Source organism: Rhizobium sp. AN80A (assembly GCF_030053015.1).
Classification (GTDB): Bacteria; Pseudomonadota; Alphaproteobacteria; order Rhizobiales; family Rhizobiaceae; genus Rhizobium; species Rhizobium metallidurans.
On the sequence record NZ_JASJPX010000003.1, the window covers coordinates 2,501 to 117,843 of the forward strand.

A 115,343-nucleotide genomic window follows, 5' to 3' on the forward strand; every position below is an offset into this window, starting at 1 on the left:
CGACTTCGGTCAGATGCCTGTTCTGCATATATCGTGAAGAGAAGATTGATCTGGAGGCTTCCAGGTATTTTGGCACAATCCTTACGGATTGTCCGAGATGTCCGAGCCCAGTTCCAATGACGTCGTGAATGGCCTAGCCGGCCGGAAGCGAAAGAGGGACTGGAGGTAGGTAGGAAGCTTGTCGCTCTGGATCGTCGTTGTTCGGTGTCTTCGACACTGTCTGACGGACGATCGGATTACCGTTGCCTGACCGCGCGGTACCGGATTTAATCTCGAGAAGCTGGTCTTAAAGATCGGACACAAGCGAACTGCTCGGCGTAGTTCCAATAAAGTGATCCGATCGAACACGTCGATGGCATCATGAGATGACGCGGTTGTAAAAGGTAACCGCGTTGCTTTCGCATTCCTCTGGGAATGCTGAGCTAACTGATGAGCATTGGCAATGAGAACGATTAAGTGTCGTAAGGGCATTTGGTGGATGCCTTGGCATGCACAGGCGATGAAGGACGTGATACGCTGCGAAAAGCCGTGGGGAGCTGCGAATAAGCTTTGATCCATGGATATCCGAATGGGGAAACCCACCTTAAATGCTTGGAAAATCTAAGTTGTGCTTCGGTACGGCTTAGGTTTCCAAGCATTGTTAAAAGGTATCTACACCTGAATACATAGGGTGTAAGAAGCGAACTCGGGGAACTGAAACATCTAAGTACCCGAAGGAAAGGACATCAACCGAGACTCCGCAAGTAGTGGCGAGCGAACGCGGACCAGGCCAGTGGCAATGAGGAATAAAGCCGAACGACTTGGAAAGGTCGGCCGTAGCGGGTGATAGCCCCGTAGGCGTAGAACACTCATTGTCCTAGAGTAGGGCGGGGCACGTGAAACCCTGTCTGAACGTGGGTAGACCACTATCCAAGCCTAAGTACTCGTGCATGACCGATAGCGAACAAGTACCGTGAGGGAAAGGTGAAAAGCACCCCGACAAGGGGAGTGAAATAGAACCTGAAACCGGATGCCTACAAACAGTCGGAGCCCGAGAGGGTGACGGCGTACCTTTTGTATAATGGGTCAACGACTTAGTGTAACAAGCAAGCTTAAGCCGGTAGGTGTAGGCGAAGCGAAAGCGAGTCTGAATAGGGCGATTTAGTTTGTTGCATTAGACCCGAAACCGAGTGATCTAGCCATGAGCAGGTTGAAGGTTGGGTAACACCAACTGGAGGACCGAACCCGCATCTGTTGCAATAGATTGGGATGACTTGTGGTTAGGGGTGAAAGGCCAATCAAACTCGGAAATAGCTGGTTCTCCGCGAAATCTATTTAGGTAGAGCGTCTGACGAATACCCCGGGGGGTAGAGCACTGGATGGGCTATGGGGACTCACCGTCTTACTGATCCTAACCAAACTCCGAATACCCGGGAGTACTATCAGGCAGACACACGGCGGGTGCTAACGTCCGTCGTGAAAAGGGCAACAACCCTAACCTCCAGCTAAGGTCCCCAAGTCATGGCTAAGTGGGAAAGGATGTGAGGATCCCAAAACAACCAGGATGTTGGCTTAGAAGCAGCCATCATTTAAAGAAAGCGTAACAGCTCACTGGTCTAAATAAGGGTCTTTGCGCCGAAAATGTAACGGGGCTGAAGCCATGCACCGAAGCTGAGGATGTGCAGTAATGCACGTGGTAGCGGAGCGTTCCGTAAGCCTGTGAAGGGACAGTCGTGAGACATCCTGGAGGTATCGGAAGTGCGAATGTTGACATGAGTAACGATAAAGAGGGTGAGAGACCCTCTCGCCGAAAGACCAAGGGTTCCTGCTTAAAGTTAATCTGAGCAGGGTTAGCCGGCCCCTAAGGCGAGGCGGAAACGCGTAGTCGATGGGAACCACGTTAATATTCGTGGGCCTGGTGGTAGTGACGGATTGCGTAACTTGTATTCACTTATTGGATTGTGGGTGCAGGGAAGCGGTTCCAGGAAATAGCTCCATCATTATAGACCGTACCCGAAACCGACACAGGTGGTCAGGTAGAGTATACCAAGGCGCTTGAGAGAACTATGTTGAAGGAACTCGGCAAATTGCACGCGTAACTTCGGAAGAAGCGTGACCCCATTGTACGCAAGTGTGATGGGGTGGCACAGACCAGGGGGTAGCGACTGTTTATCAAAAACACAGGGCTCTGCGAAGTCGCAAGACGACGTATAGGGTCTGACGCCTGCCCGGTGCTGGAAGGTTAAAGGGAGAGGTGCAAGCTTTGAACTGAAGCCCCAGTAAACGGCGGCCGTAACTATAACGGTCCTAAGGTAGCGAAATTCCTTGTCGGGTAAGTTCCGACCTGCACGAATGGCGTAACGACTTCCCCGCTGTCTCCAACATAGACTCAGTGAAATTGAATTCCCCGTGAAGATGCGGGGTTCCTGCGGTCAGACGGAAAGACCCCGTGCACCTTTACTATAGCTTTACACTGGCATTCGTGTCGGCATGTGTAGGATAGGTGGTAGGCTTTGAAGCGGGGACGCCAGTTTCCGTGGAGCCATCCTTGAAATACCACCCTTATCGTCATGGATGTCTAACCGCGGTCCGTTATCCGGATCCGGGACAGTGTATGGTGGGTAGTTTGACTGGGGCGGTCGCCTCCGAAAGAGTAACGGAGGCGCGCGATGGTGGGCTCAGACCGGTCGGAAATCGGTCGTCGAGTGCAATGGCATAAGCCCGCCTGACTGCGAGACTGACAAGTCGAGCAGAGACGAAAGTCGGTCATAGTGATCCGGTGGTCCCGCGTGGAAGGGCCATCGCTCAACGGATAAAAGGTACGCCGGGGATAACAGGCTGATGACCCCCAAGAGTCCATATCGACGGGGTTGTTTGGCACCTCGATGTCGGCTCATCGCATCCTGGGGCTGGAGCAGGTCCCAAGGGTTTGGCTGTTCGCCAATTAAAGCGGTACGTGAGCTGGGTTCAGAACGTCGTGAGACAGTTCGGTCCCTATCTGCCGTGGGTGTAGGAATATTGACAGGATCTGTCCCTAGTACGAGAGGACCGGGATGGACATATCTCTGGTGGACCTGTTGTCGTGCCAACGGCATAGCAGGGTAGCTACATATGGAATGGATAACCGCTGAAGGCATCTAAGCGGGAAACCAACCTGAAAACGAGTATTCCCTATCAGAGCCGTGGAAGACGACCACGTTGATAGGACGGGTGTGGAAGCGCAGCAATGTGTGAAGCTTACCGTTACTAATAGCTCGATCGGCTTAATTGTTCTCATTGATAATGCTCATCTCAAGGCAAGCGCGAAGCGCTTGGCCTGACAGAGCGAAGGCGAAGCCTTTGCGATACGGGCCCGGCGAACACGCAGTGTTCGGCCGGTTGTCGCCTGAGACGTGTTCAAGACAAAACGAGGCCTGACAGGCCTCACCAGCTTCTCAATTGTTGCGCTTCGCTGACCTGGTGGTTATGGCGGGGCGGCTGCACCCGTTCCCATTCCGAACACGGCCGTGAAACGCCCCTGCGCCTATGGTACTTCGTCTTAAGACGCGGGAGAGTCGGTCGCTGCCAGGTCTGCAAAACGCAACAACAAATCTTCTCTGATCGAAACTTCGGCCCAGCCGAAAACATCGGGCCGCGCAAGCGGCCTTTTGCTTTTGCTGGTCTGAACATACAGAATGAAACTTCGACGCACCTGATCTATAATGGTGCGTCCCTCACAGGAACAAAACCCAAGGGTTTTGCTCCGGTAGAAGGCATAACCGCACAGCGGTTACGCCGCCGCGCCATTCGGCAAAGCCGAATGCGCTGGACGCGGGGTGGAGCAGCCCGGTAGCTCGTCAGGCTCATAACCTGAAGGCCGCAGGTTCAAATCCTGCCCCCGCAACCAATCTCTCCAAAGACAGAAATCACATCAGACAAGACAAACAAAGCCCGTTTCTCGCGGGTTCGTGGCGTTCGCGGAAGGCCGCCGGGTTCAAATTGGGCCAAAGCGCTCTTCGTTCGCGCGCGACGCGCCGGCCTTCTTCCAAACTTCACGGACGCCCATCCGCGCAGACAGCGTGACGCCAGCTTCGGCCGTTATTGGTCGCCTCACGGTGTAAGCTGATACAATTCGGGATATGCGCAATGTTGAACATCGTCGTACCAATGGCAGGGCATGGAAGCCGCTTCGCCAAGGCCGGCTATACTCTTCCCAAACCCCTTCTGCCTGTGCACGGCGTGCCGATGATCCGGCTGGTGATCGAAAATCTTCGCCCGTCCGTCGAGCATCGCTTCATCTTCATCTGCCAGGCCGCCCACATCAGGGAGCACGGGCTGGGCGAGAAGCTGCGCGCCTGGGCGCCGGGCTGTGAGATCTTTCTCGTCGAGCAGGTGACCGAAGGTGCGGCCTGCACGGTACTTCTCGCGCGCGATGAGATCGATAACGATCTGCCGATGATGATCGCCAACTGCGACCAGTATATCGACGTCGATATCGACGACTACCTCGAGGCCATGGGCGATCTCGACGGGATGATCATGACGATGACGGCGAATGATCCGAAGTGGAGCTTCGTCTCCTTCGGCGCCGATGGCTATATCGACAACGTCGTCGAGAAGCAGGTGATTTCCGATCACGCGACCGTCGGGATCTACAATTTCCGCAAGGGCTCCGACTTCGTCTCCCATGCGGACCGGATGATCGAACGCGACTTCCGCGTCAACGGCGAGTTCTACGTGGCGCCGGTCTATAATTTCATGATCGAGGACGGTTCGAAGATCGGGGCCTATTCGATCGGCTCGGTGGATGCGGGGATGTACGGTCTCGGCGTGCCCGAGGATCTCAGCCATTTCCAGAGCCTGCCTCTGTCGGTCGACGTGACGCGGTCGCTGGGTGCTTCGGTATGATCGAGGTTCTGAGCCATCGCGGCTATTGGAAGACGCCCGCGGAGAAGAACACGGTCGAGGCCTTCGTTCGCTCGTTTTCGCTCGGCTTCGGCACGGAGACCGACGTGCGCGACAGCCAGGCGGACGGCGCGCCTTCGATCGTCATCTCGCACGACATTCCGCGCGGGGGAGAGATCTCGTTCGCCGAGTTGCTCCGGATCGCCAAGCAGCACGGCTCGCCGTTGCTGGCGCTGAACATCAAGGCCGATGGTCTGCACGACATGCTGGCCGAAGTGCTCTCCAGCGAATGCTACAGCAACTATTTCCTGTTCGATGCATCGGTTCCCGATCTCATCCAGGGCGTGAAGCGCAAGATGGTCTCGTTCACGCGTCTCAGCGAATATGAGCGCGAGGCCTCGCTCTATGACGATCCCGGCGTGACCGGTGTCTGGATCGACAACTTCCTGCCGGGGCGCTGGTATGACGCGGCGCTGATCGAGCGGATTCTTGCCGACGGCAAGTCGGCCACGCTGGTGGCGCCGGATCTTCACGGGCGCCACGACGAATATGAACCATTTCTCCAGTGGCTGGTGTCTTCGGGGCTCAACGAGCGGGACGGGCTTTCCGTCTGCACCGACTTTCCGGAGCGCGCGCAACTGATATTGACTGGCCGGGACGCAGCATGACCACGCTTAAGGCGATTATCTTCGACATGGACGGCGTGCTGATCGATGCACGCGAATGGCACTACGAGGCGCTCAACCGGGCGCTGGAGCTCTTCGGATACACGATCCCACTGCACGAGCACCTGACGATCTTCGACGGCCTGCCGACACGGCGCAAGCTCGAGATCCTGACGACGACGCGCGGGCTTCCCGAGGCGCTGCACGGCTTCATCAACGAGATGAAGCAGCTCTATACGACCGAGATGATCCACACCAAGTGCAAGCCGACCTTCAAGCAGGAATACGCGCTGGCGCGGCTCCGAGAAGACGGTTACCGGCTCGCTGTGGCGTCGAACTCGATCCGGAGCACGGTGTCGCTGATGATGTCGAGGGCGGCACTCGACGGTTACCTCGAGTTCCAGCTGAGCAACGAAGACGTCAAGCACGGCAAGCCGAGCCCGGAGATCTATGTGAAGGCGATCACCATGCTGGGCCTGACGCCCGAGGAATGCCTGATCGTCGAGGACAACGAGAACGGTATCAAGGCGGCCAAGGGTTCCGGCGCGCATGTCATGGTGGTGAACGATATCTCGGATGTGAACTATCCCGGGATCACCGAGACCATTCGAAAAATCCACGGTTGATGAGCTTGCGATGAATATTCTGATCCTGATAGCCGGCGAGCCTCGCATCCAGGCGATGGAGGCCTATCCGACCGCGCTGGTTGAAATCAACGGCGTACCCCTGGTGCAGCGGCAGCTGGCCGAATGCGCCAAGATCCCCGGCCACCGCATCATCGTGGCGATGCAGAAGAAGGACCTGGCGCGCTACCATCTCGACGAGGTCGTGCGCCTGCTGTCACCGGAGGCGCGGTGGTCTCGGTCGAGGACAAGACGGAAGGGGCCGCCTGCACGGCGCTGCTTGCCGCCGGCTATATCGACAACGACCAGCCGCTCCTGATCCTCAACGGTGACGAATTCCTGACGGTGCCCTTCGACGGCGTGATCCAGAACTTCGTGGAGCGCGAACTGGATGGCGGCACGATGACCTTCAAGTCGGTGCATCCGCGCTACTCCTTCGTCCGGCTCGACGACCAGAACATGGTGGTCGAGGCGGCCGAGAAGCATCCGATCAGCGATAACGCGACGGCCGGCTTCTACTATTTCCGGCAGGGACGCGATTTCGTGCGCGCGGCGAAGAACGCGATCCGCAAGGACGCGCGGCACAACAACATGTTCTACGTCTGCCCCGTCTACAACGAGATGGTGCTCGAGGGGAAGAAGATCGGCATCTTCCCGATCAACGCCAAGGACTTCCATCCGATCAAGTCGGACCGCCAGCTGATCGAGCTGTCCGTCACGGAAGGCGACAAATGAGCGACAAGCCACTGACCCTGAACGACATGATCGGCGGCTGGTTCGTCGGCGACTTCGACCCCACCGTCGTGAAGACGGATGCGTTCGAGGTCGGCGTGAAGCATTACGTGGCCGGCGACAAGGACGCGGCGCATTACCACAAAATCGCGCGCGAGATCACGCTCGTCGTCTCCGGCACCGTCCGGATGATCGATCAGGTGTGGGAAGCGGGCAGCATCATCGATATCGAGCCGGGCAGGGTGAACCAGTTCGAGGCGCTGACCGATGCGACGGTGACCGTCGTCAAGATCCCGAGCGCCAAGAACGACAAGTATCTCGTCTGATTTATCTCAGAGTCTGACTCGAAAAGCCTTCAATGATATCGGTACCTTGCCAAGCGTCGTGTCAGTACCCGGATGTGAGCGATGGTGATCCAGGCCTCGGCTGATGCGACGGATTTTTCCCAATCCTTGGCCAATCTTCGGCATCTACCAAGCCACGCGAAGGTGCGCTCCACGACCCAGCGACGCGGCAGAACCTCGAAGCCTTTTGCCTTATCGGTGCGCTTGACGACCTGGAGGGTGAACTTTGCGATCTTTTGCAGGGCGCCCCTCAGCTTCGGTCCGGCATAACCACCGTCGGCGAAGATATGTCTCAGCCACGGCCAACGCTTGAGAATGGTTTTGAGGACGGCAGGCGCGCCGTCGCGATCCTGTATCTCGGCGCTGTGAACCTTGAGGCCGACCATCAATCCGAGCGTATCGACGACGATATGCCGTTTGCGTCCCTTGATCTTCTTGCCTGCGTCATAGCCTGAAATTCCACCACTTTCCGTGGTCTTCACGCTTTGGCTGTCGATCACGCCCGCAGACGGCGAGGCTTCCCGGCCCTCCAATTCACGCGCCTCCATCACCAGACGATGATTGATCCGAGCCCACAACCCTGTCGCTCGCCATTCGTAGAAGTATGACTGCACAGTTGTAAAAGGCGGAAAATCCTTCGGCAGCATTCGCCACTGGCAACCGGTCGTCGCGATGTACAGCAACGCATTCACGACTTCACGAAGATCGGTGCTGCGCGGCCTGCCCAGCCGCCGTGGTCCAGGCAGGCAAGGCCAAATCAATCCCCATTCCCGGTCCGTCAGATCGCTTGCATAGCGCATTGTGCGTCGGGCATATTGCCGACGGGTGAAATCAGTCCAGCCCATTGTGGCCTCCGTTCGTCCTAAGCAAACAAACAGAATCACAACTGGCTGATTTCACTCAACTCTTTTTCGGTCGGGCTCTCAAGGAGCGTATTCGCGGATGGTTTCGCGGGCGCTATACTTTCAAGACAGTGCTATAAAGCAGAACGCCCGCATCGATGATCTCGATGCGGGCGTTCTTGTTACCTGGCTTGTTTGCTATTCCGCGCGGATTTCCTGCAACACCATGCCGGTGCTGCCTGCCATGCTGGTCAGGCGCGGACGGTTGAAGACCGTGTAGAGCGGATTGTCGCATTCCGGGTTGGCGAACAGCGTGTTGGTGTCGAAGTAGCCGTCCTCGATGAACTTCAGATTGTCGTGCATCGTGCGCAGATAATAGTACATCATGTGCAGATGACCGCGACCGGCCAGCTGGTTCATGATCAGCGCATTGTGGAAGGCGGGAATGGCGGCCTTGCCGATAACGTGGATGGCATCGCCGACGCGGCGGTGATCGCGCCAGTAGTCGCGGTATTCCTTCCAGGTGAAGTGGATGCTGTTGATGTCGATCTTCAGGTCCCAGGCGTCGAAGGGCTTCTTGAACGCCAGATCGAAGCGGACGACCACGAGTGCGTCGAAGTCGGTCTTCTGGAAGACGTGCTTCAACGCTTCCTTGTAGGTTTCCGCCTGCGAGCTTCCGTTGGGGTCGAGCAGGATCAGTTCGCATGGCGCGAATTTTTCCTGCAACTCGGCCAGCGCCGGGCTTTCGTATGTCGCCAGATAGACGGTGGCATCCGGATTCTTCGCGCGAATCGGTGCTATCACGTTCTCAAGCAGGGAGGCGGCATTGTCCCGCCCGTCCATCGGCAGGCCGAAACGATCCTTTTCAAGAAAGTTGTGGCCTCTAATCAATATAGACAGTCGCATTCTGTTCGTCCCTATCACCCAATAGCTCCATGAACGCCATTTTACTTGTGCCGGGCTTGCCAAGGGGGTGAATCAGTGTGCGCCGCAGCATCAGGGAGTGCTCGCCGGGCGGGGTCTGCGAAGATTGCCCCAAAATTGGTCGCAAATTATTGCACGCGAGACGCGAGATGTTGCCGGAGCGTGCCGCCGCTATTTGCTATTTTGCCCTTCGAGGGGGCGCATAACTTGTTTCCTCATGATGATTCGCCGCTATCGTCATAGTGCTTCCAATAAATAGTCTTGCGCTTAATGTAGCAAATCGTGCCTTTTTGCCGTTTTTTCTGCTTACAGTTCAATGGTCTTAGTTAGGGGTGTCGAATTTACGCTGGTGCCCGCGATAGTTGCTGGTGCCACGAGTCGAATGTCCGGTTTCGGCTTAAAAAAATGGGTAGTGTGCCAATTGCATCTAAAAAGATGCCGATTTAGACTTCCCGCGACCGAATCTGTAACAGGAGCACAGCTCAGCTACAGCCGACGTTAACTCGAAATTAAAGACTGCCGAATAAGAGTTCTACTGCTCGCGATAGCTCTGCCGAGGGGCGCGGTTGGCCGGTGGGTCCATGATGGACGCTGGTAAATGGTGCCGGGGGTTAAGAAATTCGCGTTCATTGGCGTAGGGATCAGAGTCGCTTTGGCTCTGGGCGCATGATGCCCTCCTTTTGCGCTGGCTCGTCCGAGCCATGTTTAGTTTGACCCAATTTTGTTCCGACAGGAAACCCGGATCGTCGATGCCGACGACGCCGTGTGGCCGGCCTCAGTGCGGCTATGCGCGTCCGACCGACGGGGCGGGAATGATGTCTTTTGATCAGCTAACGCGAGGGGCGCTCGTCCATGACTTCCATTGTTTCTTCTCTGACCGTCAATCAGATCCGGGCGCTGTCGACGACCGCGATCGCAAATCTGTCTTCCAACGACGTGGCGTCGCTCACGACGACACAGATCAAGGCCCTGAGCTCGACGCAGCTCGGCGCAATCGAAACCCAGGACTTCGTTGCTCTTTCCTCCCAGCAGATGAGCGCCGTATCGGCGACCGCGCTGGTCGGCCTCAAGCTCGAGCAGCTGGCGGTTCTTTCCACGGCACAGCTCGGCGGCTTCTCCACCGCCCAGGTTGCCGCTCTCTCCACCAATGAGGTCGCAAACCTCAGCTCCGAACTGATCGGCGCTCTCTCGACCGGCCAGGTCGCCGCCCTTACGTCGAAGCAGATCGCTTCCATGGGTACGGAAGACGTCGCCGCCTTCACGACCGACCAGATCGCCGTTCTGAAGAGCACGCAGGTCGGCGCGCTGAGCAGCTCGCAGATCTCCGTTCTCTCCACCGGCCAGATCGCCGCTCTCACCTCCACGCAGACCGCGGTTCTCACCTCGGCTCAGCTCGGCGCCATCTCCTCGGAAGGCATCGCGCTGTTCTCGACCGACGAGATCGCAGCCCTCAGCACCAAGGCGCTCGGCGGTCTGACGACCGACAGCATGGCAGGTCTCACCAGCAACCAGATCGTCGCGCTCAAGACCAGCCAGATCGCTTTGCTCAGCAGCGCCCAGTTCGGCGCCCTGAGCTCCGACCAGATCGGCGTTCTGACCGGCTCGCAGATCGGCGCTCTCGGCTCCAAGCAGCTTGCTTCGCTCTCCACCGAAGTGATCGCATCGCTTTCCACCGACCAGATCGTCGCGCTGAAGTCGACGCAGGTCGCGGCTCTCACCACCGACCAGCTCGCAGCGCTTGACGCCACGCAGGTCGGCGCATTCAACTCGGCCCAGACCGCTGCGCTCTCTTCCGCGCAGTTCGGCGCCCTGACCACCGAAGACATCGCAACCTTCACCACCGACGAAATCGCGGCCATCAGCACGAAGGCCCTGGTTGGCCTCTCGACCACGACGCTGGCCGCCCTCGACACCGCCCAGTTCGGCGCCCTGAAGTCCAGCCAGATCGCGCTCCTGACCACGTCGCAGATCGCATCGCTGGGCTCTGAGAAGATCGGCGCGCTGAAGAGCGACCAGGTCGTCGCCCTGACCTCGAAGCAGCTCGCGGCCCTGACCACCGATGATGTCGCCGCGCTCAGCACCGACAACGTCGCAATCATGAAGACCGCGCAGATCGCGGCTCTGAGCAACAGCCAGGTCGCCGCCATGTCTTCCGAGCAGATTTCCGCGCTGACCGGCGCGCAGATCGGCGCGATGACCTCCTCGGAACTCGCCGCCCTCTCGACCGAAGACATCGCAACCTTCACGACCGACGAAATCGCCTCCATCAGCACAAAGGCTCTCTCCGGCCTTTCGACCGACGTCATCGGCGCTCTCGACAGCCTGCAGATCGGCGCCCTGAAGTCGAGCCAGGTCGCTCTTCTCAGCACCGCCCAGATCGGCGCGCTCACCACCGACAGCGTCGCTCTCCTGAACAGCGACCAGATCGGCGCCCTGAACTCCAAGCAGATCGCGGCGTTCGGCGCCGACGAGATCGGCGCGATTTCGACCGACAACGTCGCTCTTCTGAAGACCGCGCAGATCGCGGCCCTCAGCTCGACGCAGATCGGTTCGATGTCTTCCGACCAGATCAAGGCGCTGACCAGCACCCAGATCGGCGTGCTGAGCTCGGCACAGCTCGGCGCGATGTCGACGGACGGCGTCTTCGCCTTCACCACGGATGAAATCGCGGCCATCAGCACCAAGGCTCTCACGGGTCTGACCACCAACGACATCGCCGCCCTCGGCAGCGATCAGATCGTCGCGCTGAAGTCGAGCCAGATCGCTCTCCTCAGCAGCGATCAGCTCGGCGCCATCTCCACCGAGAACGTCGCTCTCCTGACCAGCGACCAGGTCGGCGCGCTGACCTCCAAGCAGATCTCCGGTCTCTCCACCGACGCCGTCGCCGCTCTTTCGAGCGCCAATGTCGCGCTGCTGAAGACCGCGCAGATCGCCGCCCTGACGACCGCACAGATCGACGGGATGTCCACCGAACAGGTTGGCGCCTTCACGAGCGTCCAGGTTGCCGCCCTGACGGCCACCCAGATCGGCGCCATGTCCAGCGAAGACATCGTGACGTTCACGACCGACGAAGTCGGCGCGATCAGCACGAAGGCCATCGCACAGCTCTCGACCGAAAGCCTCGCGGCTCTCGACACGACGCAGTTCGCTGCCCTGAAGTCGAGCCAGATCGCGCTTCTGACCACCAGCCAGGTCGCATCGCTTTCGACCGACAAGATGGCCGCTCTCGGCAGCGACCAGGTCGGCGCCCTGAACTCCAAGCAGATCGCGGCCCTGACCACGGCAGACCTCGCGGCACTGACCACGGACAACGTCGCAATCCTGAAGACGACGCAGATCGCCGCCCTGAGCAGCGCCCAGGTCGACGCAATGACGTCCGATCAGATCAAGGCTCTGACCAGCACCCAGATCGGCGCACTGTCCTCCGGCCAGCTGGGCGCTCTGTCCAGCGAAGACATCTCGACCTTCACCACGGACGAAATCGCCGCGATCAGCACGAAGTCGCTGTCGGGTCTGTCCACGGAAGCGGTCGGCGCTCTTGACAGCAACCAGGTCGTTGCCCTGAAGTCGAGCCAGATCGCGGCACTCGGCACGATCCAGCTGAACGCGCTGTCGACCGACAACATCAGCAAGCTGCTGAGCGACCAGATCCTGGCGCTGAGCACCAGCCAGCTTGCCTCGCTGTCGACCGATGAAGTCGCCGCGATCTCCACCGCGAATGTCGGCATCCTGAAGAGCACTCAGGTCGCCGCCCTGACGACGGCGCAGATCGACGCGATGTCCACCGACCAGATCGGCGCCCTGAACAGCGATCAGGTCGCGGTCCTGACGGCCAGCCAGATCGGCGCCATGTCGAGCGAAGACATCGTGACGTTCACGACCGACGAAGTCGGCGCGATCAGCACGAAGGCGATCGCTCAGCTCTCGACCGAAAGCCTCGGCGCTCTCGACACGGCCCAGTTCGCCGCTCTGAAGTCGAGCCAGGTCGCGCTTCTGACCACCAGCCAGGTCGCGTCTCTCTCCACCGACAAGATGGCCGCTCTCGGCAGCGACCAGCTCGGCGCCCTGAACTCCAAGCAGATCGCGGCCCTGACCACGGCGGACCTCGCTGTCCTCACCACGGACAACGTCGCTCTTCTGAAGACCGGCCAGATCGCGGCCCTGACCACGGACCAGCTCGTCGCCCTGACGGACGACCAGGTTACCGCGCTCACCGCCACTCAGATCGGTTCGATGAACTCGGCCCAGCTTTCGGTCCTGTCGACCGACGACATCTCGTCCTTCTCGACCGATGAGATCGCGGCGATCAGCACCAAGGCGCTTGCCGGTCTGACCACCGACGATGTCAACGCTCTCAGCAGCGAGCAGGTGAAGGCCCTGACGTCCGGCCAGATCGCGCTCCTCAGCACCGGCCAGATCGCCGCGCTGACGACCGACAACATCGCGGTTCTGACCAGCGATCAGGTCGGCGCCCTGAAGTCGAACCAGATCGCGGCCCTGTCCACGGACGAAGTCGCGGCTCTCACGACCGACAACGTCGCGCTGCTGTCGTCGGCTCAGGTTTCCGCTCTGAACAACACGCAGATCGGCGCCATGTCCTCCGACCAGATCAAGGCTCTGACCAGCGCCCAGATCGGTGTCCTGACCGCCGACGAGTTCGCCGCAATGTCCACCGACGACATCGCGACCTTCTCGACCGACGAAATCGCTGCGATCAGCACCAAGATCATCGCGGCTCTGTCGTCCGACACGATCGAGGCACTCGACACGGTTCAGTTCGCTGCGCTCACCACCGGCCAGGTGGCCCTGATGAGCACCGCGCAGATCGCGTCTCTCTCGACCGAGAAGGCGGTTGCCCTGAGCAGCGACCAGATCGGTGCCCTGAACTCGAAGCAGATCGCGGCCCTCAGCACGGCTGACCTCGCGGTTCTGTCCACCGACAACGTGGCACTGCTGAAGACCGGCCAGGTCGCCGCCCTCAGCACCGCGCAGATCACGGCGATGACTTCCGATCAGCTCAAGGCTCTGACCAGCGACCAGATCGGTGTCCTGACCTCGGCACAGCTCGGCGCCATGTCGACCGACGGTGTCTCGGCCTTCTCGACCGACGAGATCGCCGCCATCAGCACCAAGGCCCTGACCGGCCTGACCACGGACGACATCAAGGTACTCAGCAGCGAGCAGATCGCCGCTCTGAAGACCAGCCAGGTCGCTCTGCTGACGAGCAGCCAGATCGGCGCGATCACGACCGACAACATCGCCATCCTGTCTTCGGATCAGGTCGGGGCGCTGACGTCGGGCCAGATCAAGGCTCTGACCGCCGACGAAGTGGGTGCGCTGACCACCGACAACGTCGCCATCCTCAAGACGGCCCAGGTCGCGGCACTGACCACGGACCAGATCACCGCCATGTCCTCCGATCAGGTCAAGGCATTGACGAGCGGTCAGGTCGCGGTTCTCACCGCAGCCCAGATCGGCGCCATGTCGACGGACGATATCGTCTCCTTCACCAACGACGAGATCGCTGCCATCAGCACCAAGGCTATCACCGAGCTCTCCTCGGCCAGCATTGATGCAATGAGCACCGATCAGTTCAAGGCGCTGACGACGAGCCAGGTCGCGCTTCTGACCACCGACCAGATCGCCTCCCTGTCCACCGACAAGGTTGTCGCCCTGAGCACCGATCAGATCGGCGTCCTGAACTCGAAGCAGATCGCGGCGCTGACCACCGACGACGTCGCGGTCCTGACCACTGTCCAGATCGCTGGCCTCAAGACCAGCCAGGTCACGTCGCTGACATCGGCCCAGATCGAGGCAATGACCTCCGACCAGATCCAGGCCTTCGACAGCACGCAGATCGCGGCAATGAGCGCGGCGGAAATCAGCGCAATGTCCAGCGAGGACATCGCGACCTTCACGACCGACGAAATCGCGGCGATCAGCACCAAGGCTCTGGCCGGACTGCAGACCGAGGACATCGCGGCCATGAACAGCGACCAGCTCGGCGCCTTCACCTCGACCCAGGTGCCGGCTCTGAACTCGGCCCAGGTCGACGCGGTTCTCGCAGCCTACGCGGCGCTGAACGTCTAAGCCTGATACAAACCGGAACAGGACGCCGCCCGATCACATCGGGCGGCGTTTTTCTTTCCGGCCGTTCTCGCCGGACCGCCCTGATATCAGGCGTTCCACGCTGCCGCGGGCGCCGATCAGCCAGCCCGACGCAAGCTCTATCCGATAGCAAGGGGCACGACGCTTTCATGCGTCTGTTCACACACCGGCCATCCGGCCGCCTTGCCGTAGGACGTCCATGAACGCGAACACCGCAATTGCATCGAGCCAAGTCTCTCCAATCGCAAACATTTTGGAGCAGGCACGTCATCAACGCCTGTCGCTTGGCGATCTGATCTCCATCGCCGAGGGTCTCGCGAACGCGGACCAGCGGCAGCAGGCGGCCGAGCTCTACAAGACGTGGATCGCGTTCAACGACAACAATCCGCTGCTGCATCTTGCCTACTTCAACTATTCCGTGGTGTCGCGGCAGGCCGGCGACATCGCCGGGGCGATCAGCGCGCTGCGTGCCTGCCTGAAGATCGACCCGCGCTTCGGCCCGGCGCATATCAACCTCGGGAGGGCGCTCGAGGATTGCGGCCTCGGCCATCAGGCCGTCGAACAATGGCGCGGCTACGCCGATGCGACCGCCGACATCACCAGCGAGCGTATCGAGCATCGGCTGATGACGCTGCAGCATATCGGCCGCGTGCTCGAGGGCGGCGGGCTGCTGGAGGCCGCCGAGACCACGCTGTGGCAGGCGATCGAGCTGCAGCCGAACCGCCCGGAAGCTGGTCAGCACTGGACGTCGCTGCGCCAGCGGCAGTGCAAGTGGCCGATCCTGACGCCGTCGATCCACGTCAGCGCGCGCCAGCTGCTCGACGCCATGTCGACGCTGACGCTTTCCTGCTACGCCGACGACCCGTTCTACCAGCTGGCCAAGGCCTATCGCTACAACAAGACCCTCGTCGGTCGCCCGAACCTTGCCGCGTTTCCGCGCAAGCCCGCGCGGGTGAAGACCGGCACCGGCCAGCGTCTGCGCGTCGGCTATGTGTCCTCGGATCTGCGCGATCACGCCGTCGGTTTCGCGCTCAGCGAAGTGCTGGAGCTGCACGACAAGACGACGGTCGAGATCTTCGGCTATTATTGCGGCGAGCCGCGCACCAATGACGCGACGCAGGAGCGTATCAAGGCTGCCGTCGACGGCTGGCGCGATATCAGCGCGCTCAGCGACACCGATGCCGCCAACCTGATCCGCAACGACGAGATCGATATCCTGATCGACGTCAACGGCTACACCAAGCATGCCCGCACGAAGCTGTTCGCCTATCGTCCGGCCCCTGTCATCGTCAATTTCTGCGGCTACCCCGGTTCGATGGGCAGCCCGGTTCACCAGTACATGATCGCCGACGAGACGATCGTGCCTGTCGAAAACGAAATCTATTACTCCGAGAAAGTGCTGCGCATCGCCTGCAACCAGCCGATCGACCGCAAGCGGCAGATCGCCGCGCAGCCGACGCGCGCGCAGGCCGGTCTGCCCGAGGATGCCTTCGTCTATGCCTGCTTCAACGGCATGCAGAAGACCAGCGAGGCGTGCTTCGCGCGCTGGATGACCATTCTCCAGGCGACGCCGGGCAGCGTGCTCTGGCTGCTGGCTGCCGACGACGCCGTGAACAACCGTCTGGTTCAGACCGCCGTCAAGGCGGGTATCGCCGCCGAGCGGATCATCTTCGCGCCGAAGGCCGCGAATGCGCATCATCTGGCGCGCATCGGGCTTGCCGATCTGTTCCTCGACACCTTCCCCTATGGCGCGCACTCGACCGCGGGCGATGCCATCACCATGGGTCTGCCGGTGCTCACGGTTCCGGGCAAGAGCTTCGCCTCGCGTTTCTGCAACAGCATCGTTGCCGCCGCCGGCGTGCCGGAGCTTGCCTGCAGCGGGCCTGACGACTACGTCAAGCGCGCCATCAGTTTCGCCAAGGATCGCGCGAGCCTAGCGGCGATCCGCCAGTCGCTGAAGGACAAGCGCGAGGGCAGTGCGCTGCGCGACATTCCGGGTCTGGCCCGTCGTCTCGAAGAGCTGTTCTGGCAGATGCAGGGCGAGGCCGAGCGCGGCGAGACACCGACGCCGGATCTCAACAACCTCGACGCCTATTACGAGATCGGCGCCGAGCTGGTGCAGACGCTCGACGAGTTCGAGGACGATGCGAGCTACCGTCGCCGCTATCGCGAGAAGCTGGCCCAGTGGAACGACTACGCGCCGCTTGCCATCGATACGCGCCTGTGGACGGAGCCGGCGGCGTAAAGCTACCGCCGCTCAACGTGTGTCGATGCCGGTCTTGCGCGGCGGGTTTGCCGCAAGACCGTGGGAAAAGGGGTATTCCTGAACATGCAGGGGAATGGAAAGATCGTGATCGTCGGCGCCGGATTGTCGGGCGCCGTGATCGGGCGAGAACTGGCGCTGGCGGGTCACGAGGTCGAGATCCTCGATGCCCGCGACCATATCGCCGGCAATTGCCACACCGAGCGTGACGCCGATACCGGCGTGATGGTGCATGTCTACGGGCCGCACATCTTCCACACGGATGACGCCGAGGTCTGGGACTACGTCAACGGTTTCCAGACCTTCATGCCCTACAAGAACCGGGTGAAGACGACGAGCAAGGACCGCGTCTATTCGCTGCCGGTCAATCTGCACACGATCAACCAGTTCTTCGGCAAGACCCTGCGCCCGGACGAGGCGAAGGCGTTCATCGAGGAGCAGGCCGACAAGACGATCGCAGACCCGCAGACCTTCGAGGAGCAGGCCATGCGCTTCGTCGGCAAGGATCTCTACGAGGCCTTCTTCAAGGGCTACACCGAGAAGCAGTGGGGCTGCTCGCCGACCGAGCTGCCGGCCTCGATCCTGAAGCGACTGCCGGTGCGCTTCAACTACGACGACAACTATTTCTTCCACAAATTCCAGGGCATGCCGGAGAATGGCTATACCGACATGATCGGCCGCATTCTCGACCATCCCAATATCCGCGTGACGCTGAGCAAGCGGTTCGAGCGCGCCCAGCATGCGGATGCGAGCCATGTCTTCTATTCGGGCCAGCTCGACGGCTATTTCGATTATGAGGCAGGGCGGCTCGGCTACCGGACGCTCGATTTCGAGCGTTTCAGCTATGACGGCGATTACCAGGGCTGCGCGGTGATGAACTACGGCGACGCCTCGGTGCCGTTTACCCGCATCACCGAGCACAAGCATTTCTCCCCCTGGGAGGAGCATCAGGGTTCGGTCTGCTACCGCGAATTCTCGCGCGCCTGCGGGCCTGATGATATTCCCTACTATCCGATCCGGATGGTCGAGGAAAAAGAGCAGCTGGCGCAATATGTCACGCGGGCGGAAAAGGAGCGGGGGGTCACCTTCGTCGGTCGCCTCGGCACCTATCGTTATCTCGACATGGACGTGACGATCCGCGAGGCGCTCGATACGGCGCGGCTCTATCTCTCGAAGCTCGCCGATGGCGCCGACATGCCGGCCTTCCTGCATCGTCCGGTCTGATCGCGCATCGCCATATGCCTGAATGCCATCGAGGCGTCGGCCATGGAGCCGGCGCCTTTTTCGTTTCCCGCGCGTCCGGTGTGTAACAAATGCGCCGTCCCGAGCGTAGATACTCCAAGATACGACGACCGTCATTTGGGACCGTCATTTGGGAAACGTCATCCGGGGAGACCGCGAGATGCTGAACAGACGCCGACTGATGCTGAGCGCGGGGATTGCCGCGATCGGTCTTCCACTCTTGCTCGGGCGCTCGAGGAACGCGGCCGCCGAGGCCTTCGCCGTCAATCGCAGCGATGCCGAATGGCGTGCCATGCTGACATCCGACCAGTACGAGGTGTTGCGCGGCCAGGGCACCGAGCGGCCGTTCTCCAGCGCCTTGCTGCACGAGGAGCGCAAGGGCAATTTCGCCTGCGCGGGCTGTGGGCAGGACGCGTTCTCCTCGGCGACGAAATTCGACAGCGGCACGGGCTGGCCAAGCTTCTGGGCGCCGCTCGACCGGCAGGTCGTCGGCACGACGCGCGACACGAGTTTCGGAATGGTGCGCGAGGCGGTGCATTGCGGCCGCTGCGGCGGCCATCTCGGCCATGTGTTCGACGACGGACCGAAGCCCACCGGTCTGCGCTATTGCCTCAACGGCGTTGCCCTGACCTTCCATCCGGCTGAGAGGAAAGCATCATGAACAGTCACGACATATCCAGAACGCGGCGTCCGATCCGCACGCTCGTCCTCGGCGCGGCAATCGCGCTGGCGGGCGGGCTGGCGCTGCAGTTGACGCCGTCGGTCGCCAAGGAAGTGCATGTGATCCCGCCGCCCGCTCTCGACGAGCCGGCGGCAGGCGGTCGCGAAACGGCGACGTTCGCCGGCGGATGCTTCTGGGGCGTGCAGGGTGTTTTCCAGCACGTCAAGGGCGTCGTCAGCGCCACGTCGGGCTACGCCGGCGGGGCGAAGGGCACGGCACGGTACGAGACGGTGAGCGGCGGCGACACGGGCCATGCGGAATCCGTCCAGGTGGTGTTCGATCCGAAGACGGTGAGCTACGGCCGGCTGCTGCAGATCTACTTCTCGGTCGCCCACGATCCGACGCAGCTGAACCGCCAGGGCCCGGACACGGGCACGCAATACCGTTCGGCCATCTTTCCCGCCAGTGACGAGCAGGCAAAGGTGGCGAAGGCCTATATCGACCAGCTCGACCGCGCCAAGGTTTTCGATGCGGCGATCGTGACGAAGATCGAGCCGGGCAAGACCTTCTATGTCGCGGAGGGGTACCATCAGGACTTCCTGACGAACAATCCCGATTATCCCTACATCGTCATCAACGACCTGCCGAAGGTCGCCGCCCTGAAGCGGCTGTTCGCGCCGGACTACAGCGAAAAGCCGGTGCTGGTCGGGACCTCCGGCTCGAACTGATCGTCATCCACATCGCATGGGAAACGCCCGCCCGGCACCGAGCGGTCGTTTGCCGTTGCCGGTCGCTTGACAATTCATGAGTAGAAAATTCCACAAATGGATAAATTCTCGCGTCTTTGTGTTCCAAGTGTTTGTACATGTGCAAAAAAGTTCTCATTTTTGCCTAAAATAGAACACGATTAAGCGCGTCGGCGCTTGTCACCCGGGACAAGCGGGCGTAGGCCGCTAGCGTCAATTTGCCCCCGCGCTGAAGTGACGCTCAGCAAAACCAAAGTGGCTGACTCCCACAGCCACGAAGGAGCCAATCATGAGAGACCTCCCGGGCCGGCCGTCCCGCAGAAGCTTCCTGAAAGCTTCCGCGGCGACCGCAGCCATTGCCGGCATTGCCGGCGCGGCAAAAGCCGAAGCCAAACCCGAACCTGTCGCCCTCACCGAATACAGGCCGGACTGTCTGACGCCCACCGAGTGGGCCTTCGTCATGGCAGCGGTCGCGAGACTGATCCCGTCGGAGGGCGATGGCCCCGGCGCGATCGAGACCCGCGTGCCCGTCTTCATCGACAAGCAGCTCGCCGGCGATTACGGCAAGGCGTCCGACTGGTACATGGTCGGACCATACGAGCCGGCGGCGAGCCCGCTGCGCGGCTGGCAGACCCCGCTCAACCCGCTTCAGATCTACCAGCAGGCCATCCCGTTCTTCAACGAGTGGTGCAAGACCACCCACGGCAAGATCTTCGCCGAGCTCGACGCGGAAACGCAGGACAAGGCGCTGACCTCGCTCCAGAAGGACGAGATGAAGGTCAATCCCGAGCTGCGCGATTTCTTCGGCATCCTGCTTGCCAACACCAAGGAAGGCTACTTCTCCGACCCGATGTATGGCGGCAACCACGGCATGGCTGCCTGGAAGTATATCGGCTTCCCGGGCGCCCGCGGCAGCTACAAGGAATGGGTTGGAAAGCATAACGTCAAGTATCCGCTTGGCCCCGTCTCGATCTCCGGCGAAAGGGGCTAACCGTCATGGCACGTACAGAAAAGAAGAAAGACGTTGTTCTGGTCGGCTTCGGCTGGACCGGCGCGATCATGGGCATGGAACTGGCCAATGAAGGCCTGGAAGTGCTGGCGCTGGAGCGTGGTCACGACCAAGCGACCGTTCCCGATTTCCAGTACCCGAACATGATCGACGAGCTGAAATACGGCATCCGCTACGGCATGATGGAAAAGCCGGCGAACACGACGGTCACCATCCGCCGTTCGCTGGATGAAACCGCGCTGCCTTACCGCAGCCTCGGCACCTTCCTGCTCGGCACCGGCGTCGGCGGCGCCGGTACGCACTGGAACGGCCTGAACTGGCGTCCGATGCAGTCGGAATATCGCCTGAAGTCCTACGTGACCGAGAAATTCGGCGCTGGCGTCATGACCGAGGACATGACGATCCAGGACTATCCGATGACCTACGAAGAGCTCGAACCGCATTTCGACCGCTTCGAGAAGGTCGCCGGCATTTCCGGCCAGGCCGGCAACGTCAACGGCAAGATCGTCGAGGGCGGCAATCCGTTCGAGGCGCCGCGGTCGAACGACTATCCGATGCCGGCCATGCCGTCGACCTGGGATGGCGTGAAGTTTCGCGATGCGGCGAAGGCGGCGGGCTATCATCCGTTCCCGAGCCCCGGCGGCATCGCCTCGAAGGACTATGTCAACGAATACAACATGCAGATGGGCCCGTGTAACCATTGCGGTTTCTGCGAGCGCTACGGCTGCTACAACTATTCGAAGTCCTCACCACAGACGGCGATCATCGACGCCTTGAAGCGCAAGACGAACTTCGAATACCGCGTGCAGGCCGAAGTGCTGCGCGTGGAAATGGCCGCCGACCGCAAGACGGCGACGGGTGTCACCTATTTCGACCACAAGACGGGCGAAGAGGTCTTCCAGCCGGCCGACCTCGTGATCCTCACCGCCTTCTCGCTGAACAACGTTCACCTGATGCTGGTGTCGGGGATCGGCCAGCCTTACGATCCCAACACCAATGAAGGTGTCGTCGGCCGCAACTATGCCTACCAGATCACCGGCGGCTACACGCTTTTCTTCAAGGACGAGGAATTCAACCCGTTCATCGGCACGGGCGCCAACGGCTTCTGCATCGACGATTTCGGCATCGACAATATCGACTTCGCCAAGGAAGGCTTCGTCGGCGGCGCCTATTGGCGTGCCGGCCAGACCAATGGTCAGCCCGGCCACACCATGCCGCTGCCGGCTGGCACCCCGAGCTGGGGCGCAGGCTGGAAGAAGGGCATCGGCGAGTGGTACGGCCATGCGATGAACATCGGCGCCCACGGCTCCGTCATGTCCTATCGCGGCCACTACCTCGACCTCGACCCGACCTACAAGGACCGCCACGGCCGTCCGATGCTGCGCATGACCTACAACTGGCACGACAACGAGATTCGCCAGACGCAGTTCATGAAGCAGAAGATGGAACCGATCGCCAAGTCCATGAACCCGACCACGATGCAGGAAGGTTTCAAGAAGGAAGGCGCCATGTTCGACGTCCGTCCTTACCAGACGACCCACAATACCGGCGGCACCGTCACCGGCGACGATCCCAAGACATCGGTTCTCAACCGGTACCTGCAGTCCTGGGATGCGCATAACGTCTTCGTCATGGGCGCCAGCACCTTCCCGCAGAACACGCAGTACAACCCGACCGGCATGGTCGGCGGTCTGGCCTACTGGGCGGCATACCACATCCGCAAGGATTACCTGCCCAACCCGCGGCCGCTGGCATAAGGAGAACAGAGATGAAGAAACTCATTCGCGTTCTCGGCGTGCTCGTCGTTCTGGGCGTTGCCGCCCTTGTCGCCTTCATCGTCGTGCCGGTGCAGCGCACCGGCCCGGTCACCGAGCTCGCCGCCGACTTCAAGCCGGCCAAGGGGCAGGGTGAATATGTCATGCGTGCATCGGACTGCATGGCCTGCCACACCTCCGAGGGCGGCAAGCCTTTCGCCGGCGGCCGCGCCATCCAGAGCCCGATGGGCACGATATGGACCACCAACATCACGCCCGACAAGGACACCGGCATCGGCAACTGGACGCTCGCCGATTTCCGCGCCGCCCTTTACGACGGCGTGACGCCCAACGGCACGCACCTCTATCCGGCGATGCCCTACGACAGCTATCGCAAGCTCTCCGAAGAAGACGTCGTGGCGCTCTACGACTACTTCATGAACGATGTGCAGCCGGTCTCCAGCACGGTGCCGGAAACCAACCTCGCTTTCCCGTTCAACCTGCGCTTCGGCCTGCGCGCCTGGAACTGGCTCGCCCTCGGCAAGGCCGGTTTCCAGCCGACCCAGGGCGAGGATGCCGTGTTCAACCGCGGGGCCTATCTGGTCGAGGGGCCGGGACACTGCTCGACCTGCCACACGCAGCGCAACCCGCTGATGATGTCGTCCGGCACGAGCGCGAAGGACAAGGCCTTCCTTTCCGGTGGCGAGATCGACGGCTTCACGGCGCCCGACCTTCGCGGTCCGGCAAGTGCCGTGCAGTCGTGGAGCACCGAGGAGCTTGCAGCCTATCTGTCGACCGCCCGCAACGCTCACTCGAGCGCCACCGGCGAAATGATGCTCGTCGTTCGCGACTCGCTTCAGTACATGACGAAGGACGACAACCTCGCGATCGCCACCTATCTGAAGAAGATCGGCGGCGATGGTTCCTCCGCTCCGGCCACACAGCCGGAGAAGGCGGAGATGACGGCGACCGAAACGCTGCTGTCGGAGGCAAAGCCCGACATGCCGCTCGGCCCGCGCCTCTACCTCGACAACTGCGCTGCCTGCCACATGGTGAGCGGCAAGGGCGCCGGCGAGACCTTCCCGGAGCTGGACGGCAACTCGCTGGTCACGGCACCGTCGCCCAAGGGCCTGATCAGCGTGATCCTGCAAGGCGCCGAATTGCCCTCGACGCCGGATCGCCCGATGAAGCTGCGCATGCAGGGCTACGAAAACCGCCTCTCGGATGACGAAGTGGCGACGCTCGCCACCTTCCTGCGCGAAGGCTGGAACAACAAGGCTGCCGCCGTTTCCGCCGCCGACGTTTCGGCCGTTCGCGGCGAGAAGCACTAAGACAGGAGGCCGGCTGCGTAGTGTTGCGCGGCCGGTTCTTTCCATGAGACTGAAAATGAAACAGCCCGCGGGAGAGATCCGCGGGCTGTTTTGCTTACGCCTTGAAAAGCCGGGCGCGATCAGGTGCGCGGCTTCAGGTTCTCGGGGTCGTAGATCGGCTTGTAGCCGACGCTGACCACTTCGACCGGATAGGTCTCGGCGAAATATTCGACATTCAGCTTGCGGCCGACCTGGCAGTATTCCTGCGGCAGATAGGCGAGCGCGATGTTCTTGCCGACGGTCGGGCCGTAGGCGACCGAGGTCGTGTAGGAGATGCGGCCGAGGCTGTCGACCAGCGACTTGCCCGTCTCCGGATCCATGACCGGCATGGAGCCGACGGGGTAGCGCTTGACGCCCTTGCTGTCGGTGTTTTCGGTCATGACGAGGGTGCAGAGCATCGCCGGCTGGTGTTCGCGGGCCTTGTATTCCAGGTGCTTGGCCTTGCCACGGAAATCGGCTTCCTTGACTTTCGGGCGGGCGAGATCGGCTTCCAGCAGATTGTACTGGGTGAGCAGGTCGCCGTTCTGCAGGCGCAGCGACTTTTCCATGCGGCGCGAGTTGGCGTAGGTCTCGACGCCGAAGGGCATGACGCCGGTGGCGCGCAGCGCGTCCCAGACGGCGAGGCCGTCCTCGTACTTCATGTGCAGTTCCCAGCCCTGCTCGCCGACATAGGAGATGCGGAAGGCGGTGACCGTCTTGCCTGATATCTCGATCGGCTTGATGGCCGCGAAGGCGAAGTTTTCGGGATCGAGTGCCGCCGGATCGGCGACCACCTTTTTCAGCGTGTCGCGGGCGTTCGGACCCCAGATGCCGATCGTGATGAACTTTTCCGAGACGTCTGATATCGTCACGTCGAGACCGCGATCCTCGGCCACGCGCTTCATGTAGTGGAAGTCGCGCGGTCCGGCATCGGCGCCGTTGATGAGGCGGCAGCGGTCGGCCATGCGGATGACGGTGAAGTCGGCGCGCACCATGCCCTCGTCGTCGAGGAAGTGGGTGTAGATGCCCTTGCCGATATTGGCGTCGCCGCCGATCTTGGCGGCGCAGAGCCATTCGAGCAGCTCGACATGATCGGGGCCTTCGAGGTCGACCATGTGGAAGTGGCTGAGGTTGACGATGCCGCAATCCTCGCTCATCGCCAGATGCTCGGCGTTGGAGACGCGCCAGAAGTGGCGGTTGTCCCACTCGTTTTCGCGCACCGGAACTTGGGAGCCGTATTTCTCCAGCAGGTGCTCGTTGGCCTTGTAGCCATGGGCGCGTTCCCAGCCGCCGAGCTCCATGAAGTAGCCGCCGAGTTCCTTTTCGCGCTCGTAGAAGGGCGAGCGCTTGGCATTGCGGCCAGAGGCGTAGGGCTCGCGGGTGTGAACGGCGGGGAAGTAGATCTTCTGCGCGGCCTCGTAGCAGCGGCCGGCGATGAAGTCCTCGGTCAGCTGGTGCGGGTAGAAGCGCGAGTAGTCGATCGAGTTGTGGTCGATCTCGGTGCGGCCGTCGGTCATCCAGTCGGCGATGAGCTTGCCGTAGCCCGGACCGTCCTTGACCCAGATGGCGACGCAGTACCAGAGGCCGCGCACCTTCTGGCTCTCGCCGCAGGAGGGGCCGCCGGCGGCGGAGACCTGCAGCAGGCCGTTGAAGGAATGGCCTTCATTATAGCCGAGTTCGCCGAGGATCGGCGTCAGTTCCATGGCACGCTCGAGCGGCTCGAGGATCTGCTCCATTTCCAGGTCGCGCTGCGAGGGCGAGAGGCGCGCCTCGTGCTTTTCGAGAAGCTCGCGTGGGTGGCACATGCGCGGATTGGTGGTCTCGTAATAGCCCCACTCGATCTGGCCGCCTTCGGTGGTCTTCGGGTCGCCGGTGTCGCGCATATAGGCGGAGTTGCCCTGGTCGCGCAGCAGCGGATAGCCGATTTCCTTGCCCGTGCCTTCGAATTCGTTATAGGGGCCGAAGAAGGTGAGGGGGTGATCGACCGGCATGACCGGCAGGTCCTCGCCGACCATTTCGGCGATCAGGCGGCCCCAGAGGCCGGCGCAGACGATGACGTGGTCGGCCATGATGGTGCCGCGATGAGTGACGACGCCCTTGATGCGGCCGCCCTCGACGATCAGCGACTGAGCCGGCGTGTTGCCGAACATCCTAAGCTTGCCGGATTTCTCGGCGGCATCGACCAGCTTGCCCGCAACGGTCTGCGAGCGCGGGATGACGAGGCCGGCGTCGGGATCGAACATGCCGCCCTGGACCTGATCTTCCTCGATCAGCGGGAACATTTCCTTGATTTCGGCGGGCGAGACGTAATGCGCCCGGGTGCCAAAGGCCTTGGCGGAGCTCAGCTTGCGCTTGATCTCTTCCATCCAGGCGTCGTCGCCGGTGCGGGCGACTTCAAGGCCGCCGATGCGGGAGTAGTGGCCCATCTTCTCGTAGAAATCGATCGAATACTGGGTGGTCCAGACCGAGAGATAATCGTGTGACGTGGTGTAACAGAAGTCCGAGGCGTGGGCGGTCGAGCCGATGTCCGTGGGAATCCCTGATTTGTCGATGCCGACGATGTCGTCCCATCCGCGCTCGATCAGGTGATGGGCGATGGATGCGCCGACGATGCCGCCGAGACCGATGATGACGACCTTAGCCTGCTTAGGAAACTCTGCCATTGAGTGCGACCCTGATTGAATATTGAGATCGGATTTTAGGGATAGAAACGCGACGTGTAGAGCCTGTCTACGACATAATTATCAAACTGCACGACCAGAGCCATGTGGGCTGTGGATGGAAGGCGAGGGTGGCTGGCGCTTTCGCAGCGTTTTGGACATGGCCCGTTCGATCGGGCGGGGGCGATGTTGCGTCCTTTCCGCGACATGGTAGAATCCCGCTAATATTCAGAGAGTTGGCTCTATTTCCGTCACCCCCGGCGGGCAAGGACCGGCAATGAAGACTGCGAGTGCGCCGATGGCAAGCTATGGTGTCGAACCAGGGATACGCTTCGCGTTGCTCCTTGATGGGCGCGGCGGCTGCAGGCAGATCGACATGGACGGTGTCTGCGCCTGGAAGCCCGGCGATGGCGTGATCTGGCTGCATCTGGAACGCGACCATCCCGCCGCCGCCGAATGGGTGAACCGCAAAGGCGGTTTCGATACGTTCGTGGCCGAAGCGCTGCTGGAGGAGGAGACGCGGCCGCGCGTCGAGCCTGTCGACGACGGGCTTCTGATCATCCTGCGCGGCGTCTGCGCCACCGCCCCCGATGAGGCCGAGGAGCCGCATTCCGGGCTCGATCTCGTGCCGCTGCATCTGTGGGTGGATGGCGACCGCGTCGTCTCACTTCGAGATAGCGGCCACTATATCACCGCGCTTCGCGATATCCGGGCGGCGCTGGAGAAGGGCAAGGGGCCGCAGCGCAGCGGCGATCTCCTGGCGCTGATCGGCGAAAAGCTGGTGCGCGACCTCGAGCCGGTTCTCGACGGGATGGACGAGGAGGTCGACGAACTCGACGAGATGATCTTTCACGGCGAGGCGAGCGAGGTGCGCGAAAGGCTGAAGCTTCTGCGCCGCCGTTCCGTGCAGCTGCGCCGCTATCTGGCGCCGCAGCGCGATGCGCTGAACCGGATCGAGCATGACGACGCGCCCTGGCTCATCGAGCGCGACAAGCTGAGACTGCGCGAGGTGATCGACAAGCTGATGCGCTTCATCGAATATCTCGACGCGATCCGCGACCGCACCGGCATTCTGCACGACGACCTGTCGACCGTGATCAGCGAGCGCATCGCCCGCAATTCGAACCGGCTCGCGGCGCTTGCGGCGCTGCTTCTGCCGCCGAGCGTCGTGGCCGGGCTGTTCGGCATGAATGTCGGCGGGATACCCGGGGTCAACGATACCTGGGCGTTCATCGTCATCGTCGGCTTCGTGACCGTCACGTCGATCGCGACGCTCTGGGCGCTCCGACGGATCGGCTGGCTCTAGCGTGATCGCATAATCACGCGATCGCTAATATCAAACAAGTGTGATTCCGGGTGCTGTTCATTGACAATGCAATTTGAGGGGAAATATCACTTCTCCTACCGCTGCAGCGTGTGGCCCAGTGCATCCATGTCCTCGCCACCTGTTGCCTTAACCCAAGGCTGAAGATCCGCATGATCGATACGCGTTTTTCCACGGCGATGCAGATCGTCGTCAGCGTTGCCGTCAACGACGAAGCCGGCGTGCGCTCGACGAGCCAATCGCTTGCGGTGGGGCTGGACACGAATGCGAGCTTCGTGCGCAAGCTGCTGGCGCCGCTCACGGAAAACGGCATTCTCGTTTCGGTGCCGGGCGGGAAGGGCGGCATACGGCTGGCACGCGCGAGCAAGGAGATCCTGCTCAGCGAGATCTACGCAGCCGTGACGGGAAGCAAGAAGCTCTGGGCGACGCGCCACGAAATCCCGCATGCCGGTCTGGTGGGCGAGAATATCGGCGATCTTTCCGAATATCTCTGCGACCGGGCGGAGCAGGCGGTTGTCGATATGCTGGGGTCGGTGACCGTGGAGGATAGCGTGGCGGAGCTGCGTCGTCTCGACGTGGAGCGACAAAAGCTCGTGGCAGACGAGACAGAGCGGCGTGCCGCCGCGGAGTAGCCTCTATATCCAATAGCAAAAGGTGGCTCGGCAGGGAAACCGCGCCACCTTCCGTAAACTGATCGGAGGTCAATCTGATCAGAAACGTCTGGTTCGGGCGCCATCCCCCGCTCACACCGGATCGGATGATCCAGCGTGATCGAAGAGTGGCGCCCGAAGATTTATTAGAACGCGCGCTGCAGGCGGAAGAAGCCCGAGGTTACGCCGTCCGTCTTGTCGCTTTCGAGGTAGTTGACGGTCGCCTTGGCGTAGAGGTTGTCTACGATCTGGTAATCGACCGTTACGCCGGCCTTCCAAGCGTCGTTGTTGTTGTCGAACTGACCAGCGACGATGCCGTAGTTGCCGTAGTACTGGAAGCCGGGGGTGATCTTCAGCTTGTCGGTTGCCTTGATGGCGTACTCGACGGCCACGACCCACTCAGCCTTGTTGTAATAGGCATTCGGGTCGGAGGAGTAGATACCTGCGAGGCCGAGCGTGCCCGGACCGATGGCAACGGTACCCATGGCGCGAACTGCGCCAGCTTCGTTGTCGGTGTCGTAGCCAGCCGTTACCTGGTAGGTGAAGGCGCCAGCCTTGCCGCCGATGCCAACAGCAACGCCGAAGTTGTTTGCGGTTTCGCCGTTGTAGTACGGGCTGTCTTCCAGTTCGTCGACGCTGATGCCAGCGTAGAAGCCGTCAGCTTCGTACTGGTAACGCAGCGAGTTGTGCAGGGTAACCGGCGAGCCGATGTCATCGGTTTCGCCCGAGAGACCATCGTCCCACCAGCTGTAGAACAGACCAGCGCGGATGCCGGCGATGTCGATGTAAGCGGAGTCGAGGATAGCAGCCTGCGAGGAAGCGTTGTCAGCATTCGTCTGCAGAACGATTACGCCGGTGAGCGGGCCGTATTCAGTGTCGCTCTTGGCGGTGAACTGAACCTGACCGCGGGTGTACATGTCCCAGTCCGAACGGTTGGCGACAGTCGAGCCGTTGCCGGTCGTCGCGCTTGCGTTCGGGCTTACGTTGAGCTGCGTACGGATGTAGCCGCTAACCTTGAGGCAGGTTTCCGTGCCCGGGATGTAGAAGTAGCCGGTGCCGTAAGCGTCGCAAACGCGAACGTATTCTACGGCTTCCGGTTCAGCAGCGACGATAGCGTCGGCAGCCTGAGCGCCCGATACGGCTGCGAGAGCCGCTGCCGAGCTGATGAGCATCATACGAATAGTCATAGTTGAGTCCAATCTATTTAGGATTGGGCACAGGTCACTGCTGCCGATAACGGCCCTACCTACCCCAATTTCAAACAAGCCCTCACGGGGACGTGATGTCTCCGTGGCCGCAAATTACATTTTGGTTTAAATGTATCAATTCCAGATACAGTCATAATCCGTCACATTTGCGATGCAAAAAGATGGTGTTGCAGAATGGCAACTTTTGTGACGGCGACAACGGGACTATCAGCTAGCCGATCGCGAAAATCAAGCTATCTCAAGTATATATGGGTAGATGCTTATGCACGTCTTTCGTGCTGCGATGCAATAATCCGGCCGAGTTACGGTTGTCCTTCGGTCATGATTCGGCGCTCGCACCGGCGATTCGCTCGCCGATCAGGCGATGGGTTGCCGGGTCTTCGCGGTCCAGCAGCAGGCGTCCGTCTAGTGTCGTCAGGCGCTCCAGCAGCTTGCGCAGTCCTTCGCTGAACACGCGGCTGGACTGGTGTGCATCGATGCTCGCTAAAGTAGTTTTTCCGATAATGATGATGTCGGCAAGGCGGACGATCTCGTCTGTCCTCGTCATCGCGCAATTGCCACCGGCGGGGGCCTCGAGATCAACGATGACCGTGCCGGATGCCAGGAGCGGGAGCGAGGCGTCGTCGATCAGAACGGGTGCGCGTCCGGTCGATCCGCCGACGCTGGAAATGATCAGCTGCATTTCGCGCAGCTGGCCGGCAAGCTGCTTGCGGCTGGCCCCGAGGAGCGCGTCGGGCGTCATGGCGCCTGGCTGCTCGAGCGCGGGATCCATCATCACGAACTTCGCGCCCAGCGCTTCAGCCCGGCCGCGGTCGTCGTCGCCGAAGCCGAAGACATAGGTGAGGGCGCCAAGGCGTCTGGCGGTGGCGATCGCCTGGAGGGCGGCCGCGCCGGCGCCGAGCGTCGCCATCTTGATCGGGCGTGCGCGGGCGCCATCCATCACCAGCATCGGATGGCCGACGCCAAGTTGGCGGGCGCCTTCCAGAACGGCGGCATGGCCGCAGATGGTCGCCTGCCTGGTCGCCACGTCCATGCAGCCGGCATCCGCGATGCCTTCAAGGCGCGCGAGGTCGAGCATGAGGCCGCGGGCTGCCGGTTCGCCGGCGTCGAGTGGTGAGCCGAGGAAGATCAGGGTCGGAGATCCGGCGAAGACGTGCGCGTCGAGCGGCTTGCGGATGCCGACGAAGAGATTGCAATCGCGCGCGATCATCTCGCGGCTGGCCGGGCGCGCGCCCGAGGCGACATAGGCTTCGTCCTCGTAACCGGCCGCGGTGCCGCAGCCGGGCTCGAAGCTGATCGCAATGCGCGTGGAGAGATTGCCGACATCCTCGGGCGTCAACGCCACGCGCCGCTCACCGGGGATGGTTTCCCGGAGCAGTCCAGCGTGGACGGGGGCGAGGTTTGGCATTCGGAACTCTGATGGTGAGAAACTGAAGGGCGCGCGGGGGCCGATATAGGGGCGGACCCCCATAGTTTTATGACAGTTTTGTAATTTTTCGCCTATGTAAGCGATATATTCGCGGGCCATGCAACCCTCGGTGAAATTCCTGTTGAGACATACGCCGCAGGTTTGCAAAAATGACGCCAACAGGGGTCAGCATTGCAAAGAGATGCGGTTTTGCGCCGCCGCATTTGGATGTATTGGTCTTCGTGAAGCGCTTGGCTGCTGGAGGCATTCGTGAATTTCTATTCGGTCTATGATCAGGGATTTGTCCGCGTCGCGGCTTGCACGCCGATCTGCGAGATCGGCGATCCCGATTTCAATTCGAAGGCGACGCTCGACATGGCGCGGCAGGGCCACGCGCGCGGCGTCGGCCTGATGGTGTTTCCGGAGCTTGGGATATCGGGTTACGCGATCGACGACCTTCTCGGACAGGACGCGCTTCTGAAGGCGGTGGATGCATCGATCGCCGAAATCGTGGCGGCGAGCGCCGCGCTCACCCCGGTTCTGCTGATCGGGGCGCCGCTGCAGCATGAGGGGCGACTTTATAACTGCGCCGTCGCCATTCACGCCGGCCGCATCCTCGGCGTCGTGCCGAAGGTGCATCTGCCGAATTATCGCGAATTCTACGAGAAGCGCTGGTTTGCCTCCGGACGAACCGTGCGTGATCAGACGATCCGGGTTGCCGGCGAGACCGTGCCGTTCGGCATCGACATGATTTTCGCGGCCGAGGATCGGGCGGATTTCACCTTCCATATCGAGATCTGCGAGGACCTCTGGGCGCCCGCCGCGCCGAGCGATTTCGGCGCGCTAGCCGGCGCGCTCATCCTCACCAACCTGTCGGCCAGCAACATCACCGTTGGAAAGGCCGAGACCCGCAAGCTGCTCTGCGCCGCGCAATCGTCGCGCAGCTTTTCCGCCTACATCTATTCCGCCGCCGGGCCGGGGGATCGACGACCGATCTGGCCTGGGACGGACAGGCCTGCATATACGAGCTTGGCTCGATACTGTCGGAGACCGAGCGCTTCCCGATGACGTCGCAGATGTGCGTCGCCGATATCGATGTCGAGCGGCTGCGGCTGGAGCGCCTGCGCACCGGCACCTTCAACGATGCCGCGACACTCAACCTCACGCCGGACCGCGCGTTCCGGAGGATCGGCTTCCAGTTCCAGGCGCCGCGGGGCGATATCGGGCTCGAGCGGGATGTGGCGCGGTTTCCGTTTGTCCCGGCCGACGAGAGCCGGTTGGACCAGGATTGCTACGAGACCTTCAACATCCAGGTGCAGGGCCTGATGAAGCGCCTGCGCTCGACGGGCATCAAGAGGCTTTGCCTGGGGATCTCGGGCGGGCTCGATTCGACGCATGCGCTGCTGGTGGCGGCGCGCGCCTATGACAGGCTCGGCTGGCCGCGCTCCGACATATTGTGCTTCACCATGCCGGGCTTTGCCACCGGCGACGAGACCAAGTCGAATGCCTGGGCGCTGATGCGCAGCATCGGGGTGACGGCGGAAGAGATCGACATCAAGCCGCTGGCGCTGCAATTGCTCCGCGACCTCAAGCATCCGTTCTCCGGCGGGCAGCCGGTCTACGACGTGACCTTCGAAAACGTGCAGGCGGGCCTGCGCACCGACTTCCTGTTCCGCGCCGCCAACCAGCGCAACGCGCTGGTGCTCGGCACGGGCGACCTCTCGGAAATCGGACTGGGGTGGTCGACCTACGGGGTCGGCGACCAGATGAGCCATTATAATGTCAACGCTTCCGTTCCGAAGACGCTGATCCAGCACCTCATCCGCTGGGTGATCCGCACGGGCGACTTCGACGCCGATGCCAAGGCGACGCTGGAACGCATCCTGGGTACGCTGATCTCGCCCGAGCTCGTTCCCGCCGACGAGAACGGCGTGATGCAGAGTACCGAAGACAAGATCGGTCCCTACGACCTGCACGACTTCGCGCTGTTCTACACCACCCGTTTCGGGCTGCGCCCGTCGAAGGTGGCTTTCCTCGCCTACTGCGCATGGAGGGATGCCGAGGCCGGTGTCTGGCCGCCGCATTTCCCGCAGGACAAGCGCCGCGCCTTCGATCTTCCCGTGATCAAGAAATGGATGGAAGTGTTTCTCTTCCGTTTCTTCACGATCAGCCAGTTCAAGCGCTCGGCATCGCCGAACGGGCCGAAGGTCACGTCGGGCGGCTCGCTTTCGCCGCGCGGGGACTGGCGCGCGCCGTCGGACGGCAATGCGCGGATCTGGATCAAGGAGTTGAAGGCCAACGTTCCTGATGTCGCGGACTGACGGAGTTGATCGCGGCATCCTTGCTTAAGCGTGCCGGTGGCACAGATAAGAGAGCATAGCTTACGGAGGTATGTGCTCGTGGAGTGTGATGGTCCTGACGAACCGTTGCGTTACGAGATCCGCCGCGAGGCCTCGGGGCGGTGGACGGTCGTGGATTCGATGACCTCGCTGCCGGCGGCGACGGATGGTCGCGATCTGGTCGGGCTTTCCCGGGAGGACGCGCGCGATATCGCCGACGAACTCAACCGGAGTGTCGCGCAGGGACGCGACCCTCTGATCTGAACACCGGCGCGGCGCCTGCCGGGAGGTGCGATATGCGAGATCACGACGATCGTCCGACCAATCAACCGTTGACGGATCAGGCCGCCGAACGGCCCGGTCGTTTGGATGATACGGAAGAGCGGATGCTGAGCGAGGGCCGCAGGCTCTCCGTCTGGGCGCTGATCGGAGCCGCAGCCTTCGTGGTCGCGATGATTGCCCTCACTTTTGCCGTTTTCAAAAGCGATGGCCCAAATCCAGATGCAGCGACCTCGCCTCCGGCGGTGGATCGGCCGTCTTCCGAGGGGCCGTAGGGCAACACCTCGCCATATAAACTCTATAAACGATGTCATTTGTTGTCTCTTCACGGATTCAGCGCTATTGCCTGCCGGATAGGGGATCACGTGGGAGCTGAAGGTAGCCGGAAATGCTAACGAAAAAAGGAAAATACGGCCTGAAGGCGTTGGTCGATCTCGCACGGCTCGCACCGGGCGAAACCGCATTCATCAACGATGTGGCGGCCCGCAACAATATTCCGAAGAAGTTCCTCGACACGATCCTCCTCGAACTGCGCAATGTCGGTATCCTGCGATCGAAGAAGGGGCCGGGCGGTGGCTATTCGCTGTCGCGCGCGGCATCGGAAATCAGGATTGGCCATGTGATCCGCACGCTCGACGGTCCGCTCGCGCCCATCCGTTGCGCCAGCCGCACCGCGTTCGAAGCCTGCGACGACTGCTCCGATCCGGAGACCTGTCAGGTGCGTCGGTCGATGACCAACGTGCGCGATGCGATCGCCGATATCCTCGACAACATGACGCTCGAGCAGTTCGTTGCCTCCGGCGCCAAGTGGACCGAGAGCGACGAGACGGCGCCGATGTCGCTCGCCTGACGGACGGCGCGAATTCCGATGATCGCGGCCGTCAGACCTGTCCCATGACCGGCCTGTCGATTCATAGGATGCTCACTATATGGTGATCGGAGGCCCCTGGCGGGGGAGCCGCGCGAAGATAGCGCGTGTTTTTTAAGAAATAAGAGTGTTACTGACAGTCCATTGCCCGCGTGGGCGCTGTCTTGGGTCGTGTTCGCCGCTGCCTGACGAAAGGCGCGACCCCCGCGACCCATGATATTATGCAGCATGAGGTTACATATGCCGTCGAACCCTCGCACACGGCTCCAGCTCGATCCCGGCGATATGCCGATCTACGCGATTGGGGACATTCACGGCAGGCTCGATCTTCTGCGACAGGCCGAGCAGGCGATCTTCGAGGATGCGTCGCGCCTGCCGGGACGCAAGCTGATCATCACGCTCGGTGACTATATCGATCGCGGGCCGGCGTCGGCGCAGGTGATCTCGCACCTGATGCAGCCGGTGCCCGATGGTTTCGATCGCATCAGCCTGACGGGCAATCATGAAATGATGATGCTCGACTATATCGACGGCAAGATGTCCTACGACAGCTGGATGATGACCGGCGCGGACGCTCTCTTGCACTCCTACGGCATCGATCCCAACCAGATGCCGGGGCTGTTTCGCACGGCTTCGAAGCGCGATGCGTTCATCCGCGATTCGCTGCCGAAGGCGCATATCGAGTTCCTGCGCTCGCTGCCGATCCTGCTCGACACGCCGGCGGTGCTTTTCGTGCATGCCGGCATCGATCCGGCGCGGTCGATCGACAATCAGCAGGACGACGATCTCGTCTTCATCCGGCACCGCTTCTTCGAAAGCGATCTGCCGCTGCCGAAGCTGGTCGTTCACGGGCACACGCCGGTCGATCAGCCCGACGTGCAGGAGATGCGGCTCAACCTCGACACCGGCGCCTTCCGCAGCGACAGGTTGACTGTCGCGCGGTTGTGGCAGGGAGAGGTGCGCCTGTTCTCAACCTGATCAGGCGTCCGCTTCGGCGGTTTCGCGCATCTTCGGCGTCTCTTCGGTGTAGTAGCTCGTATACTTGTGGCGGTAACGCTCGGTGCCGCCGAAGTTGGTGAACTTGCCGAGTTCGGCCATGTCGGTCTTGTTGAGGATCACACCAAGGATCTTCGACTTGATCTGCGGCTCGGCGTTGAGGACATCGCGCACCAGGTTGGTGGGCGTCTCACCCCATTCGGTGACGAACAGGAAGCCGTCGACCTGCGGCGCGAAGGCCTTGGCGTCGATGACGGGGCCGAGCGGCGCAAGGTCGACGACGATGTAGTCGAACATCTTGCGGGCGTTTTCCATCAGATTGAACATGCCCTGCGATGCCAGCAATTCGCTGGTGTGCATCAGGTTGTCGTTGGAGATGACGGGCAGGATCGCGAGCTTCGTGGTCGGATCGACCTTCACGGCGCCGGCCCACGGGATCTCGCCGAGAACGGCTTCGACGAGGCCGTGCTGCGGCGGCGTCTTCAGCATGCGGGTGAGGCCCGGATTGCGAAGGTCGGCGTCGATGAGGAGTGTGCGCTTGCCGCTTGAAGCCAGGAGCGCCGCGAAATTGGCGGCTGTCGTCGACTTGCCTTCGCCCGGCATCGCCGAGACGACGCCGATGACGCGGTCGGAGCGGCCCTGGAACATGACGTCGCTGGCAAGCTTGGCATTGCGCAGCGTCTCGGCGAAGACCGAGCGCGGCGCTTCCAGAACGACACGCATGATGCGCTCGAAGGTCGCGCCGTCGTCGTTGACCGGATCGCCGGGCTCGGGCGCGAGCTGGCTCGGGTTTCGGAAGATCTTCCTTTCGCGCGGCGGCTTGCCGACCAGCGGCAGGTAGCCCAGGAATTTCAGGCCGAGGATGGTGCGGACATCGCTTTCGACGCGGAAGAAGCGTTCGCGGAATTCCTGGAACACGACAAGGCCGCCGCCGGCCATCAGACCGAGAACGATCGCGAGGCCGAGCGTCATCGTTCGCTTCGGGCTGGAGGGCGATACCGGGATGCCGGCTTCGGAGATGACGCGTGCCTTGGCGATCGGGAAGGACTGCTGCTGCGCCGCCTCCTCATACTTGCCGAGGTAGGATTCGTAGAGCGTCTTCAGCGCGGTGGCGCGCTGTTCCAGGTCGTTCAGCTGAACAATGGACTTGTCGGCTTCCGAGTTCTTGCCGGTCAGGTTGTCGATGTTCTTGCGCAGCGATGCCTCGCGCGAGCGGGCGACCTCGTATTCGTTGCGGGCATTCGAAGCCAGCTGCTGCAGCTCCTGAAAGATCTGGCGGGTCAGATCTTCCTTTTCCGCGCGCAGCGCCACGGCCTGCGGATGATCGGCGCCGAAATTCGTCGTGACTTCCTGCTCGCGCTTGCTGACATTGATGTAGCGCGTGCGCGTGTCCTGGATGACGGAATTGTTGGCCTGGCCGGAGGAGATGGCGGCGTTGTTGACCGCTCCCTCGGGGCCGAGGTCGATGATCTGCTTGAACTGGTTGTAGCGTGCCGAGGTGCTGGCCGCGTCCGACTGGGCGACGATCAGCTGCTTGGTGAGATCGGCCAGCTGCTGCTCGGACATGAGCTCGCCATTGGCGGAGGTCAGGCCATTCTTCGCCTTGAAATTCGCGGCTTCGAGCGCTGCCTGCTGCGAACGTTCCCGCAGGTCGGTCAGGCGCTGCTGCAGCCAGACGGAGGCGCTTTCGGTCGCGTCGAAATTGGCGTTCAGCTGGTCGCTGAGATAGGCGGTGGCATAGGCCTTGGTGATGCGCGCGGCGAGCAGCTTGTCCGTCGAGCGGAACGAGACGGCGAGAACCGCGCTTCGGTTGACGCGAGACACCGTGAGCGCCTGCTGAATGAGCGCCGCGGCCTTCTGGCGGCGACCGGCGCGGGCATCGTCTTCGGAGACCGGGGGACTGCCGGGAAGCACGGCGCTGGCAAGCAGCTTGATGCCCGACTTGATCAGGCCAACAGGGGAGGCGGGCGGATCGAGGATGGTGCTGTTGTCCTGCAGGTTCTCGGCATCGACGACGCGCAGCGCCAGCTGGTTGGACTTCAGGATCTCGACGGCGCTGGCGATCTGCATGTCCACCTGCTGCGAGTTCGCCACCGGGGTGGCGTCCTGCGCGTACTTGGTCATGCTGTCATCCAGCAGGATCTGCGTCATCGACGTATATTGCGATGTGGAGAACAGAAGGTAGATCACCGCCAGCGTCACCGTCACTCCGACGCAGAGCGCGATCGAGCCGATACGGCGCATCAGGATCGCGATCAGGCGATCGATATCGATGAAGGAATCAGGTCTTCGGGCGCTTTTGGCAGAGAGCTGTGCAAGGTGAGGTTCCGTTGGTTCATGGCTCTATCCTTTGCGGGAACGGGTCGTGCCATCGATGGCTGTAAGGTCGGCCTGCGGGCCAATCAGTTTGCGGAGCGACGCGATGACGCGATTGGCCCGTGCTGCGATGGGCATGCTGAGATGCCCGACAGCGGAAGGGGTGCCCCAGGCTGTTCTGATCGTTCCAAGGATCGACCGGTCTTTGATATTCTGGACGAGAACGAGGAAGGCTCTTCCCCGAAGCAGGCTCTTTGCCCGGAACTCCTGGGCCGCTGCTGCTTCCACATCCAGCGTGTGATTGCGAAGGAAGGCCTTATCCCCTTCGATCATGGCGTCGATGTGGTGAAGCGAAAGAACACGCGAGATCGACCCTTCGCGAATATTGTAGTCGTAACCGGCCAGCGGTTCGAAAACGCAGCGGCCGCCGAGCGCCATGGCGCTGGCGAGATAGAGATAGTCCTCGCCGATCTTCAGGCTTTCGTCGAAGCGAAGCGCGTGGCGTTCGATGAAGGCGCGCTGGAAGATCGGCTTCAGATAGCCGAAATTATGGGTGGTCTGAAAAAGCGCGTTGGAACGGATGAAGGCGGCGAGGGTGAGCGTCGGCATCTGCGCCAGCGCGTCCTCGGCGAACATGGTTTCAGCCGGCGTGCCGTCGGCCCTGATCACGCGGAGATTGTCGACGGCGATTTCGGCGTCCGCCTTCTCGGCGCGTGATATCATCCTGCGCAGCCGGTCCGGATCGACCGTGTCGTCAGGAATCGAGCACCGCCAGCCAGCGGCCGGTGGCGGCCGAGATCGCGGCGTTGCGCGCCGCGGATGGCCCACCATTGCGGGCAAGCGCGATCAGCCGGACGTTGCGATCGGCATAGCTTTCGGCAATCGCCTTCGTTTCGTCGGCAGAACAATCGTCGGCGACGATGACCTCCACCGTGACGCCGCGCTGGGCAAGCGCGCTGTCGATCGCCTTTCCGAGCGTCGCCGCCGCATTATACGCGGCGATGATAAAGCTGACGTCGGGTATCTCTTGCTTCATGCGGCCTCCGCCGTTCCGTACTGGCGGATTTCGCGCACGCCGAGCAGGCCGCTGACGACGCCGGAATGCATGATGCCGCGAAGGGCATAGCGGTAGCGCGGCACGGCCGAGAAGATGCAGGCCAAGGCGGCGGCGTAGCAGAAGCCGGCCTTGGCCGTGGCCAGCGCGATCTGCTTCGGCCGGTTGAGGCCGGAACTCGTCTCCTGCAGCAGCCGCCCATGGGTCTGGCCGAAACGGAAGCGGCGCTTGGCGAGCCAGGACAGATCGGCGCGGTTTTCGGTCACGGGTTCATAGACATAGGCCTTCTCGGCAAAGGCGATCTTGCCGCCGGCCTCATGCATGTGGCTGAAGAATTCCGTGTCTTCTCCACCCGTATGGCCGAGCGCGAGATTGAAGCGGCGGCCGGCGAGGCTGGGCGAAGAAAGGCGCAGCAGGACGTTGCAGGTGTAGCCGGTGCGGATCTCGCCATCGACCCAGACGGGCAGCGTCGAGTGAAAGTCGCCGACCCGCATCCAGCGCGGCGCGCTGTCGGCGTAGACGCTGCGGACGGGTCCGAGAACGGCGTCGGCCTTGGTGGCGCGGGCGGTCGAGAGCAGCTCGACCAGCCAATCCTCGCTCGCATCCTCGTCGTCGTCGATGAAGGCCAGGAAATCGCCGGTGGCGTTATCCAGGCAGGCGTTGCGGGCGATCGAGATGTTCGATGCCGGGCAATGCACGTAGGCGATTTCGTGGGCGATGCGCGGACGAAGCGCGTCGACGCGCTCCCTGGCGCTCGGGGTCTTGTCATTGTCGGCGACGATGATGCGCAGCCGCGCGCCGGGAGGAACCTCCAGAACGGCGAGCGACAGCAGCGCCTCGTCGAGCGACGCGCGACGATAGGTGCAGATGCCGATGTCGATCTGCAATTGTCTCGTCTGTTTCGGTTGGTTCACGACGACGCCACCCTTCTGCCGCGGAAGCTCAGGAGTTCCATCCAGAAACCGGCCGACCAGGCGAAATGCATCACCATGGCCGATACGGCGGCCAGCGGGCCGTAGGGGTTGCGCTGGCCGATCGCCATCCAGAACCCGTAGCCGACGCAGGCGACCGCCCAGAGGCTGAACGGAATGACGGCGGCCCAGTTCACCACGGCCAGAAACGCGCCGATGAAGACGGGAACGACCAGAAGCGGCAGCATCTGGCGAACATTCGGCATGCTGCCATGCTTGAGGATGTTCTTGGCGCGGCCGCGACCGTAGCCGAGATACTGCCTGAACAGCGTGGCGACGCTGGAGCGCGGGTAATAGACCATGCGGGTCTTATCGGTCATCCAGATGCCGTAGCCCGACTTCTTCAGGCGGTAGTCGAGCTCGGCGTCCTCGTTGTGGCTGAAGGTCTCGTCGTAGCCGCCGACAGCCTCGAAGGCGGCGATGCGCATCAGGGCGTGGTGGCCGTGATTGGTCCAATGGCCCTTCGCACCCTCGCGATGCTTCGAGCCGCCATTTCCAAGCTTAGAGTTCTGGGCGAAGGCGGTGGCCTTCTGGAACATCCCGAAGCCGACGGTCTCCATCGACACGACGACGGAATCGGCCTGGGTCTCGACCGCTTCCTCGACGAGGCGGCGGCAATAATCGTCCGGATAATCGCCATGGGCGTCGATGCGGATGAGATAGTCGTAGTCGCGCCCGAAGGTGGCGACCGCCAGATTGGTGGCGGCGCTCTGCAGGCGGCGCGGATTGTCGAGCAGCACGATGCGCGGATCGGCCATGCTGATGCGGGCGACGATCTCGCGCGTCGCATCCTTGCTGCCGCCGTCGGCGACGACGATCTTGGCGTTCATGTGATCGATCTCGCGGCTCAGCTTGGCGAGCAGCGGCTCGATGTGCTTCTCTTCGTTCAAACAGGGGATGATTATGAGACTGGAGACGCTGGCACTGGCATCAGGCTTCATGGTTGTCCACCCTTCTTGAGATACGGTTTTCGGTGCGGATGCACTGCTGTCGCCCCTCTCGACGGCAGCAGGCACAAGGCGGGAAAGGCTGGCGACGAGCGCTTCGCAGTCGCTGCGGTCGGCGAGCCAGGTTTTTTGATCGGTCAAGGCGACCGCGTCGCCGAGCGCATGGTAGCGTTCGCCGGTCATGGTTTCGAACAGCGTGCGCAGTGCTGCCGGGCTCGCGTCGGGAAGAGCAAGGCCGATCGCCTTGTCTTGCAGGAAACGCGCCGTCTGGGTGCCTTCGAGCGTGATCGGAACGGTGCCGTAGAGGCATCCTTCGTAGAGCCGGTTCGGCAGCAGCCAGCTGGAATTGAGGCCTTCCTCGAAGAAGTCGATCGCCCAGGAGAAGTGGACATCGTCGTAGATCGCCCTCAAATCCTCGGGGTTGCGATACGGGCCTTCGAAGCGGAGATAGGGCTCGCCCGCGACGAAGCCGTCGAAATCCTCGAATTCGGAATAGGCGGGGCGGCCACGCAGCACGATCTCGACACGGCCTTCCATCAGGCGCGAGAACTCCGCGAGCATCGCCAGGGACTTGCGGCAACGCAGCGCGCCGAACCAGCCGATCTTCCAGGGCTGGCCGGGCTGTTTCAGCGGGCGGGCGATGGTCGGCTGGACCGTCTGGTCGATCGATATGACCTTGTTTTCGATCAGCAGCGTTTCGGCCTTGATGCCGGAGCGCGGCGCGAAGTGATGTTCGATGAAGGCGGGCGAGCTGGTCATGATCAGCCGCGCGTGGCGGCCGAAGCGGGCCTCGGCGCCGCGCATGATCTTTCCGACGATGTCGTCGCGCGACAGCAGCCGGTGAATGTCGAGGCATTCGTAGACGACCGGCACATCGCCGCCGAACATCGCATTGGCGCGATCGGCGACGGCGAGCGCCTCGAGGTTGCGGCCGATGATGACGTCAGGCTTTTCGACCGTCTTCAGCAGCCCCTTCAGTCCGCTCATCGCCTTTGCGACCGCGCCGATGCGCTGCGCGAACTTGGCGTCGGCGGTGCGGCCGAGCTCGATCGGCGTGATGCCGTGCACTTCGGCGAGACGGTTTTCGCCGCGCCGAAAGCCGGCGAGCGTCACCTGCGCGCCACCCTCGCGCAGCATCAGCACCCGCCGCCGGACGGCGGGATCCGCCAGATCATGCACGAGATACAGGACTTTGAGCATGGCACTCCTTGTCGTTTGCGCGCCTTCGGCGCTCGTCAGTTGAGCGTGCATGCGATCGATTCAGGGAACTGGCACTGGTCGCCGGGGGCGGTGTAGGCGAAGCGCTCGACCTCCAGCGATGTCGGCTTGGTGTAGGCGAACTTGCCCATCCAGTCCTTCAGCGTGTCGGTGCCCCAGAGGCTGAAGAAAATCTTCTGCTGGCTGGTCGGGATCTTCGCGGGATCGGTGACATCCTGAACCAGCTTGCCGTTCAGGTAGTAGCGCAGCCGGCCGGGTTCCCAGACGAAGGCGTAGTCGTTGAAGCCTTCATCGGCCTTGGAGCCGATCGGCACCAGCTTCTCGTTACCGCCCTTGGCCTTGATGTACTGATTGACCTGCACCTCGCCGGAATTCTTGCCGAGAACCTCGAAGTCGATCTCGTCGTGCGGCTGCTTGTCGGTCGGGCCGATGTAGGTGAAGAAGGCGGAGTTCAGGCCGGAGCCGGTGGCCGCCTTCATGCGGGCCTCGTAGGTGCCGTAGCCGAAGCGCTTCTTGGTCTGGATTTCGCCGCAGAGGTAGCTGCGGTCCTTCGACTGGCCCTCGGCGAACGAGAGCTGCAACGCGCCGCCTTCGACCTTCACCTGGTTTTTCGACCAGGTGCAGTTCTGGTGCGGGCCGTTGTTCCAGCCGTCGGAAATGTACCAGATGCTACGGTCGAGCTTGTCGAAATTCTCGATGAAGGATGCGGCGCCCGGTTGCTGGGCGGCCTGCTGGGCGAGCGCCGGAGAGGCGCCGAGCAGCAGCGTGCCGATGACGGCGAGCGTCGGGCCGGAGATGGCGCAAGGTTTTCGCGCATGGGCGATCTTGGTCGTCATGTGTCACCTTTGCTGTGTGATGAGTTTGGAATGAGCCGTGCCCGCCGACGCCGCCTTTTCATAGGGTTTCTTGGTCCGCGCACCGGTCATGACGCCGTATAGACGGGGGGCGATCTTGCGGCACAGGTCGTTCGAGAAAATCAGGAACGGGAAGAGGACCACGAGCGAAAGAACGAAGAAGACGGGATAGAAGCTGATGCCCGCCTTGCCCCAGACGATCCACATGAAGATCAGCAGCGGATAGTGGGCGCAGAAGATCCAGAAGCTCAGGCTACCGGTCTTCGACAGCCGCTGGCCGATCTGGGTCTCGATCAGCCGCGCCGACAGCAGCCAGAAGCCGAGCGCGCCGAAGATGGCGAGCGTGTTGCGCAGGAACTGAACCCAGCCCGGCAGGCTCGGGCCGGTCATGTAGATGATGGTGGCCAGCGCCGCGCAGCTGAGTAGCAGCAATGTCGTGCCCAGCGAGGCGAACCGGTCCAGCGCCCTCAGGTCGATCTTGTTGAGACCGATGTAGATGCCCAGGCTGAAAGAGAACAGGATCGACCGCTTGAGGACGATGTAGACCGAGCCATCCGGGATGACGGCGATGATCAGCAACGTCGCCAGCGTCACGAGCGGCGCACGGATGATCAGCCATGCCAGCAATGGCGACAGCAGGATGCAGATGAAGAGGTCGCGCAGGAAATAGAGCGGCACGTTGACCGGAAAATCCTCGGCGGCGAAAAGCTGGGTCATCAGCTCGCGCACGGAGGCCTGCCACGGGCTCGGCACGTATCCTTCACCGAGGCCGACGCCGAGCGCCAGCAGGATCGCCAGGAAGAACAGGCCGTTCCACAAGAGGAATGGCAGCAGCACGGTCTTGGATTTCGTGCGTACCGTTTTCAGGTAGCTGAAATTCTCCATGCCGCCGCGAAACAGGAGATAGCCGGAAATCGCACTCAGGGCCGGCACGCCAACCCGAAACAGCGCTTCCGCCAGGAATACTCTCAGCCAGTCGAAGGCGCCGTAGGCCCCGATGAAGGGACTGCTTTGGTCGCTAAATGGTATGTGTACGAAGACGATGCCCGAAATGAGCACAATCCGCATCAGGTTGATCCGTGAGGACACGTTGGTATCAACATTCACGTTGTCAGTCACCCCTTTTGGGTCGCAGCTCCCCTTTGCAACCGTTTCAATCAGAGCAGACTTCAGCCCGCAGCGAGGGAAGTTAGGGCGAATTCACGGAAGAAAATATGGCACTGCAGCAAAAGTGATCACGGATGGCGTTTCGTGACAGGTACTACTTGCCGTAACGGCGCGCGAAAAATGCGCGGCTGAAGTGTTGTCCCGTCGCCGAGAAGCCATTGTGAGCAGTGCATTCAAGAAAATGATTATATTCACCGGCTTAGGTGCAAAATGCGTGGTGCGGCGCACGAAAGTTTTTATCGAATGGGAGCAAATGTTACAGTAGCCGTCCGCAACTGGTTCACCATTTATGGTCGGAATGGGGCGCTCTGCTCCGGAATGGAGCGTTTCAGGATCGAGGTGCGGCGGTGGGCGGTCGTGCGGCCTTTGACAAATTTCGGCCGAAATGCCCCTGATGCTTGTGCGGTGCAGCAGCTGGCCTAGATGGCACGGCTACAGGCACCGGCCGAAGCACCAATTCGAACCTCTCAGGGAGAGAGTATGGCGACTTTCACGATCATTATCCCGTTCTACCAGCGGGATGACGGCATCCTCAGACGGGCGCTCGCGTCGGCTTTCGCGCAGAGCTTTCAGGACTTCGATATCATCGTCGTCGACGATCAGTCGCCCTATGCGCCGGCCAGCGAGCTGGCGCCGCTGACTGCCGAGGAGCGGGCGCGAGATCACCGTCGTCAGCCAGCCGAACGCCGGGCCGGGTGGCGCGCGCAATACCGGGCTCGATCATGTTCCCGCCGACACGCGCTATGTCGCGTTTCTCGATTCGGACGACATCTGGACGCCGGATCATCTGAAAAACGCGTTCACGGCCATGGATACGCTCGGTGGCGACTGCTACTGGGCGTCGATCGAGGGTGGGGCGGAGTTCGACTATCACTTCGGGATCGCGGCGCTCGAAAAGATCGACGGCGCGCGGCGGCTGATGGAGGCGCCCGTCGTCCTCGACGTCCCCGATATCGCGGGCGTGATGATCAGTGACTGGGCCTTCCTGCACATGTCGTGCATGGTGATCGGCCGTCCCTTGATCGAGAGCGTGCGTTTCGATGCGGCATTGCGGCTGGCGGCCGAGGACGTCCTGTTCTTCTGCGACTGCATGCTCGCGGCCAGGCAGGTTCTGCTGTGCGCCGATGCGGGGGCGCTGCGCGGCGAGGGGATCAACATCTTCCACGGCGTCGACAACACGTCGCCGGAATATCTCAAGCAGCAGTTCATCACCTGGATGGCGCTCGACAGGCTGGAGAGCCGCTTCGCGTCGCGGCCGCGCGAGATCGCGACCATCAAGTCGTACAAGAGCCGGGCGCGCAAGCAGGCGCTTTGGGGGCAGGTGGGGCAACTCAAGCGCCGCCGCCGGCCCGATTTCGGCCTGCTCGCCCGCTGGCTGGTGCAGGACCCGCGGCTGATCCAGAGTGCATTCCAGCTGGCCGCGGGCAAACTGGTGAAGTAGCCGGTCCGGACCCTATCGCCTGTCGGCGCCGCAAAGCCGCTGCGTGGTGTTGCGGTACCGGCAGGCCTTATTCGGCCGGTGCGTCGAGCAGATAGCGAAGGCGGTCGCCGCTTGAGGTGACCGCCACCCCATCCGGGTTGCGCCAGCGCTCGGTCTTGTCGGCGAGGATGCCGCCGGCGATCGCCGGGAAGGCTAAGGGATGCGTCGCGACATAGGCGAGGGCCGCGCCGGCGCCCGACTGGTTCTTGATGTCGAGGAAGTGGCGCAGTTCGTATTTGGCGCGAATGTGCTGTTCGTGCCGGCGCACGGCTTCGGCCGCCATCGGCTTCAACTTGAAATCCTTCAACAGAGCGCGGTCCGCCTCGTAAAGGCGGCGCAGGTCTTCCGTGCGGTGGCTGCCGCTCAGCGAATTGCCGCGCACGACGGCGCCGTAGCCGCAGCTGTGGATCACCTTGTAGCGGGCGCCGAGCGCGAGCGCGCGGATATAGAGATCGTAATCCTCGCCGAGGCGCATGTCTTCGCGGTAGCGGAGCCGATGCTTGTCGAGAAAGCTTCGCCGCATGACGGGCTTGAGGAAGCCGATCTCGCCGCGGCGCACGCCACGCTTGGATATGTTGCCGTCCACGAAGGTGGTCAGGTCGAGATAGACAGGGTTTTCGGCGAAGCGATCGAGCTTCTGCGGCGCCTGGGCGACCGTGCCGGCATCGACGAAGGCGATGTTGTCGGCCACGAACTCCCACCCGTCGTCCGAGAGCATGCGGGAAAAGCGACCGGCGAAGAAGAAATCGTCGGCGTCCAGAATGGCGATCAGCGGCGCTGTGGAGATGTCGATGGCATGATTGCGCGCGGCGGACGGGCCTCTGTTCTTCTCGAACCTGACGATTTTCAGCCGACCGGTGGCGTCGTTGCCGCGTTCGGCGGCCTCGGCGGTGGAATCGCTCGAGCCGTCGTCGACGACCACGACCTCGGAGACCTCGGCTTCGAGAAGTGCTGATCTGACGGCGATTTCAATGGTATCGGCCGCGTTCTTGGCGGCGATGATGACGCATATGCTAGCTGTTTCAGCCACGCTCTACCTCCGTTGTTTCGCCCAAGACCTAGGACGTTGCAGCGCAGCAGACAACGGAGAACGCTTCACATGATGTTACGAAGGGTGGGTTCGTGAGCGACGAACGGGCAGTCTTAGCTGCCCTCAGCGCTTAGCGATTGAACGGCTCGGAGCTGTTGAAGGGCGGTACGTGCCGCTTTTCGGCCTCTTCCGCGCGGCCGGTCGTGCGCTTGGCGCCGCTGCGCTCCTTGCCTTCCTTCCAGACAAGATAAAGCACGCCGCCGAAATAGCCTGCCTGCAGCAGGATCGCACAGATCGCGGTCTTGATGAGGGCGCCGGATAAAGAGCCGCTCAGCCAATAGGTCGCGACGGCGAACACGACGAGTGCGCCCAACATGCTGACAAAAACGCGAGGTGCATACATTTGTTGCCTCCCCAGATGGTGCCCTTCAATGAACAGCCATTGAATACGCGGCCCCACCAGGACCCTTTTGTAGATTCTTTTTACAGGACTTCGTCATATAACTAAAGCGGTGAAGACGTCTTTTGCGCCTGTATTCAGTAACTACAAGCGTCATCTTAAAGGTTTGTTCCGGGTATTGGTAAAAATGCCACTTATCGGCCCGGCGGCCCCGGCGATCGAAAAAGATCGTTAAAGTTGGGTTTCGATGTGAGGGTTGCATCGAATTTGGCAATGCACGTTCTTGTTTATGCCACAATCGATACCCGCAGGGGTGTAGTGGACGCGTTTCGCATTCAACTTTTATTACAAAGTTTTAATTTCAAACGATTTGTGAGTGCGGCGCAAAATTGATGTTGCGATGCAATAAAACGTCGTCCCGCAAGTCTAAAAACAGGTCTGTTCGAGAAGTGATGGCCGCACCCAAGAACTTTGGACCGAGATCGGTTACCCCTGTAAACTTCGGTGTCGCTGTATTGATAAGAAGTCGTGGGACATTTTATTTCGATCTCCAAATATAGTTTTGATCGCTTTGGTGGAATCTAAATATGTTTCAGCGATCCCTGAAATACAAAAAGTTGAACAAATGTTTCCAAAAACGTTCGATAACGAGCGGTTTTAAAAACGTGGCTTAAAAAAACAAAATCCGCTCATACACTCCCAACTCGTCAGCGCTAGCTTAGCGTCCTGAGCCTTAACCGACCAAACGGCAAACATAAGTGGAGTTACCTCTATGAAGTCTGCGACGAGATCGGACAGTTCGCCATTTTATGGCGCAGTTCACGAAAACGCGTTTCCGCCCACAGGCGGCTTCGCAAAACGGGCATTCGATGTGTCCGCCGCCTGCCTCGGGCTCTTGTTCTTGAGCCCAATCTTTTTGATGGTGATGCTGCTTGTGAAGCTCACGGACAAGGGTCCGGCCTTCTATGGCCATCGCCGTATCGGCCATAACGGCCAGGAATTCCGTTGCCTGAAGTTCCGGACAATGGTGACCAATGGCGACAAGGTTCTGCAGGACTACCTGCGCAACAACCCTGCAGCCATGGAAGAGTGGCGCGCCACGCGCAAACTGCAGAACGACCCCCGGGTCACTGCCGTTGGCGCCGTGCTGCGCAAGCTGAGCCTTGATGAGCTTCCCCAGCTCTTCAACATCATTCGCGGCGAGATGAGTGTCGTCGGCCCGCGTCCCGTCGTTCAAGACGAACTTGAAATGTACGAGCACGCCGCCGTCTTCTATCTGCAGTCCCGCCCGGGCCTTACCGGTCTGTGGCAGGTCAGCGGACGCAACGATGTTTCCTATGCCGCTCGCGTCGCTTTCGACACCCACTACGTCGAAAACTGGTCGATGGCTCGGGACGTTGCGATCATCGCAAAGACCATTCCCGCCGTCTGCGCTCAGCGCGGAAGCTACTAACGGCATCCTTGAGGCCCGACGAGCCGTCTTGTGGCTGCGCCGTCGGGACGAAACACGGGGAAAAATATGAACGAACGTCTATTTGGCAGCAAGGCTGGGCAATCCCGTGCCCTTCGATCCGGTGTCGCAGTCGCTGCCGGGTTGAGTGCATTCCTGCTGTCCTCATTCATTGCCAGCGCGGAAGATTACCGCCTTGGAACCATGGATAAAGTGAAGATTCGAGTGGCCGAATGGCAGACCGCGGATGGGACGATCCGTGACTGGTCCGTCGTCAGCGGCGACTACACGGTTGGTCCGTCCGGCAGTATTTCGCTGCCATTCCTCGGCGATCTTCCCGCTTCCGGGCAGACGACCGACGCCATCGCCAAGCAGATCGGCGTGGCGCTGCAGAAGCAGTTCGCCCTGAAGGACCGGCCGTCCGCATCCGTCGAACTGTCGGAGTTTCGCCCGGTCTATCTCTCCGGAGACGTGGAGAAGCCGGGTGAGTTTCCGTTCGCGCCGAACCTGACCGTCGCCAAGGCCGTCAGCCTTGCCGGCGGCCTTCGGCGCGCCGATTCCGGCCAGCGGTTCGCGCGCGATTTCATCAACGCCAAGGGCGATGCGGTCGTCTACATGGCGGACCGGGCGCGGCTTCTGGTCAAGCAGGCCCGCCTGCAGGCCGAAATCGACAACAAGGACACGTTCGAGATTCCGGCCGAGTTGAAGGACAAGCCGGAGGCGAGGGCGCTTGTCGACAGCGAGACCGCGCTCATGGCCTCGCGCAAGAAGCGGCTGACCCTGCAGCTTCAGGCGCTCAACGACCTCAGGGCCCTGTTGCAGAGCGAAGTCGAGACGCTGGCCAAGAAGAGCCAGACGCAGACCCGCCAGCTGGAGCTGGCAACGGTCGATCGCGACAAGGTCGGCGATCTCGCCGAGAAGGGGCTGGTGCTCAGCGCCCGCAGGATGACGGCCGAGCAACGCGCGGCCGACCTCGAGGCGATGCTGCTCGACATCGACACGAACTCGCTGAAGGCCAAGCAGGATATCAGCAAGGCCAATCAGGACGAGATCACGCTTCGCAACGACTGGGACGCCCAGTTGGCGCAGGAAAAGCAAAGCGCTGATGCGCAGATCGACCAGCTCAACCTGAAGCTCACGACCAGCAATTCGTTGATGGCCGAGGCGCTCACCCAATCGACGGACGCGGCTCGCTTCGACACGTCGACAGGGGCCGCCAGCATCGCTTATTCGGTCATCCGCGACGTGGATGGCAAGCCGAAGGAAATTCCGGTGCAGGAAAGCACCGCGCTGCAGCCCGGCGATCTGATCAAGGTCACCGCCGGACTGGCCATGAGGTAACGAGGCAGCATGCGTATCGCAAAGTCGGCGCTCATCCAGCCCGGCGGGAATGTGGCTTATGCCGTTTCCGCCGTGGCGATTTCGCTTTTTGCCTTCGCCTACTCGCTCAGGTTCGGGCAAGTGGCGATCCTGCTTTACTATGCGCTCTGGCTGCCGCTGATCGCGGTCGATTACCGCAAGGTGCTCGGCAACTACAACCGCTACATCTGGATCTACGCCTTCGCCGCGTTCGCCTTCCTGTCCGTCTTCTGGTCGGCGGCGCCCAGCGTGTCGCTGCGCGCCGCGATCCAGTATCTGACGCAGGTGCTGTGCGCGCTGATCGCGGTCAGGGTCATGGACGTCAAGACGCTAACGCTCGGTATCGTCGTCGGCATCGCCTTCGTCCTCGTCTATTCGCTGCTGTTCGGTCGCTACGAACTCGACGTGATCGACAACACCTACAGCTTCGTCGGTGCATTCGCGTCGAAGAACCAGCTCGGCTTTTATGCCTCGCTCGGGGTGATCGCATGCGTCGCCACCGTCTTCATCTTCGGCGAGCGTCGTCTGTGGATGGCTGCCGCCGGTATCGTCGGGCTGCTCTCGGCCTATATTCTTGCGATATGCCAGTCGGCAACCTCGGTCCTGACCACCGTGGTCGTGCTTGCGCTGATGGTTGGCTTGCGTGTCGTGCTGACGCTCACACCCGACCAGCGAAAGCTTCTCGTGATCGGGGGCGGTACCGCTCTGGTCGTGCTGGCGGTGGCGGGGGTCTATCTCGGCGCGGTCGATGCCGTGCTCGGCATATTCGGCAAGGATTCGACGCTCACGGGGCGCACCTATCTGTGGCAGCAGGGGATCGCGGCCGCGGCTGAAAATCCCTATTTCGGCGTCGGCTACCAGGCCTATTGGGTTCAGGGCTTTTCCGAGCCGGAGCGCCTCTGGGAGGAGTTCTTCATCGGCTCCCGCAGCGGCTTCCACTTCCACAACACCTATATCGAAGCGGCCGTGGAGCTTGGTCTGGTCGGGCTGCTCATCGTGGTGCTGACGCTGCTGACGATCCTCTGGGGCCATCTCCGCCGGCTGATCGAAGATGTCAGAAACGACGGATCCTATCTGCTGTTTACCATCGCCGTGCTTCTGACGACCCGCTCCTTCGTCGAGATCGACATTCTGACGCCTTATACCGTCGGGACGTTCCTGTTCTATTTCTGCGCCGGAAAACTGATGAGCGCCCGCCGCCAGCCTGACTTCTCGGCATGGGCACGCCAGGCGCAGCCCGAACCTTTAGCGCATTAGCTAGCAGCACCAGCATTGTCGGCCGACATTGACCGGCCATTTGAGGAAACCGGATGAAGACCCTTTACGGCATCCAATATCTGCGCGCCTTCGCGGCGCTTGCTGTCGTCGTTTTTCACGCGGCCGAGAAGTCGGGCGAGCACTTCGCCATCGGGGCTGCCGGTGTCGATGTGTTCTTCGTCATCAGCGGCTTCATCATGTGGGTGATCAGCGAGCGACGGCCGATGACGCCGCAGAGCTTTCTCATCGATCGCCTGTGCCGCATCGCCCCGTCCTACTGGCTGGTGACGGCAATCATGATCGTCGGCGCCATGGCCGGGCTGTTTCCGAACCTGCAACTGACGACATCGCACATCCTTGCGTCGCTGTTCTTCATTCCGGCGCAGTCGCCCAGCACCGGCGACATCTGGCCGGTGCTGGTGCAGGGGTGGACACTGAATTTCGAGATCTTCTTTTATGTTCTCTTCGCCGGCGCGCTGTTCCTGCCGCGCAAATGGCGGCTGCTCTTCCTGTTTGGCGTGTTCGGCGGGTTCTTCCTGGCCGGCCAGATCCTGCAGCCGGCGACACCGGCCCTCTACACCTACACCCGGCCGATCATCGTGGAGTTTCTCGGCGGCGTGTTTCTCGCCGAATTGTGGCTGCGCCGGTGGATCGCCGGCATCAGCCTCGGGCTCGCCTGCGTGGGAGCCTCGCTTTCCGGCTTCGCCGCGATCTACCTGATGGGCGCCGAATTCAATGCCGGGATCTGCGGTCCGCTGGCGTTGATGCTGGTCTACGGGATGGTCTCGCTCGAGGCCGACGGAGGCCTCGGCCGCGTGCCGTTGCTCACCTATCTCGGCGACGCTTCCTATTCGATCTATCTCTGGCACACGCTTGCGATCTCCGTGGTCGCCAAGGCGGGCCAGATGATGGGCTTCTCATCGGTGCTCATCGTGCCGGTCGGCGTCGTTGCCGGCGTGGCAGGGGGAACCATCGCTTACGAGCTGATCGAAAAGCCGCTGCGAAAGCTGTTCACGGGCTGGCGTTCGAAAGAGGGAACACTTGCCCGCCGAGCCTCATGACGAGGCTTCAGCCGGTGGCGCTTGTGTATCCGGGGTGCCGGCTTCGGCCGGCCGGGCGGGCTTTCTCCGCACCGAGCGCAGCGCGACATAAAAGACCGGCGTCAGGAACAGCCCGAATACCGTGACGCCGAGCATGCCCGAGAAGACGGCCGTGCCGAGCGACTGGCGCATTTCGGCGCCGGGGCCGGTGGCGATGGCGAGCGGCAGCACGCCGAAGATGAAGGCAAACGCCGTCATCAGGATCGGGCGAAGGCGCAGATGGCTGGCCTCGACGGCGGCTTCCACCGGCGACTTGCCTTCGTCTTCCGCCTGACGGGCGAATTCGACGATCAGGATGGCGTTCTTGGCCGCAAGGCCGATCAAGACGATCAGGCCGATCTGCGTCAGCACGTTGTTGTCCATGCCTCTCAGCCACACCCCGATCAGTGCGGCAAGCACGGCCAGCGGAACGATCAGAATGATCGCCAGCGGCAATATCCAGCTTTCATATTGCGCCGCGAGCGCCAGGAAGACGAAGATGACCGAGAGCGCGAAGATGTAGACCGCCGTGTTGCCGGTATTGGTTTCCTGGTAGGCGAGTTCGGTCCATTCGAAGGTCGTGCCCGGCGGCAGGATCTTGGCGGCCAGCGCCTCCATCTTTTTCAGAGCGTCGCCGGTCGAGGTGCCGGGCGTCGGGTTGCCCTGCAACGGCACGGACACATACATGTTGTAGCGCTGGACAAGGGCGGGGCCGCTGGAATCCTGGATATCCATCAGTGTGCCGAGCGGCACCAGCGCGCCGGTGGCCGAGCGCACCTTGAGGCCTAAGATGTCCTCGCGGTCCATGCGGTATTGCCGGTCGGCCTGGGCGCGGACCTGGTAGACGCGGCCGAAGGCGTTGAAGTCGTTGACATAGGCGACGCCGAGATTGATCGACAGCGCGTTGAAGATGTTGGGGATCGGCACGTTGAGGAAACGGGCCTTGTCTCGGTCGATGGCGAGATAATATTGCGGGCTGGCATCCGAGAAGGTGGTGAAGACGCCGGTCAGTCCCTCCGTCGTCGCGGCCGCGCCCATCATCTGCCGGGCAAGGCCGAGCACGCGCGTCATGTCGGGATTTTCAAGGTCGAGGATCTGCATCTTGAAGCCGCCGGAATTGCCGACGCCACGCACGGATGGCGGCGGCACGGCGATGATGAAGGCTTCCTGGATGCTCTGCAGCTTGCCGAACAGCTCGCCGATGATCTTGTTGGCGGTCTCGCCGCCTTCCTCGCGCTCGGCGAACGACTTGAACGGCACGAAGACGACGCCGGAGTTGGAGGCGTTGGTGAAGGTGGCGCCGCTGAAGCCGGCGAACTGCACGGCATTGCCGACGCCGGGTACCGTGCGGGCGATATCGCCGACCTGCTTGACCACCGCATCGGTGCGCGCCAGCGATGCGCCATCGGGCAGCTGGACGACGACGATGGCGTAGCCCTGGTCCATGGTCGGGATGAAGCCGGACGGAACCTTGGTGCTCATGAACCAGGTGGCGCCGAGCAGCGCGGCGAAAACGAGCAGCGAGCAGGTGATGCCGATCCAGCTTCTGACCAGATGCCTGATGATCCACGAGTAGCCGTAGCTCAGCCGCTCGAAGCCGTGGTTGAAGCCGTTGGCAAGGCCGCGTCCGAAACGCAGCGCGATGTTGTTGCGCGTGTGCTGGTGATCGTGGCGTCTGAGCAGAATGCCGGCGAGTGCCGGCGAGAGCGTCAGCGAGTTCAGCGCCGAGATCGCGGTGGTGACCGAGATCGTCACGGCGAACTGCTTGTAGAACTGGCCTGAGATCCCTGGAATGAAGGCGGTTGGAACGAAGACGGCGATCAGCACCAGCGAGATGGCGATGACGGCGGTGCCGACCTCGTCCATCGTCACATGGGCGGCTTCCTTCGGCGACATGCCGCGGGCGAGATTGCGCTCGACGTTCTCGACCACGACGATGGCGTCGTCGACGACGATGCCGATCGCGAGCACCAGGCCAAACAGCGTCAGCATGTTCAGCGAGAAGCCGAAGGCGAGCAGCACGGCGAAGGTGCCGATCAGGGAGACCGGGATGGCGATGATCGGAATGATCGCCGTTCGCCAGGATTGCAGGAAGACGAGGACGACGATCGCCACCAGGATCGCGGCCTCGGCGATCGTCCTGTAGACCTCGGAGATCGAGTCGGAGATGAATTCGGTGGTGTCGTAGACGATGCGGTATTCCAGACCTGGCGGGAAGGTCTCGGCGACATCCTTCATGATCGCCTGGACCTGACGCGCGGTGTCGAGCGCGTTGGTTCCGGGGCGGGCGAAGATGCCGAGCGCCACGGCGGGGTCGTTGTTGAGATAGCTGTTGGTGACGTAGTCCTGCGCCCCGAGCTCGATGCGGGCGACGTCCTGCAATTGCACGAGCCGGCCGGCGCCCGTCGATTTGACGATGACGTAGCGGAATTCGCGCACGTCGGAGAAGCGGCCGTCGGTTCTGACCGTATATTCGAAGGCGTTCTGGCCGGTGACCGGCGGTGCGCCGATCTTGCCGCCGGAGACCTGGACGTTCTGGTCGCGCAGCGCCGAGACCACGTCATCGGAGGTCATGCCGTAGGCCGAGAGCTTCTGCGGATCGAGCCAGATGCGCATCGAATATTGGCGCTCGCCGAATACCTGCACGTCGCCGACGCCATCGAGGCGCACGAGAACGTCGCGGATGCGGTTGCGGGCATAGTTGGAGACGTAGAGCTGGTCGTAGCGATGCGAGGGCGACAGCAGGTGCACCACCATCATCAGGTCGGGGGAGCTCTTGTCGGTGGTGACGCCGAGGCGCTGCACTTCCTCGGGAAGGCGGGGCAGGGCGATCGATACGCGGTTCTGGACGAGCACCTGCACCTTGTCGAGATCGGTGCCGAGCTTGAAGGTGATGGTCAGCGACATGGCGCCATCGGCGCTGGAGTAGGAGGACATGTAGAGCATGTCCTCGACGCCGTTGATCTGCTGTTCGAGCGGCGTCGACACCGTGTCGGCGATGGTCTGCGGGTCGGCGCCCGGATAGGAGGTGCGCACGACGATGGTCGGCGGCGCGATCTCGGGATATTGCGATACCGGCAGCTGCGTATAGGCGATGCTGCCGACGACGAGGAGCACGATCGAGATGACCGCCGCGAAGATCGGGCGATCGACGAAGAAATGAGCGAACCTCATTGTGGCGTCTCCGTCGCGGCATTATCCGGCGGGGTGTCGCGCCGCTCCTGCGGCAGTTCGGTCATCTGCGGCGTGATGGTGGCGCCGGGGCGGGCGCGCATCAGGCCGTTGACGATGATCGTCTCGGTGCCATCGAGCCCCTCGCGGATGACGCGGTAGCCATAGAGGCGCGGGCCGGGGCGCACGGGCTTGGTCGATACCTTGCCGTCGGGGCCGACGACGAAGACCACGCGTTCGTTCTGGTCGGAGCCGATCGCTTCGTCCGGCACGAGGATCGCCTTGTAGGTGTTGGACGCCTCCACCTGCACGCGGCCGAAGAGGCCGGGCTGCAGGATCAGGTCGGGATTGGCGAGGCGGGCGCGGATGCGGATTGTGCCGCTCTCATTGTCGATGCGGTTTTCGGCGAAGTCGAGCTTGCCGGTGAAGGGCTTGGCGGTCGGGTCGGAAATCGTCACGATGACGGGCACGCCGCCGCCACCCTGCTGCAGATCCTTGCCGAGCTTGCGCGCCGTATCGGCGAAGTTCAGCAGGCGGCGTTCGTCGACGTCGAAGTAGAAATCGATCGGATCGAGCGAAACGATGGTCGTCAGGATGGTCTGGTCGGCCTGCACCAGATTGCCGGGGGAGATCAGGCGGCGGTCGATGCGGCCGCTGAGCGGCGCCGATATCGTGGTGTATTCCATGTCGAGCGCGGCGCGTTCCGCCGTTGCCTGGGCGCCGCGAACATTGGCCTGGGCGGTGAGCCATTCGCGCCGGCGGTCGTCGAGCGTCGAGACCGACTGGCTGCCGCTGGTGGCGAGGCTCTGCGCGCGGTTGAACTGTGCCTCGGCGTAGGTCTGCGTGGACTTGGCGACTTCAAGCGCGGCATTGGCTTCGTTGAGCGCGGTGACGAAGGGGCGCTGGTCGATGACGAAGAGCTTTTCGCCCTTCTTCACCAGCGCGCCGTCGGTGAAATCGACCTCATTCAGATAGCCGCCGATGCGAGAGCGCACCGCGACCTCGTCGACCGCCTGGAAGCGGCCGATGAACTCGTCGTTGTCGACGACGTCGCGCACCACGGGCTTGGCCACGGTGACGGGCGGCGGGGGCGGGGCGGCGGCCTGCTGGGCGGACGAGGCGAGGGGGGAGGAAGGCGACGCTGCTGAAGGCCAGGACGTATCGAAGCGAGAAAGGCATGGCGGCTCCCCATTCGGGCGGCCGAACGCGCCGCCATGATCATGCTGAAGGAATGCGTTTCATGTCAGGCGCTGCTCGAGCGACGGTGGATCGCTCGCCTATTGTCAATGCTGTCTGAATGCCGGCGGACTGCGTTTGGGCGCTCGTGGCGTGGATGCCGCTTGCGCCGTGCATGCTGTCGATATCGGTCGGCCGGGCAATTCTCCCGGTAAGCCTCTGGATTTCAATATAAACGGGTGGCGCGTCGAATTGCAAATCCCGGTGGGTTGAAATTCTCCGAGCTAATAAAATCATGAAGGGTGCCGGGCGACGCTTCCATTCCGACGCGTTCGCCGGCATTTTCGTTAGCCGGGTGCGACAATTTGGTCGCATATGACGAATATCAAGCAGAGGTGGCTTGTATGTTGCACCTGCTCAATATATCTAGGCACATTATAAGTGTGCTTACTATTGGCGCAGTCTTCAATGAACAGCAATCCGACCCTCGGCTTCCTCCTGCATGATGTCGCACGTCTGCTTCGAAAGCGTTTCGAGCAGCGGGCGAAGTGTCTCGGGCTGACGTCGTCGCAGTGGCAGGCGCTGGCGTATCTCTCCAACAACGAGGGGATACACCAGGGTGGGCTGGCGGAAATGCTGGAGATCGAGCCGATCACACTTGTACGCATTCTCGACAAGCTCGCCGAGCGCGGGCTGATCGAGCGCCGCCAGCACCCGACGGACCGCCGGATCTGGCTGCTTTACATGCGCGAGGAGGCGCATCCGCTTCTGGCGGAAATGCGCGGACTTGGCGATGTGACGCGAGGCGAAGCCCTGGAGGATGTTGCCGCCGAAGAGCGGGAGCAGCTTTTCCAGATCCTGTCGCAGATGAAGACCAACCTAGTGCAGGCCTGCCGGACCCCCCTGGCATTGGCCGAAAACGAGACCAACCATGGCTGATAAAACTCCCCTGCGCGTCGTTTCCGACGCCGATGCCAACACCGCCGCCGAAACGAACGAGGTTTCTCCCCGCGAGGAAACCGTCGCCGAGGCGCCATCCTCCAATACGGCGCCTGTCACCGCCGTCGCGCCGCCCGTGACCACGCCGCCGCGTCGCAAGCGCGGCATGACCCGCCCGGTGCTGTTCGCGCTGCTGCCCGTCGCGCTCGTGGTCGGCGGCTATTATTACGTCAATGGCGGCCAGGTCATGTCGACCGACAACGCCTATATCAAGGCCGACATGGTGGGCCTGACGACCGACGTTTCGGGCCTCGTCGACACGATCGACGTGCGTGAAAACGAAACGGTGAAGAAGGGCCAGGTGCTCTTCAGCCTTCGCCAGGATTCTTTCAGGATCGCGCTCGACGGCGCCAAGGCGCAGCTCGGCGCGGTGCGCAACCAGATCCTCAACCTGGAGGCAAGCTACCAGCAGTCGCTGGCGGAGATCACGCAGGCCGAGGCCGACATTCCCTATTTCCAGACCGAATTCGACCGCCAGCAGAACCTGCTGAACAGCTCGGCGGCCACCCGCACGGCGTTCGACCAGGCCAAGCACAACCTGCAGGCCGGGCAGCAGAAGGTTGCCGTCGCCAAGGCGCAGGCCGCGGCCACGCTCGCCCAGCTCGGCGGCAATGCCGACCAGCCGGCCGAGCAGAACCCGCTCTATCTCGAAGCCAAGGCCAAGGTCGACGACGCGCAGCGCCAGCTCGACCACAGCGTCGTCCGGGCGCCGTTCGACGGCATCGCCACCAACGTCAATTCCTTGCAGCCGGGCTCCTATCTCGAGGCATCGACGCAGGCCTTCTCGCTGGTCGCGGCCAACAATCTCTGGATCGATGCCAGCCCCAAGGAAACCGAGCTCACCTATGTGAAGCCCGGCCAGACGGCCACCATCTATGTCGACAGCTATCCGGGCGTGACCTTCAAGGGCAAGGTCGAGAGCATCAGCCCGGCTTCCGGCTCCAGCTTCTCGCTGCTGCCGGCGCAGAACACCACCGGCAACTGGGTCAAGGTCGTGCAGCGCATTCCGATGCGCGTCAGCATCGAGGATACCGCCGGCAAGCCGCCGCTTCGCGTCGGGATGAGCGCCGTCGTCGATGTCGATACCGGTCGTGCGCGCGGCCTGCCGGATTTCGTGTCCAAGCTTCTGGGCCGCTCGGGCGGAGACGATGAGTAACGCCGCCGCCGCCTCCTTTTCCCCGGTCGCCAATCGCGGCATGATCACGGCCTGCGTCATCCTTGCCGTCATCATGCAGGCGCTGGATACGACGATCGCCAACGTGGCACTGCCCTATATCCAGGGCAGCGTTTCGGCGAGCGCCGACCAGATCAACTGGGTGCTCACCTCCTACATCGTCGCGGCCGCCATCATGACGCCGCCGTCGGGCTTTCTCGCCGCCAAGTTCGGCCGCAAGAAGGTGCTGCTGACGGCGATCATCGGCTTCGTCGTCGCGTCGGTGCTGTGCGGCCTGGCGCAATCGCTGAACCAGATCGTCGCCTTCCGCCTCATGCAGGGGCTGTTCGGCGCATCGCTGGTGCCGCTGTCGCAGGGCATCCTGCTCGACATCTACACGCCGGAGGAACGCGGGTCCGCCATGGCGCTGTTCGGCGTGTCGGTCATGGTCGGGCCGGTGCTCGGCCCCGTCATCGGCGGTTGGCTGACCGACAACATCAGCTGGCGGTGGGTGTTCTATATCAACGTGCCGATCGGGGCGCTCGCCTTCGCCGGCATCATGATCTACGTCACCGAGACGAAGCTGGACGCGCTCGCCAAGCTCGACTGGTTCGGCTTCGGGATGATGAGCCTCGGCATCGCGTCGCTGCAGCTCTTTCTTGATCGCGGCGAGCAGCTGAACTGGTTCGCATCGGGCGAGATCATGATCGAGGCGATCATCTGCGCCGCGGCCTTCTACCTGCTTGTCGTGCACACGCTGACGGCGAAGAAATCCTTCGTCAATCCGAAGCTGTTTCTCGATCGGAACTTCTCCGTCAGCATGATCTTCATTTTCGTGATCGGGATCACCTATCTCGCCTCGCTGGCGCTGATGACGCCTTATCTTCAGACGCTGATGGGCTATCCGGTCATCACGGCGGGCATCGTCATGGGGCCGCGCGGCATGGGCACGATGTTGTGCATGTTCATCGTCGGGCGGTTGATCGGCAAGGTGGATACGCGCCTGCTTCTGGTGCTCGGCCTTGGGCTGACGGCGTGGGCGATGTACGACATGACGGGCTGGACGCCCGATGTCTCGCAGTGGACGATCATCTCGGTCGGCTTCATCCAGGGCGCCGGGCTGGGCTTCCTGTTCGTGCCTTTGACGACGATCGCGTTTTCGACGCTGCCGGCGGAGATGCGCGGCGACGGGACCGGCCTCTACAACCTGTCGCGAAACATCGGCTCGAGCGTGGGGATCTCCATCGTCTCGGCGCTGCTGGTGGAAAACGCGCAGGTGAACCACGAGAACATCGCCGCCTACGTCACGCCGTTCAACCGCGCCTTCGATGCCGCGGCCGCGCAGGGGATGAGCCCGTTCACCGCCGCAGGTCGCGCGGCGCTCAACGAGCTGATCACGCTGCAATCGACTGTCATTGCCTATATCGATGACTTCAAGCTGCTGATGATCATGTCGCTGGCGGTCATTCCGCTGGTGTTGCTGCTGCGCAAACCCAAGGTGGCACCGGCCATGGACCACAGCGCCGTGATGGAGTGATCAGCGAAACGGCTTGCTGAGATAGCGGGACCCCGAAATGCCGAAGCGCCATGGTGCTTCGGCATTTTTCGTGATGCCGATGCGTTTTCCGCTGACGATCGGCGCCGGTGCCGTCGATGTCAGCGAAAAGGGTTCGCGGTCGAGCAGGCGATCATTGAGGGCGATGGTGACGTCGAGCGCCTGGCAGAGCTTGCCGGGGCCGCTGCAGAGTTGAGCGAGCGCATCGGTGCCACGGCGTTCGATCATCGTGGCGATGCCGATCTCGGGCTCGATGGCGCGGATCAGGACGGCGGAGCCGGGGGTGCAGACGAAGTTCAGGCACCAGTGCATGCCGTAGATGCGGTAGATGTAGACATTCCCCGGTCCGCCGAACATGGCGCCGTTGCGCGGCGTCGGGCCGCGAAAGCTGTGGGAGGCCTCGTCGTCGGAGAAATAGGCCTCGGTCTCGACGATGCGCCCGCCGATGCCGCCGACGGTGATGCGGCAGGCGAGAATATCGCGGGCGACGGATATCGCATCGCGGTCGAAGAAGCGGGTGAGGGAGTCGCCCACAATCGGTGCCGCGCCGAGCGCGCCTGTCCTTTCGTCCATCTGATCTATCGGCCGGGTTTCGGATCGTGCAGCGGGATGGACGAGCCGGTGACGGAAACCGGGTCGCTTGCCGGAAAGGTGTCTTCGAGGCCCTCGTCCAGTTCCTCTTCCAGCGTTGCCGCGTCCTTGCTGCGGGGACCGTCGCCGGCCGAGCTGTCGTGCGCCGCGAGCAGCAGATGGCGGGCGTGGGCGACGGCGTTGTCGCGGGTCAGGCCGGGTGTCGCCGCGTTGTAAAGCGTCACGGAAATGCTGTTGCCGGTCTTGTCGCCGAACATGACGGTAAAGCCGCCCTCGCGTGCACTTACTGATATGTCTGTGATGGTCATGGTTTCGCTCCCGATGATGGGTTTGCCGACGTCAGTCTCGTATGACTATGTTTGCCTCGCGAAGACCTTCGTCAACCATTCGATGAAGACGCGGACGCGCGGCGAGAGCTGGCGGTTTCGCGGATAAAGGAGTGAGACCGGCGTTTTCGTCATCGGGAAGTCCTCAAGGATGGGCATAAGTTCGCCGGAATCAATGTAGCGCTGGGCATGGTAGCGCGGCACCTGGATGATGCCGAGGCCGAGGCGTGCCGCCGCGTGGAAGCTTTCGGCGGCGTTGACCGACAGTGTTGCCGGCAAGGTGACATTGCGGATCTGGCCGCCCACGAGGAATTCGAGCGGCACCAGCGTGCCGGTGGCGCTGGAGTGGAAACCGACCATGCGGTGGCCGTCGAGCCGGTCGGGATGCTCGGGCGTTCCGTAGCGGGCGAGATAGGCGGGCGAGGCGAGCGTGACTTCCTCCAGCATCGCCACGCGCCGCGCGACCATGTCGCTATCGGCGGGGATGCCGACCCTCAGCACGCAGTCGATGCCCTCGCGCACGAGATCGACGAGGCGGTCGCCCTCGCTCATGTAGAGTTCGATATCGGGATAGGCCTCGAGAAAAGATGGCAGGTTTGGCAGCACGAAATGGCGCGCCAGCGTGCCGTGCACGTCAACGCGCAGCATGCCTTTCGGCCGGGCGCCGGCGAAGGCGCCTTCCGCGTCCTCGATATCGGAGAGGATCGACAGGCAGCGGCGGTAATAGGCCTCGCCGTCGAGCGTCGGGCTCACGTGACGCGTCGTTCGCTGCAGCAGGCGGACGCCGAGGCGGGCCTCAAGCTGCTTGACCGCGTCGGTCACCGTCGAGCGCGGCAGGCCGGTATCCTCGGCGGCGGCGGTGAAGCTGCGTCGCTCGACGATACGGCAAAAGACGCGCATGGCATCAGAATCTGTCCATCTGTCTGTTCGATATTTCCGGATAGTGATGGCGAATAATGGATGATTATCCGCTGCGAGAAAAGCGACATCTTCTCTCCAACGGCGCGATATCGCGCTTCCAGGCAAGGAGAACGACAATGACGGTATTGGAAAACAGGGTGGCGATCGTGACCGGCGCATCCCGAGGCATCGGAGCGGCGGTCGCCGATCGGCTTGCGCGCGACGGGTTTACCGTCATGATCAACTACTCCGGCAACGCGGCGCCGGCCGAGGAACTGGCTGCCGCGATCGAAAAGCGCGGCGGCAGGGCGCTGACGGCGAAGGCCGATGTCAGCGACGCGGAGGCCGTGCGGCGGATGTTCGATGCTTCCGAGGCGGCGTTCGGGGGCGTCGATGTGCTTGTCAACAATGCCGGCATCATGGCGCTCTCTCCGATATCAGATGCCGACGACGCGCATTTCCAGCGCATGATCGACGTCAATCTGAAGGGCACGTTCAACACGCTGCGCGAGGCCGGCAAGCGGCTGCGCAACGGCGGCAGGATCGTCAATTTCTCGACGTCGGTGGTGGGGCTGAAGCTCGAGACCTATGGTGTCTATGCCGCGACCAAGGCCGCCATCGAGACGATGACGGCGATCATGGCCAAGGAAATGCGCGGCCGCGACATCACCATCAATGCCATCGCACCGGGGCCGACGGCCACCGATCTCTTCCTGAACGGCAAGTCCGAGGAACTGGTGGCGCGGATGGCCAAGATGAACCCGCTGGAGCGGCTGGGCACGCCCGAGGACATTGCCGCGGCAGTGTCGTTCCTCGCCGGTCCCGATGGTTCGTGGATCAACGGCCAGGTGCTGCGCGCCAATGGCGGCATGATCTGATTTGTGCGTCGGGGTGGGCGGCTTTCGGGCCGCTCGCCTTCGAGCCGGCCCTGTTGTGGATATCATGTGCTGAAAAATGCCAGCATCTGGAAGAGGATAGGGGAGCGCCCGGGCTTGAGGCGGCGGGGCCGCAATATCCTCTTACATTTGCATCGTGATTGTCTATATTAGCAATGTAGGGATGTGCGGAACTCCTCCAATTCCGCGTGTCAGACCTCAACGACTGCCGAGCCATTGTTCCCTGGTGACCCGGCAGAGAGTGAAAGAAGAAATGGCAAAACATATGGTTGCGGCCCGTTGAAGGTAAACGCCTCGCGGGCCGCAGTTCTGTCAGCGGGCGTCCAGCTTGGCGTCGGTCAGGAGCTTGACCATCCAGTCGACGAAGACGCGGACCTTGTTGCTGAGGTGGCGGTTCGGGGGGTAGACGATGTAGAGCCCGAGCGGCTCACGGTTCCATTCCGGCAGCACCTGTATCAATTCACCGCTTTCGAGCGCATCGCGGATCATGAAGCGCGGTAGTTGCGCGATGCCGAGCCCCCTCGTGGCTGCCGCCACGAAGGTCCTGCTGTCGTTGACGGAGACGAGGTAGCGTGGATTGATCTCCAACTCCTCGTTGTCCTTGCGGAACTCGAACGGAAGCGTCCGGTTGGTCTGAGCGCGGAAGTAGCTTACGGAATAGTGATCGTTTTCAAGCTCTTCCGGTCTCGCCGGCACGCCATGCTTCTCGATATAGAGCGGCGAGGCGCAGGTGATCAGCTCCACCTCGGATACGCGGCGCGCAATCAGGGATTGGTCGGTCGGCGTGCCGGCGCGCAGCGCGCAGTCGACGTTCTCCGCCAGGTAATCGACGGTCCGGTCGCCGACGCCCAGGTCGATGCGGATATCGGGATATTTCTGATAGAAATCGCAGAGTGCCGGCACGACGATCCAGTCGGCGAAGGCGCCGGCCATCTCGACGCGCAGGCGTCCGTTGGGAAGCCCCTGCGAGTTGGTGAGGCTGCCATCCAGCTCGGCGATCTCGGAGACGATCTGGGCCGCGCGTTCGTAGTAGAGCGCGCCGTCGGTCGTCACCATGACGCGGCGGGTGGTGCGGTTGAGGAGCTTGGTATGCAGATGTGCTTCAAGCCCTTGAATGAGATTGGTCACCGTCGCCTTGGGCATGGCGAGCGTGTCGGCGGCCCGTGTGAAATTGCCTGTCTCCACGACGCGAATGAAAGCGCGCATTGCCGAGAGCTGGTCCATCGGAATTCACCTGAGTAGGTTGCAGTGCGGTATTGTTCGAAATACGGAACAGTGTAATCGCATAGAGGCTTCTTATTCCGTGAGTGGAATAACAATATCTTTTTTTCAGAAATTGCAAGCCGTCGCCTGGGGCAATATGTTGCATCAGCAATATTACACCAGCGACGCAAGGATCGATACGATGACGGTGCAAGTGAAAGACATGGTGTTCGACAAGGTGGCCATTGGCCCCGTGTCGACGCGTATCTATCAGGGCGCCGAATATGGCAGGGGTTCGCCGATCGTCCTGTATTTCCACGGCGGTGCTTTCCAGTCCTCGGGACTGCAGGACAACGCTGTCGCGGAAAGCATTGCGCGGGCCGGCGCCATCGTCGTCGTGGCCGATTACAACGCGCCGTTCGGCGGCGTTTTTCCGAAGCCTCTCGAGGTCGGCTACTCGCTGTTTTCCTACATGGCCAACAAACGCGCCTCGGGTCTCGGCGACCGCAATTCCGCACTGCTCGTCGCCGGCGAGGAGGCGGGCGCCAACATCGCCGCCAGCGTCGCCTTCAAGGCGCGCGACCACTATGCCGACGCGCTCGACGGGCAGGTGCTGATCTCGCCGCTGGTCGACCCCTTCATGGGATCGAAGTCGATCCGCGAGGCCGATGCCATCGGCATGCGAGAGCGGTGGGCGCAGGGCTGGAGCCATTATCTCAGCGGTGGCGGCTGCCATCCCTATGCGGCGCCGTGCCTCTGCTCGCGTATTTCGGGCGTCGCGCCCGCACTGATCTTCACCGCCGGAGACGACCCGCTCCGCGATGAAACGCTTGGCTTCGCCGATCGCCTGAAACAGGCAGGCGTGGCCGTTCGTCAGCATGTCTCTCCCGCCGGGACAGGCTGGCCGTCGATTTACGGCGGGGTAACAGACAAGCCTCCGGGTTGGCATGATTGTATTACCAATGAATTCGGAAGCTTCGTTCGCGATATGCGCAGGCAACCCGTTCCTTTGAAGACCTGATTTATATTCGGCCGTGGGGGCCGTAAGGAGAATACCAATGACGTCCAGTAAGAAGCGCTGGGCCCTTGTGGGCGCCGGTCTGAGCCTTGTTGCGTCCGTTTCAGCCGCAGCACTGTTTTTCGAACTGCCGATGAGCGCAACCGCCACGGCTGCAACCACCGAGGCACAGGCGGCTCCGCCGGCCGTGCCTGTCACCGTCGCCGTCGTCGCCAGCCGCGACGTCACCGAATGGGAGCAGTTTTCCGGCCGGCTCGAAGCCGTCGATCGCGTGCAGATCCGCTCGCGTGTCGCCGGCGCCGTGCAGTCGGTGCATTTCCGCGAAGGCGCGCTGGTGAAGGCCGGCGACCTGCTCTTCACCATCGATCCGGCACCCTACCAGGCCGCCGTATCGCAGGCCGAGGGCCAGGTGGCTTCTGCCGAGGCCAAGGTCAATCTCTCGCAGATCGAGCTCGAACGCGGCCGCAGGCTTTCCGACAACAGGACCATCTCGCAGAGCGACATGGACCAGCGGCAGAACGCATTCACCGAAGCGCAGGCCGGTCTTCGCACCGCGCAGGCAGCCCTTCGCTCGGCACAGCTCGAACTCGGCTATACCGAGGTCAAGGCACCGGTCGCCGGCCGCGTCGGCAAGCTCGAAGTCACCGTCGGCAATCTGGTCGCGGCCGGATCGACCTCGTCGGAGCTGACCTCGCTGGTTTCCGTCGATCCGATCTACGCCAGCTTCAGCGCCAGCGAAGGCATGGTCGCCAGGGCGCTCGCCGAGCTTCCGGCCGCCGATGGCGCGGTCCCGGCGCTTGAACAGATCCCCGTCGAAGTCGGCACGCTCGCCGACGAGGGCACGCCGATCAAGGGCAAGCTGCAGCTGGTCGACAACCAGGTGGATGCCTCCAGCGGCACGATCGGCGTTCGCGCCGTGTTCGACAATCCGGGTGGCAAGCTGATCCCCGGCCAGTTCGTGCGGGTTCGCATGGGCCAGCCGAAGGCCGAGACCAAGATCCTCGTCAGCGAACGGGCGATCGGCACCGACCAGGACAAGAAGTTCGTCTTCGTGGTCGATGCCGAGAACAAGGTCAGCTACCGGCCGGTCCAGCTCGGCATCGCCGAGGGGGCGATCGCGTGATCGAAAGCGGCCTTGCCGTCGGCGACAAGATCGTCGTCAACGGCCTGCAGCGCATTCGTCCGGGCGCGGTGGTGGCACCGCAGATGGAAGAGAAGGTCGCGGCCAAGTAATTCGCAGACCCCTCCCCAACCCCTCCCCCACAAGGGGGAGGGGCTAAGTCTGCCGCACCGCCCAAGCCAGGATTTGGCAGGACAGTGCCACACGTCTTCTCCCCCCTTGTGGGGGAGATGGCCGGCAGGCCAGAGAGGGCCTTTTAAGCATCCAGTTCTACCCCCACCGGCGGTGTCCCAACCGCCGGAGAGGGTCGTTGCATCCCAAATTTCATCCCGGAGAGGGCTTTGAAATGAATATCTCCAGATTCTTCGTCGACCGCCCGGTGTTTGCCGGGGTGCTATCGGTCCTCATCGTGGTCGCCGGCCTGATCGGCATGCGATCGCTGCCGATTTCCGAATACCCGGAAGTCGTTCCGCCGTCGATCGTCGTGCGCGCCACCTATCCCGGCGCCAACCCGAAGGTCATCGCCGAAACCGTCGCTACGCCGCTCGAAGAGCAGATCAACGGCGTCGAGGGCATGCTCTACATGTCCAGCCAGGCGACATCCGACGGCGTGATGACGCTGACGGTCACCTTCAAGCTCGGGACCAATGCCGACCAGGCGCAGCAGCTGGTGCAGAACCGCGTCAGCCAGGCAGAACCGCGTCTGCCGACGGAGGTGCGCTCGCTCGGCATCACGACGGTGAAGAGTTCGCCCGACCTGATGATGGTGGTGAATCTGACATCACCGGATAATCGCTACGATATCACCTATCTGCGCAACTATGGCGTCCTCAACGTCAAGGACCGGCTCGCCCGCATCGAGGGCGTCGGCCAGGTGCAGATCTTCGGGTCGGGTGACTATTCGATGCGCATCTGGATCGATCCGCAGAAGGCGGCCGAGCATAATCTGGCGGCCAGCGACATCACCAATGCCATCCGCGCCCAGAACGTGCAGGCCGCCGCCGGCACGATCGGCGCATCGCCGAGCCTCACCGGCGTCGATATCCAGCTCAACGTCAACGCCCAAGGTCGTCTGCAGACGCCGGAGGAGTTCGGCAACATCATCGTCAAGAGCGGCGCCAATGGCGAGATCACGCGTCTGCGCGATGTCGCACGTGTCGAACTCGGCGCGTCGGACTATTCGCTACGCTCGCTGCTGAACAGCAAGGCGGCGGTGGCCATTCCCGTGTTCCAGGCGCCGGGCTCCAACGCCATCACCATCTCGGATCAGGTCGTCAAGACCATGGACGAGTTGCAGCTGGCGATGCCCGAGGGCGTGAAGTACGAGATCGTCTACGATACGACGCAGTTCGTGCGCGCCTCGATCGAGAAGGTCGTGGACACGCTGCTCGAGGCCGTGGCGCTCGTCGTCATCGTCGTCATCCTGTTCCTGCAGACATGGCGCGCCTCGATCATTCCGTTGATCGCGGTTCCGGTCTCCATCATCGGCACGTTCGCGGTGATGTACGTCTTCGGCTTCTCGATCAACGCGCTCAGCCTGTTCGGGCTGGTGCTGGCGATCGGTATCGTCGTGGACGACGCGATCGTCGTTGTCGAAAACGTCGAGCGCAACATCGAGAACGGCCTGTCGCCGCGCGACGCCACCTACAAGGCCATGAAGGAAGTGTCCGGCCCGATCATCGCGATCGCGCTGGTGCTGGTGGCGGTGTTCGTGCCGCTCGCCTTCATCAGCGGCCTGTCCGGCCAGTTCTATCGCCAGTTCGCGCTGACGATCGCCATCTCGACCGTGATTTCGGCGATCAACTCGCTGACGCTGTCTCCGGCTCTGGCCGCTCTTCTTCTGAAGGGTCACCATGCGCCGAAGGACTGGCTGACACGCGGCATGGACTTCCTGTTCGGCTGGTTCTTCCGTGGCTTCAACCGCGCCTTCAGCGCCGGTTCCAATGCCTACGGCAAGGGTGTCGGTGGACTGGTGTCGCGCAAGAGCATCGTCATGGTGATCTATCTGGCGCTTGCCGGGGCGACCTACGGCCTGTTCAACGCCGTTCCCGGCGGCTTCGTGCCGGCGCAGGACAAGCAGTATCTGATCGGCTTCGCGCAGTTGCCCGACGCCGCCAGCCTCGACCGCACCGAAGACGTGATCAAGCGGATGAGCGATATCGCCCTTGCAACGCCCGGCGTCGAACACGCCATCGCGTTCCCCGGCCTGTCGATCAACGGCTTCACCAATGGCTCGAACGCCGGTGTCGTCTTCGTCAAGCTGAAGTCGTTCGAGGAGCGCAAGACGCCCGATCTTTCAGGCGGAGCGATCGCCATGACGCTCAACCAGAAATTCGGCGCGATCCAGGATGCGTTCATCGCCATGTTCCCGCCGCCGCCGGTCCAGGGTCTGGGCACGACGGGTGGTTTCAAGCTGCAGCTCGAAGACAGGGCGGGCCTGGGCTACAACGCGCTGGATGAGGCGACCAAGGCTTTCCTCGCCAAGGCCTATCAGACGCCCGAGCTGGCCGGCCTGTTCTCGAGCTACCAGATCAACGTGCCGCAGCTCTACGCGGACCTCGATCGCGCCAAGGCCGAACAGCTCGGCGTGTCGGTGACCGACGTCTTCGAAACGCTGCAGATCTATCTGGGTTCGCTCTACGTCAACGACTTCAACGCATTCGGCCGCACCTACAGCGTCCGTGTGCAGGCAGACGCGCAGTTCCGTGCCCGCGCCGACGATATCGGCCAGTTGAAGGTGCGCTCGGCCTCGGGTCAGATGATCCCGCTGTCGGCGCTGCTCAAGGTCGACGCCACGACGGGACCAGAACGCACGACCCGCTACAACGGCTTCCTCGCCGCCGATATCAACGGCGGTCCGGCGCCGGGCTTCTCGTCCGGCCAGGCACAGGCGGCCATCGAGCGGATCGCCGACGAAACGCTGCCGAAGGGCATCGGCTTCGAGTGGACGGATCTGACCTACCAGCAGATCCTTGCCGGCAGCTCGGGCATACTCGTCTTCCCGCTGGCGCTGCTGCTGGTCTATCTCGTGCTGGCCGCCCAGTACGAGAGCCTGACGCTGCCGCTCGCGATCATCATGATCGTGCCGATGGGCGTGCTGGCCGCCTTGACGGGCGTCTGGCTCACCGGTGGAGACAACAACATCTTCACCCAGATCGGCCTCATCGTCCTTGTCGGCCTGTCGGCGAAGAACGCGATCCTGATCGTGGAATTCGCCCGCGAGCTGGAGTTCGAGGGACGCACGCCGGTTCAGGCAGCGGTCGAGGCCAGCCGCTTGCGCCTGCGCCCGATCCTGATGACGTCGATGGCGTTCATCATGGGTGTCGTGCCGCTCGTTATTTCGACCGGCGCCGGCGCGGAGATGCGTGCCGCCATGGGTGTCGCGGTGTTCTCCGGCATGATCGGCGTCACCTTCTTCGGCATCTTCATGACGCCGGTGTTCTACGTGCTGATCCGCAAGCTGGCGGGCAACCGCCCGCTGGTGCAGCACAAGGACGACGACCAGAACGGCCACGGCGGGGCCGAGGTCATCCGCATGGCGGCCGAATAGGCCTGACGAAACGCGAATGCGAAAGGCGGGGCATGTCCCCGCCTTTTCCGCGTTTATGGGCTTCCATGCGGCGACGTGTCGACTAGTCTATCATTCGCCGGACGAGGGGAGTCGCGCCGGCATGGATGGAGGCATTGGATGCATATCGCAATCATTGGCGCGGCCGGCATGATCGGGCGCAAGCTTACGGAGCGGCTGGTGGCCGACGGGCAGCTGTCCGGGCAGTCGATCGGCAGGCTGACGCTCGTCGATGTCGTGGCGCCGGCAGCACCCGCCGGTTTCACGGGGCGGGTGGATGCGAGCGCGGCCGATATCTCGAAGCCGGGGCAGGCGGCGCTGATCGTCGGGTCGCGGCCGGATATCATCTTCCACCTGGCGGCCATCGTTTCGGCGGAAGCCGAGCTCGATTTCGAGAAGGGCTACGGCATCAATCTCGAGGGAACGCGGGCGTTGTTGGAGGCAATCCGTCTGGCGCATCTGCAGGATGGCTATCGGCCCTGCGTGGTCTTCACCTCCTCGATCGCCGTCTTCGGCGCGCCGATGCCCGATGTCATCCCCGACGATTTCAATCTGACGCCGCTGACGAGCTACGGCACGCAGAAGGCGATGAGCGAGCTTTTGCTTGCCGACTATACGCGCCGCGGCTTCATCGACGGCATCGGCATCCGGCTGCCGACGATCTGCGTGCGGCCGGGCAAGCCGAACAAGGCGGCTTCCGGCTTCTTTTCCGGCATCATCCGCGAGCCGCTGGCGGGACAGCCGGCCATTCTTCCGGTGCCGGATACGGTTCGCCACTGGCACGCATCGCCGCGTTCCGCCGTCGGCTTTCTCCTGCACGCCGCCAGCATCGATCTCGAGCCGCTCGGCGCGCAGCGAAGCCTGACCATGCCCGGCGTCAGCGCCTCGGTCGGTGAGCAGATCGAGGCGTTGCGGGCAATCGCGGGCGACAAGGCGGTGGCGCTGATCCGGCGCGAGCCGGACGAGTTGGTGATGAGGATCGTCGGCGGCTGGGCACGGGCTTTCGCGCCGGAGCGGGCAAGGCGCCTCGGCTTCGTGGCCGAGACGAGCTTCGAGGAGATCATTCGCGTGCATATGGAAGATGAACTGGAGGGCGGTATCCGATGAGCAGTCAGCAACGGGCGATCGCGTTTCTGGGCACCGGGCTGATGGGCGCGCCGATGGTGCGGCGTCTGCTCGATGCCGGATTTGCCGTAACCGCCTGGAACCGTGACATCGCCAAGGCCGAGGCGCTGAGGGCCGATGGCGCCGATGTCGCGCAGACGCCGGAATCGGCCGTCGAGGGCGCATCGGTCGTCTTCACCATGCTGACGGATGGCAACGCGGTCGGCGACGTCCTGTTTTCGCAAGGTGTGGCGCAGGCGCTTGCGCCCGGCGCCGTCGTCATCGATTGCAGCTCGATCACGCCCGAGGCCGCGCGCGATCATGCGGCGAGGCTTGGCGAACGCGGCGTCCGCCACCTCGATGCGCCGGTTTCCGGGGGCGTCGTCGGCGCTTCAGCGGGTACGCTGGCGATCATGGCGGGCGGCAGCGCCGACGTCGTCGATGCGCTCAGCGACGTGTTCTCGGCGCTCGGCCGGGTGACGCATGTGGGGCCGAGCGGCACGGGGCAGCTCGCCAAGCTCGGCAACCAGCAGATCGTTGCGATCACCATCGGCGCCGTCGCCGAGGCGATGATGCTGGTCGAGGCCGGCGGCGGGTCGGCGGAGGCGTTTCGACGCGCGATCCGGGGCGGCTTCGCCGAGAGCCGGATCCTCGAGATCCACGGTCAACGTATGGTGGAGCGCAACTTCGGCGGCGCCGGCCCATCGAAGCTGCAGCTGAAGGATCTCAACAACATCGCCGCCGAGGCCAAGAGCCTGGCGCTGACCCTGCCGCTGACCGAGGCCGTGCGCGCGGAATTCGCAGCGTTCGTCGAGGATGGCAATGGCGATACGGATCACAGCGGATTGCTGTTGCATCTGGAGCGAAAGGCTGGCCGCGAACGCGGAAAATCCTGATGGTCGGTACGGTCCCTGACGAATAGATAGAGCTCGCTCGTCGGCGTGCAATCATTGATAGATTTTTAGGGTGTTCTAATTAATGTCCTGCTTGGCAATCACTAGAAAGTGAAGGTGGTTGCCAGCGGGCAGCGGAATGGGTTTCGCTTTGACGTGGCGTGAGGCATGAATGGCTTTGGCATCTAAAAACTCCATACGCTCGGAGCGGGAGTTTCAAGATCTTCTACGGCGTTTGGAGCTTGCACTCGATGCATCGCAGATCGGTGTCTGGGAGCATGATCTGCGGGAAAACGAGATTTCCTGGGACGTGCAGATGCACCGCCTCTACCAGACCGGGCAGCGTAGCGGACGCGTCCCGACGTCGATTTGGTCCAATGCGATCCACCCTGATGACCGCGCGCGTGCCAACCGCGAATTCAGCGACGCCATCGCCAGGCGTGGCCAGTACAATTCGGAATTCCGGATCATCTGGCCGAATGGCGAGATCCGGTATATCCGGTCGCGCGCGCATTTCTATGTGAGCGAAGACGGTTCGCCATCCTTCATCGGCGCGGAATGGGATGTGACGGCCGACGTGCTTCTCAACGCCGAGGCGGCGCGGCAGCGCGAGGTTGCTGAGGCGCGGGCGCTGGCGCTCGAGGAAAGCACCGCGCGGATCGAGCATGCGGCCGCGCACGACTATCTGACCGGCCTGCCGAACCGGCGCTTCTTCGATCAGCGGATCGCCGAACTCGCCGAGGACGAAACCGTCTCGACGCTGGCGGTGCTGCATCTCGACCTCGACGAGTTCAAGCAGATCAACGACAGCTACGGCCACGCCGCCGGCGACGCCGTGCTGCGCGCGGCCGCGTTGCGGATCGCCGCGGTGCTGCCTCCGACGGGCATGGCGGCGCGCATCGGCGGTGACGAGTTCGTCGTCGTGCTCGTCAACTTCGAGAGCATGGACGAATTGCGTGACATCGCGCGGCGCGTGCAGAAGCGCCTGCGCAAGAAGATCCGCTTCGGTCACGAGATGCTGCAATCGGGCGTCTCGATCGGCATTTCATGGTCGGCCGACCGCGGTGATTCCAATCTTCTGGCCGAATCCGACATGGCGCTCTACGCCGCCAAGGACGCCGGGCGCGATCGCATCGAGTTCTTCACGCAGCGGCTGAAGGACGAGCTGATGGGCAAGCGGCGGATCGCCGACGAGCTCAAGCTGGCGCTGACGGCGGGCGAAATCGTTCCTTATTACCAACTGCAATTCGACGCCCGTACCCGACAGGTCGTCGGGCTGGAAGCGCTGGCGCGCTGGCGGCACCGGGAGCGGGGCATTCTGGCGCCCGTTGATTTCCTGAAGGTCGCGGACGAGCACGGGCTGACGGCCGAGATCGACGCATCGATCCTGCGGCATGTCCTCAAGGACCGCCGCGAATGGGAGCAGCATGGCTTCGAAGTGCCGAGGATCTCGGTGAACATCTCGGGCCAGCGGCTTTATGATCCGCTTTTGATCAGCGATCTGGAGGGGCTCGATATCCCTGAGAACGCCATCGTCTTCGAACTGATCGAGACGATTTTTCTCGACGACTGCGACGACGAGATGATGCAGAGCGTCGACCGGATCAAGCTGATGGGCATCGAGATCGAGATCGACGATTTCGGCTCGGGTCATGCCTCGCTGATCGGCCTCGTCAGACTGCGCCCGACGCGGTTGAAGATCGACCGCCAGCTGGTGGACGCGATCGATACGTCCGACGAACAGCGGCGGGTGGTGAAGTCGATCATCGAGATCGCCAAGGCGCTTGATGTCAAGGTGATCGCGGAGGGTGTCGAGAGCGAGCGGCACGCCGCGACGCTGGCCAGGCTCGGTTGCGATGCCCTGCAGGGGTTTGCGCTGAGCAGGCCGGTGCCGGCGGACGAGATCGACGCCAAGTTTTCGGCTCTGGTCACGAGCTGAGGATCAGGCGGCGGTGTCGAGTTCGCCGCGCGCTTCGAGATACCACTCCACGAAAGCCGCCACACCCTGTTCGAGCGACGTTTCCGGCGTGTAGCCCGTGAGCGCCCGCAGCAGATCGGGGCTGGCGTAGGTGCGCGGTACGTCGCCCTGCTGCATCGGCAGCATGACGCGCCTGGCCGGTTGGCCGAGGGCTTTCTCCACCGTTTCGACGAAGTCGAGCAGGCTTATCGGCTGGCCGCCGCCGATGTTGACGATACGGAACGGCGCCTGCTGCGACAGCGTATCGACCTTCTCGGACGCGACGCGATTGCTTTCGCCGGGGACGACGGCCGAGAGACGCACCACGGCCTCCACGAGATCGTCGATATAGGTGAAGTCGCGGCTCATCTTGCCTTCGCCGTAAATCTCGATCGGCTGGCCCTCGAGCATGTTCTTGACGAACTTGAAGAGCGCCATATCAGGCCGGCCCCAGGGACCGTAGACGGTGAAGAAGCGGAAGGCGGTGGTCGGGATCTTGTGGAGATGAGCGTAGCTGTGCGCCATCAGCTCCATCGACTTCTTGGTCGCGGCATAGAAGGTCAGCGGCTCGTCGGCGCGGTCGGTCTCGTGGAAGGGTACCGTCGGATTGGCGCCGTAGATCGAGGAGGTCGAGGCCAGCATCAGGTGGCCGACGCCGCTCTTCCTGGCGATCTCCAGGATGTTCCAGGAGCCGATCAGGTTCGAGTTGAGGTAGGCCTCGGGGTTCTCGTTGCTGTAGCGCACGCCGGCCTGGGCGGCGAGGTGGATCATCACGTCGGGTCTGGCGGCCGTGACCGCCTGCTCGAGCGCGGCGCGATCCTCCAGCATCGCCGTGACCGGCGTGAAGGACGGAAACTGGGCAAGGGCGGCGTTGCGCATATGCTTGAGCTTGATGTTGTAATAATGCGTCATGCCATCGAAGCCGGTGACCTCGTGGCCGTCCTGCAGGAGCCGGCGCGCGAGATGGAAGCCGATGAAACCGGCCGTTCCGGTGATGAAATACCGCATGCTCATGCCCTGCTTTCGATTATGCCTTGCTCTTCTTGCCTACGGCGAAGTAGCTGAAGCCATGCCTTGTGACTTCGGCGATCGGATAGATGTTGCGCAGATCGACCAGCACCGGCGTCTTGACCAGCGTCTTCAGCCGCTTGAAATCGAGCGCGCGGAATTCCTCCCATTCGGTGACCAGCACCAGCGCGTCGGCGCCTTCGGCGATCTCGTAGGGATCGCTGCCGTAGACCACCGGGCCGAGCATGTCCTTGGCCGCATCCATCCCCTCGGGATCGTAGACGTGAACCGTCGCGCCGCCGTCGAGCAGTGCCTGGATGATGGTGATCGAGGGCGCGTCGCGCATGTCGTCGGTGTTCGGCTTGAAGGTGAGGCCGAGAACCGCGATCTTCTTGCCGCGGACATTGCCGTCGCAGGCGGCGATGACCTTGCGGCCCATGGCGCGCTTGCGGTTGTCGTTGATGGCGACGGTGGTTTCGATCAGCCGCATCGGGCTGTCATGGTCCTGCGCGGTCTTGACCAGCGCCAGCGTGTCCTTGGGGAAGCACGAGCCGCCGTAGCCGGGACCGGCATGCAGGAACTTGTCGCCGATGCGCTTGTCCATGCCGATGCCCTTGGCGACCTTCTGCACGTCGGCGCCGATCTGCTCGCAGAGATCGGCGATCTCGTTGATGAAGGTGATCTTCATGGCGAGGAACGCGTTGGCCGCGTATTTGATCAGCTCGGAGGTGCGGCGCTCGCAGAAATAGAGCGGCGCTTCGTTGAGATAGAGCGGGCGATAGACCTCGCGCATGACCTCGATGGCGCGCGGCTCCTCGGTGCCGAGCACGATGCGGTCGGGGCGCTTGAAGTCGGTGATGGCGGCACCCTCGCGCAGGAATTCCGGGTTGGACACGACCTCGATGTCCTTGTTGGGAAACTCCTCGCGGAAGATGCGCTCGAGCTCGTCGCCGGTGCCGACGGGCACCGTCGACTTGGTGACGACGACGGTGAAGCCTTCGACGGATGCGGCAATTTCACGCGCGGCGGCGTAGACGTAACTCAGGTCGGCGTGACCGTCACCGCGACGCGAGGGCGTGCCGACCGCGATGAAGACGACGTCGGCCGCAGCCACGGGGGCTGCGAGATCCTTGGAGAAATCCAGGCGCCCGGCGCTACGGTTCTGCGCGATGATGGTGTCGAGGCCGGGTTCGAAGATCGGCACTTCGCCGGCTTCCAGCGCGTCGATCTTGGCGGCCGACTTGTCGACACAGGTGATATGATGGCCGAAATCCGCGAGGCAGGCTCCCGAAACGAGGCCGACATAGCCCGAGCCGATCATCACAATACGCATAAAATTCTTCCTCAAACACCGATCACAGCCTTGCCTGATGACAAGGCCATGACGGTGTTACAGAGGTAATTTTATAAGTTCAAGACAACCGGGAGATCAGTTGCGGCCGAACTCGTCGACGATACGGATGATGTCGTCCTCGCCGAGATAGGAGCCGGTCTGGACTTCGATCAGTTCGAGCATGATCTTGCCCGGATTGGCCAGGCGATGCACTTCGCCAAGGGGTATGTAGACCGATTCGTTTTCGCGCAGCATCTGCACGGTGTCGCCGATCGTGACCTCGGCCGTGCCCCTGACGACGACCCAGTGCTCGGAGCGGTGGTGGTGCTTCTGCAGCGACAGCTTCTTGCCTGGCGTGACGAAGATGCGCTTCACCTGGAAGCGGTCGCCGTTGAAGATCGAGGTGTAGCCGCCCCAGGGCCGGTAGGAGGTCGGGTGCGTCTCGGTGAGCTTCGATGTCGCCGGCTTGGAGGCCAGCATCTTGACGATGGCGCCGACGTCCTGGCTATCCTTGAGGTGGCCGACATAGACGGCGTCCTCACTGGCGATGACGGCGATGTCGTCCATGCCGTTGACCGCGAGATGAACTCCGTGGGTCATGACCAGCGAGTTGCGGGTGTTGACCACGGTGGTGTTTTCGGCGGCGACATTGCCCTGCTCGTCGCGGCTGCCGCTTTTCCAGATCGAGTCCCAGCTGCCGAGATCGGACCACTGGAAAGGAGAGGGAACGACGGCTGCGTTCTTCGTTTTCTCCATCACCGCGTAGTCGATCGAGATATCCGGGCTTGCACCGAAGGCTGCCTTGTCGAGGCGGATGAAGTCGAGATCCTTGACGCCTTGGGCGACGGCTTCGCCGGCGGCCTTGAGGACGGCGGGGGCAAAGGTGGTCATTTCGCTGAGCAGCTTGGCGACCGGGAACATGAACATACCGGAATTCCAGTAGAACCCGCCCGATGCCAGCATCTCCTCGGCCTTCGCGAGCGGCGGCTTCTCGATGAAGCGCTTGACCGCAAGCGCGCCGCTCGGCAGCGCCTCGCCGCCTTCGATATAGCCATAGCCGGTTGCAGGCTCCGTCGGCTTGATGCCGAAGGTGACCAGCTTGCCCGCGGATGCGGCGGCGATCGCGGTGCGTACCGCGTCGAAGTAGACCTGGTCGGCGTCGATTTCGTGATCGGAGGCGAGCACATGCATGATCGCGCCATCGCCGAAGCGGTCGCGCACCAGCGCGCCGGCGGCGGCGACTGCGGCGGCGGTGTTGCGGGCCATCGGCTCCAGGAGGATGCTCGACAGCGCGATGTCGAGTTCGCGCGCCTGCTCGGCCACGAGGAAGCGGAACTCCTCGTTGGTGATGACGATCGCCGGTTCATAGAGCGCCTTGTCGGAGACGCGCAGCAGGGTTTCCTGAAACAGCGTGGTATCGCCGATGAAGCGGATGAACTGCTTGGGGGCGGCGGCGCGCGACAGCGGCCACAGACGCGTGCCCTTGCCGCCTGCCATGATTACCGGAACGATCTTCTGCGTCATCTGGATGTGTCCTCGAATGGTCTTTAATCGTTGATCAGTTTGCGCTCGCCCAGGCGCGGATGCGCTTGAGGCCCGCTGCGAGAAGGTCGGTGGCCGCGCTTTCCGTCTTCGCTTCCACGTAGCAGCGCATCTCCGGCGCGTTGCCCGATGGGCGGAAGTGGATGATGCGCCTGTCTGTCAGCGTCACGCGCAGACCGTCGATGTCGCTGGTGCTGTCGACGTCACCGATCGGCTGCAGAAACGCGGCGAGATTGGCCGGGCTCGCACGCAGGTGCGCCATCAGTTTCGCGCTGGTCTCGACCGGGAAGTTCTCAAGCCGGTCGGCGGCGGCGAAGGGGAGCGCGTAGCCGGATGCGACGATCGACGGGGGCGCCTGTTTGCGGCCGCCTGTGCCAGTGTCGCCAGGACAGGCAGGAAGCAATCGCGGGTCGGCAGCGCCAGCAGCGCCGTGCCATCGAGATCGAAATCGCTCGCCACCAGCGTGCCGCCATTGGCCTCGAAGCCAACGACGCCTTTCTTGCCTGAAGCAAGCGCCTCCTGCATTCCCGAGATCACGAAGGGCGACCCGACGCGGGTGCGGATGACGCTGAACGATCCTGATGCTTCGATGCCGGAGTTGGAGGTGACGGGTGTCACCACCGCATTGGCGCCGAGGAAGTTTGCGGCGATCAGGCCAAGCAGGTCGCCACGCAGCGGCGTGCCGGTTTCATCCGTCACCAGCGGGCGGTCGCCATCGCCGTCGGCCGAAACGATGGCGTCGAGGCCATGGTCGCGCGCCGCCTGCTTCAGCAGTGCGATGGTGTCTTCCGAGACGGCTTCGGTATCGACGGGAATGAAGTCTTCGGAGCGCGCGAAAGCCTTGACCTCGGCGCCGTAGTGCTCGAGCAGGTCGACCATGAGATCGCGGGCGACGGTGCTGTGCTGGTAGACGCCAATTTTCAGGCCGGCAAGCGCATGGGTGGGCAGCAGGCCGGCATTGCGCTTCGTGAAGAGGGCGAGGCACTCGGCCGACCGATCCTCAGGCTGAATCTCGTTCAGCGGCCATTCGAAGCCGGTGCGGTCGAGATCGGCCGCGGCCGCGGTGATCGCGGCTTCGTCGACCTTGTCGATCTCGCCATCGGGGCGATAGAACTTGATGCCGTTGCGGTCGGCCGGAATGTGCGAACCGGTGATCATCAGCGAGGCGGCGCCAAGATGCAGGCCGTAGAGCGCCAGGGCCGGCGTCGGCACCGTGCCGCAATCGATCATCGCAAAGCCGAGCTGGCCGAGCGCCTTGATGCAGTCGGCTGATATCTCGGGACTGGACTGGCGAAAGTCGCGGCCGACAAGGATCGGGTCTCCCGCCTTCGCCCTGCTGCTTTCGAGGAGATAGCGGCCAAACGCCGTCGCATGGAGCGCCGAAGCCCGGCCCTTCAGATCCTCGGAAAGGCCTCGAAGCCCGCTTGTTCCAAATTTCATTCTGAATAAGCCCTCGGCAACGCTTGAATTCGACCGTGTTTTGAAAGCAGACTACCCAAAGTTCGTAAACTTTGATGGCCGGCGACCGGTAAAATGTCCGCCAAATCCCTTTTCGACGCAAGTTTGTAGCTCGTTTTTGGCGAGCCGGTGGAGGCAATTGCATGAATGAACAGACGATCGCACTCGAAGACGGCTGGAAGAGCGCCTTGTCCACCGAGTTCGAGCAGCCCTACATGCAAAGGCTGAAAAGCTTCCTTATCGAGCGAAAGCAGATGGGGAAACGGATTTTTCCCAGAGGTTCGGAATATTTCAGGGCTCTTGACCTGACACCGCTTAAAGATGTGAAGGTCGTGATCCTCGGCCAGGACCCCTATCACGGCGCGGGGCAGGCGCATGGGCTTTGCTTCAGCGTGCAGCCGGGCGTCAGAATTCCGCCGTCGCTGGTCAATATTTACAAGGAGTTGCGGAGCGATCTCGGCATTACGCCGGCGCGCCACGGGTTTCTCGAGCATTGGGCGAGGCAGGGCGTTCTGCTTTTGAACAGCGTGCTGACGGTCGAGGAGGCGCAGGCCGCGTCGCATCAGGGCAAGGGGTGGGAAACCTTCACCGATGCCGTGATCCGCAAGGTCAACGACGAATGCGATGCGGTGGTCTTCATGCTGTGGGGCGCCTATGCGCAACGCAAGGCCGCGTTTGTCGATACATCCGAACACCTCGTCCTCAAATCGCCGCATCCGTCGCCGCTTTCGGCGCATAACGGCTTTTTCGGCTGCCATCACTTCTCGAAAGCCAACGCCTTTCTCGAAAAACACGGTCGCCCGCCGATCGACTGGCAGCTTCCCGAAAATCCCGATGATGCATAGTCGGCGATGAACGATTGTCGTTGGTCGTTCACTAAAAGTAGACGATCCGTTCCGGTCGGCGGGACTATTCCAATGGCCGGATAAGGATCATCTATAGCCCATCGAACAGCCCGCCAGCCGGGCCAGAAAGGGGTTTCCAATGCTCGACCAGATCAAGGGCCTTCATCACGTCACGTCGATGGCTGCCAACGCCCGGACGAACAACCAGTTCTTCACCAACGCGCTTGGCCTGCGCCGCGTCAAGAAAACGGTCAATTTCGACGCTCCCGACGTCTATCACCTTTATTACGGCGACGAGAACGGCGCGCCGGGCACGATCATGACCTACTTCCCGTTCCCGAAGATGGCGCAGGGCCGTCCCGGCACCGGCGAAGTCGGAACGACGGTCTATTCCATTCCCAAGGGTTCGATCGGCTTCTGGAGCGATCGTCTCGCCAAGCTGAATGTAACAGGTCTGAAGACCGAGGAAACATTCGGCGAGAAGCGGCTGAACTTTGCCGGTCCCGATGGCGACGGCTTCGCGCTGGTCGAGGTCAAGGACGATGCCCGTCTGCCCTGGACACATGGCGGCGTCGATGAGGATCACGCGATCCGCGGTTTCCACTCGGTCGCCATGCGGCTGCGCGACGACGGTGCGACATCGGAACTGCTGACGTTCATGGGCTATCAGGTCCAAGAGGAGCGCGATGGCGTCAAGCGCCTGACCATCCCCGGCGGCAACGGCGCGCATCTGATCGATCTCGAGACGATGCCGAACATTTCGCGGGCGCTTCCGGGCGCCGGCTCCGTTCACCACGTCGCCTTCGCCGTCGAAAACCGCGCCAAGCAGCTGGAGGTTCGCAAGGCCCTGATGGACACGGGCTACCAGGTGACGCCGGTGATCGACCGCGATTACTTTTGGGCGATCTATTTCCGCACGCCGGGTGGCGTGCTGTTTGAAATCGCCACCAACGAACCGGGCTTCGACCGGGACGAGGATACGGCGCATCTCGGCGAAGCGCTGAAGCTGCCGACGCAGCACGAGCACCTGCGCTCGCTGCTCGAACAGCACCTCGAACCGCTGGAAGCATAGGACAGGATATCGATATGACCGATCATGGATATGCGCACCGGCTGCATGCCGGTGCCGCGGGCAAGCCTATTCTTTTCACCCTGCATGGGACGGGTGGAGACGAGAACCAGTTCTTCGACTTCGCGCGGCAGCTCCTGCCGGAGGTAACCATCGTCTCGCCGCGCGGGGATGTGTCGGAATACGGCGCCGCGCGCTTCTTCAAGCGCACCGGCGAGGGTGTTTACGACATGGCCGATCTGGCTCGGGCGACCGACAAGCTGGCTGATTTTGTCGGACAGCTGGCACGCGAGCATCAGGCGTCGGCGATCCTCGGGCTGGGCTTTTCGAACGGCGCCAACATTCTCGCCAACGTGCTGATCGAGAAAGGGCTTTTCGATGCGTCGGCGCTGATGCATCCGCTCATTCCGTTCCAGCCGAAGGCCAATGCGGGGCTTGCGGGTCGCAAGGTGCTGATCACCGCGGGCGAACGCGATCCGATCAGCCCCGTGCCGGTCACCAAGGCGCTGGCCGATTATTACGAGCGCCAGAATGCCGCCGTGACGACCGTATGGCATCCCGGCGGACACGAGATCCGGCCGAACGAGGTCGATGCGATCAAGGCTCTTTTCGAGCCGTACCGATAAGACGTCATCGGGCAGACATTGTGGTGCAGGCCTTGCGGGTCTGCCCGATCGGCTTCGGCACGCTACCACTTTGATCTATGGTCATGCCTTCAATCTTCTGTGGTAATTCTCCGTCGATAATACTGGAGCGGGTATAGAATCTCATCGTCCGGGGATTGCATTCGTATGAGCGATAATGCCGATCTTCGGATGGTCCTGGGTCTTCTCCGCCGCCAGATCCGGGTGGTGCTGGCCACCACCGCCTCCATTGTCGTATTGACCGCCATCATCCTGATGTCCTTGACGCCGCGATATACGGCGCAGGCGCTTGTCGTGGTCGATACCAGCGCCAAGAACCTGTTGTCGCCCGATACCGCGCCAGTTGCCGCGGCTTCCGACAATGCACGGGTGGAGGGCGAGGTCCGGATCGCGCAGTCGGACGCGGTGCTTCTCGATGTCGTACGCGAGGGCAAGCTGACCGATGACCAGGAGTTCGCGCCGCGATCCGGCTATTTCGATCTCGCAGGCACCTTGGCCCGCTTCGGCGGCACGTCGTCCGGTGCCACTGACGCCGCCGAGCGCGAGACGCTGGCCTCCTTCAAGGAGGCCGTCCGCGTTCGCCGCGAGGGGCTGACCTATCTCATCACCATCGGCGTCACCTCAAGGGATGCCGGGAAGGCCGCGCTTCTGGCCAATCGCGTGTCGTCTGTCTACATCCGGCAGCAGATCGACGCCAAGGTGGCGGGGACGATCGCGGCCCGCAATAGCCTTCAGGCGCGGGTGAGCGCGGCGAAAGACAGCCTCGCGAGCCACGAGGGGCGGCTCAACGCTTTCCTCGCCGCCAATGTCGGCCTGCGCGATCCCTCCGGCACCGCGAATTTGGGCCTGCGGGTCGCCGATGCGCAGTTCGACCAGCGGGCCTCGCAGCCGGCAGGCACGTCGCCGCTGCCGACGCCCTCCGAGACGTTGACGCAGTTCTACAGCCTGCAACAATCGGCCGAGATCGCGCGGGCGCAATATCAGAACCTTCTCACCCGATTGCAGGATTTCGAGGCGCAGGCCAGCCTGCAACTGGCCGACAGCCGGATGATTTCCGAGGCATTGCCGCCCATCGAGCCCTCATATCCGAAGAGTTTGGCGATCCTTGCTGTCATGAGCCTCGTCGCGCTCGGGTTCGGCATCGGGGCGGGCTTCCTGCGGGAGTTCTTCGTCGGCGGATTTACGGGAGAGGATCAGGTCGCCGCCGTCTTGAACATCCAGCTGGCGTCGGTCGTGCCGCATGAAGAGGGCGGCGAACTGGAGCGGCCGCATGGGCGCGGGCTCTCCGACCGGATCATGACGGCGCCACTGTCGGTGTTTTCGGAATCGATCCGGCGTATCCGGGTCTCGGTCGAGCAGGCGCTTCTCGACAGGCACTCCGTGCTGGAGGATGCCCGCGCGGAGGGCGTCGTCATCATGGTGTCCTCCAGCCTTCCGGGCGAGGGGAAGTCGACGCTCGCCACCGCGTTGGCGCGGACCTATGCGCTTGCGGGCAAACGCACGCTGCTCATCGACTGCGATCTGAGGAAGCCGAGCATTCACCGTCACGTCGATCGCGAGCCGACACCCGCCTTCGTCAACCTGCTGTGCGGCGAGGCCGATCCGGGGCTCGCCAGCATGGTCGCCGTCGATCACGCCACGAACCTCTCCGTCATTCTGGGCGCGCGGCCAGCCGAATTCGCGACCGACGAGCTGTTGATGAGCGCGCGGGTGCGGGCGCTTCTCGCTCGGGCGCGGCTGCATTTCGACTATGTCGTCATCGACACGCCGCCGGTCGAGGCGGCGGTGGATGCGCTTTATCTCGCCCGGCTCTGCGATGTCGCGCTCTTCGTGGTTCGATGGGCGAGGACGCCGCAGAACGTCGCGCGCAAGGCAGTGGCGGCACTGAAAGGAAATGTGGGGGGCGGTACATCGGTCATCGCGGTGCTGAACGGGCAGGATCAGCGCCGCTGGTTCAGCTTCAGGGCAAGGCCTCCATGGCGCACAGCCTATGCCGGATAGGGATCGCCGGCCGTCGTTTGCGTGGTCGACATACGCCTTTAGGTGCAATCCAGGCGTTTGTCGCGGCGTTCCGCTTGACATGGTGGTTGCATTACTGAAGGTTTAATCCATTCATCAATGCAACCTCATTCGCGTCACGGCTGCGCCCCGACTTTTCCCGGTGGCGCTTGATTGCAGGCATTTGAAATAGCGATTTCACTCATTCGTTGAAGAGCGACGCATGGTCCGTGCAAGGCGCATTCTCGTCCACGATTACTCCGGTCATCCGTTTCAGATCCAGCTTGCCCGCTCACTGGCGCAGCGCGGATACGAGGTTCTACACGTCTATTCCGAAAGCTTCCAGACGCCGAAGGGTGACCTCCAGACGCGGCCGGACGATCCGCCCGGGTTTCGCATCGCCGGCCTGTCGCTGTCCGAGCCGTTCCAGAAATCGAGCTTTCTGAAGCGGCGGGCGCAGGAGATCGAGTTCGGACGGCTGGTGGCCGGTGAGATCAGGCGGTTTCGGCCCGAGATCGTGCTTTCGGCCAATGCGCCGCTCGACACGCAGGCTGTCATTCACAAGGCCGCGCGCGCCTGCGGAGCACGGTTCGTGTTTTGGCTGCAGGATATCTACAGCGAAGCCATCGGCCGCTTCCTGCCCGCGACGTTTCCGCTGATCGGAAATGCGGTCGCGCGCCGATATCAGCGGCTCGAATTCGGTCTGCTGAGAGAAAGCGATCATGTCGTCGCGATCACCGACGACTTCGTTCCATGTCTCCGGGTCAACGGCGTCACGCCCGATCGGATCTCCGTCATCGAGAACTGGGCGCCGCTGGAGGAGATGGAGCTGGCCGGGCGGCTGGCGTCCAGAAGCGAACGAGGCAATGACCCGATCCGGGCGGTCTATGCGGGCACGCTCGGCTACAAGCACAATCCCAATCTGCTGCTGCAGGCGGCGAAAGCGTTGCCGATCGCGATCCATGTCCATTCCGAGGGAGCAGTCGCCGAAAGCCTGGCGCGCAAGGCGGCGGCGGAAGGTGTCACCAATCTGCGCGTGAAGCCGTGGGTGCCGTTCGCCGACCTGACCGATGTTCTCGGCAACGCGGATATTCTGGTTGCAATGATCGAGGACGAGGCAGGGGCCTTTTGCGTACCGTCGAAGGTGCTGACCTATTTCGGGTGCGGGCGGCCGGTGCTGGCTTCCGTACCACGCAACAACCTGGCGCGACGTCTCATCGAGCGCGCCGATGCGGGGCTTGCGTCGGATCCCGATGACGCGGCGGGGTTCATCGACAATTTTCGGAGGCTGGCAGGGGATGGCGGGCTGCGCTTCCGGCTTGGCGCCAGAGGTCGTGAATACGCCGAGGCGCATTTCGCGATCGAGCCGATCACCGACCGTTTCGACAGGATTTTCGCCGGTCTCCATCGAGTGGAGAAACAGGCGGTCTAGCGCTGGGGGGCGTTGCATAATGGAGAGGACCGCGCTTGTCTGCGGCGCCGGAGGGTTTATCGGTAGCCACCTCGTTGCCCGGCTGAAGCGCGACGGCTTGCGGGTTCGCGGCGTCGATCTGAAATTGCCCGAATACGGGGAAAGCGTTGCCGACGATTTCATCGTCGCGGATCTGCGGCAAGCCGACGTCTGCGAACGGGTGATCGACGGCGATTTCCACGAGGTCTATCAGCTGGCGGCCGACATGGGCGGAGCCGGGTACATATTCAGCGGCCGGCACGATGCCGATATCATCCGCAATTCGGCGACGATCAATCTCAATATCGCCGATCTGTGCCACCGGCGCCGGGTCGGTCGCGTGTTCTTCTCGTCGTCGGCCTGCGTCTATCCCGCGGTCAACCAGGCCGATCCAGACAACCCGAATTGCGCCGAGTGGTCCGCTTATCCGGCCGCGCCCGACAGCGAGTATGGCTGGGAGAAGCTGATCTCGGAACGGCTCTATCAATCCTATGCCCGCAACTACGGCATGACCTGCCGCATCGCCCGCTACCACAACATCTTCGGCCCATCGGGAACCTGGGACGGCGGCCGGGAAAAGGCGCCGGCGGCCATCTGCCGGAAGGTGGCGCAGGCCGAGCATGGCGGCGAGATCGAGATATGGGGCGATGGCCTGCAGACGCGGTCCTTTCTCTACATCGACGAATGCATCGAGGGCACGATCCGGCTGATGCGCTCGGACTTCGCTGGGCCGGTGAATATCGGCTCGGAGGAAATGGTGAGCATCAACCGGCTTGTCGACATGGTGTGCGAGATCGCCGGCAAGCGGCTGCGCAAGCGCCATGTCGCCGGCCCGACGGGCGTTCGCGGACGCAGATCCGACAATCGGCTGATCGCCGAGAGGCTCGACTGGCAGCCGACGCAGAGCCTGATGGATGGCCTGGAAAAGACCTATGCGTGGATCGAGAGCCAGCTTCCGCGGAGTGCTGCGTGAGAAGCGGCTCTTGCCAGTGGGACAGACCGTCTGCCGTGGCTAGGCGGCCGCGCGGCTCGACCAACGCGGCGTTGCTGATCGCGAGCTTCGTGATCGGGCAGGGATCGATCTTCCTGGCGCAGACATGGCTGATCCATCGCGGCGCGCTCGATCTGCTTGCGGCCTTCGCGACGCATTTTTCCTTTGCGATCCTTACGCTTGGCATCGTCGATTTCGGCGCGCCCGTCGTCGCCGCGCGGCGGATTTCGCTGGCCGAGGACGGCGCGCGCGTGGAGGTGGCGCGGCGCTGTTACTGGCAGGCCTCCACTGTCCGGCTCGGCATCGCGTTGGTGCTGTCGTTGGCGGCGATCTCCTATGCTTGGCTTGGCGGGGACGGGTTTTCGCGGGCCTATATTCCCGCAGCCGTGCCGGCGCTGTTGATCTCGGCGTTCAACGCGACGGGCGTCTTTGATGGGCTGGGGATCAGCGGCATCAGCGGGTTGACCGGCATGCTCGCCCACATCGCGTCGGCCATCGCGCTGGTCGCGGCCGGCGCCAACCTGGCGGATGCGGGCGTGGTCCTCGGATCGGCGCTGTCGCTGGGCTATGCCATCGCCGTCGGCGCGCAGCTGGCCGTGCTTTGGCGGCTGGGCTGCTCGATGCGGGTGGCGCCTGTCACCGTCGCGGCTTGCGGCACCTTTGCCCGCGAGGGCTTAGGCGTGTTGCTGGCGTGCTTGCCGGGGCAGCTGTCGTTTCGGTTTCAGATCGTGGTGTGCGCGGCGGTTCTGGGGCAGGCGGGGGTGGGGCTGTTCGTCTATGGCAGACAGATCGCCGCCGCCGCCTCGCAGGTTCTGGAATTCGTGCGGCGCGCTCATTTTCCCGCCATGGTGCGCGTTCTTCGGCCCGGGGGCGTGACGCCGAGGTTGGTTTTCGAGGCGCAGCGGCTGGCGAGCCTGCTCGCGATCGTGCTGGCGCTTGGCCTGATGCTGGCCGGCGGCGCCTGCTTCCTGCTGCTCGGCGGCGCCTTCGCGCAAGCGGGTCTGGTGGTGGCGCTCTTTTCCTTCGGGGTTCTGACCGGCGCGCTCACGCAGACGCTGGCGCAGGCAGCGCAGGGGCTTGGCCGCTTTCGCGTCGTCGCCGCTGCCGCCGTGCTTGCCATGCTGGTCGGCTTCGCGGCGAGCGCCGGTCTCGGGGCGCTGTTCGGGCTTGGCGGGCTGGCGGTGGCGGAAGTGCTGACGCATGTGGTTGGGGCGCTGGTGATCCGGCCTTCGTTGTTCCGGCGAGCGGAAGGGCGCAAGACCGTGCGGGTCAGCGCATGATCAGACTCTGGACCGTCGCGGCGCTCTATCTCGCCAATCTCCCCTTCGCCGACAGCCTGTTCGTCGTTCTCCTTACGCTGCCGATGTTTCTCATGGTGCTGGTCGGGCTGTATCGCATTCAGTCACGGCGTTTCCAGATCGGAGATGTCTTCTGGTTCTGTCTCTTCGTCTATTTCGTGATCTCGCCGCTGCAGCGCATTCATGGGGACCGGATCGGCGGCGTGACGGCGATCACGGCCTATGCCTACGAGCCTTACGAGTTCGTAGCGGCGATGCTGATCGTGGTCCTGTTCTGCCTGCCGTTTCTATTCGTCGCGATGGATCGGGCCGAACCGGCGCCGAAGGTGGGTGCCTTGCCACTGCCGATGGCGGTTCTGCTCGTCCTGAACGGACTGGCCTTCGCGTCCTTCGTCGCATCGCAAGGCGGCATCGAGCGGCTGTTGTCGTCGCGGCTAGAGCAGGACCCGGCGCCGCCCTTCATCGGCAGCCTGTTCTTTCTCGGCCTGCAGTCGGTGACCGCATGCCTTGTCGCGGTGCGGTTCCATGCGTCCCGATCGCGGCTTGGCTCTTCGCGACTGGCGGCTCTTCCGCCGCTGCTGCTCGTCGTCATCCTGCTGGCGGTGGCGCGAAATCCGTTCAATGCGCCGCGCTTCATGCTGCTGGCCGTCTGGGGACCGGTCATGCTGGCGCTTTGCGGCGGCAGGGTTCCGGCGGCGTGGTTTTACGTGGCCGGGCTCCTGGCGCTGACGATCCTGTTTCCGATCCTTGATATCACCACGCGGCTTGGACTGGATGGCGTGGGCGATCTCTCCGAAATATCCGTCATCGGCAACTTCTTCGATATTCCCTCGGTCGATGTCTTCGACATGGCGGTTCATGCCGTGCGCTTCATGTCGGCGCATGACCAGATGTGGGGCGAGAAGCTCGGCGCCATCCTGCTGTTCTTCGTACCGCGTGCGATCTGGCCCGGAAAGCCCGTGGTGGGCGGGCTCGATGTCGGCAACGAGCTGTTTGCCGCGGGCATGTACGGGACGCCGAACCTGTCCTTCTTCATCGGCTGCGATCTCTACATGGATTTCGGCCTTGTCGGCGTCGCGCTCGGCGGTGTCGTCGCCGCCATGTTGCTGCGGCTGGTGCTGATCGCCGAATGGGGCGCCTTCGGCGGCGTCAGCGTATCCCGCATCCTCATCGCCTCGTCGCTGCCGATCCTCCTGCGCGGCCCCGTCGGCGCCGTGCTGCCGTTGTTCGTTTGTCAGGTCGCGATCGTCCTGGCCTTGTCGCGGCGGGTCCGGGACAAGGTCTCGCCCGTGCTGCCCGATCGGGAGCGGTTGCAACGATGACGAACGGCGCATCGGACAATTTCGGCATACTCGACGCCTCGACGTCCGGCTCGCGTGAGGGCGGGCCGAGCTTTGCGGTTCGGCATCGCGTTCTTCGCCTCGCCTGGGGGATCACCTGGACGCTGCTGGCGGCGTGGACGCCGGCGCCGCTGCATCGCTGGCGGGCGTTCCTGCTGCGGCTGTTCGGCGCGCGGCTGGCTCAAAATGCGCGGGTGCATGGATCGGCGCGGATCTGGTATCCGCCGCATCTCGTCATGGAGGAGAATACGCTGATCGGTCGCGGGGCGATCATCTACAGCATCGCGCCCGTTCACATCGGGCGTGGTGCGGTGATCTCGCAGGGCGCGCATCTGTGCACCGGCTCGCACGATATCGACGATGCGGCCTTCCAGCTCACGGCTCAGCCGATCACCGTTGGTGCTGACGCATGGATCGCGGCCGAGGCCTTTGTCGGCCCCGGCGTTTTCATCGGCGAGGGGGCGGTTCTCGGCGCGCGGGGCGTTGCGTTCGGCGATCTGGCCGCATGGACCGTTCATGTCGGCAATCCGGCCCGGCCGATCCGCGCCCGCCTCACCAGCTCATAGCGGTGGTCGCCGATACCCAGGCCGAGGCGGCGATCGCATAGCCCCGGTCGTTGAGATGCAGCGCATCGGAACGAAGCGATCTTGGAATGATGCCGGCGGCGACGTCCTGCTGGTCCCCGCTTGTCTGGTTCGCGGCGGCGGCAAGCGCGGCGCTGAGATCGACGAAGCGTTCCGGATAGCGCGTCGCCAGCGTGACGTTCAAGCCGGCGATCGTCTGGCGGGTTGCGAGATCATCCGCGGCCGAGGGCAGGATCGCGCCGATCAGGTAGCGGCCGCCGGGGACATGGGCCGCCATCGCCGCGATGTCGGACAGGACAGTCTCGGGCTTCGCCGCATTGTTGCGTCCGGCCCACAGCCATTGAACCTGGCCGAGGGTCGCATCGCCGGGGAGGAAGCGGGTGGCGTATTCGATGGCCACGGCGTCGCCGGGATGGCTGCGCGTGAACAGGTGGCGGGTGTTGCCGTCGGTCGTCAATGTGCCGTCCACGCCGGCCAGCGCGCCGGGCAGGCCGATCGCGCCATTGGCGCCCCGCAGCGCGTCGACCGATCGATAGAGCACGTCCACCTGCGGGCTTTGTTCGCCCCACTCGATGACGATGTTGTCGAGAGACCAGCGCACGAGACTGCCACTGCTGAGGAAGGCCATGGCCCCGCAGGACGGATTTGCGCTGGCGAGATTGCCGGCGGAAAAGACCAGTTCATAGTGGCCGCTCGCCGAGATCGCCCAGCTTGGGTCGCCGCCCGATGTCGTCGTCGCCCAGCTGCCGCCCGGTGCCCCGAGACCGCCGACATGGATCTGGCCGCTGCCCTCGATGATGTCGATGTCGAAGGCGATGTGGACGATCTTCCCTGCGGGGATGATCTGGCCGCCGGGGATTTCGGCAATGGCCAGTTCGCAGCCGCGCAGCACGCCGCCGTCGTCGTTGTCGACAATTAGCCTGCCATCGCGTGCCACAACCGGCGTCGCATGGCCATCCTGGATGCGCGGCGACCAGCCCTCGCTATCCTGATCGAAACGATAGAGCCTGGAGAAGGCCGGGCGATAGGCCGGGATTTCGCCATCGGCGGGCGTCAGCTGCAACGTGGTCGCCACCGCGCTCCTTTCGAACTGGCCCGGAAAGATACGCAGCGTGATGTCGATCGCGCTTCCGGATAGGGCGTCGAGCAGATGCGTGGAGCGGACGAAGCCCCGCGTCGCGGTGGCCGTCGCCGATACGCCGCTGCGCGTGCCGTCAAGGGCGAAAGCGGGAGCCGCGATTTCGGCAATATAGCCGCCGAGTTCGTCGGCCTCGATGAGCAGAAGGCGCAGGCCCGATATGCCCGAGGTGGAGCCGGCGATCATCTGGATCGCGCTTGAGATCGTCCACGGACTGCCCGGTTCCGTTGCGTGGTTGGCGGCGATGGCGCCATAGATCTGCCGGCCGATGTCGGTGAAACCGGCCGTTGCCGTGCCGCTGATCCTGACGTCGCCGTAGGGCAGGCCGTTTTCGTCGGTGCCCTTGTCGATGCACTCATGCGTGAGGCCATTGACGCTGCCGGTCTCGAACAGATCCATCCAGTCGCGCGTATGCGGATAAAGGTTCCTGGGATCGCCGCCGGCCACGGCGAGCAGCAGCGACACGCCGCCCTGCCGGGCGCCGATCTCGGTCGAGGTCTGGCCGCCGATGCCGCGATTGACGATCGTTCGAGGCGGATCGAAAAGACCGGCGGCGACGGCCGGAAAAGTCTGGTCGCGAGACGATGCGCCGGCACCTTCCGTCAGGCTGTCGCCGTAAGCGATGACCTGGCGAGGGCCGGAACCTTGCCGGGCATTGGATTGGACGGTCGAAAGGCCGATACCGAGAAACATTGCGGGTCTCCATCATGAACTCGGAAGACATCCTAATTCAGCGCCCGGAGACGGGGATGACTTGCCGGCGCAAGTTCTTTTCCGGTCAGATCTCGCAAAGCGTGGCGCACTTCATGATCTCTTAAGTAATTATCTTGAGATTACAGTTTCCTTGTTCCATGATGATTCCGACCGGAAGGATTTCTGTGTCCGACGTCATGTCGATCGATGCAGATCGCTTCCGCGCAGAACATGTTTCCTGGTCATCGATCGCGTATCGCGGCCGCTAGACTTGATTTCATCACATTACGCCGCCTGTGTGCGCTCGCCGTGGGCCTGATTGGGAAGATTGCATGAATTCGGAGTTTGCCGTTCGCCCCATGCGGCCCGGTGAGTTGGAGCTAGTGCTCGAATGGGCGCGGCAGGAGGGGTGGAATCCGGGTCTCGACGATTCGCTTCCGTTCCACGACGCGGACCCATCGGGTTTTTTCGTCGGCGCGCTCGGTGAAGTCCCGGTCGGTTCGATTTCCGTCGTCAAGTATGGTGACGACTTCGCCTTTCTCGGGCTCTACATGGTTCACCCGGAGTTTCGTGGGAAAGGCTACGGCAGGGCCATCTGGGATGCCGGCATCGCCTCGGCGAATGGTCGCGGCATCGGGCTCGACGGGGTTGTCGCGCAGCAGGCCAATTACCGCAAGGCCGGCTTCGAGGAAGCCTACAGGACCGTCCGCTATGGCGGCGTGATCGGCTCGCTGCCATCGTCGACGCTGACTGCCACGCCCGTGACCGACAAGCTGGACGGGCTGGTGCGCTACGATGCCAGCGTGTTTTCGGCTGAGCGTTCGGCCTTCGTGACCTCTTGGTGCACCAACCGCAAGCATCGGCGCACCGCCGTTGTGCGCAAGAGCGGCAAGATCCGTGGCTATGGCACGATCCGCCGCTGCTACGACGGATACAAGATCGGGCCGCTGTTCGCCGCCGATCCCGACAGCGCCGCGGCACTGCTTTCCACGCTCGGGCAGGAGGCGAGGGGCGCGCGGGTGTTCATCGACGTGCCCGTCGACAATCGCGACGCGGTGGCGCTTGCCGTCGGCATGGGGCTCGCGCCGGTGTTCGAGACGGCGCGCATGTATCGCGGCGCCAGTCCTGCCGTCGCGCTGAAGAATGTCTTCGGCGTCACCACGCTGGAGCTGGGCTAGCGAGCGTCCGAGGTTGCGGGCGCCGCGCGATCGGGGCGCCCCTTTTCGGCGATGGCGATGCCGCCGAGCGCCAGCACCAGCGCCACGATGTGAAACGGCTGCAGCTTTTCGCCGAGCAGCGCCACCGAAAACAGCGTGCCGAAGACAGGCACGAGATTGATGAAGAGTGCCGCGCGGTTGGCGCCGATCCATTCCACGCCCTTGATGTAGAAGACCTGCGCCATCAGCGAGGCGAAGATCGCCGTGTAGATGGTGATGAGCCATCCGGTCGCGTCGGGAAGCTGTGCCGCACCGTTCGATGCCTCCCATGCCAGAAGCGGCAGCGCGCTCAGCATGGCGCCGAGCGCGGGAATGGCCATCAGCGTGCGCCAGTCGAGCGGCGGCTTCCATCGCAGGAAGATCGTGTAGACGGCGTAAGCGACGACCGCGACCAGCATCAGCCCGTCGCCGGTGTTGAGGCCGAGTTCCAGCAGCGTGGTCAGGCTGCCATGGGCGGCCGTCACTGCCACGCCGAGCAAGGTCATCGCAAAGCCGACGATCTGCGCCAGCGACACGCCGGTGCGGAAGAAGACGAAGTTGAGCAGGAAGATCAGCATCGGGATGCCTGCCTGCTCGATTGCGACATTGATGGCGGTCGTATATTTTACCGCTGAATAAAGCATGGCATTGAACAGCGTGTAGCCGACGATGCCGTAGAAGAAGAGCAGAGGGAGGTTTTTGCGCACGACAGGCCAGTCGCGCTTGAGCTGCGGCACGGATATGGCGGCGATGATCGCGGTTGCGACGAACCAGCGCAGCGAGGTGAGCATCATCGGGCTGACGTGACCGAGCGCCAGTTTTCCGGCAACGGTATTGCCGCCCCAGCACATCGCGGCAACGACAAGGCATATGTAGGCGGCAAACTGCACGGCCGATTCTCTCCCGGTCGGCTGCGCGGGCGCAGAACTTCTTCCGACGATGGCGGCAAATAGCCTGCCAATGGCTGATTTGTCACGTAAAAAGCCAATTCAGACGGCAATACAGGGTCGCTTTCCCAAAAACAAAGCCTTATAGATGCGCGGGTTTGAGCAGGGAGCGGTTAAATCCGCCTTTAACAGGAAGACGTGAATGACGAACGTAGTTGTGGTCGGTTCGCAATGGGGTGACGAAGGCAAGGGCAAGATTGTCGACTGGCTTTCGGAACGCGCCGATGTGATCGTGCGCTATCAGGGCGGACACAATGCGGGCCATACGCTGGTCATCGATGGTGTCAGCTACAAGCTGGCGCTGCTGCCGTCGGGCCTCGTGCGCGGCAAGCTCAGCGTCATCGGCAACGGCGTCGTCGTCGATCCGCATCATTTCGTCGCCGAAGTCGAGAAGCTGCGCGCGCAGGGCGTCAACGTATCGCCCGAGATTCTGCGCATCGCCGACAACGCGCCGCTGATCCTGTCCCTGCACCGAGATCTCGATGGTTTCCGTGAAGATGCTGCCTCCAACAGCGGCACCAAGATCGGCACCACCCGCCGCGGCATCGGCCCGGCCTATGAAGACAAGGTCGGCCGCCGCGCGATCCGCGCCATCGACCTCGCCGACAAGGAAGCGCTGCCGGCCAAGATCGACCGTCTTCTGACGCACCATAACGCGCTGCGCCGCGGCCTCGGCCTGCCGGAAATCTCGGTGGAATCGCTGGAGAAGGAACTGAACGACGTCGCCGACCAGGTGCTACCCTATGTCGACCAGGTCTGGCGCATCCTCGACGACCAGCGCAAGGCCGGCGCCCGCATCCTGTTCGAAGGCGCGCAGGGTGCGCTGCTCGACAACGACCACGGCACCTATCCCTTCGTCACCTCGTCGAACACGGTTGCCGGCCAGGCCGCCGCCGGCTCGGGCCTCGGCCCGACGGCGATCGGTTATGTTCTCGGCATCACCAAGGCCTACACGACCCGCGTCGGTGAAGGTCCGTTCCCGTGCGAGCTGAACGACGAGGTCGGCAAGCATCTTTCGACCGTCGGCCGCGAAGTCGGCGTCAACACCGGCCGTCCGCGCCGTTGCGGCTGGTTCGATTCCGTTCTGGTCCGCCAGACGGTGAAGACCTCGGGCATCACCGGCATCGCGCTCACCAAGCTCGACGTTCTCGATGGTCTCGACGAACTGAAGATCTGCGTCGCCTACAAGCTCGACGGCAAGGAGATCGATTATCTTCCGGCGAGCCAGGCCGCGCAGGCGCGTGTCGAGCCCGTCTACATCACGCTTGAGGGATGGAAGGAATCGACCGTCGGCGCGCGCAGCTGGGCCGATCTCCCGGCCCAGGCGATCAAGTATGTCCGTCAGGTTGAAGAGCTGATCGGCGCACCTGTCGCTCTTCTGTCCACAAGTCCTGAGCGCGATGACACCATACTTGTGACCGATCCTTTTGAGGATTAAGGTTTTATATGATTATTTGTGTGGTTCGCGCGGCGAACCACACTCTTAGAGAAAGTACGAATGGCGGATTTTATCGCAGTTATCCGGCGGGCGGTTGACGGCCTGACCGACAACACTCCCGATATGCGGGTGAAGGTTTACGAGCGTGCTCGCGGTGCCGTACAGCGGCAGCTCGAGAACATGAAGCCGCGTCCGCCCGAGGCCATGCTGCAGCGCCAGCTGGAAAAGCTCGAAGCCGCCATTCGTGAAGTCGAATCCGAGCATGCCGATGCGCTGCCGGCCGAGGACCAGGCCGCCGCCATCGCCGTACCGGTTGCGGAAGCGCCGGCGGAGCCCGAAGCGGCTCCCGAGCCCGAGGTCATCGCCGCCACGCCAGAGCCGGCCGCCGAACAGGCGCAAGAGGTTCCGGAAGCCGAACTGGCTTACGAGCAGCCGGCCTATGAGGCGCCCGCCCGGGAGCCCGCCTACGAGGAACCGGCTTACGAAGCGCCCGTCGAGCCCGAGGCTCCGGTGGCCGCCGAGCCTGTTGCGCATGAGGAGCCGCTTTACGAAGAGCCGGCGCCGGTGCATGCCGCCGAGGTTCACGAAGAGCCCGAGGTTCAGCCCGAGCCTGACGTCCATTACGAGCCCGCGCCGTCTTATGCCGAGCCCGTATTCGAGGAAGAGCCGCGTGTCTCGGCTGCCTCCGAGCCGGAGCCGGTCGAGCCATGGCAGATGCCGGTCGAGGACCAATACGATGCCGCGCGTGGAACGCATGGCCACGATTTCGCCGCCGCGCCCGATGTGGAGCCCTATGCCGAGCCCGTCATCGACGACGCGCCGCGGGCGCAGCCGGTCGCGCGTGATTTCGACCTGAGCAATCGCCTGGTCGAGCCGGTTCCGGTGTTCGAGCCGCCGCATCAGTTCGTCGAGCAGACGCAGGACGATCCCATTCATGCCGACGCCGCCGGTCATTTCGACCCGGTGTGGAACGAACCGGCGGAAGAAGTACCGGAACCGTCCACAAAGACGGTTGAGCCGACGGATTGGGCGCTGGAGGAACTGCGCCAGTTCTCCGAGACCTCGCATGCAGCACCTGCCGTCAACGACGCGGCGCGCGCCTTCGACGAGGTGGTTTCCGGCATTGATTATCAGTCGGCGCCGGTAGCGGCAGCCCCGGCGAAGATGCCGGCCGCCAGTGAGAGCTTCTCCTGGGAAGCGGCTGCCTTCGACGACCTGCCGCCGATCGACAACGACAAGAAGGCGCCGGCCGCCGCACCGTATGACGACGGCGATCTGTTCTCCGAAATTCATGGCGGACCGACGCCGAAGACCGAGCCTCTGGCCGGCGACGACTGGCAGGAGGCGACCCGGCTTCGCGGCTACGACAATCGCGGCGTCGTCGCCGCGGACGATGACGGCCCGTCGCTTGCAAGCGGTGACGACGATATCGCCTCGAAGTTCCAGGGCAAGAATTTCCGCATGGAGCCGAAGCGTCGTCGCTTCGGCATCGGCTCCATCATCGCGCTGCTGATCGCGCTCGGCGTTGTCGGCGGCGGCGGTTATGCCGCCTATACGCATCAGGAAGCGCTGACCGAGATGGTCAAGGGGCTCGTCAGCTCCGCGCCGTCGCAGACCGCGCAGACGCCTCCGGTCGCCGGGACGACGGCGCCCGCCGATCAGACGAGCGAGGCGAAGCCCGCCGCGACGCCCGATACGGCGCATGCGACGCATCAGGACGGCGCCGCCACCGACGGTTCGGCGTCCGGCAGCAAGTTCACGCAGCGGCTGCTTGCCGATGGCACCGAGGTCGATAGCGGCCCGGCGGCCGCGCCCAGCACGCAGGTCGCCGAAGGCAAGTCCGTCGCCGAGCAGAATGTCGCTTCGTCCGATCCGGTCGCCCCGGCCGGTGCCGCGACACCGCCGGCAGCCGCCTCCGGCACTGCCGCGCCCGGGACGACACCAACAGCGGCGCCCGCCGACGCGCAGGCCGCCCCTGCCGGTGCCAGCGAGAAGATGTTCCTCTACGAGGAGCGTATCGGCCAGAGTTCGCCAACGGCGATCCAGGGCTCGATCGCCTGGAGCCTGCGCCGCGAGGCCGGCGCCGACGGCAAGCAGGAAGCCTCCGTTCAGGGCACGCTGACGGTTCCCGAGCGGAATCTCACGGCGCAGATCACCTTCAAGCGCAACTCCGATCCCTCCCTGCCGGCAAGCCACATCGTCGAGATGGTGTTCTCGCTGCCGCCGAATTTCGAAGGCGGATCGATCGATAGCGTTCAGCGCATTTCGATGAAGCGGACCGAGCAGGATCGCGGCGACGCGCTGGTCGCCGTTCCCGCGAAGATCACCGACGATTTCCACATGATCGCGCTCAACGATTATCCGGATGCCCGCAAGGCCAACCTCGACCTCCTGTCGACGCGCGAGTGGATCGATATCCCGATCACCTATCGCAACGGCCGCCGCGCGCTTCTGACCATGCAGAAGGGCCCGACCGGTATCGAAGCCTTCAACACCGCGATCCGCGAATGGAACGCCGCCGGCGACGTCTCGACCAGCCAGTAAGGTTGGTTGCATGAGCAGACAAACACAAAAAGGGCGGATCTTGAGACCCGTTCCTAGCCGAAATGTGAAATATTAGTGAAATTCTTGCGAAATCCCTTAGAGTGCAAGCTCTGAGGGATTTTGCGTTAATTTAAGAATCTGAAGGAAGTTAAAAGCCAAGGGTGACGTCTGTGTTTCTGTTGGTTCAAACTATAAGCGGGAGCAAGTTCTATTGGACCAGTGGCGAACTGTTTGTCACTGGTCGGCATAACGCCTTGGAGATTTCCAACTATCGGATGGCTCGCAAACAGCTAAGACGAGCTGAAGACTTATATGGAAAGCCGCTCGGGGCGAAGATCGAGTACGCTGATCCATCCGCGAGCACGTGGAAACGTTTTCTGCTATGGCTGTCGCAGCAGTAAATTGCGCATTGGGCGCGATCGTTTTCCGTAAGCATTCCAGATTCAAGACAAAGGGCGGATCGTGAGACCCGCCCTTTGTCTGTTGGGAATGGTGCGGCTCAGGCCGTGGCTTCGACGACGCGGACGGCCTTGGCGCGGTCGAGCGCTTCCTTGCGGACGGCGTCCTGGACCTTTTCGAAGGCGCGGACCTCGATCTGGCGCACGCGCTCGCGGCTGATGTCGAATTCGGTAGACAGGTCCTCGAGCGTCACCGGATCCTCCGCGAGGCGGCGTGCCTCGAAGATGCGGCGTTCGCGGTCGTTGAGCACGCTCATCGCCTTGGCCAGCATGCGCCGGCGGGTGTCGAGTTCGTCCTGCTCGATCAGCACGTCTTCCTGGCTGTCATGATCGTCGACGAGCCAATCCTGCCACTGGCCGCTGTCGCCCTCCGACGCCTTGATCGGCGCGTTGAGCGAGGCGTCGCCGGACAGGCGACGGTTCATCGAGATCACTTCTTCCTCGGAGACGCGCAGCTTGGTTGCGATCTCGGTCACGTGTTCCGGCTTCAGGTCGCCTTCGTCGATGGCCTGGATGCGGCCCTTCAGGCGACGCAGATTGAAGAACAGGCGCTTCTGGTTGGCGGTGGTGCCCATCTTCACGAGCGACCAGGACCGCAGGATGTATTCCTGGATCGAGGCCTTGATCCACCACATCGCATAGGTGGCCAGACGGAAACCGCGTTCCGGGTCGAACTTCTTGACCGCCTGCATCAGACCGACATTTCCTTCCGACACGACTTCGCCGATCGGCAGGCCGTAGCCGCGATAGCCCATGGCGATCTTGGCGACGAGACGCAGGTGGCTGGTGACGAGACGATGCGCGGCCTCGCGGTCGCCATGTTCGGAATACCGCTTCGCCAGCATGTATTCTTCCTGCGGCTCCAGCATCGGGAACTTGCGGATTTCGTCGAGATAACGATTGAGACCGGCTTCGCCGGCGGTAATGGACGGCAAACTGCTTCGGGCCATTCTTGCACCCTCCTATCTGAATTCCGGTCCCCGCTTTGACGCGTCCCTGCGTTTTGAAGGCGAACCGGGAACATGCGGCTTTGTCAAAGCCCGCACGAAGTCAGTGTAGAGATAAGTGTGGCGAAACCGTAGTTCAAGGCTCAAACCGGGTTCACGATGCCGTTACAGCTCGGCATTGCGCAATGCTTCGACCAGCGCGACCATGTCGTCGGGCAGCGGCACCTCGAAGCGCATGATTTCCTCGGTGCGCGGGTGCTCGAACTGCAGCATGTAGGCGTGCAGCGCCTGGCGGCCGAAACCATTGACCGCCTTTTTGGCGGCCTCCGGCAGAAGGTTGGCCTTGGTCTTGAAGCCGGCGCCATAGACGGTGTCGCCGAGGAGCGGATGGCCGATATGGGCCATGTGGACGCGGATCTGGTGGGTGCGACCGGTTTCCAGATGGCACTCGACCAACGAGGCCAGCGACAGCGCATCCGGCGTCTCGTGGAAACGCTCGATCACCTCGTAATGGGTGATCGCCTCGTCGGCATCGGCCGTGCCCAGGCGCTTGACGGCGCGGCGGGTGCGGTCTCCGGTGTCGCGGCCGAGCGGCGCGTTGACGCTGCCGGTCAACGTGCGCGGACGGCCCCAGACGACGGCCTGGTAGGCACGCTCGATCGGCATGGTACGGCCGTGATCGGCGAACTGGGCGGAGAGGTGGCGGTGCGCGACGTCGTTCTTGGCGACGACCATGACGCCGGTCGTGTCCTTGTCGAGACGGTGCACGATGCCGGGGCGGCGCACGCCGCCGATGCCCGACAGGCTGTCGCCGCAATGATAGATCAGCGCGTTGACCAGCGTTCCCGTCCAGTTGCCGGCGGCCGGATGAACGACCATGCCCGATGGCTTGGAGATGACGATCAGGTCGTCGTCCTCGTAGAGGATCTCGAGCGGGATATCCTCGCCTTTCGGCGTCGGGTCCTCGGGCTCGGGCAGGTTGATCTCGAAGACGTCGCCGGGGCGGACCTTTTTCTGCGGATCGGCGACGACGGCGCCCTTGGAGGTGACCTGGCCCTCCTTGATCAGCACCTTGACGCGGCTGCGGGAGAATTCCTCGCCGAGCTGGGCCGTCATCCACGCATCAAGCCTGCCTTCGGCATGTTCATCCGCCGTCAGGACTTTCCTAATGCCGGCTGCTTGTTTAAAGGGGTCGCTCAAGACGCTTCTTCTCCGAAGTATTTTATAGAATGGAACGCCATATATGACGAATGTCCAGCCAGAAGACGATCAGGAAGAAAAGCCCCTCGATCCGGCAATGGAAAATGTCCGACGCAAGATGATCCGCCTGCAGATCGTCTCCGGCTTCATCATGTTCGTGAGCCTTATGGCGGTCTTCGGCGCGGTTGTCTACAAGACGATGTGGGCGCCGGCCAAGCAGCCGACGGCGGTGGCCTCCGGCGGAATTCCGTCGGATGCGCCTGTAGCCGCGACGGCAAGCCTGCCTGCCGGCTTCGTTCTCCAGTCCTCGTCGCTTTCGGGCGGCCAGATCATGTTCTTCGGCAAGACCGCCGAGGGCGTGAGCAAGGCTTTGGTGTTCGACATCAAGGCGGGAAGCATCATCGCGGACGTGACCGTCAACGGCGGCTGACGACAATGGCCCCTCGGCTGATCGCGATCGACAATGCCGACGACCCCGAGATCGCCGAGTTTCGCGATATTCGCGAACGCGACCTGACGGGACGGCATAACCGGTTCATCGCCGAGGGCACCGTCGTGCTGCGCATGCTTGCCGAGGCGCATCGGGCGGGCGGCGATTTCGCGGCCGAAAAGGTGCTTTTGCTGCGCAACCGTGTCGACGGCGTCGCCGATATTCTCGAGCGGCTGCCGGAGGACGTTCCAGTCTATGTCGCGGAAGCGGACGTGCTCGACCGTATCGTCGGCTTTCACCTGCATCGCGGCGTGCTGGCGCTGGGGCGGCGGCAGCCACGGGACGGTGCGCTGATCGAGCGGCTGCCCGAGCGCTCGCTGGTACTTGTCGGCTGCGGCATCTCCAATCATGACAATGCCGGCTCGATGTTCCGCAACGCGGCCGCCTTCGATGTCGATGCGATCTTCCTCGACGAGACCTCGTGCGATCCGCTCTATCGCAAGGCGATGCGTGTTTCGGTCGGGTCGGTGTTGAGCGTTCCCTATGAACGCGGCGGCGACGCGCTGGCGCTGCTGACGCAACTCGCCGAGCGCGACTTCGCCATCTGGACGCTGTCGCCGCGCGGCGAGGTCGATATCCGCTCCATTCCGGCCTCCGAGCGGATGGCGCTGGTGGTCGGCACGGAAGGCGAGGGGTTGCCGCAGGCGGTGCTGTCGCGGTTTCGCAGCGCCCGCATTCCGCAATCGCCAGGGCTCGACAGCCTCAACGTCGCCACCGCGACGGGTATCGCGCTGTTTGCCATGTCGTCCACGGTAAAGCGTATCTGAGATCGGTGGTTAGCCGGGCTGCGACAGGATCGTTGCGGCCCGCTGGGCGAGGTCGATGCGCTCGCCGTCCTTGGCTTCCGCCGTCTCCGGCAGCAGATCGCGGATCGGCGATGCCTTGCCTTCGTTGATGGCGGTCAGCGCCACCATCTCGGCGGCGATCGTCGCGATTTCCTCGCGGATGGCGCCGTCCTTGGAGGTGTTCAGCCTGGCGGCGAGGATTTCCTCTGAAACGGCGGCGCTGCGGGCGCGCACTTCCTCGGCGAGGCGTGCCGCGACGGCTGCCGTGTCCAGTTCGGAGATCGGGGCGTCTTCCTGCACGGGCTTTTCCTGCGGCGGGATGAGGACGAGGGGCGCGAGGCCGGCCGAGCGAAGCGCGCGGTTCGCCTTGCGCATGTCGGCGTTGGCGGCTTTCACCTGATCCTTGAGCTTGGTCAGCTCTTGCTGCCGGCGCGCCAGAAGCGCCTCCTTGTCGGCAAGCGTGGCCTTGTCGCGCTCGGCGCGGTCTTCCAGACGGATGACCGTGTGTTCCTGCTGCGTCAGCTTCTGTTCGGCATCCTTGGCGCGCTTCTGCAGCAGGCTCACGTCCTGGCGGAGCTCGTCGCGCTCGCTGCGCAATCCGCTGTGCTTGAAGGTGAGGTTCTCGAACTCGGTCTCGCGCGCGGCCATGTCGATCTTCAGATTGTCGGTCTGTTCGGCGATCTTGTTCAGGCGAACACGCAGAGCGTCGAGCTCGCCTTCCTTGGCGGCACTGGCCTGTTCGGCGATATGCAGGCTGGTCTTCAGCTGACTGATGTAGTTCTCGTCCTTGCGCAGATGCGAGCGCAGTTCTGCGGCCTCGACGCTCATATCGGCGATCTGGGCCTGGAGCGCGCTGATCTCTGAGGCGAAGTGGCCGGCGTCGCGGGCGATCTGGTCGTATTTCAATTGCAGCGACATCGACTTTTCGCGCTCGCGAATCAGGTCCTGCGTCGTGCGGGCGTTCTCGGCGGCGTAAAGCGCGCGGACCATGTCCTTTTGCGCACGCACTTCCTGGGGGCTGAGAGGCATCGTGGCGCGCATGCGGTTTTCGGTGTACCAGACGATACGGCGATGAACGGCCGGCGATACGAGGAAAACCAGGAACGCCGCGCCAGAAAGCCCAATCCGAACAAGAGCGCGTATTCGATCACGGCGAGGCCACTGCTTCCAGAAGTTGATTTGCGTCAGCCAATGATTAAGCGGCCAGCGCCGTTAGGGCAAGTGGCGGATGGGTCACGGCGACACAGAGTTCGCCGTGCGCTTGCCGTCAGAAGGGGTTCCAGGTCGGATTTTGGGTAATCTTGATGTAGCCGACGTTGAGACCGAGGCGGGCGCCGACGCCGGTGCGGATCGGTACGACGAGGACGTTGTTGTTCTTGAGCAGCGTCATGCCGAAGCCGGCGATGACGAAGGCCTGGCCGCTGACGCCGCCGAAACGGGCGTAGATCGCATCGGTCGACGGGAGGTCGTAGACCAGCATCATGACGCGCGTGCCCTGGCCACCATAATCGAGGCCGAGCGACGGACCCTGCCAGTAGAGCGGATGCTCGCCGGCGTTCTTGGTGTTGAGCTGGCCTTCGCCATAGGTCAGGCCGGCGATGAAGGCGCCGGAGCCTTCCTGGCCGAGGATATAGCCGTTCGGCAAGCCGTATTTCTGGAAGGCCGCTTCGACCGCCTTGGCAAGACCGCCGCTGGTGGAGCCGAAGAAGGAGTGACCGGCATCGACGATTTCCTGAACCGAATACTGATCGCTACCGGTCTGCTGGGCCGCGGCCTGGGTAGCGGCAAGCATCAGGCACGAGATCGCGAGTATTGAGACCCGCCGGCAGTCGGCCAGAAATCTTCCTAGGATTGAGGGGCGCATGGTGTCATCCGTTCATCATGGTCGATACATGGAGCCGTTTCCGGCGTTTCTATCATTTTGCGCGGATGGTCTTAACAATCGGTTTACCAAATATGGTGTCATTATGGCGCCGAGTACGCTCGCAAACTTCGTGCAATGATGAAGCAATATGTGTGGCGGAATGAATCACCGCCCTCTTGGAGACAATGATGTCGAAGAATCCAAACCTTACCCTGACCGGCCCTGATCTGGCCGCGCTTCTCTGCAGCCGTGTTTGCCATGACGTCATCTCGCCCGTCGGCGCGATCAACAACGGCCTTGAACTGCTCGACGAGGGCGGCGCCGACGCAGACGCCATGGATCTTATCCGCACCAGCGCGCTGAATGCCTCCGTGCGTCTCAAATTCGCACGCCTTGCCTTCGGCGCTTCCGGCTCCGTCGGCGCGTCGATCGACACTGGCGAAGCCGAGCGCGCCGCCAAGGATTTCGCCGCCGCCGAGAAGAAGACCGAGGTGGTCTGGACCGGACCGCGCGCGATCATCGCGAAGAACCGCGTCAAGCTGCTGCTCAACCTGTTCCTCGTCGCCTATTCCTCGATCCCGCGCGGCGGCCAGATCGATATCACGCTTGAGAACCCGGAATTCGACGCGAAGTTCACGCTCGTCGCCAAGGGCAAGCTGATGCGCCTGCCGCCGAAGTTCGTCGAGATTTCGACCGGTGAGATCGAAGAAGCGATCGACGCCCACACGATCCAGCCCTATTACGCAGTGCTGCTCGCTGAAGAGTGCGGCATGAAGCTTGGCCATAGCGCCAGCGCCGAAGAGATCATCTTCACCGCCGAAGTCATTCCGGCCTGATCGAAAATCCGGCCGGGAGAAAATCCCGGCACATTGCTTGTATCGAAGTAATACTTCCTTAGCCGAATGTTTCTATCCTTGCCCGTGAAGATGCCCGCCGGGACAGAAGCGGGGCAATGGAGCAGCGATGCAAAGGTTCATGATCACCGATCTCGTCGGACGTCGTTCGTAAGGTCGGGAAGCGGATTCTGTCCGAACTCGACTTCATGGTCAGCGAAGCCTCCAGCGCCAGCGAAGCCCTGTCCCATTGCCAGGTGGAACTGCCCGATTACCTGATCGTCGATTCGTCCATGGATGGCGCGCTTGATCTGATCGTGGCGGTTCGCGCCATGGAAGGCGGCAAGGAGGTCAAGATCTACTATTGCGTGATCGAGGCCGACCTGAAGAAGCTGATGATGGGCAAGCGGGCAGGGGCCACGGACTTCCTGCTCAAGCCCTTCGATCGCAAGATCCTGACCGCGGTCTTCGGCAATCGCGCCATCGCCGCCTGACATTTCCATCCGATCCAAACGCAAAAGCCGCCTTCGGGGCGGCTTTTGTCGTTTCAGGCTGTCCATGGACACAAAAAATCCCGCCGTAAAGGCGGGATTTCAAGGATGATCGGCGTAGGGACCGAAATCGGATATCAGGCTGTTTCGGCGTACTCGGCGCCATCCGGCTCGCGCAGAACGTAGCCGCGGCCCCAGACGGTTTCGATGTAGTTGGCGCCACCGGCCGCGTTCGCGAGCTTCTTGCGCAGCTTGCAGATGAAGACGTCGATGATCTTCAGTTCCGGTTCGTCCATGCCGCCGTAAAGGTGGTTCAAGAACATTTCCTTGGTGAGGGTCGTGCCCTTGCGGAGCGAAAGCAGCTCCAGCATCTGGTATTCCTTGCCCGTCAGGTGAACGCGCTGGCCACCGACTTCGACGGTCTTGGCGTCGAGGTTGACGATCAGTTCGCCGGTCATGATGACCGACTGGGCGTGACCCTTGGAACGACGGACGATCGCATGAATGCGAGCAACCAGTTCGTCCTTGTGGAAAGGCTTGGTCATGTAGTCGTCGGCGCCGAAGCCGAGACCGCGAACCTTGTCCTCGATGCCGGCCATGCCGGAAAGGATCAGGATCGGTGTTTTAACCTTGGACAGGCGGAGAGTGCGCAGCACTTCATATCCGGACATGTCTGGAAGGTTGAGATCAAGAAGGATGATATCATAATCATACAACTTGCCGAGATCGACGCCTTCTTCACCTAGATCGGTGGTGTAGACGTTGAAACTTTCTGACTTGAGCATCAGTTCGATGCTCTGCGCTGTCGCGCTGTCATCTTCGATGAGTAGTACCCGCATTCTTATCCCCTTTACCGCCGCCGAAAGGTGGTCTGGCCCCTACGCGATACAGAAATGTCACTGCGTGATTTGGAAGCTGCCACGAAATGGTTAACAAATTCTGATTCACTCTGGCAAGAGGTAATCAATTTATTAAATATTTTGTCCATTCCGCTGTTTTCCAACGAGAATCCGCAAGGCCCTATTCTCAACTGTTACATTAAGAAAGGCCGGCAAGCGATTCATTCGACTCACCAATGAAACGGACCGGAAATCGCGTAGTTGTGTTTACCGACCCTTAAATCATCGGCACTATCATTAACGATGCCCGTAAACGAAAGGTTACCAGCGGTAGGTTTTTGTTAACGCCGAGGGAAATTTTTTGGGCAAGTCGCATGAAGGCGGCAGCTAAAGGGCGGTTTCAAGTGAAGCCGGGGTCTCGCATCACTGGAGTAATGCGTATGAAGTCGCGTGAGAGCCTAGTTCGTCTGAAAGAGTTTCAGGTGAACGAAAAGCGTCGTCAACTGCAGCAGTTGCAGATGATGATGTCTGAATTTGACCGTATGACGAAGGATCTGGAGAGCCAGATCGTCGTCGAGGAAAAGAAGTCCGGCATTTCCGACCCGAATCACTTCGCCTATCCCACCTTCGCGAAGGCAGCACGCCAGCGCGCGGACAATCTTCAGGTTTCGATCAAGGAACTGAGGATGCAGGAAGAGGCCTTGGAGCAGACGCTCGAAGAGATGCAGGCGGAATATGCACGCGCTGCCGCGCTCGAGGAGCGCGACGGAGCGGTTCGGGCACGAGCCTAAGCCAGGATGATCGATGCCTTCGGGCATCCGGGGTGTCATCTCATAAAAGCCATGCATGACGGGCGTGCTGTCCGTCATACATGGCTTTTGGCGTTTTTCGCCGTCAGAAGCTCAATTGATGACGTCGCGCCATTCATCGTGGCGAACCGCCTGCGCCTTGAAGAAGGGGCAGAGCGGAATGATTTTCCAGCCACCGGTTCGGGCGGCTTCGACCGCGTGCAACGCCAGAGCCTGGCCGACGCCCTTGCCGCGCAGCGCGTCCGGCACGCCGGTATGATCGATGATGATGAGTTTCGGCGATGTGCGCGAATAGGTCATTTCGGCCTGGTGGCCTTCAAGCTCGGCCACGTAGCGGCCACCCGATGCGTTTTCTTCGTCGGTGATCTTCATCCGAACCGTCTCCTTTCGATTGCGTCGAACGAAACGTGCCATGGCGCCCGCGCAAAGCAAAGGTCGCCAAGGGGTGACGCATTGTTCGAAGAAAGGCAGCGTTTTCGATGAAGGGGAATTGGCGGGGCTGGCGCTTGCGAAGCCGATGCCGAGCCTTGCTCGCGCAGCCCCTGTCCGAGTGGTCTTTGTGGACGGTGGCCGCGCCTGGAGTGTCGGTTCAGTTCGGCAATGGAATGAATGCCGGCAAGCAACAAAAGCTTCGGGCCGGCTTCACATCTTGCGATGTGCGGTCGGCCCGAACTGAAATGGAATGAACTTCAAAAACTAATCAATGGCGATACTGCTGGATGCGCGTGGTGCGCAGGCCGGCAAGACCATGGCTGTTGATTGAGGACTGCCAGGAGAGAAACTCCTCGACGGTCAGGGTATAGCGTTCGCAAGCTTCTTCCAAGCTCAACAGGCCACCGCGCACAGCCGCGACAACCTCCGCCTTGCGGCGAATTACCCAGCGCCGAGTATTCGGCGGCGGCAAATCCGCAATCGTCAGCGGGCTGCCATCGGGGCCGATGACATATTTAACTCGGGGACGTATCATTTCGGTCATTGGACTCTCTACACAACTCAAGACCACGAGAGCCACTCTAGCTTGTCACATTTAAAAATTGCCTAAACGCATCGTAACACTTTGATAATAAATTTAACCGCGTCGGATTACGGCGCTTTGGCGGGTCGCCGCGCATGGCTTCCCTTACGTAAATTTGCCATGAGCGCATGGGAGCCATGCACAATGAATATTAGTTGTCTGATCTTCGTCAAACTATAAGCCTCCCCAATGGCAGATAGAAGATCGTGCGTCGTCGCGATTGTTCTTTCTGTCCGTGTTGGGGATAGAAGTGCGGGCTTTGCCTGGTGTTGAAGCGAGCGATTTTTCTTTTCCTATACTTTGATTGTTGCTGCCAGAAGAGCGTTTTCAGGCAAATTTAGCCTTTGAAGGACGAAATCGATGCGGAATGAAGAACGCGCCGTGCAAGACGGCGCGGCGGATATTGCTTTTTTATCGTCGGAAAAAACCAGCCTATCGACCACCGATCCCAGGCAGCGCCTGGCGCGGCTCGCGAAAGCGGCGGGCTTCAACCAATACTTGTTCGCGGGTTTTCCCCACGGCGACAATGGCGGTTTCGCGGGAAACCACATCTTCAGCAGCTGGCCGGAGAGCCTCGTTGCCGCCTATGACGAGGATGACCTGTTTCACAATAGCGCGCTTGTTTGCGAGCTCAGGAAATCCAGCCTGCCGGTGTCATTCGATGTGAGCGCGTTCGAAAGCAGCGCGGCGAACCCGAAGAACCGGCGGATCACCGGCCTGTTTCGGGAACTGGGATTTCGTCGCACATTTGCCTTCGTGCTGCATGACGCCGATCGCCAGCCGTATATTTTCGCCTTTTCCGGCGCGCGGGCGGATCTTTCGCGCCAGGAGGCGATGGCGCATGTGTTCAGCGCGATGGAATTTCTCGACCTCTACGCTCGCCTGCAGGTCTCCGAGCAGCCGCTGGAGAGCCTCAGCAGCCGCGAGATCGAATGCCTGCGCTGGTCTGCGGCCGGCAAGAGCAGCGACGAGATCGCCATCATACTGGAGCTCTCGCCGCATACGGTGGTCGGATATCTGAAGAGCGCGATGCGCAAGCTCGATTCCGTCAATCGCATGCAGGCGGTCGCGCGGGCATTCCGCTTCCGCCTGCTGTAATGTCGTCAGAGCATTACGGCGCAGAATTCGGTCTTCGCGGCTCCGAATTCGTATTGCGCCGTGCCGCTGTGCAGCAAGGCGAGCCAATCTCCCCGGTTCAGCGAGACGATGGTGGTCGCGATCTGCCGCGCGGGTGATGCCGAGGCGGGGCCGTTCGCATTGGCAACGACCGTCGTGCCATTGACCTCGATCGCCACGCCGTGGCCGGAGGAGGTGAGGGTGCTCGAGGACAGCGACAGCAGGTAAAGGCCGTCCGCCGGAACGATGAGCCGCGCGCCAGTGCCGGAGGGAACGGCGGCCCCGAGTTCAAAGCCGCCCTGCTCGGCGTGGATATCCGTAAAGCCGGTGCGGCTTGCCGATGGCGGAGAGGAGGTTCCGGCCGCGGGCGATGCCCGCACGATCGGCCGGGACGGCGTGCGCACCAGGCCATCGGGTGACACGATGAGCGCCGTCGACCAGTCGTCTCCATTGCCGCTGACCTTGATCGAAAAGGCGTCGCTTCCCGCGAGCCCTATCTCGGCGCGGCCCGACCAGCCGGTTTGAAAGAGAAGCGTGCCGGTTTGAGACGGATCGGCCTTGTTGATCTTGAGCTGATGACCTTGCCCTTCGTGACTGAAGAGACTGGCCTCCGAGGCGACCGCCAGCCGGTTGACCGCGTCCGCCGCCGCATTGACGCCGATCATAGGCAGCGAGCCGTCGGCGTCGAGCGAGATCGTGTTCCAGTTCGTCCCGTCAAAGGCACGCAGCTGGCGGGTGTCGAGAAAGAAGGCGCGCCAGCCCGGATTGGGCGACAGGTAAGCCCAGGCGCCGTCCTGCCAGACGGAGATCAGTCCTTGCCGGCCGAGCCATTCGCCCTGGGGATCGGCGCCGATGAGGTAGCGATCGCCTTCGGCCGGTGTCACGGTCGGCGTTTCAGGCGGTGACTGGCGTTCGCCGAGGATCGCCAGCTGGACCACGGTGTCGAGGCGCTGCAGCGCCTCGTTGTGCGGCACATGCTTCTGCGCCTGGGACGGCAGGATGTAGGGCAAGGCGAGGTTGTTTGTCTGGTCCGACACGATCGAGCTCCCGTTTTGCGGCCGGTTTCACTGCCGCAAATCGTAGGAGCGTATCGGGAAAGGGGGACGGCGCGCGTGGTCGCCCGCTGATTTCAAACGGATAATCGCGAAAGACGTCCCCGCGCTCAAAGCCGGGGAGCATTGCCCCAGGAAATGAAATCCGGATTGGCAAAGTCGGCGTCGTGGGCCTGCCTTGTCTTGCCGTAGGTGAGGGGGCGGCCGTCGAGCGTTACCGTGCAGCCACCGGCGGCCCGCAGAATCGCGTCGCCGGCCGCGGTATCCCACTCCATGGTACGGGTGAAGCGCGGATAGACGTCCGCTTCTCCTTCCGCAAGAAGGCAGAATTTCAGCGACGAGCCGATATTCCTGCACTCGGATATGGCCTGCTCGGCCAGGAAGCGCGCCGTCCGCGGGCTGTCGTGCGACCGGCTGGCAAGCGCCGTGCGTTCGGCCCTGGCGAGGCGAACATTGATCGGCAGCCGCTTTTCGACGCGGAAGTCCGGGCCGATATGCAGCTTCTCGGCCGTGCCGCTCTCGCCGAGAAAGGCCACGCCCATGGCGGGCGCGAAGACGATGCCGGCCGCCGGGTGGCCATCGACGATGAAAGCGATGTTGACGGTGAACTCGGGCCGCTTGTCGACGAATTCGCGCGTGCCATCAAGAGGATCGACTAGGAAGAACGACGAGCCGACCGCCGGCACGATGCCGGCCGCGACCGATTCTTCGGCAATGACCGGAATATCGGGGAAATCGCGACGGAGATGCGCGAGAATGATCCGCTCGGCCTCTTCGTCGGCGATCGTCACCGGGCTGTTGTCGGCCTTGCTGGCGGCGGTGCAGCCGGCCCGGTACACATCCATGATCGCCTTGCCGGCCTGCAGCGCGGCACGTTCAAACGTCTCAAGCATCGCGGACCGGTTCGATCGCTTCTCTGTCATGTCTATCATATAGTCGCTTTCGCACCTGATTGCACCGCCGTGCCGCCGTCGCAAAAGGACGCAGCCGTGGTTTGGCGGTTTGTCGCCGGACAGGCGGAAGACGAAGATGCATGTGAGAAGTGAATTTGCGGTGAAAAGTGGCGTTGGAGGCTGGATTGTGTTGAAAAAATCAACTTTCTGAACTCCAGAAAGTCATTTTCACCAAAACGGTAAAGAACTTTGGAGCATTGCAATTTTGCGCTTCCCTTTTGCCTTGAAAACAGTATGAAATCTTCCAACAAGGGCCCAGCAAGGGCTCTAATAACAAGAGACGCAGGCTTTTCACGCTTCTGTGTCCAGGGGAAAGACATATGGAATATTTTGTCCAGCAGCTCATCAACGGGCTGACTCTTGGATCCATCTATGGCCTCGTGGCTATCGGCTATACGATGGTTTACGGCATCATCGGCATGATCAACTTCGCCCATGGCGATATTTTCATGATCGGTGGTTTCGCCGCCCTTATCGTCTTTCTCGTCCTCACATCCATTTTCGCCGGTCTTCCAGTCGCGGTTCTGCTGCTGGTCATGCTGCTTATCGCGATGCTGATGACGAGTTTGTGGAATTGGACGATCGAGCGCGTCGCCTATCGGCCGCTGCGCGGTTCGTTCCGGCTGGCGCCGCTGATCACCGCGATCGGCATGTCGATCGTGCTGTCGAACTTCATCCAGGTGACGCAGGGTCCGCGCAACAAGCCGATCCCGCCGCTGATCAGCAGCGTTTATAACATCGGTGGCATCACCATCTCGCTGAAGCAGATCGTGATCATCATCATCACGGCCGTGCTGCTCACCGTCTTCTGGTATCTCGTCAATCACACGGCGCTTGGCCGCGCGCAGCGCGCCACCGAGCAGGACCGCAAGATGGCGGCGCTGCTCGGCGTCAATGTCGACCAGACGATCTCGGTGACCTTCATCATGGGCGCCGCACTCGCCGCCGTCGCCGGCACGATGTACCTGATGTATTACGGCGTGGTGAACTTCAACGACGGCTTCGTGCCCGGCGTCAAGGCGTTCACGGCGGCCGTTCTCGGCGGCATCGGCTCGCTTCCGGGCGCTGTTCTCGGCGGTCTGATGATCGGCCTGATCGAAAGTCTTTGGTCGGCCTACTTCACCATCGCCTACAAGGATGTGGCGACCTTCGCCATCCTCGCTTTCGTGCTGATCTTCAAGCCGACAGGTATCCTGGGCCGGCCGGAAGTCGAGAAGGTTTAACGTCATGGCAAATGTTGAAAACACCCCTGGCAAGCCCGCATCCGGACTTGTCCAGAAGGGTATTAAAGAAGCTATTTTCGCCGCCGTCATCTCCTTCGGCATGTTCGTTCTCTATGTCGGTCTCGGCACGCAGCAGAACATCAGCAACGAACTCGTCGTCGTGCAGCGCTGGGGCATGCTGGCGATCTTCGTCGCCATCGCGGCCGTCGGCCGGTTCGCGATCGTGGTGTTCCTGCGTCCGCATCTGGATGCCCGCAAGCTCGCCAAGGCGCGCAGCGGCGAGCTCGATATCTCGGCGGGGAAGGGGTTCTTCCACGCCCACTTCCTGAAGATCGCGCTTCTGGCGCTGGTGCTCTATCCCGTCGTCATCGTGGCGCTGGTCGGCGCCCAGGGCTCGCTGAAGTGGGTCGACAACTTCGGCATCCAGATCCTGATCTACGTGATGCTGGCCTGGGGCCTGAACATCGTCGTCGGTCTCGCCGGTCTGCTCGATCTCGGTTACGTCGCCTTCTACGCGGTCGGCGCCTATTCCTACGCGCTGCTGTCGAGCTATTTCGGCCTGTCCTTCTGGGTTCTGCTGCCGCTGTCGGGCATTCTCGCCGGTCTCTGGGGCATCATCCTCGGCTTCCCGGTGCTGCGTCTGCGCGGCGACTATCTGGCGATCGTGACGCTGGCCTTCGGTGAAATCATCCGCCTCGTGCTGATCAACTGGACGGACCTGACAAGGGGCACGTTCGGCATCTCGAGCATTCCGAAGGCAACGCTGTTCGGCATTCCCTTCGATGCCAGCGCGAACGGTTTCGCAAAGACGTTCGGTCTTCCGATGTCGGCCGCCTATTACAAGATCTTCCTCTTCTACCTGATCCTGGCGCTCTGCCTGCTGACGGCCTACGTCACCATCCGCCTGCGCCGCATGCCTATCGGCCGTGCGTGGGAAGCGCTGCGTGAAGACGAGATCGCCTGCCGTTCGCTCGGCATCAACACGGTGACGACGAAGCTCACGGCTTTCGCCACGGGTGCGATGTTCGGCGGCTTCGCCGGCTCCTTCTTCGCCGCCCGCCAGGGTTTCGTCTCGCCGGAATCCTTCGTGTTCCTGGAATCAGCCGTCATCCTCGCCATCGTCGTTCTCGGGGGCATGGGCTCGCTGACCGGCATCGCGATCGCCGCGATCGTCATGATCGGCGGTACCGAGGCGCTGCGCGAAATGGAGTTCCTGAAGCTCATCTTCGGGCCTGATTTCACGCCGGAACTCTACCGCATGCTGCTCTTCGGCTTGGCGATGGTCATCGTCATGCTCATCAAGCCGCGCGGGTTCGTGGGCTCGCGTGAACCGACCGCCTTCCTCAAGGAACGAAAAGCCGTTTCCGGCAGCTTCACCAAGGAGGGCCACGGCTGATGAGCCCTCAGGAAACAACCATGACCAGCGATACCCTGCTCAAGGTCGAGCACCTGTCGATGAAGTTCGGCGGCCTGATGGCGATCAACGACTTCTCGTTCGAAGCCAAGCGCGGCGACATCACCGCGCTGATCGGCCCGAACGGCGCCGGCAAGACCACGGTGTTCAACTGCATCACCGGTTTCTACAAGCCGACCATGGGCATGATCACGCTGCAGCAGAAGACCGGCAAGGAATATCTGCTCGAGCGGCTGCCCGATTTCCGCATCACGCGCGAAGCCAAGGTTGCCCGCACCTTCCAGAACATCCGGCTGTTCTCGGGCCTGACCGTTCTCGAAAATCTGCTGGTCGCGCAGCACAACAAGCTGATGCGCGCGTCCGGCTACACCATTCTCGGCCTGCTCGGCGTCGGCCGCTACGGCGCGGAAGCAAAGAACGCGATCGAGCTTGCCCGCCACTGGCTGGAAAAGGCCGATCTCATCGATCGCGCCGACGATCCGGCCGGCGATCTGCCCTACGGCGCGCAGCGTCGTCTGGAAATCGCGCGCGCCATGTGCACGGAGCCGGAGCTTCTGTGCCTCGACGAGCCGGCGGCTGGCCTCAATCCGCGTGAATCGGCGGCGCTGAACACGCTCCTGCGCGGTATTCGCTCCGACAGCGGCACGTCGATCCTGCTGATCGAGCACGACATGTCGGTGGTCATGGAAATTTCGGACCATGTGGTGGTGCTCGAATACGGCCAGAAGATTTCCGACGGCACGCCGGACCATGTGAAGAACGATCCGAGGGTCATCGCGGCCTATCTCGGCGTCGAGGATGAGGAAGTGGAACAAGTGATCGCAGACGTCGAGAGCCTCGAAGGAGGTACGAACTGATGACCGGTCAGCCACTTCTCAAGGTCCAGGGCGTCGAAACCTATTACGGTAACATCCGGGCGCTTGCCGGGATCGATGTCGAGGTCAACAAGGGCGAGATCGTCAGCCTGATCGGCGCCAACGGCGCCGGCAAGTCGACGCTGATGATGACGATCTGCGGCAGCCCGCAGGCCCGCAGCGGCTCGGTCATCTTCGAGGGCCGTGACATCACCAAGATGCCGACCCACGAAATCGCCCGCCTGCGCATCGCGCAGTCGCCTGAGGGACGCCGCATTTTCCCGCGCATGAGCGTGATGGAAAACCTGCAGATGGGCGCCGGCCTCGATAACCTGAAATACTTCAAGGAAGACGTCGAGAAGATCTTTGCGATGTTCCCGCGCCTGAAGGAGCGCCAGACGCAGCGCGGCGGCACGCTTTCGGGCGGCGAGCAGCAGATGCTGTCGATCGGCCGCGCGCTGATGGCGCGCCCGAAGCTGCTGCTCCTCGACGAACCGTCGCTCGGTCTCGCGCCGCTGATCGTCAAGGGTATCTTCGAGGCGATCAAGAAGCTGAACAAGGATGAGGGACTGACCGTGTTCCTCGTCGAGCAGAACGCATTCGCGGCGCTGAAGCTGTCGGACCGGGCCTATGTCATGGTCAACGGCAAGGTGACGATGTCGGGTTCCGGCCAGGAACTGCTCGCCAATCCCGAGGTTCGCGCCGCCTATCTCGAAGGCGGACGGCATTGAGCATGACGAAGGGGAGACTTTGATATGCAGGGACTTTTCTTTGAAGGCGATACCGTCGTTCGCAGCATCATCCGCCTGCTCGTGGTACTGATCGGTTTCTGGACCGCATGGCGTGCCGGCAAGGCGGCGGCCGACGGCTGGAGCGAGTACCCGATCGTCATCGGTTACACCGTGCTTCTGGCGGCGGCGATGCAGTTCCTGCATCACGCGCTGTTCAATGGACCGGCGCTCAGCCTGTTCTACTATGCCATCGATTTCGTGCTTCTTCTGATCTTCTCGACGGCCGGCTACCGCTATCGCCGGACCAACCAGATGGTCAACAACTACTACTGGCTCTACGAAAAGACTTCCGCCTTCTCCTGGAAGGCAAAACATTGACAGCCGGTTGAATCTAGGGACAAATTACCTCTCCGAGTGGAACAGGTTTCCCGGCGCAGTAAAGTGGGTGATGCGCTGGGTCATGGAACGGAACCCGCTAAAAAACTGGGAGTAACATAATGAAGAAGTCTCTTCTGTCGGCAGTGGCTCTGACGGCGATGGTCGCCTTCAGCGGCAACGCATGGGCCGACATCACGGTTGCCGTTGCCGGTCCGCTGACTGGTCCGAACGCTGCGTTCGGCGCACAGCTCCAGAAGGGTGCCGAGCAGGCAGCTGCCGACATCAACGCTGCTGGCGGCATCAACG

The 115,343-nt window shown here is 62.5% G+C and carries 84 protein-coding genes, 1 tRNA gene, 2 rRNA genes and 9 pseudogenes (1 of these 96 cut by a window edge); 62 read left to right on the forward strand and 34 right to left on the reverse strand.

Translation table 11 applies throughout. The features are described 5' to 3' along the window. The first annotated feature begins 450 nt into the window (after positions 1-450). The 9 genes from P3R82_RS11650 to P3R82_RS11690 all read left to right on the forward strand — a co-directional run bounded on the left by P3R82_RS11650 (position 451) and on the right by P3R82_RS11690 (position 7,209). Positions 451-3,250: ribosomal RNA gene (locus P3R82_RS11650) — 23S ribosomal RNA — on the forward strand. Positions 3,251-3,434: 184 nt separating this feature from the next. Then, positions 3,435-3,549: ribosomal RNA gene (gene rrf / locus P3R82_RS11655) — 5S ribosomal RNA — on the forward strand. A 239-nt stretch (positions 3,550-3,788) separates the two neighbouring features. Continuing rightward, positions 3,789-3,865, forward strand: a tRNA-Met gene (locus P3R82_RS11660). Positions 3,866-4,104: 239 nt separating this feature from the next. Continuing rightward, positions 4,105-4,866: a glycosyltransferase family 2 protein gene (locus P3R82_RS11665; protein ID WP_283193946.1), complete on the forward strand. Its 762-nt coding sequence runs from the start codon at positions 4,105-4,107 to the stop codon at positions 4,864-4,866. Then, the gene (locus tag P3R82_RS11670) at positions 4,863-5,531 is read left to right on the forward strand and encodes a phosphodiesterase (protein WP_283193947.1); all 669 of its coding nucleotides are present in this window, start codon (positions 4,863-4,865) and stop codon (positions 5,529-5,531) included. Before P3R82_RS11665 ends, P3R82_RS11670 begins: the two co-directional genes overlap by 4 nt. Next, positions 5,528-6,154 (forward strand): HAD family phosphatase, encoded by a 627-nt coding sequence (locus P3R82_RS11675; RefSeq protein WP_283193948.1) that lies wholly within the window; start codon positions 5,528-5,530, stop codon positions 6,152-6,154. Before P3R82_RS11670 ends, P3R82_RS11675 begins: the two co-directional genes overlap by 4 nt. Positions 6,155-6,164: 10 nt before the next feature. After that, positions 6,165-6,470, forward strand: coding sequence for a hypothetical protein (locus P3R82_RS11680; protein WP_283193949.1), 306 nt, complete (start codon positions 6,165-6,167; stop codon positions 6,468-6,470). After that, on the forward strand, positions 6,383-6,886 hold the full coding sequence (locus P3R82_RS11685) for a sugar phosphate nucleotidyltransferase (protein ID WP_283193950.1): 504 nt from the start codon (positions 6,383-6,385) through the stop codon (positions 6,884-6,886). The genes P3R82_RS11680 and P3R82_RS11685 overlap by 88 nt, the downstream gene beginning before the upstream one ends. Continuing rightward, positions 6,883-7,209, forward strand: coding sequence for a cupin domain-containing protein (locus tag P3R82_RS11690; protein ID WP_283193951.1), 327 nt, complete (start codon positions 6,883-6,885; stop codon positions 7,207-7,209). Before P3R82_RS11685 ends, P3R82_RS11690 begins: the two co-directional genes overlap by 4 nt. 29 nt (positions 7,210-7,238) lie before the next feature. On the opposite strand, the gene P3R82_RS11695 is transcribed toward P3R82_RS11690, so the two are convergent. Both P3R82_RS11695 and P3R82_RS11700 read right to left on the reverse strand, forming a co-directional pair. Next, the gene (locus P3R82_RS11695; RefSeq protein WP_283193952.1) at positions 7,239-8,072 is read right to left on the reverse strand and encodes an IS5 family transposase; all 834 of its coding nucleotides are present in this window, start codon (positions 8,070-8,072) and stop codon (positions 7,239-7,241) included. Positions 8,073-8,267: 195 nt separating this feature from the next. Further along, positions 8,268-8,975, reverse strand: coding sequence for a hypothetical protein (locus tag P3R82_RS11700; RefSeq protein WP_283193953.1), 708 nt, complete (start codon positions 8,973-8,975; stop codon positions 8,268-8,270). A gap of 870 nt (positions 8,976-9,845) precedes the next feature. Here P3R82_RS11700 and P3R82_RS11705 point away from each other — a divergent pair. The 8 genes from P3R82_RS11705 to P3R82_RS11740 all read left to right on the forward strand — a co-directional run bounded on the left by P3R82_RS11705 (position 9,846) and on the right by P3R82_RS11740 (position 24,107). Next, positions 9,846-15,083 (forward strand): hypothetical protein, encoded by a 5,238-nt coding sequence (locus tag P3R82_RS11705; protein WP_283193954.1) that lies wholly within the window; start codon positions 9,846-9,848, stop codon positions 15,081-15,083. A gap of 217 nt (positions 15,084-15,300) precedes the next feature. Further along, positions 15,301-17,346 (forward strand): glycosyl transferase, encoded by a 2,046-nt coding sequence (locus P3R82_RS11710; protein ID WP_283193955.1) that lies wholly within the window; start codon positions 15,301-15,303, stop codon positions 17,344-17,346. Positions 17,347-17,430: 84 nt separating this feature from the next. After that, positions 17,431-18,588: a UDP-galactopyranose mutase gene (gene glf / locus P3R82_RS11715; protein WP_283193956.1), complete on the forward strand. Its 1,158-nt coding sequence runs from the start codon at positions 17,431-17,433 to the stop codon at positions 18,586-18,588. Positions 18,589-18,766: 178 nt separating this feature from the next. Continuing rightward, positions 18,767-19,267, forward strand: coding sequence for a peptide-methionine (R)-S-oxide reductase MsrB (gene msrB / locus P3R82_RS11720; protein ID WP_283193957.1), 501 nt, complete (start codon positions 18,767-18,769; stop codon positions 19,265-19,267). Continuing rightward, a complete protein-coding gene (msrA, locus tag P3R82_RS11725) occupies positions 19,264-19,995 on the forward strand; it encodes a peptide-methionine (S)-S-oxide reductase MsrA (protein WP_283193958.1) in 732 nt (243 codons plus the stop codon). Before msrB ends, msrA begins: the two co-directional genes overlap by 4 nt. A gap of 307 nt (positions 19,996-20,302) precedes the next feature. Continuing rightward, entirely contained in the window at positions 20,303-21,004 is a 702-nt protein-coding gene (locus P3R82_RS11730; protein WP_283193959.1) for a gluconate 2-dehydrogenase subunit 3 family protein, read from the forward strand. A gap of 5 nt (positions 21,005-21,009) precedes the next feature. Continuing rightward, on the forward strand, positions 21,010-22,779 hold the full coding sequence (locus P3R82_RS11735) for a GMC family oxidoreductase (protein ID WP_283193960.1): 1,770 nt from the start codon (positions 21,010-21,012) through the stop codon (positions 22,777-22,779). An 11-nt stretch (positions 22,780-22,790) separates the two neighbouring features. Beyond that, entirely contained in the window at positions 22,791-24,107 is a 1,317-nt protein-coding gene (locus tag P3R82_RS11740; protein ID WP_283193961.1) for a cytochrome c, read from the forward strand. A 119-nt stretch (positions 24,108-24,226) separates the two neighbouring features. Here the strand turns inward: P3R82_RS11740 and P3R82_RS11745 are convergent, their stop codons facing one another. Continuing rightward, positions 24,227-26,788: an FAD-dependent oxidoreductase gene (locus tag P3R82_RS11745; protein WP_283193962.1), complete on the reverse strand. Its 2,562-nt coding sequence runs from the start codon at positions 26,786-26,788 to the stop codon at positions 24,227-24,229. 274 nt (positions 26,789-27,062) lie between these two features. On the opposite strand from P3R82_RS11745, the gene P3R82_RS11750 reads away from it, so the two are divergent. Together P3R82_RS11750 and P3R82_RS11755 are read left to right on the forward strand one after the other, a co-directional pair. After that, positions 27,063-28,091, forward strand: a complete 1,029-nt coding sequence (locus P3R82_RS11750; protein WP_283193963.1) for a CorA family divalent cation transporter — start codon at positions 27,063-27,065, stop codon at positions 28,089-28,091. A 170-nt stretch (positions 28,092-28,261) separates the two neighbouring features. Next, positions 28,262-28,741: an Rrf2 family transcriptional regulator gene (locus P3R82_RS11755; protein ID WP_283193964.1), complete on the forward strand. Its 480-nt coding sequence runs from the start codon at positions 28,262-28,264 to the stop codon at positions 28,739-28,741. A gap of 164 nt (positions 28,742-28,905) precedes the next feature. On the opposite strand, the gene P3R82_RS11760 is transcribed toward P3R82_RS11755, so the two are convergent. Together P3R82_RS11760 and P3R82_RS11765 are read right to left on the reverse strand one after the other, a co-directional pair. Next, positions 28,906-29,946 carry a porin gene (locus P3R82_RS11760; RefSeq protein ID WP_283193965.1) on the reverse strand — a complete coding sequence of 347 codons (1,041 nt, stop codon included), beginning with the start codon at positions 29,944-29,946 and terminating at the stop codon, positions 28,906-28,908. Between the two features lie 340 nt (positions 29,947-30,286). Then, positions 30,287-31,375, reverse strand: coding sequence for an NAD/NADP transhydrogenase subunit alpha (locus P3R82_RS11765; protein WP_283193966.1), 1,089 nt, complete (start codon positions 31,373-31,375; stop codon positions 30,287-30,289). A gap of 270 nt (positions 31,376-31,645) precedes the next feature. Here P3R82_RS11765 and P3R82_RS11770 point away from each other — a divergent pair. From P3R82_RS11770 to P3R82_RS11785, 4 genes and pseudogenes are all read left to right on the forward strand, one after another. After that, positions 31,646-33,696, forward strand: a pseudogene (locus P3R82_RS11770) (NAD(+) synthase). 105 nt (positions 33,697-33,801) lie between these two features. Next, positions 33,802-33,978, forward strand: a complete 177-nt coding sequence (locus tag P3R82_RS11775; RefSeq protein WP_283193967.1) for a hypothetical protein — start codon at positions 33,802-33,804, stop codon at positions 33,976-33,978. Between the two features lie 403 nt (positions 33,979-34,381). After that, complete coding sequence (locus P3R82_RS11780) at positions 34,382-34,843, forward strand: Rrf2 family transcriptional regulator (RefSeq protein ID WP_183900643.1); 462 nt, start codon at positions 34,382-34,384, stop codon at positions 34,841-34,843. A 258-nt stretch (positions 34,844-35,101) separates the two neighbouring features. Continuing rightward, positions 35,102-35,839 (forward strand): metallophosphoesterase, encoded by a 738-nt coding sequence (locus P3R82_RS11785; RefSeq protein ID WP_183900642.1) that lies wholly within the window; start codon positions 35,102-35,104, stop codon positions 35,837-35,839. On the opposite strand, the pseudogene P3R82_RS11790 reads toward P3R82_RS11785, so the two are convergent. The 6 genes and pseudogenes from P3R82_RS11790 to P3R82_RS11815 all read right to left on the reverse strand — a co-directional run bounded on the left by P3R82_RS11790 (position 35,840) and on the right by P3R82_RS11815 (position 44,285). Further along, a pseudogene (locus P3R82_RS11790) lies at positions 35,840-38,196 on the reverse strand (polysaccharide biosynthesis tyrosine autokinase). It abuts the gene before it with no gap. Between the two features lie 4 nt (positions 38,197-38,200). Continuing rightward, positions 38,201-39,209, reverse strand: a pseudogene (locus P3R82_RS11795) (glycosyltransferase family 2 protein). Then, positions 39,206-40,141 carry a glycosyltransferase family 2 protein gene (locus tag P3R82_RS11800; RefSeq protein ID WP_183900639.1) on the reverse strand — a complete coding sequence of 312 codons (936 nt, stop codon included), beginning with the start codon at positions 40,139-40,141 and terminating at the stop codon, positions 39,206-39,208. The pseudogene P3R82_RS11795 and the gene P3R82_RS11800 overlap by 4 nt, the downstream one beginning before the upstream one ends. Continuing rightward, a complete protein-coding gene (locus P3R82_RS11805; protein ID WP_283196324.1) occupies positions 40,138-41,139 on the reverse strand; it encodes a glycosyltransferase family 2 protein in 1,002 nt (333 codons plus the stop codon). Before P3R82_RS11805 ends, P3R82_RS11800 begins: the two co-directional genes overlap by 4 nt. Positions 41,140-42,380: 1,241 nt before the next feature. Then, on the reverse strand, positions 42,381-43,199 hold the full coding sequence (locus P3R82_RS11810) for a glycoside hydrolase family 16 protein (protein WP_283193968.1): 819 nt from the start codon (positions 43,197-43,199) through the stop codon (positions 42,381-42,383). A gap of 3 nt (positions 43,200-43,202) precedes the next feature. After that, entirely contained in the window at positions 43,203-44,285 is a 1,083-nt protein-coding gene (locus P3R82_RS11815; RefSeq protein ID WP_283193969.1) for an acyltransferase, read from the reverse strand. A gap of 579 nt (positions 44,286-44,864) precedes the next feature. Here P3R82_RS11815 and P3R82_RS11820 point away from each other — a divergent pair. Then, positions 44,865-45,825: pseudogene (locus P3R82_RS11820) on the forward strand (glycosyltransferase). Between the two features lie 67 nt (positions 45,826-45,892). Here P3R82_RS11820 and P3R82_RS11825 read toward each other — a convergent pair. Together P3R82_RS11825 and P3R82_RS11830 are read right to left on the reverse strand one after the other, a co-directional pair. Further along, positions 45,893-46,894: a glycosyltransferase family 2 protein gene (locus tag P3R82_RS11825; protein ID WP_283193970.1), complete on the reverse strand. Its 1,002-nt coding sequence runs from the start codon at positions 46,892-46,894 to the stop codon at positions 45,893-45,895. Positions 46,895-47,024: 130 nt separating this feature from the next. Continuing rightward, complete coding sequence (locus P3R82_RS11830) at positions 47,025-47,297, reverse strand: exopolysaccharide production repressor protein (RefSeq protein WP_283193971.1); 273 nt, start codon at positions 47,295-47,297, stop codon at positions 47,025-47,027. Positions 47,298-48,066: 769 nt separating this feature from the next. Here P3R82_RS11830 and P3R82_RS11835 point away from each other — a divergent pair. The 4 genes from P3R82_RS11835 (at position 48,067) to P3R82_RS11850 (ending at position 52,421) form a co-directional block, all read left to right on the forward strand. Next, on the forward strand, positions 48,067-48,747 hold the full coding sequence (locus P3R82_RS11835) for a sugar transferase (RefSeq protein WP_183900633.1): 681 nt from the start codon (positions 48,067-48,069) through the stop codon (positions 48,745-48,747). Positions 48,748-48,813: 66 nt separating this feature from the next. Next, positions 48,814-50,085, forward strand: coding sequence for a polysaccharide biosynthesis/export family protein (locus P3R82_RS11840; RefSeq protein WP_283193972.1), 1,272 nt, complete (start codon positions 48,814-48,816; stop codon positions 50,083-50,085). 9 nt (positions 50,086-50,094) lie between these two features. Beyond that, positions 50,095-51,360 (forward strand): O-antigen ligase, encoded by a 1,266-nt coding sequence (locus P3R82_RS11845; protein ID WP_283193973.1) that lies wholly within the window; start codon positions 50,095-50,097, stop codon positions 51,358-51,360. A 53-nt stretch (positions 51,361-51,413) separates the two neighbouring features. Then, entirely contained in the window at positions 51,414-52,421 is a 1,008-nt protein-coding gene (locus P3R82_RS11850; RefSeq protein ID WP_283193974.1) for an acyltransferase, read from the forward strand. On the opposite strand, the gene P3R82_RS11855 is transcribed toward P3R82_RS11850, so the two are convergent. Both P3R82_RS11855 and P3R82_RS11860 read right to left on the reverse strand, forming a co-directional pair. Next, positions 52,416-55,613: a multidrug efflux RND transporter permease subunit gene (locus P3R82_RS11855; RefSeq protein WP_283193975.1), complete on the reverse strand. Its 3,198-nt coding sequence runs from the start codon at positions 55,611-55,613 to the stop codon at positions 52,416-52,418. The genes P3R82_RS11850 and P3R82_RS11855 overlap by 6 nt on opposite strands. Continuing rightward, positions 55,610-56,789: pseudogene (locus tag P3R82_RS11860) on the reverse strand (efflux RND transporter periplasmic adaptor subunit). The gene P3R82_RS11855 and the pseudogene P3R82_RS11860 overlap by 4 nt, the downstream one beginning before the upstream one ends. Before the next feature lie 465 nt (positions 56,790-57,254). Between P3R82_RS11860 and P3R82_RS11865 the strand changes: the two are divergent. From P3R82_RS11865 to P3R82_RS11875, 3 genes are read left to right on the forward strand one after another with little or no spacing between them, the layout of a single operon-like run. After that, positions 57,255-57,725, forward strand: a complete 471-nt coding sequence (locus P3R82_RS11865) for a MarR family transcriptional regulator (protein WP_283193976.1) — start codon at positions 57,255-57,257, stop codon at positions 57,723-57,725. Further along, positions 57,718-58,941 carry an HlyD family secretion protein gene (locus tag P3R82_RS11870; RefSeq protein ID WP_283193977.1) on the forward strand — a complete coding sequence of 408 codons (1,224 nt, stop codon included), beginning with the start codon at positions 57,718-57,720 and terminating at the stop codon, positions 58,939-58,941. Before P3R82_RS11865 ends, P3R82_RS11870 begins: the two co-directional genes overlap by 8 nt. Then, a complete protein-coding gene (locus P3R82_RS11875; protein WP_183900624.1) occupies positions 58,934-60,475 on the forward strand; it encodes a DHA2 family efflux MFS transporter permease subunit in 1,542 nt (513 codons plus the stop codon). The genes P3R82_RS11870 and P3R82_RS11875 overlap by 8 nt, the downstream gene beginning before the upstream one ends. Here P3R82_RS11875 and P3R82_RS11880 read toward each other — a convergent pair whose 3' ends face one another. From P3R82_RS11880 to P3R82_RS11890, 3 genes are read right to left on the reverse strand one after another with little or no spacing between them, the layout of a single operon-like run. Further along, on the reverse strand, positions 60,476-61,066 hold the full coding sequence (locus P3R82_RS11880) for a DNA-3-methyladenine glycosylase (protein ID WP_283193978.1): 591 nt from the start codon (positions 61,064-61,066) through the stop codon (positions 60,476-60,478). It lies immediately after the preceding gene. 5 nt (positions 61,067-61,071) lie between these two features. Further along, positions 61,072-61,392, reverse strand: a complete 321-nt coding sequence (locus tag P3R82_RS11885; protein ID WP_283193979.1) for a hypothetical protein — start codon at positions 61,390-61,392, stop codon at positions 61,072-61,074. 45 nt (positions 61,393-61,437) lie between these two features. After that, complete coding sequence (locus P3R82_RS11890) at positions 61,438-62,310, reverse strand: LysR family transcriptional regulator (protein WP_283193980.1); 873 nt, start codon at positions 62,308-62,310, stop codon at positions 61,438-61,440. A gap of 137 nt (positions 62,311-62,447) precedes the next feature. On the opposite strand from P3R82_RS11890, the gene P3R82_RS11895 reads away from it, so the two are divergent. After that, positions 62,448-63,188 (forward strand): SDR family oxidoreductase, encoded by a 741-nt coding sequence (locus tag P3R82_RS11895; RefSeq protein WP_283193981.1) that lies wholly within the window; start codon positions 62,448-62,450, stop codon positions 63,186-63,188. A 330-nt stretch (positions 63,189-63,518) separates the two neighbouring features. Here P3R82_RS11895 and P3R82_RS11900 read toward each other — a convergent pair whose 3' ends face one another. Then, a complete protein-coding gene (locus P3R82_RS11900; RefSeq protein ID WP_183900619.1) occupies positions 63,519-64,430 on the reverse strand; it encodes a LysR family transcriptional regulator in 912 nt (303 codons plus the stop codon). A gap of 181 nt (positions 64,431-64,611) precedes the next feature. Here P3R82_RS11900 and P3R82_RS11905 point away from each other — a divergent pair, with 181 nt between their 5' ends. The 6 genes and pseudogenes from P3R82_RS11905 (at position 64,612) to P3R82_RS11930 (ending at position 74,051) form a co-directional block, all read left to right on the forward strand. Beyond that, on the forward strand, positions 64,612-65,430 hold the full coding sequence (locus tag P3R82_RS11905; protein ID WP_283193982.1) for an alpha/beta hydrolase: 819 nt from the start codon (positions 64,612-64,614) through the stop codon (positions 65,428-65,430). Positions 65,431-65,467: 37 nt separating this feature from the next. After that, a pseudogene (locus P3R82_RS11910) lies at positions 65,468-66,660 on the forward strand (efflux RND transporter periplasmic adaptor subunit). Positions 66,661-66,893: 233 nt separating this feature from the next. Continuing rightward, positions 66,894-70,097: an efflux RND transporter permease subunit gene (locus P3R82_RS11915; protein WP_283193983.1), complete on the forward strand. Its 3,204-nt coding sequence runs from the start codon at positions 66,894-66,896 to the stop codon at positions 70,095-70,097. Positions 70,098-70,235: 138 nt separating this feature from the next. Next, on the forward strand, positions 70,236-71,222 hold the full coding sequence (denD, locus tag P3R82_RS11920) for a D-erythronate dehydrogenase (RefSeq protein ID WP_283193984.1): 987 nt from the start codon (positions 70,236-70,238) through the stop codon (positions 71,220-71,222). Next, positions 71,219-72,115: an NAD(P)-dependent oxidoreductase gene (locus P3R82_RS11925; protein ID WP_283193985.1), complete on the forward strand. Its 897-nt coding sequence runs from the start codon at positions 71,219-71,221 to the stop codon at positions 72,113-72,115. The genes denD and P3R82_RS11925 overlap by 4 nt, the downstream gene beginning before the upstream one ends. Positions 72,116-72,284: 169 nt before the next feature. Continuing rightward, positions 72,285-74,051, forward strand: a complete 1,767-nt coding sequence (locus tag P3R82_RS11930) for a GGDEF domain-containing phosphodiesterase (protein WP_283193986.1) — start codon at positions 72,285-72,287, stop codon at positions 74,049-74,051. Between the two features lie 3 nt (positions 74,052-74,054). Here the strand turns inward: P3R82_RS11930 and P3R82_RS11935 are convergent, their stop codons facing one another. From P3R82_RS11935 to P3R82_RS11950, 4 genes and pseudogenes are all read right to left on the reverse strand, one after another. Continuing rightward, positions 74,055-75,077 carry an NAD-dependent epimerase gene (locus P3R82_RS11935; protein WP_283193987.1) on the reverse strand — a complete coding sequence of 341 codons (1,023 nt, stop codon included), beginning with the start codon at positions 75,075-75,077 and terminating at the stop codon, positions 74,055-74,057. A 19-nt stretch (positions 75,078-75,096) separates the two neighbouring features. Then, on the reverse strand, positions 75,097-76,410 hold the full coding sequence (locus P3R82_RS11940; RefSeq protein ID WP_283193988.1) for a UDP-glucose/GDP-mannose dehydrogenase family protein: 1,314 nt from the start codon (positions 76,408-76,410) through the stop codon (positions 75,097-75,099). Positions 76,411-76,506: 96 nt separating this feature from the next. Continuing rightward, the gene (locus tag P3R82_RS11945; protein WP_283193989.1) at positions 76,507-77,934 is read right to left on the reverse strand and encodes a mannose-1-phosphate guanylyltransferase/mannose-6-phosphate isomerase; all 1,428 of its coding nucleotides are present in this window, start codon (positions 77,932-77,934) and stop codon (positions 76,507-76,509) included. A 34-nt stretch (positions 77,935-77,968) separates the two neighbouring features. Then, positions 77,969-79,392, reverse strand: a pseudogene (locus P3R82_RS11950) (phosphomannomutase). A 161-nt stretch (positions 79,393-79,553) separates the two neighbouring features. On the opposite strand from P3R82_RS11950, the gene ung reads away from it, so the two are divergent. The 9 genes from ung (at position 79,554) to P3R82_RS11995 (ending at position 89,611) form a co-directional block, all read left to right on the forward strand. Continuing rightward, complete coding sequence (ung, locus tag P3R82_RS11955; RefSeq protein ID WP_283193990.1) at positions 79,554-80,255, forward strand: uracil-DNA glycosylase; 702 nt, start codon at positions 79,554-79,556, stop codon at positions 80,253-80,255. 139 nt (positions 80,256-80,394) lie between these two features. Further along, positions 80,395-81,327 carry a VOC family protein gene (locus P3R82_RS11960; RefSeq protein WP_283193991.1) on the forward strand — a complete coding sequence of 311 codons (933 nt, stop codon included), beginning with the start codon at positions 80,395-80,397 and terminating at the stop codon, positions 81,325-81,327. Between the two features lie 14 nt (positions 81,328-81,341). Further along, the gene (locus tag P3R82_RS11965) at positions 81,342-81,950 is read left to right on the forward strand and encodes an alpha/beta hydrolase (RefSeq protein WP_283193992.1); all 609 of its coding nucleotides are present in this window, start codon (positions 81,342-81,344) and stop codon (positions 81,948-81,950) included. Positions 81,951-82,115: 165 nt separating this feature from the next. After that, positions 82,116-83,969 carry a Wzz/FepE/Etk N-terminal domain-containing protein gene (locus P3R82_RS11970; protein ID WP_283193993.1) on the forward strand — a complete coding sequence of 618 codons (1,854 nt, stop codon included), beginning with the start codon at positions 82,116-82,118 and terminating at the stop codon, positions 83,967-83,969. A gap of 220 nt (positions 83,970-84,189) precedes the next feature. After that, complete coding sequence (locus P3R82_RS11975) at positions 84,190-85,398, forward strand: glycosyltransferase family 4 protein (protein ID WP_283193994.1); 1,209 nt, start codon at positions 84,190-84,192, stop codon at positions 85,396-85,398. 19 nt (positions 85,399-85,417) lie between these two features. Then, positions 85,418-86,389, forward strand: a complete 972-nt coding sequence (locus P3R82_RS11980; RefSeq protein ID WP_283193995.1) for an NAD-dependent epimerase/dehydratase family protein — start codon at positions 85,418-85,420, stop codon at positions 86,387-86,389. 71 nt (positions 86,390-86,460) lie between these two features. Then, entirely contained in the window at positions 86,461-87,687 is a 1,227-nt protein-coding gene (locus P3R82_RS11985) for a hypothetical protein (RefSeq protein ID WP_283193996.1), read from the forward strand. Beyond that, positions 87,684-89,027: a hypothetical protein gene (locus P3R82_RS11990; RefSeq protein WP_283193997.1), complete on the forward strand. Its 1,344-nt coding sequence runs from the start codon at positions 87,684-87,686 to the stop codon at positions 89,025-89,027. The genes P3R82_RS11985 and P3R82_RS11990 overlap by 4 nt, the downstream gene beginning before the upstream one ends. Continuing rightward, positions 89,024-89,611 carry a DapH/DapD/GlmU-related protein gene (locus P3R82_RS11995; protein WP_283193998.1) on the forward strand — a complete coding sequence of 196 codons (588 nt, stop codon included), beginning with the start codon at positions 89,024-89,026 and terminating at the stop codon, positions 89,609-89,611. Before P3R82_RS11990 ends, P3R82_RS11995 begins: the two co-directional genes overlap by 4 nt. On the opposite strand, the gene P3R82_RS12000 is transcribed toward P3R82_RS11995, so the two are convergent. Continuing rightward, the gene (locus P3R82_RS12000; protein WP_283193999.1) at positions 89,598-91,460 is read right to left on the reverse strand and encodes an SGNH/GDSL hydrolase family protein; all 1,863 of its coding nucleotides are present in this window, start codon (positions 91,458-91,460) and stop codon (positions 89,598-89,600) included. The two genes, P3R82_RS11995 and P3R82_RS12000, sit on opposite strands and share 14 nt — an antisense overlap. A 332-nt stretch (positions 91,461-91,792) precedes the next feature. On the opposite strand from P3R82_RS12000, the gene P3R82_RS12005 reads away from it, so the two are divergent. Then, on the forward strand, positions 91,793-92,638 hold the full coding sequence (locus P3R82_RS12005) for a GNAT family N-acetyltransferase (protein ID WP_283194000.1): 846 nt from the start codon (positions 91,793-91,795) through the stop codon (positions 92,636-92,638). Here P3R82_RS12005 and P3R82_RS12010 read toward each other — a convergent pair. After that, on the reverse strand, positions 92,635-93,546 hold the full coding sequence (locus P3R82_RS12010) for a DMT family transporter (RefSeq protein ID WP_183900599.1): 912 nt from the start codon (positions 93,544-93,546) through the stop codon (positions 92,635-92,637). The genes P3R82_RS12005 and P3R82_RS12010 overlap by 4 nt on opposite strands. Positions 93,547-93,745: 199 nt before the next feature. Between P3R82_RS12010 and P3R82_RS12015 the strand changes: the two genes are divergently transcribed. Both P3R82_RS12015 and P3R82_RS12020 read left to right on the forward strand, forming a co-directional pair. Beyond that, positions 93,746-95,041: an adenylosuccinate synthase gene (locus tag P3R82_RS12015; RefSeq protein ID WP_047514597.1), complete on the forward strand. Its 1,296-nt coding sequence runs from the start codon at positions 93,746-93,748 to the stop codon at positions 95,039-95,041. Positions 95,042-95,101: 60 nt separating this feature from the next. Beyond that, positions 95,102-97,585, forward strand: coding sequence for a hypothetical protein (locus P3R82_RS12020; protein ID WP_283194001.1), 2,484 nt, complete (start codon positions 95,102-95,104; stop codon positions 97,583-97,585). A gap of 499 nt (positions 97,586-98,084) precedes the next feature. On the opposite strand, the gene rpoH is transcribed toward P3R82_RS12020, so the two are convergent. Both rpoH and P3R82_RS12030 read right to left on the reverse strand, forming a co-directional pair. After that, positions 98,085-98,993 carry an RNA polymerase sigma factor RpoH gene (gene rpoH, locus P3R82_RS12025; RefSeq protein WP_283194002.1) on the reverse strand — a complete coding sequence of 303 codons (909 nt, stop codon included), beginning with the start codon at positions 98,991-98,993 and terminating at the stop codon, positions 98,085-98,087. A gap of 162 nt (positions 98,994-99,155) precedes the next feature. Then, the gene (locus P3R82_RS12030; protein ID WP_283194003.1) at positions 99,156-100,190 is read right to left on the reverse strand and encodes an RluA family pseudouridine synthase; all 1,035 of its coding nucleotides are present in this window, start codon (positions 100,188-100,190) and stop codon (positions 99,156-99,158) included. A gap of 43 nt (positions 100,191-100,233) precedes the next feature. On the opposite strand from P3R82_RS12030, the gene P3R82_RS12035 reads away from it, so the two are divergent. Further along, on the forward strand, positions 100,234-100,620 hold the full coding sequence (locus P3R82_RS12035) for a hypothetical protein (RefSeq protein ID WP_283194004.1): 387 nt from the start codon (positions 100,234-100,236) through the stop codon (positions 100,618-100,620). A gap of 5 nt (positions 100,621-100,625) precedes the next feature. Continuing rightward, positions 100,626-101,447: an RNA methyltransferase gene (locus P3R82_RS12040; protein WP_283194005.1), complete on the forward strand. Its 822-nt coding sequence runs from the start codon at positions 100,626-100,628 to the stop codon at positions 101,445-101,447. 9 nt (positions 101,448-101,456) lie between these two features. Here P3R82_RS12040 and P3R82_RS12045 read toward each other — a convergent pair. Then, positions 101,457-102,616: pseudogene (locus P3R82_RS12045) on the reverse strand (hypothetical protein). Positions 102,617-102,732: 116 nt separating this feature from the next. Further along, the gene (locus tag P3R82_RS12050) at positions 102,733-103,329 is read right to left on the reverse strand and encodes an EipA family protein (protein ID WP_183900591.1); all 597 of its coding nucleotides are present in this window, start codon (positions 103,327-103,329) and stop codon (positions 102,733-102,735) included. A 185-nt stretch (positions 103,330-103,514) separates the two neighbouring features. On the opposite strand from P3R82_RS12050, the gene P3R82_RS12055 reads away from it, so the two are divergent. Both P3R82_RS12055 and P3R82_RS12060 read left to right on the forward strand, forming a co-directional pair. Then, on the forward strand, positions 103,515-104,165 hold the full coding sequence (locus tag P3R82_RS12055; RefSeq protein ID WP_283194006.1) for a histidine phosphotransferase ChpT: 651 nt from the start codon (positions 103,515-103,517) through the stop codon (positions 104,163-104,165). 127 nt (positions 104,166-104,292) lie between these two features. Then, positions 104,293-104,656 (forward strand): annotated as a pseudogene (locus P3R82_RS12060) (response regulator). A 134-nt stretch (positions 104,657-104,790) separates the two neighbouring features. Here the strand turns inward: P3R82_RS12060 and ctrA are convergent. After that, on the reverse strand, positions 104,791-105,492 hold the full coding sequence (gene ctrA / locus P3R82_RS12065; protein WP_003542362.1) for a response regulator transcription factor CtrA: 702 nt from the start codon (positions 105,490-105,492) through the stop codon (positions 104,791-104,793). Positions 105,493-105,932: 440 nt separating this feature from the next. Here ctrA and P3R82_RS12070 point away from each other — a divergent pair, with 440 nt between their 5' ends. Beyond that, entirely contained in the window at positions 105,933-106,283 is a 351-nt protein-coding gene (locus P3R82_RS12070) for a hypothetical protein (RefSeq protein ID WP_018897078.1), read from the forward strand. 111 nt (positions 106,284-106,394) lie between these two features. Here the strand turns inward: P3R82_RS12070 and P3R82_RS12075 are convergent, their stop codons facing one another. Both P3R82_RS12075 and P3R82_RS12080 read right to left on the reverse strand, forming a co-directional pair. Then, positions 106,395-106,673, reverse strand: coding sequence for a GNAT family N-acetyltransferase (locus P3R82_RS12075; protein WP_183900589.1), 279 nt, complete (start codon positions 106,671-106,673; stop codon positions 106,395-106,397). A 328-nt stretch (positions 106,674-107,001) separates the two neighbouring features. Next, positions 107,002-107,277, reverse strand: coding sequence for a DUF1153 domain-containing protein (locus P3R82_RS12080; RefSeq protein ID WP_007533628.1), 276 nt, complete (start codon positions 107,275-107,277; stop codon positions 107,002-107,004). Between the two features lie 399 nt (positions 107,278-107,676). Here P3R82_RS12080 and P3R82_RS12085 point away from each other — a divergent pair, with 399 nt between their 5' ends. Further along, positions 107,677-108,414 carry a LuxR C-terminal-related transcriptional regulator gene (locus tag P3R82_RS12085; protein WP_283194007.1) on the forward strand — a complete coding sequence of 246 codons (738 nt, stop codon included), beginning with the start codon at positions 107,677-107,679 and terminating at the stop codon, positions 108,412-108,414. A 5-nt stretch (positions 108,415-108,419) separates the two neighbouring features. On the opposite strand, the gene P3R82_RS12090 is transcribed toward P3R82_RS12085, so the two are convergent. Both P3R82_RS12090 and cysQ read right to left on the reverse strand, forming a co-directional pair. Next, positions 108,420-109,469, reverse strand: coding sequence for a DUF2793 domain-containing protein (locus tag P3R82_RS12090; RefSeq protein ID WP_283194008.1), 1,050 nt, complete (start codon positions 109,467-109,469; stop codon positions 108,420-108,422). Between the two features lie 125 nt (positions 109,470-109,594). Next, complete coding sequence (gene cysQ, locus P3R82_RS12095; protein ID WP_283194009.1) at positions 109,595-110,377, reverse strand: 3'(2'),5'-bisphosphate nucleotidase CysQ; 783 nt, start codon at positions 110,375-110,377, stop codon at positions 109,595-109,597. Between the two features lie 380 nt (positions 110,378-110,757). Here cysQ and P3R82_RS12100 point away from each other — a divergent pair, with 380 nt between their 5' ends. The 6 genes from P3R82_RS12100 to P3R82_RS12125 form a co-directional block, all read left to right on the forward strand. Next, entirely contained in the window at positions 110,758-111,660 is a 903-nt protein-coding gene (locus tag P3R82_RS12100) for a branched-chain amino acid ABC transporter permease LivH (protein WP_183900586.1), read from the forward strand. Positions 111,661-111,664: 4 nt separating this feature from the next. Next, the gene (gene livM / locus P3R82_RS12105) at positions 111,665-113,056 is read left to right on the forward strand and encodes a high-affinity branched-chain amino acid ABC transporter permease LivM (protein ID WP_283194010.1); all 1,392 of its coding nucleotides are present in this window, start codon (positions 111,665-111,667) and stop codon (positions 113,054-113,056) included. Beyond that, positions 113,056-113,931 carry an ABC transporter ATP-binding protein gene (locus tag P3R82_RS12110; RefSeq protein WP_283194011.1) on the forward strand — a complete coding sequence of 292 codons (876 nt, stop codon included), beginning with the start codon at positions 113,056-113,058 and terminating at the stop codon, positions 113,929-113,931. The genes livM and P3R82_RS12110 overlap by 1 nt, the downstream gene beginning before the upstream one ends. Further along, positions 113,931-114,659 carry an ABC transporter ATP-binding protein gene (locus P3R82_RS12115; protein ID WP_183900583.1) on the forward strand — a complete coding sequence of 243 codons (729 nt, stop codon included), beginning with the start codon at positions 113,931-113,933 and terminating at the stop codon, positions 114,657-114,659. Before P3R82_RS12110 ends, P3R82_RS12115 begins: the two co-directional genes overlap by 1 nt. Positions 114,660-114,683: 24 nt before the next feature. Next, a complete protein-coding gene (locus tag P3R82_RS12120; RefSeq protein ID WP_183900582.1) occupies positions 114,684-115,037 on the forward strand; it encodes a DUF6867 family protein in 354 nt (117 codons plus the stop codon). Positions 115,038-115,156: 119 nt separating this feature from the next. Beyond that, positions 115,157-115,343 carry the 5' end (the start) of a branched-chain amino acid ABC transporter substrate-binding protein gene (locus P3R82_RS12125; protein WP_183900581.1) on the forward strand. Its footprint extends 941 nt past the window's final position, so 187 of the gene's 1,128 nt are visible here — the first part of the coding sequence; its start codon is at positions 115,157-115,159; the stop codon falls past the right edge of the window.

What these genes read in the sequence shown, in the direction of transcription:
- P3R82_RS12015 (WP_047514597.1), top strand. Translation starts at nt 93,746, where the DNA reads ATGACGAACGTAGTTGTGGTCGGTTCGCAATGGGGTGACGAAGGCAAG.
- P3R82_RS11965 (WP_283193992.1), top strand. Translation starts at nt 81,342, where the DNA reads ATGACCGATCATGGATATGCGCACCGGCTGCATGCCGGTGCCGCGGGC.
- P3R82_RS12005 (WP_283194000.1), top strand. Translation starts at nt 91,793, where the DNA reads ATGAATTCGGAGTTTGCCGTTCGCCCCATGCGGCCCGGTGAGTTGGAG.
- P3R82_RS12110 (WP_283194011.1), top strand. Translation starts at nt 113,056, where the DNA reads ATGAGCCCTCAGGAAACAACCATGACCAGCGATACCCTGCTCAAGGTC.
- ung (WP_283193990.1), top strand. Translation starts at nt 79,554, where the DNA reads ATGAATGAACAGACGATCGCACTCGAAGACGGCTGGAAGAGCGCCTTG.
- P3R82_RS11875 (WP_183900624.1), top strand. Translation starts at nt 58,934, where the DNA reads ATGAGTAACGCCGCCGCCGCCTCCTTTTCCCCGGTCGCCAATCGCGGC.
- P3R82_RS11705 (WP_283193954.1), top strand. Translation starts at nt 9,846, where the DNA reads ATGACTTCCATTGTTTCTTCTCTGACCGTCAATCAGATCCGGGCGCTG.
- P3R82_RS12100 (WP_183900586.1), top strand. Translation starts at nt 110,758, where the DNA reads ATGGAATATTTTGTCCAGCAGCTCATCAACGGGCTGACTCTTGGATCC.
- denD (WP_283193984.1), top strand. Translation starts at nt 70,236, where the DNA reads ATGCATATCGCAATCATTGGCGCGGCCGGCATGATCGGGCGCAAGCTT.
- P3R82_RS11885 (WP_283193979.1), bottom strand. Translation starts at nt 61,392, where the DNA reads ATGACCATCACAGACATATCAGTAAGTGCACGCGAGGGCGGCTTTACC.
- P3R82_RS11980 (WP_283193995.1), top strand. Translation starts at nt 85,418, where the DNA reads ATGGAGAGGACCGCGCTTGTCTGCGGCGCCGGAGGGTTTATCGGTAGC.
- msrA (WP_283193958.1), top strand. Translation starts at nt 19,264, where the DNA reads ATGAACAGTCACGACATATCCAGAACGCGGCGTCCGATCCGCACGCTC.
- P3R82_RS11745 (WP_283193962.1), bottom strand. Translation starts at nt 26,788, where the DNA reads ATGGCAGAGTTTCCTAAGCAGGCTAAGGTCGTCATCATCGGTCTCGGC.
- P3R82_RS11990 (WP_283193997.1), top strand. Translation starts at nt 87,684, where the DNA reads ATGATCAGACTCTGGACCGTCGCGGCGCTCTATCTCGCCAATCTCCCC.
- P3R82_RS11690 (WP_283193951.1), top strand. Translation starts at nt 6,883, where the DNA reads ATGAGCGACAAGCCACTGACCCTGAACGACATGATCGGCGGCTGGTTC.
- P3R82_RS11845 (WP_283193973.1), top strand. Translation starts at nt 50,095, where the DNA reads ATGCGTATCGCAAAGTCGGCGCTCATCCAGCCCGGCGGGAATGTGGCT.
- P3R82_RS11710 (WP_283193955.1), top strand. Translation starts at nt 15,301, where the DNA reads ATGAACGCGAACACCGCAATTGCATCGAGCCAAGTCTCTCCAATCGCA.
- rpoH (WP_283194002.1), bottom strand. Translation starts at nt 98,993, where the DNA reads ATGGCCCGAAGCAGTTTGCCGTCCATTACCGCCGGCGAAGCCGGTCTC.
- P3R82_RS11850 (WP_283193974.1), top strand. Translation starts at nt 51,414, where the DNA reads ATGAAGACCCTTTACGGCATCCAATATCTGCGCGCCTTCGCGGCGCTT.
- P3R82_RS11975 (WP_283193994.1), top strand. Translation starts at nt 84,190, where the DNA reads ATGGTCCGTGCAAGGCGCATTCTCGTCCACGATTACTCCGGTCATCCG.
- P3R82_RS11680 (WP_283193949.1), top strand. Translation starts at nt 6,165, where the DNA reads ATGAATATTCTGATCCTGATAGCCGGCGAGCCTCGCATCCAGGCGATG.
- P3R82_RS11815 (WP_283193969.1), bottom strand. Translation starts at nt 44,285, where the DNA reads ATGCGGATTGTGCTCATTTCGGGCATCGTCTTCGTACACATACCATTT.
- P3R82_RS11900 (WP_183900619.1), bottom strand. Translation starts at nt 64,430, where the DNA reads ATGGACCAGCTCTCGGCAATGCGCGCTTTCATTCGCGTCGTGGAGACA.
- livM (WP_283194010.1), top strand. Translation starts at nt 111,665, where the DNA reads ATGGCAAATGTTGAAAACACCCCTGGCAAGCCCGCATCCGGACTTGTC.
- P3R82_RS11765 (WP_283193966.1), bottom strand. Translation starts at nt 31,375, where the DNA reads ATGCCAAACCTCGCCCCCGTCCACGCTGGACTGCTCCGGGAAACCATC.
- P3R82_RS11865 (WP_283193976.1), top strand. Translation starts at nt 57,255, where the DNA reads ATGAACAGCAATCCGACCCTCGGCTTCCTCCTGCATGATGTCGCACGT.
- P3R82_RS12120 (WP_183900582.1), top strand. Translation starts at nt 114,684, where the DNA reads ATGCAGGGACTTTTCTTTGAAGGCGATACCGTCGTTCGCAGCATCATC.
- P3R82_RS11890 (WP_283193980.1), bottom strand. Translation starts at nt 62,310, where the DNA reads ATGCGCGTCTTTTGCCGTATCGTCGAGCGACGCAGCTTCACCGCCGCC.
- P3R82_RS11695 (WP_283193952.1), bottom strand. Translation starts at nt 8,072, where the DNA reads ATGGGCTGGACTGATTTCACCCGTCGGCAATATGCCCGACGCACAATG.
- P3R82_RS12050 (WP_183900591.1), bottom strand. Translation starts at nt 103,329, where the DNA reads ATGCGCCCCTCAATCCTAGGAAGATTTCTGGCCGACTGCCGGCGGGTC.
- P3R82_RS12115 (WP_183900583.1), top strand. Translation starts at nt 113,931, where the DNA reads ATGACCGGTCAGCCACTTCTCAAGGTCCAGGGCGTCGAAACCTATTAC.
- P3R82_RS11740 (WP_283193961.1), top strand. Translation starts at nt 22,791, where the DNA reads ATGAAGAAACTCATTCGCGTTCTCGGCGTGCTCGTCGTTCTGGGCGTT.
- P3R82_RS11935 (WP_283193987.1), bottom strand. Translation starts at nt 75,077, where the DNA reads ATGCGGTATTTCATCACCGGAACGGCCGGTTTCATCGGCTTCCATCTC.
- P3R82_RS11895 (WP_283193981.1), top strand. Translation starts at nt 62,448, where the DNA reads ATGACGGTATTGGAAAACAGGGTGGCGATCGTGACCGGCGCATCCCGA.
- P3R82_RS12070 (WP_018897078.1), top strand. Translation starts at nt 105,933, where the DNA reads ATGAAGTCGCGTGAGAGCCTAGTTCGTCTGAAAGAGTTTCAGGTGAAC.
- P3R82_RS11760 (WP_283193965.1), bottom strand. Translation starts at nt 29,946, where the DNA reads ATGACTATTCGTATGATGCTCATCAGCTCGGCAGCGGCTCTCGCAGCC.
- P3R82_RS12085 (WP_283194007.1), top strand. Translation starts at nt 107,677, where the DNA reads ATGCGGAATGAAGAACGCGCCGTGCAAGACGGCGCGGCGGATATTGCT.
- P3R82_RS11755 (WP_283193964.1), top strand. Translation starts at nt 28,262, where the DNA reads ATGATCGATACGCGTTTTTCCACGGCGATGCAGATCGTCGTCAGCGTT.
- P3R82_RS11855 (WP_283193975.1), bottom strand. Translation starts at nt 55,613, where the DNA reads ATGAGGTTCGCTCATTTCTTCGTCGATCGCCCGATCTTCGCGGCGGTC.
- P3R82_RS11830 (WP_283193971.1), bottom strand. Translation starts at nt 47,297, where the DNA reads ATGTATGCACCTCGCGTTTTTGTCAGCATGTTGGGCGCACTCGTCGTG.
- P3R82_RS11730 (WP_283193959.1), top strand. Translation starts at nt 20,303, where the DNA reads ATGAGAGACCTCCCGGGCCGGCCGTCCCGCAGAAGCTTCCTGAAAGCT.
- P3R82_RS11670 (WP_283193947.1), top strand. Translation starts at nt 4,863, where the DNA reads ATGATCGAGGTTCTGAGCCATCGCGGCTATTGGAAGACGCCCGCGGAG.
- P3R82_RS11970 (WP_283193993.1), top strand. Translation starts at nt 82,116, where the DNA reads ATGAGCGATAATGCCGATCTTCGGATGGTCCTGGGTCTTCTCCGCCGC.
- P3R82_RS11925 (WP_283193985.1), top strand. Translation starts at nt 71,219, where the DNA reads ATGAGCAGTCAGCAACGGGCGATCGCGTTTCTGGGCACCGGGCTGATG.
- P3R82_RS12000 (WP_283193999.1), bottom strand. Translation starts at nt 91,460, where the DNA reads ATGTTTCTCGGTATCGGCCTTTCGACCGTCCAATCCAATGCCCGGCAA.
- P3R82_RS11780 (WP_183900643.1), top strand. Translation starts at nt 34,382, where the DNA reads ATGCTAACGAAAAAAGGAAAATACGGCCTGAAGGCGTTGGTCGATCTC.
- cysQ (WP_283194009.1), bottom strand. Translation starts at nt 110,377, where the DNA reads ATGCTTGAGACGTTTGAACGTGCCGCGCTGCAGGCCGGCAAGGCGATC.
- P3R82_RS11805 (WP_283196324.1), bottom strand. Translation starts at nt 41,139, where the DNA reads ATGAAGCCTGATGCCAGTGCCAGCGTCTCCAGTCTCATAATCATCCCC.
- P3R82_RS11870 (WP_283193977.1), top strand. Translation starts at nt 57,718, where the DNA reads ATGGCTGATAAAACTCCCCTGCGCGTCGTTTCCGACGCCGATGCCAAC.
- P3R82_RS12040 (WP_283194005.1), top strand. Translation starts at nt 100,626, where the DNA reads ATGGCCCCTCGGCTGATCGCGATCGACAATGCCGACGACCCCGAGATC.
- P3R82_RS11960 (WP_283193991.1), top strand. Translation starts at nt 80,395, where the DNA reads ATGCTCGACCAGATCAAGGGCCTTCATCACGTCACGTCGATGGCTGCC.
- P3R82_RS11930 (WP_283193986.1), top strand. Translation starts at nt 72,285, where the DNA reads ATGGCTTTGGCATCTAAAAACTCCATACGCTCGGAGCGGGAGTTTCAA.
- P3R82_RS12035 (WP_283194004.1), top strand. Translation starts at nt 100,234, where the DNA reads ATGACGAATGTCCAGCCAGAAGACGATCAGGAAGAAAAGCCCCTCGAT.
- P3R82_RS11835 (WP_183900633.1), top strand. Translation starts at nt 48,067, where the DNA reads ATGAAGTCTGCGACGAGATCGGACAGTTCGCCATTTTATGGCGCAGTT.
- P3R82_RS12055 (WP_283194006.1), top strand. Translation starts at nt 103,515, where the DNA reads ATGATGTCGAAGAATCCAAACCTTACCCTGACCGGCCCTGATCTGGCC.
- P3R82_RS11995 (WP_283193998.1), top strand. Translation starts at nt 89,024, where the DNA reads ATGACGAACGGCGCATCGGACAATTTCGGCATACTCGACGCCTCGACG.
- P3R82_RS11945 (WP_283193989.1), bottom strand. Translation starts at nt 77,934, where the DNA reads ATGACGCAGAAGATCGTTCCGGTAATCATGGCAGGCGGCAAGGGCACG.
- P3R82_RS11915 (WP_283193983.1), top strand. Translation starts at nt 66,894, where the DNA reads ATGAATATCTCCAGATTCTTCGTCGACCGCCCGGTGTTTGCCGGGGTG.
- P3R82_RS11785 (WP_183900642.1), top strand. Translation starts at nt 35,102, where the DNA reads ATGCCGTCGAACCCTCGCACACGGCTCCAGCTCGATCCCGGCGATATG.
- P3R82_RS11840 (WP_283193972.1), top strand. Translation starts at nt 48,814, where the DNA reads ATGAACGAACGTCTATTTGGCAGCAAGGCTGGGCAATCCCGTGCCCTT.
- P3R82_RS12080 (WP_007533628.1), bottom strand. Translation starts at nt 107,277, where the DNA reads ATGACCGAAATGATACGTCCCCGAGTTAAATATGTCATCGGCCCCGAT.
- P3R82_RS12020 (WP_283194001.1), top strand. Translation starts at nt 95,102, where the DNA reads ATGGCGGATTTTATCGCAGTTATCCGGCGGGCGGTTGACGGCCTGACC.
- glf (WP_283193956.1), top strand. Translation starts at nt 17,431, where the DNA reads ATGCAGGGGAATGGAAAGATCGTGATCGTCGGCGCCGGATTGTCGGGC.
- P3R82_RS11700 (WP_283193953.1), bottom strand. Translation starts at nt 8,975, where the DNA reads ATGCGACTGTCTATATTGATTAGAGGCCACAACTTTCTTGAAAAGGAT.
- P3R82_RS11665 (WP_283193946.1), top strand. Translation starts at nt 4,105, where the DNA reads ATGTTGAACATCGTCGTACCAATGGCAGGGCATGGAAGCCGCTTCGCC.
- P3R82_RS11735 (WP_283193960.1), top strand. Translation starts at nt 21,010, where the DNA reads ATGGCACGTACAGAAAAGAAGAAAGACGTTGTTCTGGTCGGCTTCGGC.
- P3R82_RS11750 (WP_283193963.1), top strand. Translation starts at nt 27,063, where the DNA reads ATGAAGACTGCGAGTGCGCCGATGGCAAGCTATGGTGTCGAACCAGGG.
- P3R82_RS11675 (WP_283193948.1), top strand. Translation starts at nt 5,528, where the DNA reads ATGACCACGCTTAAGGCGATTATCTTCGACATGGACGGCGTGCTGATC.
- P3R82_RS11880 (WP_283193978.1), bottom strand. Translation starts at nt 61,066, where the DNA reads ATGGACGAAAGGACAGGCGCGCTCGGCGCGGCACCGATTGTGGGCGAC.
- P3R82_RS11905 (WP_283193982.1), top strand. Translation starts at nt 64,612, where the DNA reads ATGACGGTGCAAGTGAAAGACATGGTGTTCGACAAGGTGGCCATTGGC.
- ctrA (WP_003542362.1), bottom strand. Translation starts at nt 105,492, where the DNA reads ATGCGGGTACTACTCATCGAAGATGACAGCGCGACAGCGCAGAGCATC.
- P3R82_RS11940 (WP_283193988.1), bottom strand. Translation starts at nt 76,410, where the DNA reads ATGCGTATTGTGATGATCGGCTCGGGCTATGTCGGCCTCGTTTCGGGA.
- P3R82_RS11810 (WP_283193968.1), bottom strand. Translation starts at nt 43,199, where the DNA reads ATGACGACCAAGATCGCCCATGCGCGAAAACCTTGCGCCATCTCCGGC.
- msrB (WP_283193957.1), top strand. Translation starts at nt 18,767, where the DNA reads ATGCTGAACAGACGCCGACTGATGCTGAGCGCGGGGATTGCCGCGATC.
- P3R82_RS12075 (WP_183900589.1), bottom strand. Translation starts at nt 106,673, where the DNA reads ATGAAGATCACCGACGAAGAAAACGCATCGGGTGGCCGCTACGTGGCC.